Origin of the sequence: Sporocytophaga sp. (assembly GCF_017745095.1) — a bacterium.
GTDB lineage: Bacteria > Bacteroidota > Bacteroidia > Cytophagales > Cytophagaceae > Sporocytophaga.
The window spans coordinates 1-100,877 of the sequence record NZ_JAGHZZ010000016.1; the positions used below are offsets into that span (position 1 = coordinate 1).

General features: G+C 35.2%; 88 protein-coding genes and 1 tRNA gene. 49 read left to right on the top strand and 40 right to left on the bottom strand.

The genetic code is table 11. From position 1 onward, the window contains the following. The first annotated feature begins 424 nt into the window (after window positions 1-424). The 3 genes from J7604_RS19630 to J7604_RS19640 all read left to right on the top strand — a co-directional run bounded on the left by J7604_RS19630 (window position 425) and on the right by J7604_RS19640 (window position 3,650). Window positions 425-1,288: a HEPN domain-containing protein gene (locus J7604_RS19630; RefSeq protein WP_293899530.1), complete on the top strand. Its 864-nt coding sequence runs from the start codon at window positions 425-427 to the stop codon at window positions 1,286-1,288. Between the two features lie 663 nt (window positions 1,289-1,951). After that, window positions 1,952-2,353, top strand: a complete 402-nt coding sequence (locus J7604_RS19635) for a hypothetical protein (protein WP_293899533.1) — start codon at window positions 1,952-1,954, stop codon at window positions 2,351-2,353. Between the two features lie 757 nt (window positions 2,354-3,110). Next, complete coding sequence (locus J7604_RS19640) at window positions 3,111-3,650, top strand: GNAT family N-acetyltransferase (RefSeq protein ID WP_293899536.1); 540 nt, start codon at window positions 3,111-3,113, stop codon at window positions 3,648-3,650. 97 nt (window positions 3,651-3,747) lie between these two features. Here J7604_RS19640 and J7604_RS19645 read toward each other — a convergent pair whose 3' ends face one another. Genes J7604_RS19645 through J7604_RS19660 form a run of 4 tightly spaced genes read right to left on the bottom strand, consistent with a single transcriptional unit; the run spans window position 3,748 to window position 8,277 of the window. Next, window positions 3,748-4,680, bottom strand: coding sequence for a hypothetical protein (locus J7604_RS19645; RefSeq protein WP_293899539.1), 933 nt, complete (start codon window positions 4,678-4,680; stop codon window positions 3,748-3,750). A 2-nt stretch (window positions 4,681-4,682) separates the two neighbouring features. Then, complete coding sequence (locus J7604_RS19650; protein ID WP_293899542.1) at window positions 4,683-5,294, bottom strand: hypothetical protein; 612 nt, start codon at window positions 5,292-5,294, stop codon at window positions 4,683-4,685. 10 nt (window positions 5,295-5,304) lie between these two features. Then, window positions 5,305-5,919 (bottom strand): sigma-70 family RNA polymerase sigma factor, encoded by a 615-nt coding sequence (locus J7604_RS19655; protein ID WP_293899545.1) that lies wholly within the window; start codon window positions 5,917-5,919, stop codon window positions 5,305-5,307. 12 nt (window positions 5,920-5,931) lie between these two features. Then, window positions 5,932-8,277 (bottom strand): T9SS type A sorting domain-containing protein, encoded by a 2,346-nt coding sequence (locus J7604_RS19660; protein ID WP_293899548.1) that lies wholly within the window; start codon window positions 8,275-8,277, stop codon window positions 5,932-5,934. A 376-nt stretch (window positions 8,278-8,653) separates the two neighbouring features. On the opposite strand from J7604_RS19660, the gene J7604_RS19665 reads away from it, so the two are divergent. Next, the gene (locus J7604_RS19665; RefSeq protein WP_293899551.1) at window positions 8,654-9,274 is read left to right on the top strand and encodes a hypothetical protein; all 621 of its coding nucleotides are present in this window, start codon (window positions 8,654-8,656) and stop codon (window positions 9,272-9,274) included. A 110-nt stretch (window positions 9,275-9,384) separates the two neighbouring features. Here the strand turns inward: J7604_RS19665 and J7604_RS19670 are convergent, their stop codons facing one another. Next, on the bottom strand, window positions 9,385-10,077 hold the full coding sequence (locus J7604_RS19670) for a hypothetical protein (protein WP_293899554.1): 693 nt from the start codon (window positions 10,075-10,077) through the stop codon (window positions 9,385-9,387). A 501-nt stretch (window positions 10,078-10,578) separates the two neighbouring features. On the opposite strand from J7604_RS19670, the gene J7604_RS19675 reads away from it, so the two are divergent. Further along, entirely contained in the window at window positions 10,579-11,523 is a 945-nt protein-coding gene (locus J7604_RS19675; RefSeq protein WP_293899557.1) for an RluA family pseudouridine synthase, read from the top strand. Between the two features lie 237 nt (window positions 11,524-11,760). On the opposite strand, the gene J7604_RS19680 is transcribed toward J7604_RS19675, so the two are convergent. Continuing rightward, window positions 11,761-12,042 (bottom strand): hypothetical protein, encoded by a 282-nt coding sequence (locus J7604_RS19680; RefSeq protein WP_293899559.1) that lies wholly within the window; start codon window positions 12,040-12,042, stop codon window positions 11,761-11,763. A 1,178-nt stretch (window positions 12,043-13,220) separates the two neighbouring features. Between J7604_RS19680 and J7604_RS19685 the strand changes: the two genes are divergently transcribed. Both J7604_RS19685 and J7604_RS19690 read left to right on the top strand, forming a co-directional pair. Continuing rightward, entirely contained in the window at window positions 13,221-14,318 is a 1,098-nt protein-coding gene (locus tag J7604_RS19685) for an acyl-CoA desaturase (protein ID WP_293899562.1), read from the top strand. A gap of 258 nt (window positions 14,319-14,576) precedes the next feature. Then, window positions 14,577-16,520, top strand: coding sequence for a T9SS type A sorting domain-containing protein (locus J7604_RS19690; protein WP_293899565.1), 1,944 nt, complete (start codon window positions 14,577-14,579; stop codon window positions 16,518-16,520). Window positions 16,521-16,593: 73 nt separating this feature from the next. On the opposite strand, the gene J7604_RS19695 is transcribed toward J7604_RS19690, so the two are convergent. Beyond that, window positions 16,594-17,298, bottom strand: coding sequence for a hypothetical protein (locus tag J7604_RS19695; protein WP_293899568.1), 705 nt, complete (start codon window positions 17,296-17,298; stop codon window positions 16,594-16,596). A 482-nt stretch (window positions 17,299-17,780) separates the two neighbouring features. Here J7604_RS19695 and J7604_RS19700 point away from each other — a divergent pair, with 482 nt between their 5' ends. After that, window positions 17,781-18,953, top strand: coding sequence for a hypothetical protein (locus tag J7604_RS19700; RefSeq protein WP_293899571.1), 1,173 nt, complete (start codon window positions 17,781-17,783; stop codon window positions 18,951-18,953). A 347-nt stretch (window positions 18,954-19,300) separates the two neighbouring features. Further along, entirely contained in the window at window positions 19,301-21,052 is a 1,752-nt protein-coding gene (locus J7604_RS19705; protein WP_293899574.1) for a hypothetical protein, read from the top strand. A gap of 155 nt (window positions 21,053-21,207) precedes the next feature. On the opposite strand, the gene J7604_RS19710 is transcribed toward J7604_RS19705, so the two are convergent. After that, entirely contained in the window at window positions 21,208-21,834 is a 627-nt protein-coding gene (locus tag J7604_RS19710; protein ID WP_293899577.1) for a DUF4272 domain-containing protein, read from the bottom strand. A 158-nt stretch (window positions 21,835-21,992) separates the two neighbouring features. Between J7604_RS19710 and J7604_RS19715 the strand changes: the two genes are divergently transcribed. The 3 genes from J7604_RS19715 to J7604_RS19725 all read left to right on the top strand — a co-directional run bounded on the left by J7604_RS19715 (window position 21,993) and on the right by J7604_RS19725 (window position 25,263). Continuing rightward, on the top strand, window positions 21,993-22,646 hold the full coding sequence (locus J7604_RS19715; RefSeq protein WP_293899579.1) for a DUF4291 domain-containing protein: 654 nt from the start codon (window positions 21,993-21,995) through the stop codon (window positions 22,644-22,646). Window positions 22,647-22,845: 199 nt separating this feature from the next. Next, window positions 22,846-24,816, top strand: a complete 1,971-nt coding sequence (locus J7604_RS19720; RefSeq protein ID WP_293899582.1) for a DUF4157 domain-containing protein — start codon at window positions 22,846-22,848, stop codon at window positions 24,814-24,816. Between the two features lie 96 nt (window positions 24,817-24,912). Then, entirely contained in the window at window positions 24,913-25,263 is a 351-nt protein-coding gene (locus tag J7604_RS19725) for a TfoX/Sxy family protein (RefSeq protein ID WP_293899585.1), read from the top strand. Between the two features lie 70 nt (window positions 25,264-25,333). Here the strand turns inward: J7604_RS19725 and J7604_RS19730 are convergent, their stop codons facing one another. Together J7604_RS19730 and J7604_RS19735 are read right to left on the bottom strand one after the other, a co-directional pair. Next, the gene (locus J7604_RS19730; protein ID WP_293899587.1) at window positions 25,334-25,945 is read right to left on the bottom strand and encodes a hypothetical protein; all 612 of its coding nucleotides are present in this window, start codon (window positions 25,943-25,945) and stop codon (window positions 25,334-25,336) included. Window positions 25,946-26,001: 56 nt separating this feature from the next. Next, entirely contained in the window at window positions 26,002-26,595 is a 594-nt protein-coding gene (locus tag J7604_RS19735) for a Crp/Fnr family transcriptional regulator (RefSeq protein WP_293899589.1), read from the bottom strand. Between the two features lie 440 nt (window positions 26,596-27,035). Here J7604_RS19735 and J7604_RS19740 point away from each other — a divergent pair, with 440 nt between their 5' ends. Continuing rightward, on the top strand, window positions 27,036-27,713 hold the full coding sequence (locus J7604_RS19740; RefSeq protein WP_293899593.1) for a porin family protein: 678 nt from the start codon (window positions 27,036-27,038) through the stop codon (window positions 27,711-27,713). Between the two features lie 71 nt (window positions 27,714-27,784). Here the strand turns inward: J7604_RS19740 and leuS are convergent, their stop codons facing one another. After that, the gene (gene leuS, locus J7604_RS19745) at window positions 27,785-30,553 is read right to left on the bottom strand and encodes a leucine--tRNA ligase (RefSeq protein ID WP_293899596.1); all 2,769 of its coding nucleotides are present in this window, start codon (window positions 30,551-30,553) and stop codon (window positions 27,785-27,787) included. 285 nt (window positions 30,554-30,838) lie between these two features. Here leuS and J7604_RS19750 point away from each other — a divergent pair, with 285 nt between their 5' ends. Both J7604_RS19750 and J7604_RS19755 read left to right on the top strand, forming a co-directional pair. Beyond that, entirely contained in the window at window positions 30,839-31,078 is a 240-nt protein-coding gene (locus J7604_RS19750; protein ID WP_293899599.1) for a hypothetical protein, read from the top strand. Between the two features lie 84 nt (window positions 31,079-31,162). Further along, window positions 31,163-31,957, top strand: a complete 795-nt coding sequence (locus J7604_RS19755; RefSeq protein ID WP_293899602.1) for a thymidylate synthase — start codon at window positions 31,163-31,165, stop codon at window positions 31,955-31,957. A gap of 61 nt (window positions 31,958-32,018) precedes the next feature. On the opposite strand, the gene J7604_RS19760 is transcribed toward J7604_RS19755, so the two are convergent. Further along, window positions 32,019-32,855 carry an aminotransferase class IV gene (locus J7604_RS19760; RefSeq protein WP_293899605.1) on the bottom strand — a complete coding sequence of 279 codons (837 nt, stop codon included), beginning with the start codon at window positions 32,853-32,855 and terminating at the stop codon, window positions 32,019-32,021. Between the two features lie 68 nt (window positions 32,856-32,923). On the opposite strand from J7604_RS19760, the gene J7604_RS19765 reads away from it, so the two are divergent. Continuing rightward, entirely contained in the window at window positions 32,924-33,925 is a 1,002-nt protein-coding gene (locus J7604_RS19765; protein WP_293899608.1) for an NAD(P)H-dependent glycerol-3-phosphate dehydrogenase, read from the top strand. On the opposite strand, the gene J7604_RS19770 is transcribed toward J7604_RS19765, so the two are convergent. The 4 genes from J7604_RS19770 to accC are packed head-to-tail and all read right to left on the bottom strand — an operon-like array spanning window position 33,918 to window position 38,430. Beyond that, the gene (locus tag J7604_RS19770) at window positions 33,918-34,487 is read right to left on the bottom strand and encodes a Maf family nucleotide pyrophosphatase (protein ID WP_293899611.1); all 570 of its coding nucleotides are present in this window, start codon (window positions 34,485-34,487) and stop codon (window positions 33,918-33,920) included. The two genes, J7604_RS19765 and J7604_RS19770, sit on opposite strands and share 8 nt — an antisense overlap. Window positions 34,488-34,503: 16 nt before the next feature. Further along, window positions 34,504-35,670 (bottom strand): tetratricopeptide repeat protein, encoded by a 1,167-nt coding sequence (locus tag J7604_RS19775; protein ID WP_293899614.1) that lies wholly within the window; start codon window positions 35,668-35,670, stop codon window positions 34,504-34,506. A 36-nt stretch (window positions 35,671-35,706) separates the two neighbouring features. Beyond that, the gene (locus tag J7604_RS19780) at window positions 35,707-36,927 is read right to left on the bottom strand and encodes a DUF1015 family protein (RefSeq protein WP_293899617.1); all 1,221 of its coding nucleotides are present in this window, start codon (window positions 36,925-36,927) and stop codon (window positions 35,707-35,709) included. A 6-nt stretch (window positions 36,928-36,933) separates the two neighbouring features. Continuing rightward, window positions 36,934-38,430 carry an acetyl-CoA carboxylase biotin carboxylase subunit gene (gene accC, locus J7604_RS19785; RefSeq protein ID WP_293899620.1) on the bottom strand — a complete coding sequence of 499 codons (1,497 nt, stop codon included), beginning with the start codon at window positions 38,428-38,430 and terminating at the stop codon, window positions 36,934-36,936. Window positions 38,431-38,624: 194 nt separating this feature from the next. Here accC and J7604_RS19790 point away from each other — a divergent pair, with 194 nt between their 5' ends. Continuing rightward, the gene (locus J7604_RS19790; RefSeq protein WP_293899623.1) at window positions 38,625-39,869 is read left to right on the top strand and encodes a pyridoxal phosphate-dependent aminotransferase family protein; all 1,245 of its coding nucleotides are present in this window, start codon (window positions 38,625-38,627) and stop codon (window positions 39,867-39,869) included. Between the two features lie 118 nt (window positions 39,870-39,987). Further along, the gene (locus J7604_RS19795) at window positions 39,988-40,170 is read left to right on the top strand and encodes a hypothetical protein (protein ID WP_045468942.1); all 183 of its coding nucleotides are present in this window, start codon (window positions 39,988-39,990) and stop codon (window positions 40,168-40,170) included. A 35-nt stretch (window positions 40,171-40,205) separates the two neighbouring features. Here the strand turns inward: J7604_RS19795 and dapA are convergent, their stop codons facing one another. From dapA to ligA, 3 genes are read right to left on the bottom strand one after another with little or no spacing between them, the layout of a single operon-like run. After that, a complete protein-coding gene (gene dapA, locus J7604_RS19800; RefSeq protein ID WP_293899629.1) occupies window positions 40,206-41,081 on the bottom strand; it encodes a 4-hydroxy-tetrahydrodipicolinate synthase in 876 nt (291 codons plus the stop codon). A gap of 3 nt (window positions 41,082-41,084) precedes the next feature. Then, the gene (locus J7604_RS19805) at window positions 41,085-41,603 is read right to left on the bottom strand and encodes a hypothetical protein (protein WP_293899632.1); all 519 of its coding nucleotides are present in this window, start codon (window positions 41,601-41,603) and stop codon (window positions 41,085-41,087) included. Between the two features lie 6 nt (window positions 41,604-41,609). Further along, a complete protein-coding gene (gene ligA / locus J7604_RS19810; RefSeq protein WP_293899635.1) occupies window positions 41,610-43,616 on the bottom strand; it encodes an NAD-dependent DNA ligase LigA in 2,007 nt (668 codons plus the stop codon). A gap of 152 nt (window positions 43,617-43,768) precedes the next feature. Here ligA and J7604_RS19815 point away from each other — a divergent pair, with 152 nt between their 5' ends. The 3 genes from J7604_RS19815 to mtgA all read left to right on the top strand — a co-directional run bounded on the left by J7604_RS19815 (window position 43,769) and on the right by mtgA (window position 45,536). After that, on the top strand, window positions 43,769-44,347 hold the full coding sequence (locus J7604_RS19815) for a nitroreductase family protein (protein WP_293899638.1): 579 nt from the start codon (window positions 43,769-43,771) through the stop codon (window positions 44,345-44,347). Between the two features lie 77 nt (window positions 44,348-44,424). Beyond that, complete coding sequence (locus J7604_RS19820; protein WP_293899641.1) at window positions 44,425-44,730, top strand: N-acetyltransferase; 306 nt, start codon at window positions 44,425-44,427, stop codon at window positions 44,728-44,730. A 116-nt stretch (window positions 44,731-44,846) separates the two neighbouring features. Then, a complete protein-coding gene (gene mtgA, locus J7604_RS19825; protein ID WP_367113592.1) occupies window positions 44,847-45,536 on the top strand; it encodes a monofunctional biosynthetic peptidoglycan transglycosylase in 690 nt (229 codons plus the stop codon). An 80-nt stretch (window positions 45,537-45,616) separates the two neighbouring features. Here mtgA and J7604_RS19830 read toward each other — a convergent pair whose 3' ends face one another. From J7604_RS19830 to J7604_RS19840, 3 genes are all read right to left on the bottom strand, one after another. Beyond that, window positions 45,617-47,629, bottom strand: coding sequence for an alpha-amylase family glycosyl hydrolase (locus tag J7604_RS19830; RefSeq protein ID WP_293899646.1), 2,013 nt, complete (start codon window positions 47,627-47,629; stop codon window positions 45,617-45,619). A 108-nt stretch (window positions 47,630-47,737) separates the two neighbouring features. Next, complete coding sequence (locus J7604_RS19835; protein ID WP_293899649.1) at window positions 47,738-48,085, bottom strand: hypothetical protein; 348 nt, start codon at window positions 48,083-48,085, stop codon at window positions 47,738-47,740. A gap of 161 nt (window positions 48,086-48,246) precedes the next feature. Then, the gene (locus J7604_RS19840; RefSeq protein ID WP_293899652.1) at window positions 48,247-48,627 is read right to left on the bottom strand and encodes a hypothetical protein; all 381 of its coding nucleotides are present in this window, start codon (window positions 48,625-48,627) and stop codon (window positions 48,247-48,249) included. A gap of 254 nt (window positions 48,628-48,881) precedes the next feature. On the opposite strand from J7604_RS19840, the gene J7604_RS19845 reads away from it, so the two are divergent. Genes J7604_RS19845 through J7604_RS19855 form a run of 3 tightly spaced genes read left to right on the top strand, consistent with a single transcriptional unit; the run spans window position 48,882 to window position 52,536 of the window. Further along, complete coding sequence (locus J7604_RS19845; protein ID WP_293899655.1) at window positions 48,882-49,400, top strand: TlpA disulfide reductase family protein; 519 nt, start codon at window positions 48,882-48,884, stop codon at window positions 49,398-49,400. A gap of 57 nt (window positions 49,401-49,457) precedes the next feature. After that, complete coding sequence (locus J7604_RS19850) at window positions 49,458-51,689, top strand: transglycosylase domain-containing protein (protein ID WP_293899658.1); 2,232 nt, start codon at window positions 49,458-49,460, stop codon at window positions 51,687-51,689. A 58-nt stretch (window positions 51,690-51,747) separates the two neighbouring features. After that, window positions 51,748-52,536, top strand: a complete 789-nt coding sequence (locus J7604_RS19855) for a DNA-formamidopyrimidine glycosylase family protein (RefSeq protein WP_293899661.1) — start codon at window positions 51,748-51,750, stop codon at window positions 52,534-52,536. On the opposite strand, the gene J7604_RS19860 is transcribed toward J7604_RS19855, so the two are convergent. Further along, a complete protein-coding gene (locus J7604_RS19860) occupies window positions 52,499-53,512 on the bottom strand; it encodes a hypothetical protein (RefSeq protein WP_293899664.1) in 1,014 nt (337 codons plus the stop codon). The genes J7604_RS19855 and J7604_RS19860 overlap by 38 nt on opposite strands. Before the next feature lie 368 nt (window positions 53,513-53,880). Here J7604_RS19860 and J7604_RS19865 point away from each other — a divergent pair, with 368 nt between their 5' ends. Then, a complete protein-coding gene (locus J7604_RS19865; protein ID WP_293899667.1) occupies window positions 53,881-54,654 on the top strand; it encodes a LexA family transcriptional regulator in 774 nt (257 codons plus the stop codon). 6 nt (window positions 54,655-54,660) lie between these two features. Here J7604_RS19865 and J7604_RS19870 read toward each other — a convergent pair whose 3' ends face one another. Further along, on the bottom strand, window positions 54,661-55,407 hold the full coding sequence (locus J7604_RS19870) for a hypothetical protein (RefSeq protein WP_293899670.1): 747 nt from the start codon (window positions 55,405-55,407) through the stop codon (window positions 54,661-54,663). Window positions 55,408-55,470: 63 nt separating this feature from the next. On the opposite strand from J7604_RS19870, the gene J7604_RS19875 reads away from it, so the two are divergent. After that, window positions 55,471-56,016: a hypothetical protein gene (locus J7604_RS19875; RefSeq protein WP_293899673.1), complete on the top strand. Its 546-nt coding sequence runs from the start codon at window positions 55,471-55,473 to the stop codon at window positions 56,014-56,016. A gap of 51 nt (window positions 56,017-56,067) precedes the next feature. Here the strand turns inward: J7604_RS19875 and J7604_RS19880 are convergent, their stop codons facing one another. The 4 genes from J7604_RS19880 to J7604_RS19895 are packed head-to-tail and all read right to left on the bottom strand — an operon-like array spanning window position 56,068 to window position 60,509. Further along, window positions 56,068-57,132 (bottom strand): AMP-binding protein, encoded by a 1,065-nt coding sequence (locus tag J7604_RS19880; RefSeq protein WP_293899676.1) that lies wholly within the window; start codon window positions 57,130-57,132, stop codon window positions 56,068-56,070. A 44-nt stretch (window positions 57,133-57,176) separates the two neighbouring features. After that, on the bottom strand, window positions 57,177-58,862 hold the full coding sequence (gene menD, locus J7604_RS19885) for a 2-succinyl-5-enolpyruvyl-6-hydroxy-3-cyclohexene-1-carboxylic-acid synthase (RefSeq protein ID WP_293899679.1): 1,686 nt from the start codon (window positions 58,860-58,862) through the stop codon (window positions 57,177-57,179). Window positions 58,863-58,867: 5 nt separating this feature from the next. Then, the gene (locus J7604_RS19890) at window positions 58,868-60,076 is read right to left on the bottom strand and encodes a chorismate-binding protein (protein WP_293899682.1); all 1,209 of its coding nucleotides are present in this window, start codon (window positions 60,074-60,076) and stop codon (window positions 58,868-58,870) included. Window positions 60,077-60,089: 13 nt separating this feature from the next. After that, complete coding sequence (locus J7604_RS19895; RefSeq protein ID WP_293899685.1) at window positions 60,090-60,509, bottom strand: hotdog fold thioesterase; 420 nt, start codon at window positions 60,507-60,509, stop codon at window positions 60,090-60,092. Window positions 60,510-60,549: 40 nt separating this feature from the next. On the opposite strand from J7604_RS19895, the gene J7604_RS19900 reads away from it, so the two are divergent. The 8 genes from J7604_RS19900 (at window position 60,550) to J7604_RS19935 (ending at window position 67,132) form a co-directional block, all read left to right on the top strand. Next, complete coding sequence (locus tag J7604_RS19900) at window positions 60,550-61,179, top strand: histidine phosphatase family protein (protein WP_293899688.1); 630 nt, start codon at window positions 60,550-60,552, stop codon at window positions 61,177-61,179. A gap of 125 nt (window positions 61,180-61,304) precedes the next feature. Beyond that, entirely contained in the window at window positions 61,305-62,399 is a 1,095-nt protein-coding gene (locus tag J7604_RS19905; protein WP_293899691.1) for an acyl-CoA desaturase, read from the top strand. A 203-nt stretch (window positions 62,400-62,602) separates the two neighbouring features. Beyond that, window positions 62,603-64,210, top strand: a complete 1,608-nt coding sequence (locus tag J7604_RS19910; protein WP_293899694.1) for a pyruvate dehydrogenase complex dihydrolipoamide acetyltransferase — start codon at window positions 62,603-62,605, stop codon at window positions 64,208-64,210. A 94-nt stretch (window positions 64,211-64,304) separates the two neighbouring features. Beyond that, on the top strand, window positions 64,305-64,847 hold the full coding sequence (gene hslV, locus J7604_RS19915; RefSeq protein ID WP_293899697.1) for an ATP-dependent protease subunit HslV: 543 nt from the start codon (window positions 64,305-64,307) through the stop codon (window positions 64,845-64,847). Then, complete coding sequence (gene arsC / locus J7604_RS19920) at window positions 64,844-65,185, top strand: arsenate reductase (glutaredoxin) (RefSeq protein WP_293899700.1); 342 nt, start codon at window positions 64,844-64,846, stop codon at window positions 65,183-65,185. Before hslV ends, arsC begins: the two co-directional genes overlap by 4 nt. A gap of 87 nt (window positions 65,186-65,272) precedes the next feature. Further along, complete coding sequence (locus J7604_RS19925; protein WP_293899703.1) at window positions 65,273-65,800, top strand: hypothetical protein; 528 nt, start codon at window positions 65,273-65,275, stop codon at window positions 65,798-65,800. Continuing rightward, window positions 65,801-66,388 carry an ACP phosphodiesterase gene (locus tag J7604_RS19930; protein WP_293899705.1) on the top strand — a complete coding sequence of 196 codons (588 nt, stop codon included), beginning with the start codon at window positions 65,801-65,803 and terminating at the stop codon, window positions 66,386-66,388. Window positions 66,389-66,493: 105 nt separating this feature from the next. Then, the gene (locus J7604_RS19935) at window positions 66,494-67,132 is read left to right on the top strand and encodes an ACP phosphodiesterase (RefSeq protein ID WP_293899707.1); all 639 of its coding nucleotides are present in this window, start codon (window positions 66,494-66,496) and stop codon (window positions 67,130-67,132) included. Here the strand turns inward: J7604_RS19935 and J7604_RS19940 are convergent. The 3 genes from J7604_RS19940 to J7604_RS19950 all read right to left on the bottom strand — a co-directional run bounded on the left by J7604_RS19940 (window position 67,116) and on the right by J7604_RS19950 (window position 69,676). Further along, the gene (locus J7604_RS19940) at window positions 67,116-67,916 is read right to left on the bottom strand and encodes a phosphatase PAP2 family protein (RefSeq protein WP_293899709.1); all 801 of its coding nucleotides are present in this window, start codon (window positions 67,914-67,916) and stop codon (window positions 67,116-67,118) included. The genes J7604_RS19935 and J7604_RS19940 overlap by 17 nt on opposite strands. Before the next feature lie 65 nt (window positions 67,917-67,981). Further along, a complete protein-coding gene (locus J7604_RS19945; protein ID WP_293899712.1) occupies window positions 67,982-68,632 on the bottom strand; it encodes a YdcF family protein in 651 nt (216 codons plus the stop codon). Between the two features lie 9 nt (window positions 68,633-68,641). Beyond that, complete coding sequence (locus tag J7604_RS19950) at window positions 68,642-69,676, bottom strand: DUF4421 family protein (RefSeq protein ID WP_293899715.1); 1,035 nt, start codon at window positions 69,674-69,676, stop codon at window positions 68,642-68,644. Window positions 69,677-69,907: 231 nt separating this feature from the next. Here J7604_RS19950 and J7604_RS19955 point away from each other — a divergent pair, with 231 nt between their 5' ends. Next, window positions 69,908-71,884: an amylo-alpha-1,6-glucosidase gene (locus J7604_RS19955; RefSeq protein WP_293899718.1), complete on the top strand. Its 1,977-nt coding sequence runs from the start codon at window positions 69,908-69,910 to the stop codon at window positions 71,882-71,884. A 4-nt stretch (window positions 71,885-71,888) separates the two neighbouring features. Here J7604_RS19955 and J7604_RS19960 read toward each other — a convergent pair whose 3' ends face one another. Next, entirely contained in the window at window positions 71,889-74,303 is a 2,415-nt protein-coding gene (locus tag J7604_RS19960; RefSeq protein WP_293899721.1) for a DUF5686 family protein, read from the bottom strand. Further along, window positions 74,300-76,600 carry a patatin-like phospholipase family protein gene (locus J7604_RS19965; protein ID WP_293899724.1) on the bottom strand — a complete coding sequence of 767 codons (2,301 nt, stop codon included), beginning with the start codon at window positions 76,598-76,600 and terminating at the stop codon, window positions 74,300-74,302. The genes J7604_RS19960 and J7604_RS19965 overlap by 4 nt, the downstream gene beginning before the upstream one ends. A gap of 146 nt (window positions 76,601-76,746) precedes the next feature. Here J7604_RS19965 and lepA point away from each other — a divergent pair, with 146 nt between their 5' ends. From lepA to J7604_RS19995, 6 genes are all read left to right on the top strand, one after another. Beyond that, window positions 76,747-78,534: a translation elongation factor 4 gene (gene lepA, locus J7604_RS19970; RefSeq protein ID WP_293899727.1), complete on the top strand. Its 1,788-nt coding sequence runs from the start codon at window positions 76,747-76,749 to the stop codon at window positions 78,532-78,534. A 20-nt stretch (window positions 78,535-78,554) separates the two neighbouring features. After that, on the top strand, window positions 78,555-79,466 hold the full coding sequence (locus J7604_RS19975) for a bifunctional 5,10-methylenetetrahydrofolate dehydrogenase/5,10-methenyltetrahydrofolate cyclohydrolase (RefSeq protein ID WP_293899730.1): 912 nt from the start codon (window positions 78,555-78,557) through the stop codon (window positions 79,464-79,466). Continuing rightward, window positions 79,444-80,085 (top strand): 7-carboxy-7-deazaguanine synthase QueE, encoded by a 642-nt coding sequence (locus J7604_RS19980; protein ID WP_293899733.1) that lies wholly within the window; start codon window positions 79,444-79,446, stop codon window positions 80,083-80,085. Before J7604_RS19975 ends, J7604_RS19980 begins: the two co-directional genes overlap by 23 nt. 7 nt (window positions 80,086-80,092) lie before the next feature. Next, complete coding sequence (locus J7604_RS19985; RefSeq protein ID WP_293899737.1) at window positions 80,093-82,015, top strand: OmpA family protein; 1,923 nt, start codon at window positions 80,093-80,095, stop codon at window positions 82,013-82,015. A 159-nt stretch (window positions 82,016-82,174) separates the two neighbouring features. Continuing rightward, window positions 82,175-84,247: a thiamine pyrophosphate-dependent enzyme gene (locus J7604_RS19990; protein ID WP_293899740.1), complete on the top strand. Its 2,073-nt coding sequence runs from the start codon at window positions 82,175-82,177 to the stop codon at window positions 84,245-84,247. Between the two features lie 159 nt (window positions 84,248-84,406). Beyond that, window positions 84,407-85,261: a glycosyltransferase family 9 protein gene (locus J7604_RS19995; RefSeq protein ID WP_293899743.1), complete on the top strand. Its 855-nt coding sequence runs from the start codon at window positions 84,407-84,409 to the stop codon at window positions 85,259-85,261. 25 nt (window positions 85,262-85,286) lie between these two features. Here J7604_RS19995 and J7604_RS20000 read toward each other — a convergent pair whose 3' ends face one another. The 3 genes from J7604_RS20000 to rfaD form a co-directional block, all read right to left on the bottom strand. Then, entirely contained in the window at window positions 85,287-85,817 is a 531-nt protein-coding gene (locus J7604_RS20000; RefSeq protein ID WP_293899746.1) for an SRPBCC family protein, read from the bottom strand. A 187-nt stretch (window positions 85,818-86,004) separates the two neighbouring features. Then, a complete protein-coding gene (locus J7604_RS20005; RefSeq protein WP_293899749.1) occupies window positions 86,005-87,243 on the bottom strand; it encodes a M48 family metallopeptidase in 1,239 nt (412 codons plus the stop codon). Window positions 87,244-87,272: 29 nt separating this feature from the next. Next, window positions 87,273-88,238 (bottom strand): ADP-glyceromanno-heptose 6-epimerase, encoded by a 966-nt coding sequence (rfaD, locus tag J7604_RS20010; RefSeq protein WP_293899751.1) that lies wholly within the window; start codon window positions 88,236-88,238, stop codon window positions 87,273-87,275. A gap of 75 nt (window positions 88,239-88,313) precedes the next feature. Between rfaD and J7604_RS20015 the strand changes: the two genes are divergently transcribed. The 4 genes from J7604_RS20015 to lpxB are packed head-to-tail and all read left to right on the top strand — an operon-like array spanning window position 88,314 to window position 91,757. Then, a complete protein-coding gene (locus J7604_RS20015) occupies window positions 88,314-89,201 on the top strand; it encodes a helical backbone metal receptor (protein WP_293899754.1) in 888 nt (295 codons plus the stop codon). After that, entirely contained in the window at window positions 89,191-90,195 is a 1,005-nt protein-coding gene (locus J7604_RS20020) for an iron ABC transporter permease (protein ID WP_293899757.1), read from the top strand. Before J7604_RS20015 ends, J7604_RS20020 begins: the two co-directional genes overlap by 11 nt. 23 nt (window positions 90,196-90,218) lie before the next feature. Continuing rightward, window positions 90,219-90,635 (top strand): 6-carboxytetrahydropterin synthase, encoded by a 417-nt coding sequence (locus tag J7604_RS20025; protein ID WP_293899760.1) that lies wholly within the window; start codon window positions 90,219-90,221, stop codon window positions 90,633-90,635. A gap of 12 nt (window positions 90,636-90,647) precedes the next feature. Further along, window positions 90,648-91,757, top strand: coding sequence for a lipid-A-disaccharide synthase (gene lpxB / locus J7604_RS20030; protein WP_293899763.1), 1,110 nt, complete (start codon window positions 90,648-90,650; stop codon window positions 91,755-91,757). 75 nt (window positions 91,758-91,832) lie between these two features. On the opposite strand, the gene clpX is transcribed toward lpxB, so the two are convergent. The 4 genes from clpX to J7604_RS20050 form a co-directional block, all read right to left on the bottom strand. Further along, on the bottom strand, window positions 91,833-93,053 hold the full coding sequence (gene clpX / locus J7604_RS20035; protein ID WP_028981019.1) for an ATP-dependent Clp protease ATP-binding subunit ClpX: 1,221 nt from the start codon (window positions 93,051-93,053) through the stop codon (window positions 91,833-91,835). Between the two features lie 112 nt (window positions 93,054-93,165). Continuing rightward, the gene (locus J7604_RS20040; RefSeq protein ID WP_028981020.1) at window positions 93,166-93,861 is read right to left on the bottom strand and encodes an ATP-dependent Clp protease proteolytic subunit; all 696 of its coding nucleotides are present in this window, start codon (window positions 93,859-93,861) and stop codon (window positions 93,166-93,168) included. Window positions 93,862-93,956: 95 nt separating this feature from the next. After that, window positions 93,957-95,297, bottom strand: coding sequence for a trigger factor (tig, locus tag J7604_RS20045; RefSeq protein ID WP_293899768.1), 1,341 nt, complete (start codon window positions 95,295-95,297; stop codon window positions 93,957-93,959). A gap of 82 nt (window positions 95,298-95,379) precedes the next feature. After that, window positions 95,380-95,461, bottom strand: a tRNA-Leu gene (locus tag J7604_RS20050). Between the two features lie 256 nt (window positions 95,462-95,717). On the opposite strand from J7604_RS20050, the gene J7604_RS20055 reads away from it, so the two are divergent. The 4 genes from J7604_RS20055 (at window position 95,718) to J7604_RS20070 (ending at window position 100,147) form a co-directional block, all read left to right on the top strand. After that, window positions 95,718-97,919 carry a bifunctional (p)ppGpp synthetase/guanosine-3',5'-bis(diphosphate) 3'-pyrophosphohydrolase gene (locus J7604_RS20055; protein ID WP_293899771.1) on the top strand — a complete coding sequence of 734 codons (2,202 nt, stop codon included), beginning with the start codon at window positions 95,718-95,720 and terminating at the stop codon, window positions 97,917-97,919. Between the two features lie 107 nt (window positions 97,920-98,026). Beyond that, window positions 98,027-98,506: a Fur family transcriptional regulator gene (locus J7604_RS20060; RefSeq protein ID WP_293899774.1), complete on the top strand. Its 480-nt coding sequence runs from the start codon at window positions 98,027-98,029 to the stop codon at window positions 98,504-98,506. Continuing rightward, a complete protein-coding gene (locus J7604_RS20065; protein ID WP_293899777.1) occupies window positions 98,503-98,847 on the top strand; it encodes an STAS domain-containing protein in 345 nt (114 codons plus the stop codon). Before J7604_RS20060 ends, J7604_RS20065 begins: the two co-directional genes overlap by 4 nt. Before the next feature lie 13 nt (window positions 98,848-98,860). Then, entirely contained in the window at window positions 98,861-100,147 is a 1,287-nt protein-coding gene (locus J7604_RS20070) for an adenylosuccinate synthase (protein ID WP_293899780.1), read from the top strand. Window positions 100,148-100,877: the final 730 nt, after the last annotated feature.

A 100,877-nucleotide genomic window follows, 5' to 3' on the forward strand; every position in this document is an offset into this window, starting at 1 on the left:
GTTCGGATTTCTTCCTCTAATTCAATAACTTGCATCCTTAACCTGACGGCTATGGATTGTATCGCGTGAAATCTGTGATAGAGGAACTGTTTAGATTGTTTAGATGCATGTTGTATAAAGCGCATTCGCATTTGTAATGCGAGTGTTTGAGAAAAGATATAGAAGTAGCCAGTTATTGGAGGATCTGGCTATTTTTTTAAATAATATGAGTAATGAGGGTTGTTATAGAAGACAGTGGAGTGGGGCACGCGTTTTGAAAACGCGCGCCAGCCAGGGAATTATTTCTAATCGTTCGGTAATTTAGAATGTGTCGGGTCGAAAGACCCGACACCACAGGAAATCCATCCATCCATTTTTAACCCATTCCTTATTGCTCCCAAAGTTTTTTTTAATAATTTCATGTTCATTTAATAAATTCAGTATTTTGAAAACCAGCCTAGAACACCTGCCGGAACACAAAAGAGAAGAGTTAAAGCTCATCACTGATCATATTGCAGAGCAAATGCAGCCTGATTATATTTTGCTGTTTGGTTCATATGCCCGTGGTAACTGGGTGGAGGATGAATATACGGAAGCCGGTATTCTTTATGGATATAAGAGCGATTATGATATTCTCGTAGTTACAGAAACCAAGCTCGATACTGTCTTATCCAATAAGTGGAGAGAGCTTGAAAAATACGTTGCTCAGTTACATACTACTGCACCAGTAAATCTTATCCAGCATAGTTGGGGATATCTCAAAAGTGAACTTGCCCATGGAAGCTATTTTTTTACAGATGTTGTGAAAGAGGGTGTCATTCTATATGACAATGGAAGAAATGTTGATTATCCCATAGCCGTTCCCGAGTTTATTGATCCGGAAAAAGTAAAGGCAAGAGCTAAGGAAGAATATGATTTGTGGTTTGAAAGTGCCAATGATTTTTTGGAGACATTTAGATTCAATTTTGAAAAAGAGAAATATAAAATAGCTGCATTTCAGCTTCATCAGGCAACAGAAAGATATTATACAGCTTTGTTATTAGTCTTCACAGGATACAAAGAAAAGATTCACGACATAGAGGAACTTGGAAGTCAGGTCGAAGCTATAAATGCTGACTTTAAGAAAGTATTTCCCCGTCATTCACGAGAGCAAGATGAGAGATTCAAGCTGTTGAAGAAAGCCTACATAGATGCCAGATATAAAAAGACCTTTTCAATAAGCAAAGAAGACCTGGAATATTTGAGTGAAAGAGTAGAAGTGTTGCGAGATATGGTGAAGACAAAATGTGAGGAGAGGATTGGGGAGTAAGTAGTTAAATGAATTAATAATAAATGTATGAGGTCATCCGACTCAGCTGTCTCGCATTTGTCCTCCTCGTGGGCTATCGCGTGATTGTATCGCGTGAAATCTGTGATAGAGGAACTGTTTAGATGCATGTTGTATAAAGCGCATTCGCATTTGTAATGCGAGTGTTTGAGAAAAGATATAGAAGTAGCCAGTTATTGGAGGAGCTGGCTATTTTTTTAAATAATATGAGTAATGAGGGTTGTTGTAGAAGACAGTGCAGTGGGGCACGCGTTTTGAAAACGCGCGCCAGCCGGAGTATTTCAAATATGGAAAGATAGGTTTGATGACGTATATCTTGCTAATAAAAATCTTTTGGAAACCAAATTAGATTATATCCATCTCAATCCATTACAGGAAAAATGGAGTCTCGTAAAAGCACCCGAAGAATATTCTTACTCAAGCGCTATGTTTTATAACTGCAATAAACAACCTGGGCTAACAATTTCTGATTATAGAATTTATTTTTAGTCAAGAGGTAATATAAAATGTGTCGGGTCGAAAGACCCGACACCACAGGAATAAAGCTATCGGACTTGGAATGTTTATCAGTACAGTACCAATTATACTAGCCGGAATACTTTTGATGATATTGAGTAGTTTACATTAAGCCCCAGTTGAAATGATATGTCAAATATTAAGTTAATTTGGTTTCTCCTTTTATTTCCTTTTTCTCCAATTGTATCCCAGAAGTATAAAGGGGATATAGTTAAATTTGAATATGGATCAGATATTATAACTCAAGAAAGCAAAGTCACACTGGATAGTATTGTTAGTTGGTTAAATAAGAAACCCAAAGAGCACTCCATTTATCTTGTTCAATCATGGACTTGTAAGAAGGAAGTCGAGCAATATCCTAATATTGGAATAATCAGGGCTAAGAAGGTTACGGACTATATGTATTTGAAGTTATTAAGGAAGGATTTACCAATTTATATTGATCCTCGTAATTATTTGGTTAAGCAAGATTGTTCTGATTCAAATCTTGAAGTTCCGATTGGTATTTCAATTGAAATTCGACCAGATTAGGATTATTAAAACAATAGAAACAGTGATGAATAACAGAATGATTTTAATTAGTCAATTTTTCTTGACTATATTTTTGGGCGCAATTTTATCATTCATAATTTCCAGAGTGGAAAAAGTACCTCAAATGAGTTTGCTTGGGATAGTTTTGTCTGTGTATTTATCAACAGGACTGTTTATTAGCAAATTGGGTCTATTTATCCTTTATAAAAACATGGCTGTTTCTAGTTCTGCACTTGGCAGCTTTATTTTATATAATAAATGATGGTGGGACGGTTTCATATTTTGCTATTTTAATAGGGTTGAATTTGATAGTGATGTTATTGATAAGGAAAGGCAAGGCAAGAAAGAAGAGCAATAAGGTGGTCTTGATGAGGCCACGGAGGAGCTTAAAGATTCTGCGCTGGTGCAAGTCTATGACTTGAGTATTAGAATGCAAGTCATAGTAAATTATTCCAATAAATGAATTATATATGCTAATGGTAAGAATAAACAAATACCTGATTTGGATAGGAATAGTTGTCATTGCAGTTGGTTTTTTCTATGAAATATTTTTTGCTGGAATTCCATATCAAGACGCTCCCGATTATTTAGTTGCTGAATATAATCGACATAGTATTATTGCGAAGAGAATTATGATAACCGGCTTGTTGATGACAATCTTAGGCCTAGTTGTCAGGATCACAAATAGATTCAACCGGAAGTAATGAATGTTTTCAGGATTGGATAGTAAAGAGTTAAATGAATTAATAATAAATGTATGAGGTCGTCCGACTCCTCGTCATCTAAAATGCATAGGGTTGAACACCCGACACCACAGGAAGACCGGGCACCACAGGAAATACTCAAATTTTTTTTACAAAAAATGGAAACAGCGAATTATAATATCAAAGAACTAACAATCGAGCATAAAACTGATATAATGAGGTTAGTCGTAATGTTAAATCCTAACATTCCTCATGATGTATTGGAGTCTAGATTGTTTAAGATGTTTAAAATACAAAGTTATAAGTGTTTTGGAATTTTTGATAAAGATGTTCTGATCGGAGTTACCAGCTGTTGGTATACCGTAAGGTATTATTCCGGGGCACAAATAGAGATTGATAATGTTGTTATCGATGAAGCATATAGATCTAAAGGAATAGGGAAAATATTTTTAGATTATATTACTGATTGGGCCAGAAAAAATGATTGTGAAACTATTGAATTGAACACCTATGTGGGTAATCATAGATCTCATAAATTTTACTTTGATCAAGGTTATAAAATTTTAGGATTTCATTTTCAAAAACAGATATAAACTGAGCTGATTTACGCTGGTATAGGGCCCTTCGACCCTATACCTCAGCAAGACGATATTGTATCTCCCGAAGAATTAGTCCACGCCTCTAAAGCTTTTATTTGCTTGCCAACTCAAGTAAAACACCTGTTTCAAGTCCTATTCGATTGCTTTTAATATTATTACCAATGGTGTAAGTAGAAGCAATGTTCTGAGTAAAGCTCCCACATATAAATATATTTAAGCATTTACTTAATTCGTAAGATGCTCTGGTTTCGAATATCAAAATACCGGTAATTGACTTTAGCTGATTCTTACTTAGTATGTTTAATTTACCTTCTTTTGAAATTGTTACCCCATCTGCTTTTACTGGAATAGCAATAGAATAGCCTAATATCGGTGCTATTGACCACTTCTTAAATTTAAAAGCATAACCCAATTTTAATCCAGCTTGCAGATAGAGAATTTTATTGACGAAATTGCCTGGAGTATAAAAATAAGAAGTGTCAGATTCCTCAATGGTACGTTCTTTAATAACGTATTTTGTTTCGGGAATTCCTGTGGTTTCATTTTCTATAAAATATACATCAACCGTATCTTTTTTGGTAATCTGATAAGTTTGTACTTGTTGGTCTGATGCTGTATAACGATATTTTTGTTTCAGATAAAGCATACCTGTATTAATCCCCCAAAGCCATTTGTTGTTCTCCCTTTCTACTAGAAACTTAAATAAAGTGGCAGGGGAAATTTGTGATTTTCCTTCATGTATTTTTTCGGAGGGTACATCGTTCCTCAATGCAAGACCATATCCAGCACTAGCTCCAAGTCTATAATTTATAGAGTGTTTTATTGGAGAGGGTGCTATAAAATATTCCTTTCGAACCACATTTACTTTCCTATACGTAATGATGGTATCCATCACTGAAGGATCAAGTTCAGATGGTTTATATATAGTATCCACCTTGTACTCTACAGGTATTTGTTTGTCGCCTTGACCATATAGAAATGAAGAAAGAATAAGACAATAAAATAAAAAAAAGAATCGCAACATTTCTATCTCTTATTTTTTTTAGACTTTTTGGTTGTTCGAATAGTATCTGTTACAGTTACAACAGTATCGTCTGCAAAGATAATAATTTTTTTAGCTGATGGTTCTTTTGCAATCTTTTGGTCTTTCACCACCTTTTGTTCTGTAGGTTTGATATAGGTAATAGTTGTATCTGTTACCTTACTTACAGAATCTTTTTTCTCAACATTTGTATATAGCGAATTACTATTGTCAACCTTTTGTGATGGTTTTTCAATATCATCATTGCTGCCTTGAATTAATGCAGGTTTGCTGGAATTAACTGATATTTTGTTTTGGTCCTTTCTATACTTCACATCTGTTGTATTAGTGAATTGGCTTGAAGTTGAATTTACCTTTTCTTCTTTTACTACCTGAGGTGAAGACATAGATGTATTGTTGATAATAAATAAGATAATTACAGCTGTAATAATAGCTGAAAGGCTAAAATAAAAAACATTCCAATGAGACCAGCCAAATTTCCAGAAGCTTTTTATTAGCTTTCCAGAAAGCACTTCCCAGGATGTCTGAACAGGTGCTTCTGCCTGACCGAGCACTTCAAATAACTGGGTTAGTTGTTTTTCTTCTGAATCTTTCATTTTAGAAAATTTATTGACTTACTTTTTTAATACTTCTTTTATATAATTCGGCCTGAATTTTTTTTCGGGCTCTTAATAATCTTGTTCTCGATGTGTTTTCATCGATCTGCAACATTGAGGCAATTTCAGCATGCTTAAATTTGTCTATGAAATATAGGTTAAAGATTACTCTAAAGATTTCGTCCAGAGAAGAAACACATGACAATAGTTCTTCTTGACTAAAGTCTGCTTTTAAGATAACGTTGAAATCAATTTTATCCGGATTAATTTCAGTGTGATCTATTTCTTCCTCCATCTGATGGTCTTCATCTGCATACAGGTCTTCATGAATGGTGCTCATCGGAGAATTTTCATTTTTTTTCTTTTTCTCTCGTAGGGCCATGAGTGCTATATTTACAAAGATTTTTCTTATCCATCCGTCAAATACTCCGCGCGCTTCATAAGTATCGATGCTTGAAAATACTTTAATGAAACCTTCCTGAACAGCATCTTCCGCATCTTCGTTGCTGGAAAGATAGCGCAGGCAAACATATTTCATTTTGCCTGCGTAAAGATTGAAAAGCATCTTTTGATATTTTATATCTTTTTGCTTACAACCTTTTATAATTTTTTCTAACTCTGTCAAGTTGTTTTATTTTTAATATTTAATAATCTTGAGAGTCTTGTTTCCATTGGTGTTGAGAAGGTATATGCCGGAGTCAAGATGTTCAAGGTTTATTTCATTTTTTCCTTTGGAGAGTGTGAATTCATCAACTTTTTGTCCAATGAAATTATATAGTTCTGCCTCAAAATCAAATTGGCAATCAATGATTATCTCTTGATGAAATGGATTAGGGTATACCTTGTATTGAATCTCTTCAGCGGGCGCAATCGAGGTAAGGATAAAATTATGTGTTAATTCATCCGGGACACGACCGAAGCTTGCTATTAATAGCTGTTCATTTCCCGGGTCAGAAAAAGTATAATTATTATTCTGACCCATTTTTGTCCAGTCTACTATTTCACCTCTATTATTGGTGAGAAAAATAATGGAAGGGAGAGTACCATGGAAAGATTCAAATAACGTTTGATGTTGAATGGTTGTGCTGTCTCTTTGGAAAGATCCGCTTATAACTGAAGCAGGAGGAGTGACTGACCTGCTATCAAGCATAAAATTTATTCCTGTTACATTTCCTGTTACAGCAATAGTATTCGCATTTGCTCTTAAACCTTCACCAAAATAATAAGCGGCTTTATAGATTGATGTTGCAGGAATACCCAAAAGAACATAATTACCTTTTGCAAGATTCTCTATTTTAAATGAACCATTAGCATCTACGGTGTCTCTTCCAGCAGGATAATAATTACCATCTTTGATAAGATAAGCGATTACTTCTCCAGCAATACCTTTTCTTAAATCGTTTTCAAGAATTCCAGAAATAGAATAGAGGCTTTCAGGGGAAACAGTTATTGTTGAACAACCTTTAGAGAAACATTCTTCTGTTCCACGAATTTGAAGACATATTTCCTGATTAGAACCCGGACCTTTATGACTGATGACCGGGCTCATCTCATTACTTGTAAGGGTGTTTTCAGTACCATAGGTCCATGTATACTTGCTGTTGACAGATGAATTATTTGGGCGAAGCTGATACAACATGGGTATTCCGGGCACATTGTTTACAGTGAAGGTGGCGTCTTCGGTGTATATTTCTCCAGGATATGTCAACTGTCTGTTGCGATTATGACTGGCCACAATAGCAGATCTTCCTTTTTTAAGTATTCTAAAATGTAAGAAATATAATGTATCCCCAGGTTCATAAATGTTTTGATTAAGGACATTGTCTGATGCGTACATCGTATTCATATCCAGTATTTGTACAGAAAAAGCTTCCACTTTTTTGCCTGGGATAACTTGGATAGGGAATAACATTGTGCTGTCATAACTAATGACAGTTGCATAATTAGTAATATTATATTCGTTTGTAAGATTTTTAAATGTTGCAGGGACTATAACAGTATCACCCACACAACCTTGAACGGATCCGATTGATATACCTTCTTCATTTTTAACAATGAATGTTCCTGATAAAGGGATGATCCTTCCGTCGTGTAGGAATATCCTACATTGACGAGTATAGGATCCTGGAACTGTAAATCCGAAAGTTGAACCAGATTGATAGTAATTGCCATTATACCATGTGTATATTTCGGTATCCGTTTTCCATTCAGTGCCAAAGAATGGAGAATTAGGTTCATCTGTTTTCCATTGAACGCTGTCTATCTGTTCCTGCCCAGGCAATACAAATTCATAAAACTGAGAATCGTTATAGGAATAAACAGAATTCAATATAACCATACCTTGGGCAGAAGAAGGAGCAACTTCAATATTACGGGTAAGGGAAGAAATAAATTTTCTATTCTGGTCTTTTAATGTAAATGTTAGCTGGTATTTTCCTGGCATAGGTGCTTCAAGTGAATAGGTTACTCTATCCGCATGGCTTACCTCTTTAACAAAAGAAGATGCAGAGCCTGAAATTTCAACCGTATATCCAGAAAGGCTTTGGCTATTGTCCCCCAAAATTTCCAAAGTCTTTGATATGGTAGCAAATGCGTGAAGAGTTGCTTCCTTAGTGTTTACAAGCATTGGGACAATATCTGTTTCGAGGATATGCTGTTGGAGTGTTATGCTAGTTCCATTTGCATCAGTAATCTTACAGAAGATATTAAATTCTTTTGAAGTAGAGGTGGTACTTTTCACCAGAATAGAGCTATTAGTTCTGTTCAGGTTAATATCAGAAGGAATGCTATACCAGCTATAGGTATAACCCTTTGCCGGTTTTACACCACCGAACACAACAGGTCTCAAAGTTTTAGTTTCTCCCTTTTCAAGAAAGATGGTATCGCCCCCTGGTATAAAGCCTGACAGGGGAGTTTGAGCTATTGATTTTATATTTATAAAAAATAAAAGTAAAAATAACAGGTATAATTGAGTCTTTTTCATATATAAGTTGGTAAAGTTAAACATTACCAAGGCGCCTTGTTGCTCAATAGATGCAGAATTTTTAAAACGTTCCCGAGTTTTTTAAAAGAATTTTATAAATTTAATTGTGTAACATTTTTCGTGGTATGAGGTCTTTCCTGATCCCCCAAGCTGGCCCACGTGTTATCTCTGCTTATAAACTTTTTCTCTAAGCCAACTTCCTATTTCCCTAAATCAAACTCCCTCTTCACTAAGTTCCTATTTTCCTGTCTGTATCTTTTTTCAATATTGGTATTATGATATTATACTTATAATCCACCGTATGAATAAACTCGTAATTTTCTCTATACTGTTTTTTTTATGTTCCTTTTCTGGTCATGAAAATTCTCCTCTTAACATGAAGAGGTATGAGACTGTAAAAACAAATGTTCAGTCTCAAAGAAAGAAATTTAAAGCACTATATGAAGCTGCTACTTTAGCAGGAAAGAAGAAGGTCCTTTCTGAGGCTGGAAAATATTTACATAAAAGTTTAACGGATACTATTTTTTACTATTGGTATGGCACCAAATGGGACTTTAATGGCTATACTGATAAACCCAGAGAGGGCATCATCGCTTGCGGATATTTTGTGTCTACTCCGCTTAAACATTGCGGATTTAATTTAAACCGGTTTAAGCTTGCTCAACAATATTCTTTGGAGATTGTAAAGAGAATAAGTAGTGGCGATTCTGTTCTGACTTATAGAGGAATGAATTCGCAGCAATTTCTTCAGAATACTAGAGGGAAAATAAAGGATGGATTGTATGTCATAGGGCTCGACAACCATGTTGGATTTCTGCACTATGAAGGTCAGGAAGTTTATTTTATTCATTCCAGTTATTTTGATCCTGGAACTGTTGTGCGCGAAAAAGCCTCTGAATCAAAAGCCCTGGCAACCTCCCGAACGTTTGTGATGTGTAACATCAGCAGTAATGAAAAGCTTATAAAAAAATGGATATTGGGAGAGGAGATAGCTTAAATAAATGCATCTTCAATGATAGTGAGAAATGAAAGCAGGCCCTGCATTTCTGTGATGGATGGCTTTTGCCCTTTGAAACACAAGCCATCGAGCAGAGTTAAATATTGATCTTATTTCCTATAACTTAGAAATCCAATATGTATGCCTACGTGATAAGAGAATGAAAATTTTTCAAAATAATAGTTAGGATCAAATGTAAACTGGCTGCTACCACCATAATGGTCTAAATAATCATAATCTCCAATATTATATGTGACACCTGGACCAGTATAAAAATCAAAATAAGCAGAACCCATAATTGCTCGTTTTCCCAAGATTACTCTTAAACCGTAGATATTTAAATTCATATTTTCTAAATATTGGTCTGATTCGTATTGAGTACCATTTGCATAACCGATCCATTTTTCTTTAAACCATCTTCTTTTGTAAAACACTCCAGGAGCTATATAATAGCGGTAGTTATTTTTTCCTAAACTTATTTTATAATCAAAGTTAAAAGCTACTTCATTGGCTGCTATATATTCGTAAGATGTACCGAAGATTGGAAAATCCAATGTAGGTTTATCTCTGACTGCAAAACAGAGACTATTTGAGTTTTTTAGAAAATATTCAAAATAAGCATTTACGCCAAAAATGGATAAGGGAATCAAGTTAATTCCACCACCATATTGAATAGATCTGTGGTTACTATCCAGATTTTTCTTTTCTTTATTAAAATCTGCTGGAGACCAAACTGGACGTGCTTTAGCTAAATTCGTATTAAGCACTAAGAATAAGATTACAACTTTGATAAAAAAATTCATATTAAAAATATATATGTATATTAACTAAGATACATGTTTTTTTGAATTGTAACAAAAAATCAGCAGTTATTCATAAATTAGTTTTATATTTAATATACAATCTAATAGCCTATTGTCTCTGTGGTGATGCCCAAGGGCTTAAGCTATAAGCGTTTACAATAGTGTCGCAATAAGCTTATATTTGTACTTTAATATTTTAATCTAATCATTTATGAGAATTTTTTTAAACAGTGTTATAAAAGCACTTTTATGGCAGGACTGTGATGAAGAATGAATTTAATTCCAGAATTAATGTGTCAGACATGAGGAATGGAGTTTATATTTTGGTTATGAAAGATTCGAAAAGTAATATCATTAAATCTGCCAGATTCGTGAAATAATTTATTTCAATCAATCTTTATAAAGAAGGGTTGCCATAAAAGCAACCTTTCTTTATTTTTATAAGGTATAAGTTTTTGTTATAAATAACCTGAGTTCACAGGCCAGTATAATATGATGGCTATGAAAAATAAAAAGAGTACAAGTATTCAGACAAAACCATTTAAGTCATTAGCATTTAAGGTAACGACCAATACCGAACTGATGAAGTTCCTGATTGAAATGTTACCTCATAAAAGCAGGACGCATATCAAATCTTTGTTAGCGCATAAACAGGTTTATGTTGATGGAAAGCAGGTAAGCCAGTTTAATACATCTTTAACTGTCGGACAGGAAGTAACTATTGGCAAGGGAGATAACAGAACAGAAGTCAATCTTCCAGGTATAAAAATTATGTATGAAGACAAAGATCTTATAGTGATCAATAAAGCAGAAGGGCTATTATCCATAGCTACAGAAAATGGGACGGATGATACTGCTTATAGCTTGTTAAGCAAATACTTGAAGGCGCAGCATTACAGTAACCGTATTTTTGTAGTACATCGTCTTGATCGTGATACTTCAGGAGTAATGATGTATGCCAAAAGCCAGCATGTTCAAGAACTGCTGCAGGAGGCCTGGAACACTAATGTAACAGAACGAACTTATCTTGCCATTGTTCATGGGATTCCTGAAAAAGAAAAGGATACCATAAGTTCCTATTTGAGAGAAAGCAAAGCATATAAAGTTCATTCAAGCAGAGTTTCTGTTCCTGGTGGAGAAAAGGCCATTACCCACTATGAGACAGTTACTAGCACAGACAATTATAGTTTGGTTAAAGTAAATCTGGAAACAGGTAAAAAGAATCAAATTAGAGTTCATATGCAGGATATTGGTCATCCTATTATAGGAGATAAAAAATATGGTTCAACCCAAAACCCAATCAAGCGGTTGGGGCTTCATGCATGGGTGCTAGCTTTTACCCATCCAACAACAAAAAAGGAATTGAGGTTTCAAACAGAACTTCCTGGAAAGTTTAGGAAAATTTTTCCAAATGCATTGAAAGATCAGGAACAAGCGAGGGAGTAAGTTTTTGCTATTGGCTATCTTGTTCTATGGTTGTGGAACATTTATATTATAGACGGGGGACCTAATAATCAGGCCCCGTGGCTTATTAAAATTTATAATACCTGCTCTTTTTGTAAGAGAATGTTTTCTCGTTGTTTATCATTTAAAATTCCATTTTACGTCTATTTAAGGGAGATAAATTATTTAGATAATAAATGATAGATGTTCTTTTTAAAAAAAAAGCACAACAATTTTAATTTATGCTATGCTTGGTGTCGAAGGGTTTAAGTATTTTCTTAACTCTTCTTCTATTTTGCTGCATGGCACAAAAAATGGCTTTTCTGTTATTTCAAAAACTACAGCTCCTGTAATTACTTTATAGTTGCCTTCTATTGCTCCTAATATTGTTTGAATAGCGTAATTCCCACTCAAGGTATCACCTGTAAATTTTCCCCCTTTTGCTGTAATACTCGTCCTTGCTTTTTCTATCAAACCTTCTATAGGTTCATTAAATTCAATGCTAAAATTACAATTTGCCATGTTTTGTTGTTATTTTTTGGGTTTAACCTTTACTATAACATTCATGAATATGTCGAATGTTTTACAAATTTAAATATCCCTTTCTTTTTTGTAGTATTTGAGTTGAAAATTAATAAACTATCTTTTGCAATTGAAAATATTTCAATAAACTAAAAGGCTTGAAATATTGAGGAAGACAGCACTCTTCCACTATCCATTGACTTATATTATTTGAGCAATGATTAGTGTCAATTGCTTTCACAGTGTATAAGTTCGTTGTCAATGGACTTATTCAGTATCTAAGTCTGCTACATCATTAGATGCTGATATTAACAGATCTAGAAGAAGCGAGCAAATCTCAGAAGAGTTAATAAAAAAACATAATTCAATTAGCAATAATGATATTAATGTTTAAGGTCAAAATAAAAGCAGTATAGCAGTATAAAGGACTTAAATATGAGGATAAAGATAAAATTCAATTTGTATTAAGATTGAAAAGAGAAAATAGGTATGAAGAAAGTCCAGAAATTTTATTGGAGTGATATGTAAATATCCACTGCATACAAACCTTAATGGACTAATTGGTGGGATTTATATATCTGATGAAAGATTTAAAAAATAGTTTGGAATATTTTCAAAGGGCTTTAAAGTGGACTTTACCATTCATTGATTGAATTTAGGAAGAGATGATGAAGTTATGGAAGAGTTTAATATATATTCCTAATGGATATAGGTAACTATTAAGAAACTTTATAAAAACTTGGATAAAAATATAATGACGCCAGGAAATATTGAGTGTTAAACTACAAAATACATATTTTGAATTCAGAGTAATCAGATTTCCTCCCATACAATCTCTCCCGATAACTTTGGGGACTCTCCAAATATTATTATCCTAATATTTTAAAAACAAAACCTGGTAATCCTGGTTATAACAGGTCCATGGAAGATAGTAAAGGTGCCAAGAATTTTAACTTACAGTCCTTATACCCATATACTTACTAAAATGTTTGATCTGTAAAAAAAATCGGTACGCGTTTTATTGTGGTTGTAAGATTAAGAAAAAAAATAAGGGAAACAGACTTTCTCAGAGTTTAAAATGCACTAATTCCCAAATACAAAGGTTATATTGTGGTAATTTTGTAATCCAAAGACTGAGAGGGTAAATTTTTTCAAGGTCTTTTTTAAAAAAAATATTCATGGTAAAATTAGAAACTCCAAAAGCTGTCAGCAAGGAAAAGTTGTGTTTTAGTAATATTTCGCGACCGGTTTTATTGGAGCTCAGAAAACAAACAAAGGGATACTTTGATGAAACAGGCAAGGAAACGACAGGCAATTCGGGATTATACATTAAAGCCTTCTCATTTGTAGCAATCTTTTTCATTTGCTATTTAACTATACTTTTAAGGTCCAATTCATTTGGAGTAGCTCTTTGCCTTTATGCAATAATGGGATTTGCAGCAGCCGCTCTTGGTTTTAATCTGATGCACGATGGTGCACATGGAAGCTTCTCAAAAAAGAAATGGCTGAATTCTCTTGCTGCATATAGTATAAACCTTCTGGGAGGGGACGCTGTGTTATGGAAAAATAAACACAATATGATCCATCATACTTATACGAACATTGAAGGGTATGATCAGGATATAGCTCAGATGCCAGTCTTCAGATTGAATACATTACAGAAAAAATCATTCTTTCACAGATTTCAGCATTGGTATAGTTTTTTTATTTATGGACTCTCTTCTCTGCTTTGGATATTCCTGCTAGATTATCAAAAATATTTTAGCGGCAAAATTGGTAATTTGAAAATCAGCAACTTTAAAACAACAGATCACATTGTTTTCTGGGTTACAAAAGTGGGATATATAGTAGCTTATTTGATTGTTCCTGCTATTTTTAATGGTTGGCTAATTACTCTGACTGGTTTTTTTGTATTTCATTTTGTCTTGGGATTAGTGCTTTCAGTTGTCTTCCAGTTAGCGCATGTAGTAGAAAATACTGAATTCTCAGAGCCTCCAACAGAAGGAAAAGTTGAAGACGAATGGGCTGTTCACCAATTAAAAACAACCTCTAACTTTGCAACTCGCAATAGGTTTGTTACATGGTATACAGGTGGTTTAAATTTTCAGGTAGAGCATCATCTTTTCCCAAATATTAGCCATGTACATTATCCGGAATTGAATAAAATTGTAAAGCGCGTCTGTTTTGAGCTGGATGTGCCGTATAATGAATTCCCATCATTCTCATCAGCGCTGGGTTCTCATCTTGCCCATCTTAAAGAAACAGGAAGAGCCTAAGCAGGCTTGCAGTAAATAATATTAGAAATAAATAAAATTTAAAAAGCCCGGAGATAATTAATACCTCCGGGCTTTTTCATTTCTAATAGAACTGGTTGATGGACAAATTTTATATGTATTTTCGGTTCAAAACATCACTTTTTTGCCTGACTGCAAAGATATGAGCCCGCTGAGAGGTCAAATCTATAGTTAATACAAAAAAAACATTGTGTTAGGACTTCGGTTATTTAAGGTACTTTATACTTAAATGAAAAGGCCATGCAGAAATTTTACGATTTCAAGTATCTATCCATTATAATTTCTACTGTTTTATTTTTTCTTATTCTACCTGATAGTAAAGCCCAATCTCCTGCAAATGATGATTGCTCCGGTGCAATTAATCTTACAGTTGACGCACCTTTTGTAAGCGGTAATGTACAGGGGGCCACTCAATCTATGTCAGGTTGCGTTGCTACTGCCGGACAGGCTGGTGGAAGTGCTAATGATGATGTATGGTATAAGTTTCAGGCAACCTCTCCATACCTTGTCATTGCAGCACAGGGATCTGAACAATTTAACGCAGTAGTACAGGTATTTTCAGGAGGATGTTCAAATCTGACACCAATGGACTGTGCCAGCGAGGGAAAAATAGGAAAAGTGGAAAAACTTCCACTTAATTATTATACGCCCGGGAACACTTACTATGTAAGAGTATATGATTTAGGTGTTGGAATGCCTGCAACAACAGACTTTCAAATAAAGGTTTATACTGCCATTCCTCCAGCCAATGATAATTGTGCTACAGCTAAGCCTGTAACAGTAAGCGATCATTGTATGAATAGTACAGAAAATCAGGAGGGAGCTACTGGCTCTGGCATTACTCCAACCTGTGCTAATGGAGCGGCAAATAACGATGACATTTGGTATTCATTCCAGCCAACGAGCCAAAATGTAATTCTTAGCGCCCACGCCTCACACAACTACAGAGCTGTAATGGAAGTATACGATGGATGCGGAGGAAATGCTATCGGTTGTACTACCACAGTTAAACACAATCAGGCTCTTAAACTGGCATTTCATAATTTAAATCCTGCACACACTTATTATTTCAGAGTATTTAACTACTATCAACCTTTATCTAAAAGCGAAACTTTCCAGCTTTGCGTTTATGATCCTCCGGCTCCTTCAAATGATGATTGCAGTGGAGCAATAGAAATTGTTGGAAATGATACACTATCCGGATCGGTAGATGGTGCTACAGCTACGACAGGTTACCAGGCTCCTTGTTCCGGCTCTCCAGATGATGATCTCTGGTATAAATTTACTGCAGGTTCTAATCAGGAGGCATTTAGCCTTTTCCCAACTCCTTATTTTGATGGTGTTCTACAAGCCTTTGATGCTTGTAACGGACAACAAATTGGATGCGTGAATGCCGGGGGAAGAAATAAGGTTGAAACACTATCATTAAACAATCTGACTGCAGGACAGGACTATTTTATCCGGGTTTTTACAACTGAAGATGTTGCATCAGTAACAGCAGATTTTAAAATTGCGCGTACTTCAGGACCAACTGCCATTTCAAACGATGATTGTGCATATGCAATAAATATTCCTGTATCTGAGCCAGTAAATAGTATGACAGGCTCTCTTGAAAATGCAACTCAATCCAAAGGACCTTGTAATGGGACAGGCGAGGCCAATGATGTCTGGTATAAATTCATAGCAGCTTCAAACACTGGCACAGTTAAATTAACCCCTATAGATGGTGCTGATCTTGTTTTGAATATCGTTTCCGATTGTGCTGGTAATACTATTGCCTGCGTTGATGATAATGGCGAAGGAGATGAGGAAATATGGCAAGCTGATAATCTGGTAATACATCAACCCTATTTTATCAGAATATATGATTCTAACGGAGGTAACCACAATTCTAACTTTATTGTAAGCTTTGAAAGTGACCTGGTGGTCCAGGCAATTAATGATAAAGATAATGCAGGAGGCCTGATAGTCTTTCCGATTCCTGTAGAGAATGTTTTAAATATTCAAGATAATAAAATCCAAAAGGGAAATTTAACCTTGTGTGATTTGCAAGGAAATATTTTACTCAGTGAAAATGGTGATTTGAAAAGTACCTATGATATATCAGCAATTAAGCCAGGTGCATATATTCTGAAAATTATTTCTGATGATAGGGTAGATGCAATCAAGATTATCAAGAGATAGGATGTTTTTATAAATATTCAGATTCCTAAAGAAACGAAAGCCCCCGACATGTCGGGGGCTTTTTGTTTATAGCTCACACCGCTACCTGCCGTGTCACTGCAATCTTTATAATTTCAGAAAACTCACCAACCTGCTCGTCTTTGATTCTGTATATACCTTTATAAGCCCATATAGCCATTTCTTTTTCATCAGGAATAGGATTGGTATCTATATAATCAGGAGTATAGTCATTTACAAGGAAAATGAATCCATTGCCATCATTTCTGTCTACATAAATGTCTAAAGAATCAGCTTGGCCCTTTTTCCATTTGATAAGTGGACGTCCAGCATCAAGTCCGCCGTTTAGCTTAGGTTTAAATCCTATTTTATTAGTTGCTTTGGGAGCGATGATCCCGAGGTCTTTGCCGATAGATTCATTGTAGTTGGGGTGAAACTTGATTCTTTGAACCAGTTTGGCAAGCCGTTTAAATATACCAGGCTTTACAGCAATAGAAGGGCGGGTGATTACCGAAGTAACTTGAGGATATGTCAAAGGATCCGTTCCATCTCCGGTTCCAAGTAACTTTTTGAAAGCTACATTTTGAGCCAGTGAACTTTTAAGGTTTTCTACCATCTGAATTGAATAAATAAAAGAAGCCGCATCATTGGAAGTACCTAAAATTTCATCAGGAAGAATACCAACTTTTTCCCCGTGGACTGCTAGTTTCAGTGTGAAATTTTTAAGCCAAATGGCCTTTTCATTATCTGTTCTTGGAAGATATTTATTATTGTTTTTCATAGCTGTCAAAAGTTTGAGAAGAAAAATATTTAATGGCTTCAATATTAATATTTTGTAACATGCAAGGCAAGCTTTATCCAGTTAATTTGGAGAGAGGAATTCCTAATTGTATTTGCCGACCGGTAAAACGAATTGGGCGAATGGCAATCAGGATTTGCTGAATGATTATTTAAATTTGCCGAACTTCCGATTGAATTATATGTTCGGCAAATTCAATTTGACGAACATATAATTTAATGTGCCGAATAGTTAATTAAACTTGCCGATTGGCTAATTCAGTTTGCCGTATAGTTAATTCAATTTATTAAATGGCAAATAAGATTCGCTATTCGGATAATTCAATTTGCGGAGCAAAAAACTGAATTTATGGTACGGCAAACTTCAAAAGGCGGTGGGCGTATGAAATTTTGCAGTCAGCAAATTGGATTTGCAAAACATACAATGGAAATTGCGAAGCTGTAAATTGGATTTTAGCAATTTTTATGAAACAGTTTTTATTCTTCATTCTTGTTATAATTCTCCTGTCTTGTTCTGGCAGTGATAAACCATTATTTGAAAACAGCAATGATAAACAAGCCACTAATTCTTTACTTATTGCTGAATTTGGAGAAATTCAAGGAGAACTATACGAGAGTTTAGTTAAATATAATTTTCTAAATGGAGAATTATCATCAAAGGATACAATACTAGTAACACCTTCATTTAAAAACGGTAAAAGATATGTCAGATATGATTGTATGGGCGACACTAATTTTATTCTTAAAAATAATTACGTGATCACAGGATGTGGTGATGTTATAGATTTAAGTTCTGATTCAGTTTTAACTTCATCCAAAGATGATTTTATTGAAGGGCGAGGAGATAGTTTAATCTTCTTTAGAAGAAATGACATGACTGGAACAGGATACTTGCTTTGTGATTTAAAAAAGAAGACGTATGGGGTTATAAAAGATCCAAACTATCGCAAAGTAAAAGGTATTCTTTCACCTAACCATAAGCATGGCCTTGAGGTTGTAACAAATGCTTCCGGAAATAAAATTTTAATTTACGATTCCCTTAATGTAAAAAAAGAAGTTGTTAGGTATTGTGGGAATCCTTTGCTTGATGAATCTTCTTCATTTGCACCCATAACCCCTGTTTTTTGGATAGATAATGAAAACTTTATTTATCCTGATTACCTCAAACCCTTGTCTCAACAAGGAAAATTCACAACAGCTGAAATTAAAAAAATAAATATCAAATTAAATACAATTGAAACCATTGTTAGAATTGATTCTATTAAAGAGACAATACATCCTTCTACGATTTATCAAAATAATAATGGTAATCTGGTTCTTGATTCAGAAGATCAAATTTTTGTTATAGACTTAGTGCATCATAAATATTATAAAACAGAATATATGTATTTAGGATCCGGTTTTGAAATACAAAGACTAGAGAAGCAGCGATCCAATTTAGGTAAAAGTTCAATTATTAAATATCAAGGAAAAGAAATTGGTAAGTTGTTGATTGACTATTATAAAGCAATAGCCTCAGATGGATTTATATGTGTAGAAAATGGAGCCCCTAGGTCAATAAAAGTATGGAATAATATTTCCCATAAATGGACAACAATTTCTGTCTCTGCTTTCAGTATAGTAGGATGGGTAAAATGATCGGCTCCTGATTTACAGAATCTTCTACAGAGTTGACTCTGCAGACCAGGAAGCAGAAATTGGGAATTGTTTTTTTATTACTCTATTTATCTTCATAATTTTTATTAACCCGATAAATTTGATTTCATCAAAACCTCCGATATAGCCTATTGCAATAAATTGAATATAATTTTAATGCCTTGATTTTTAAGTCAATATTTTTTACTGTATCTGGATTTGTTTTTTCTACGTATCAGAGTTTTAAGTCTATTTAGAATTAAAGAGGATAGACTATATTTTGTATCACTTTTTGCACAGAAATAATGCTTGTGAGGGCAAGTAATCATTTGAATATAAAGTTAAAAGACATGAAACACTTTTTTTTAAAAGCGGGTTATTTTTTACCTGTTTTAATCTTTCTACTGGTGCAATGTACCAATAAGAAAGAAAATGATGTCGATCCTACCAAAGAAGAAGGATACGGGGAGATTGTATATCAAAGTAACTATAAGCCTTCTGTTGTGGATGTGACCATTGCGAAAGTCTTCTCGGGAAAGGATACCCTTTATTACTTCGGATCAACAGATGAAAATGGAGGCATTAAATCCATAGATGGATATTTCCTTTATGATCCTATCAATAAGTCCAAGACAAAAGTTGAATTTGATAAAGTTGAAAATGCTATTTCAATAAGTGAATCAAAGGATGATGAGAGTCAAGAGAAGACTTATCTGGAATTGAAGCCATTGAATGATACATTAGTTCAGGCTACTGGTTATGAAATTTTACATAACAGTTCGGAAAGAAAAATTCTATTTCAATATTTAAAAAAGAAAGAACCTTCTTCTAAAAAACTTTCCTCATCAAATGAAGATGATGAATTAGTGAAAGATATCAAAGAGTATCAAGTTGCTGCTATGAATTGTACTCATCAATATGGGATACTAGGAATGCTCAGTGATTTGGATAAAGAAATTAAAAATGGAAATATCAGTACTGATCTTGGACCTGAAATTGAAAACCTTCTTGGAAAGGGTAAAAGCGCAGCTGGAATTGATGATGGCTTCTTGGATAAGTTGAGCGCTTTTGCAAAAAAATTAAATACTGACCTTCGCGATTTTTTAACGCCCGATGTTTACAAGGCATGGAAAATATTGGATAGGTTTGAATTTGTTCAGCCTTCCGGAGATGGTCAGACTGTTGTTTTTGGCAAGTCACTTGAATTCCCGTTAACAGCTTTGCTGACTTTTGACAATAAGCCTGCTCGTAACCAGACAGTGGTAATAAAGCAGGAAGCAGGATCTTTGAAAAAAGAATATATCACTACTTCAGATGAATTGGGCTATGTCAGCCTTGAAACCTTTCCCACTAAAATACAAGATGAGGCTTCCGGAATAAAACAGGTTGATGTTACCTTCTATAAAGGAGGATTGTTAAATAAAAATATATCCTTTGTTATATACCTAAAGAACAGACCCCGTCTGACTTTGATTAAAGATGAATCAACAGATAATCAGGCAGGCGAAATAGGTGGTTTTCTTAAGAAACCTTTAAGTGTGATGATTAAGTCTGATGACGGTACTTTTGGTGTTGGATATGAGGTTAAATGGTCAGACCCTATTGGAAAAGGTTTTTCTTTCCCAGCCACATCTATCACTGATAAAACAGGAAATACAGAAAATAATTTGTTAGTCGTGGACCATGATCCATATAAAGTGAAAGCTGAAATCGCAGCCTCTGATGAGTATGTGGTGCTAAATGATGTTGAATTTACTATTCATCCAACACTTTGTCCGGAGTTTGTTCCAATGGAAGGTGAATGGACAATGAGCTTTGGTTCATCATCTCCCGAAAAATATTATATGACATTTATGGATGATCATACAGGTATTTGTCATAATGGTGTAGATGGCAGTGGAAATGCCTATGAAAACAAAGACTGCAGTCCAATGTATCCTTTTACCTGGACGGTTAAAAAAGGAACGAAATGTTATATAGAAATAGATTTTTGGAAAAGAAGTATGGTAGTTACTGGTGATTATGTTGATAAGGGTAATTTAAACTTTACCAATGCATCCATTACATGTTCGCCATGTTATCCACCTCCAAATTGTCCATAGTTGAAGTTATTCAAATGAATGGTTCATTATAAGATATGTCTTCAGGGAATTTCCTTGAAGACATATCTTATTTTACTGTAAGCAAAATGCCATTTTGGGTAGGCTTATGGTGTTAATCTGTTAGAAATATTATTATGTAGAATTGAATTTTAAAATCATTCATCCCAATTACTACGGAGATTTATAACCCAGTTTATTGCAAAGTATCTCTCAAAAACAATACCTTCATTGAGTTCAATGATATTTAACTTATTGGTTTGTGCCTGATAGAAAGCCCAGTTAATTCTAAAGAGAAGGTCGGCCTTATCTAGTATTTCGGCGGTAGGCCTCATGGTTGCAGAAGTAACAAAGTCTTCTGTACTATTCATAAATGAAGGAAGTTGCTCAAATATAGCATTGAAATTAACTTCCTCATTTGAAAAAATGAGTTGATCTGCTTTGTTTATCGTCCAAAGTAACAGCCATATTGCCTCCGCACGCCATGCTATGATTGTTATATCTTCGTCATCAAGTTCAGGCTTTTCAAAAAGTATTTTTTCTTGTGGTGATATCTTTGCCCATAAGCCTTCTTCTTTTAGAAAGTCAATTATGCTATTCCTCAGGTTAGGATCAAATGCCGTGCAATTTAAATAGGAGAGGATAAGGATGCGTTCTGCAATCTCCTGAGGTGTTCTCAGGGTAATATCTTTTTCTTCTTCTAAAGGCGGCAAATTATCAAAAACAGGAAGCCCGTGGCTGCAAAGGAAATCCTCTGTACGTTTTTTTCTTTCGGATGCTGTCATCTTGATATACCTTGAGAACTTTTACAGTGAACGGGATTTTCATTGGGGAAGTTTTCTCATTAAGGCTTTTTTGATAATTTAAGGTTGATTAATTGAATACTACATTTTGAAATAAATCACGAATACTTGGAGAACGAGAAAATTTAATAATATTAAAAATGAAGTTGAATACAATACCATATATCTATTACGAAAAAGACTTGCCTCAGGAAGGTAACTACATATTAGGACAAGTAAAGGATTCTTCCATTATCGTATATCAGGCTTTTAATGATAAAATAGCCAATTATGCGATAACCAATCAGAAGTTTGGTGGTGCAGATTACAGCTTTTCAAGAATGACCTGGATTAAGCCTAATTTCTTATGGATGATGTATAGAAGCGGTTGGGCAGAAAAGGAAAATCAAAACAGGATCATTGCAATTGAAATTTCTATAGATGGATTTTCAGAATTGTTAGAACTTGGGGTTGTAACTAGTTATGATAATCGGTATGGTAATGAGCAGACATGGAGAGAACAATTGAATACCAGTGAAGTAAGAATTCAATGGGATCCCGATCATGGTCCAAATGGAGATAAGCTCAAACGACGAGCAGTTCAAATTGGTATAAAAGGTACTGCCCTTGAAAGATTTAATAATACTTTTATCAAGTCAGTTACTGATATCACTGATTTTGTAAAAGAACAAAAAAATAACCTGGATAAGAATAAAGAAAATTTTTATGTGATACATGAAAGTGTTGTAGAAGTAAGTGAATCAATAAAACAGAAATATTCTATACCAGGAGCATTTGAGAAGGGTAGGTTTTAATAAAAAGGATAAAAGCTTCAGTTATTTATTGAGATATGTCTTGACCGTTTTGAGCTAGGTACCTCATATAATTGATTGTTTCATTCCATCATTTGGATCTCCTTGTTCATAATGACTTCTTGAATGCCGGATTTAAAATGTATATTCGGTTTTATAATAACTGTATTCTATTGCCATAAAGGAGTAAACTCAGTTTAGTATGTCTTCAGAAAAAACTCAAAAGGTCCCCGCTCTTCAAAGAAGTCATAACAATACTTCCCGTCCAACTCTGAGTTCAATGGAGTATGGATCACTAGCCAACACTGGACTGGAGCATTTACAGAATAATGGATATGGCAATAATGTAATGCAATCTATGAGTTTTCCTCAGGGAAACATTCAGATGAAGAAAGAAGTGGAGGAAGAAAACATACAGTTAAAGGAAAACAAGAATTTAACAAAAGAAAATAACACAGGTATGCCGGATAACCTAAAGTCCGGAATAGAAAATCTTTCAGGCATATCTATGAATGATGTGAAGGTTCATTACAATTCAGACAAACCCGCGCAGATGCAAGCTCATGCCTATGCTCAGGGGACAGACATTCACATGGCTACCGGTCAGGAAAAACATTTGCCGCATGAGGCTTGGCATGTGGTGCAGCAGAAGCAGGGAAGAGTGCAGCCTACAATTCAGATGAAGGAAAAAGTGAGTATTAATGACGATAAGGGGTTGGAACAGGAAGCAGATGAAATGGGTATGAAAGCTTTACAAATTTCGAATGAAAGTGAGTTGCTAGTTCAACGGAAAAATAAAGATGTTCATTCAAATATTGTCCAGAGGAATGAAAAATCAGCTCAGGTGCTCAGTAGTAAAAACATGGCTGCACCAAAAGTAGGACAACAGGACATTAAACTGGCAAAAAATATTGAAAGCGATCTCGAAAAAATCTATAAGAAGGTAATGAAGATAGATAAGATGGATGATGTGAACAGGATGAAATATAATGCTGCTGTATGTCTTGGAGGCATTGTACTGCCCCCGTTGCAGGGGTTTAAGAATTTAAAGGAACTCATCAAAAGCTGTAATTTTGTGAACCTTGGAAAAGGAGCAGTAGGTTTCGGGATTTACGAATTATTAGGAAAAGATCTGAAGAGAAATATAATCGCTAATACTTTGAGTACTATGGAAGCTGCGGGGCAGCTTGATTATTTGGAGGAAAGTGATTTTGCGAACGGTGGCAATTCTGCTTGGAAAGTTGTGGTAGAAGTACATTATTATAGAGAAAGGTCTACCTTAGATAATGTTTTTCATAAAGATACGCTTGGAACCACCCTGTTTGTAAATTTAAATTATCTTAATGAAAAGAAGGTTATAGGACCAGAGTATGTTGTAAATCCAATGGAAAATGCAAAGCATATGTCGGATATTGCCAAAAGCTTGCCGGAAGAGTTTCTTCAGGATAGAAAGACAGTAATGGATCAGTTGAGAGAGCCGCAAATAATAGATGTGGTTGAGATTCCCCGATATGGTTTTGTTTCATTTGTGGATGAAGCGATCAACCACTCATCTCCTACAACAAGACATAGAAGGGCTCAAGGATTCGAAATACATGATTACCTGAAGGAAAAGGATAAAAAGAATTATTTTAAATATATAGAACGATTTGAGGCTCTGGATAAAGAAGAGGGAAAATCTGAAAGTAAGCCAAATAAAGAGGAGGAGAAATCTGAAAGTAAACCAAAGATTTCGAATAGAGGAAAGCGCTGGTTTAAGTTTTTTGAGCAAATTTCAAATGGAGGAAAGAGGTATGATAGAAATATGATGAGAGAAGCAGATCCCGGGAAAAAAATATTGACGGACGCTGATATAGATCTTTTGGTGCATAAAGGAGATCATGATGGTTTTGGAGTGGTTTCCATACCTAAGGCAGGCGGAAAAAGTAATATGACATCCGATGATCGGCCTTTGCAACGAAGAATGAGCATGCTCCTGGATCAGAAAGATAATGATCTGTCATTGGATAAGGAAAGTGACGGGAAAAGATCATTTTTGAGAACTTGGGTACGTGCTGAAAAAGCAGAGACTGTACATACTGACATTGTTAAAGATAGATGGGATTGGGAAGAAGGAAGAGTAAAACCAAATACTTTAGTTGGAATGGATGGAAAGAAAAAGGATACTCTTTGAGTACCTGGATAAAGTTGGGAATGACTTGTGCTAATAAAACGAGTACAAATAAAAGATCCTTCCATTATTGTATAAGCTAAATAAATACCATAAAATATGTCATTTGATCAAATACTTGCAGATAGAGTCAGGATTTATCTTTCCGAAGTTCCAGGGTTAAAAATTGAAGAAAAGAAAATGTTTAGAGGATTGGCATTTATGATCAATGATAAGATGTGTGTAAATGTGAGTGGAGAAAATCTGATGTGCAGATTTGATCCTGAAAGACAGAAGGAAATTGAAACGAAGGTGGGCTATTTACCAATGGTAATGAGAGGGAAAGAGCTTAAGGGATACTGCTATGTTAGTCCTAAAGGTATAAAAAAGGAGAAAGATTTTGAATTCTGGATCAAGCTGTGCCTGGAATTCAACAGCAAGGCTAAGGCTTCAAAAAAGAAGAAAAAGTAAAATGACAATTATATTTTTTTTAATAAAACATATGCTTTCGGACAATTGGTGAAGTAAATTCTACTTTTGCTTATTTCCCAATAAGAACTCCATAAGCCTCAGGAATATTAATACCTTTAAAGTAATCGGTCATTCCACAAAAGATCAGAATAGTTACCAGAATCCCCAAGCCTATTATTGCTCTAGCTTGCCCTTGCGGACCAAGGTTCAGAAAATCACTTTTCATCTTTTTACTGTGAGCAGCCGCAATATGCCCGAAGAAGGATAGTATGGCAAGTCCGTAGTAGGGTACAAAGAATAAATTGAATGGAAAGGTATTTATACCTGCAGCCCCGAAATAAAAATTGGTATCAAGATGAAACAGATACCTTCCTGTCATTACAGCGCTGATATGGAAAAAAAAGAATACGACAAGATAAAGCCCCGACCAGACCTGAATTTTTTCAAATGGAGTATCGACTGTTTTTATTTTTGTCCTGAATAGTTTTAGACCAGAAATAATCTGGAAAAGGATAGCTCCCAGTAGAATAGTTTCAATGAAAATATTTCGGTAAAAAAGCCTTACTGTTTCCATAAATTTGATGTGCTCCGGCACACCGCCGAGACTTACGAGCTGGTTCAGTAAATGCACTGCAATGAAAACAGCTATGAATATTCCTGAAAAATAATGACCCTTTTTCATCTGATTGTAATTTTATCAAAGGTGAAATTACTTTTCCGATATTCATTTGATATAAATCAAATTCGGTTTTTGGGGTTCCTAATTCTGCTCAACGTCTCCAATGTAATACCTAAATAAGATGCTATATGGGTAAGAGGCACCCTTTGGGTGATGTCCGGAGTAATTTTTAGTAGGTTCTCAAATTTCTGATGAGCTGTCTCAAACTGGATTGATACAATGCGCTGCTGCAGTTGAAGTAAAGTTTTAACTACTACTTTATTGATGAGTCGTTCAAAATCATGATATTGATCAGATAAAGCCTGTATATGATCCCTAGAAAGCTCTAGTAATACAGCAGGTTCCAATGTTTCAATAGAATGAGGGCTGGGGATATTTAAAAAGAAGCTGTTGATTGAACATATGAAATCACCTTCAAATGCAAACCAGTCCGAAATATCTTTCCCGTCTTTTAGGTAAAAAGCTCTTGCACTTCCTTTGATCAGGAAATAAGCTTTGTCTGCATATTGTCCTTCTTTCACAAGAACAACTGGTTGCTCCAATATTAAAATTTTGGACTTGTTCTGAATATCAGTTTTGCAAGAGTCAGAGAGGGGAGAATAGTTTTCGCTAATAGAATTTATGATAGGGGTGATATCGGAAGTAGTATTCATTTTTATAATATTATGGTAAATCGGTAATGTAAGTAGTTATACAATAAATAATCTTCAGGAGACCACTCTTTGGTTTAAATGTGTTACCCTGCCATTATATTTTGTAAGATGAGATTTAAATAATAGTAATTAGATATGAGCTACAAATAATTTAGTTTAAATATATATTTAAAGTTTAATCAAAGTTTACCTAATAATAATTTTTAAGCAACAGAAAGGCATTGTTCCATTAAGTAGTTTTGGACAGAACTCATTCAATTTAATGTTTCATAATATTTGTAAATGTATAGTTAATGGTATCTTCGTTATCTATTACTAAACCCCTTATTACTTAATTCTTTTCTTTCAGCTTTTGGCTTTTGGCTTTTGGCTTTTAAACAATATTTTTTCTCTCCCCGTTAGTCTAATAAATGATTTACTAACTAATCGAAATGAATAAAATGGAAAAGGTAGTACAGAGAAGGGGATTACTTTCAAATCTAAAAGGAGTAGTAAAGTCAGTTGTGTTTTCAGGTCTAGTATTTCTAGGTCTGCAAAATGCAGATGCGCAGGTGACTTTTTCTTTAGGTCCTAAAGGAGGAGCAACATTCTCGCATTTGTCAAAGGATAAAAGTAGTCAGAATTCCAGAAATGGATTCCTAGCCGGTGGTTTTGCTAACATCGGTCTTGCACGTATAGTCGCTATTCAACCAGAGGTGCTTTATAACCAATATGGTACCAGAGGAGAGTTTGGTGGTACTAATACCAGACTTAATAGCAGTTACATCCAGGTGCCGGTGCTGTTAAAGCTAAGATTACCTCTCGGAGCGGTTTATCCTAATATTTTTGCAGGTCCATCTTGGGGATTTAGAAATAAAGCCAGCTATACTGTCTCTAACAATGAGACAGGTGAATCACTCGATTATGGCACTACAGCAATCAGAAAGAATGATTTCGGTGGGGTGGTAGGTGCAGGTATTGATATCAATGCCGGTCCTGTCTTCTTCACTGTTGACGGAAGATATGGGTTTGGATTTAATGAAGTCAACAACGATATCTACAGGCTGAATGCTAAGAACCGTCAGTGGGCTGTCTCGGCTGGTGTTGGTTTCTTGTTAGGCAAAAATAAGAGCTACTAAGAGCTGAAGATAAATAAATTAAAAAGGCTGTCCGGTAAAGACAGCCTTTTTAATTTTATTCGTAATATATTTTAAATTACAAGATTCACAATCTTGTTAGGCACAACAATTACTTTTTTAGGAGCTTTGCCTTCAAGCCATTTTTGCACCTGATCATTAGAAAGAACAGTTTCCTCTATCTGCTGGCTTGTAAGATTAAGAGGAAGATCAAGTTTTACCCTCATTTTACCATTGATGGAGATAGGATATTCAAAACTTTCTTCTGTCAGATACTCCTGTTTAAATACAGGATAAGAAGCTTTTAATATGCTATCCTTATTGCCAAACTCAGACCATAACTCTTCGGCAATATGAGGTGCATAAGGAGAAAGGACAATAAGAAGATCGCTGAGGATTTTCTTTTTATTACACTTTAGTGACCCTAGCTCATTGACACAAATCATAAATGTACTTACAGAAGTATTAAATGAGAAGCGCTCTATATCTTCCTCTACTTTCTTAATTGTCTTATGAAGCGCTTTATATTCCTCCTTGGTTGGTTCTGCGTCGGAAATATTAAGCTTTCCGCTCTCGTCGTGACAAAGATTCCAAAGCTTTCTAAGGAATTTATAGACTCCTTCGATACCATTGGTGTTCCATGGCTTGAACTGCTCCAAAGGTCCTAGGAACATCTCATACAAACGCAATGTATCTGCTCCATATTTGGCAACAATATCATCAGGGTTTACAACGTTGAACAAAGATTTGGACATTTTTTCTACTTCGCTTCCGCATATGTATTTGCCATCTTCAAGGATAAATTCAGCTTCGGCAAAGTCAGGTCTCCATGCTTTAAAAGCATCTGTATCAAGTACGTCATTATTGACGATGTTTACATCTACGTGCAATGGAGTTGTATCGTATTGCTTTCTTAGACTATAGGATACATATTTTTGAGTTCCCTTAACTCTGTATACAAAGTTCGATCTTCCCTGAATCATCCCCTGATTGATAAGCTTTGCAAAAGGTTCTTCGCTGCTGACATATCCGATATCCTTTAAGAACTTATTCCAGAACCTTGAGTATAACAAATGGCCTGTTGCATGTTCTGCACCACCGATATATAAGTCAACCTGATTCCAGTATTGCTCTGCATCCTTGCCTACAAGTCTGTTAGAATTTTTAGGATCCATGTAGCGCAGGTAATACCAGCTTGATCCTGCCCAACCAGGCATTGTACTTAACTCAATATTCTTTGCAACAAAATCTTTGTTTCTTCCCAGTGGAGGATCTCCTGCCTCGGTAGGTCTGTACTCGTCGATAGGAGGAAGTATTAATGGTAGTTCAGAATCTTTGAAGATTACCGGCATTCCATTACTGTCGTAAGATACAGGAATTGGTTCTCCCCAATATCTTTGTCTTCCAAAAATGGAATCCCTCATTTTAAAGTTGATCTTGGCTTTACCAATACCTTTTTGTTCGATGAATTCAATAGCTTTCTTAATAGCCTCAGGTACTGTAAGTCCATTCAGAAATGCGCTGTTGATCATTGTACCTTTTTTCGGATCAAAATCATCTTTGGTAATATCCGAACCTTCTCCTTCCTGCACTGGTATAATGGGCAAGTTGAAATGTTTTGCAAATCCAAAGTCCCTTGTATCTGAAGATGGAACAGCCATTACAACTCCCGTACCGTATCCGGAAAGTACATAGTCAGCTATATATATTGGAATGCGCTCTTCATTAAACGGATTGATCACATAGCTTCCTGTAAATTGTCCTGAAACAGTTTTTACATCGCTCATACGATCTCTTTCCGATCTGTTCTTTGCTGTTTCCACATACTTTTCTACTTCTTCTTTTTGATCAGGAGTAGTAAGTTCAGGGATTAGCTCATGCTCGGGAGCAATAGAAACAAAGGTTACACCAAATGTGGTATCAATTCTTGTCGTGAAAACTTTTAATTCAAGGTCCTTGCCTTCTACTTTAAATGTAAGCTCAGCGCCCAGAGATTTTCCAATCCAGTTACGCTGCATTTCTTTCATAGGCTCTGGCCAGTCAATGGTATCAAGCCCAGTAAGCAATCTTTCTGCATATGCTGTGATACGCATGCTCCATTGAAGCATCTTTTTTCTGATTACAGGATATCCTCCACGTTCAGAAACTCCATCCTTTACTTCTTCATTGGCAAGTACAGTTCCAAGCTCCGGACACCAGTTTACCATAGTTTCGGATAGATAAGTAAGACGATACTTCAAAAGCATCTCTTGTTTTGCTCTTTCGGAAAGTTTCTTCCAGTCTTCTGCTGTGAAAACAGGAGTGTCTTCATCACGAACCGCGTTAACAGATTTGTTTCCTGAAGTTTCAAAGATTTTAACTAAATCTTCGATAGACTCTGCTTTTTCCTTGTCTTTGTTGTACCAATGTTTGAAAAGCTGAGTGAATATCCATTGAGTCCATTTGTAATAATCAGCATTGCTGGTTCTTACTTCTCTGGACCAATCATAGGAGAATCCAATCTTTTTTAGCTGTTCTTTATATCTTGTTATATTCTGTTCAGTAGTTATAGCCGGATGCTGGCCTGTTTGCATCGCATATTGTTCCGCCGGAAGTCCGAAAGAGTCAAATCCCATTGGATGCAATACGTTAAAACCTTTGATTCTTTTATATCTGGCGACAATATCTGTGGCAATGTAACCCAGTGGATGTCCAACGTGAAGTCCTGCTCCTGAAGGATAAGGAAACATGTCGAGGGCATAGTATTTTGGTTTACTCTGGTTGGTGTCTGCTTCGAAGATTTTTGAAGCCTCCCACTTTTCCTGCCACTTTTTTTCAATCTCTTGAAAGTTATATTCTGCCATGGTAGTTATATCATTATTTTTTTTGGACTGCAAAAATAGTTTTTTTAAGCAGTATTTTTCAATAACAGCTTACTGAAGTTTAAAATTCTACAGGAGAACAATATAGAATGCCGGATTCAAAGAAGAGATGCAGTAATACATGTAAATGGGAAAAAACTCAAACGATTATTAGCCGTACCAGCCTAGTGGTATTTAAAAATCTTAAAATTTGGAATTGAATCAATATTTTTTTATATTTATCTAATATCTCTTGTTTTAAACCTTAATAATTGAAATTTTAATCTTATGAAAAAAGTAATTTTCAGCGTAATATTCTCAGTTCTTGTTGCTTTCGGTACTTCTTTCGCAGCAGTTGTAACAGATTCAAATATTTCTGTTGTCGTAAAGGATAAAGACAAAGATAAAAAGAAAAAGAAGAAAGAATGCGCTTCTAAATCAGGTTGTTCTTCTTCTAAAAAATCATGCTGTGCTTCAAAAGGTGCAGAAAATAGCGCAGCTCCGGCTGAGCAGAAAGCCGCTGAGTAGTTTTTAAAAAGGAATATTTAAGTTTAAAAGGTCCCATTGGGACCTTTTTTTTTGTATTTTCGGGGGTAGCTATAAATTGAAGTTATGAAGCAGTATCATGAATTGATGACTCATATTCTTGAAAAAGGTGTGAGGAAGGAAGACAGAACAGGTACAGGTACCATCAGTGTATTTGGTTATCAGATGAGGTTTGATTTATCAGAAGGATTTCCTGTAGTGACTACAAAAAAGCTTCATTTAAAGTCAATTATCCATGAGTTACTTTGGTTTCTGAAAGGTGATACCAATATTAAGTATCTTAAGGAAAATGGCGTAAGTATCTGGGATGAATGGGCAGACGAAAAGGGAAATCTAGGTCCGGTTTATGGATATCAGTGGAGAAGCTGGCCAACGCCAGATGGTGGACACATTGATCAGATATCAAAGGTTATTGAACAAATCAAAAAAACGCCAGATTCAAGGAGGCTTATTGTTAGTGCTTGGAACGTTGCAGATGTGGATAAGATGAAGTTACCACCTTGCCATGCATTTTTTCAGTTTTATGTAGCAGAAGGTAAGCTTTCCTGTCAATTGTATCAACGGAGTGCCGACGTTTTTCTAGGAGTACCTTTTAATATTGCTTCTTATGCATTGCTGACTATGATGGTTGCACAGGTGTGCGGTTTGCAACCTGGAGATTTTGTGCATACTCTTGGAGATGCTCATTTGTATTCAAATCATCTTGAGCAGACCAGACTTCAACTTTCAAGAGAATTGCGACCTCTTCCTCAAATGAAAATTAATCCTGCTGTAAAATCTATTTTTGATTTTAAATACGAAGATTTTACTTTGGAAAATTATAATCCACATCCTGCAATAAAGGCTGATGTAGCGGTCTAAGGATTAAGTTGTAATTAATAAGTTTTAAATAAACTTTGAATTCAGATAGGCTTAGGTATTTTTAGCCTTGCAGAGAAACATCCTTGGTATAAGATTCAATCAATTGATCATACAAAGGATGTTTTTCTTTAAATTGCTTTCCTTCAATACATCCCAGTTGGCTTATTCCTGTAGTGTTTGTGCTAAATACAAAGTCAGCATGTAATAGATCTTCTTTAAAGTACTGGCCTTCAACAACCTTTATGTGAATTCGCTTTGCATAAGACAAAATCTGCTTTCTTACAATTCCTTCGATACAGCCTGTTTCAAGAGAAGGAGTACATAACGTTTCTCCTTTTATCCAGAAGATGTTGGAGGATGAGCATTCGGATACAAAACCATCTGTATTAAACAAAATCATTTCATCAGCCTCAAGTTCCTTTCTTTTGATACTAGCAAGAATGTATGGAAGTGCATTGCATGTTTTATATCTGGAAATGGATGAGTATGCTAAAGGCACCTCATCAAAGAAAAAGCAAGATTTTTTTAATAAAGGAGCCGCTGTGAATTCTGAGGCATTGATTAAATATTGAACGGAATTATTTAAAGGTGTGAACAACCCTCCTGGAGAGCGCCATAGTTGTATCCGAATCCTGGCAGTTGATAAAGAATTCTTTTCAGCTAGATTAATAATTGAAGCACTTAGTTCATCTTTGGATATTAGGGAACAATCCAGGGATAAAGCTTTGGCACCATTAATCATACGAGTGTAATGGTCCTCCCAGAATAACAAATTTTTATTTTGAAGCTTAATTGTTTCAAATACTCCATCGCCATATAAAAAAGCTCTGTTGGCGGTGGATAAAAGCTGATTGCTTTCCACTGGGTAATATTCTCCGTTTAGAATGAGTTGGCTCATGGTAAGATTTAATCAGTCAATAAAAATTATTTTGCTAATTTAGCAGGAATTTAAATTTAAAAAACTACATGGAAAAGCAGTTATCAGTTGCTGTAATAGGAGGGGGAAGCTGGGCTACGGCACTTGTGAAGATTCTATCAGAGCAAAATATACTGATTCATTGGTGGCTAAGAAAGGAGGAGGATGTAGAACACATTCTCGCATATGAGTCTAATCCACGATATGCAAGTGATATTCATATTAATCTTACAAAAGTAAGGCCTATATCAGACCTTAAAAGGGCTGTTGAATTATCTTCTGTCTTAATCCTTGCGGTTCCGTCTGCTTTTATAAAAGAAATTCTTCTTTCGCTAGATAAAGAGAGTTATCAGAATAAAATCATTGTATCAGGAATCAAAGGGATGATTCCCCATGAGAATAAGCTTATCACTGATTTCCTTTCTTCTGAATTTGGAGTTAAACCAGAAAAGCTTTGCATTATAGCTGGTCCATGTCATTCTGAAGAAGTTGCCATGGAAAAGAAATCTTACCTAACTATTGCGGCTTCAGATCAAGAAACAGGAAAAACAATTGCAGAGTTATTGTCGTGTAGATTTGTAAAATCATCTGTTTCCCTTGATTTGTATGGAATTGAATATGCTGCAATTATGAAAAATATAATTGCTATAGCATGCGGTATAACTCATGGGTTAAATTATGGAGATAATTTTCAGGCAGTTTTGGTTTCAAATGCAATGCAGGAAATTTCCAGGTTTGTTAATGCATTACATCCTTCCGGACATAGAATACTCTGTTCATCTGCATTCTTAGGCGATTTGCTGGTAACCACCTATTCTCAGTTTAGCAGAAATCGTACTTTTGGAAATATGATTGGAAGGGGATACTCTGTTAAATCAGCTCAAATAGAAATGAATATGGTTGCGGAAGGATATTATGCAGTGAAAGGCATCAATGAGATCAATAAAGAACTGACTATTGAGATGCCCATTATAAAGGCTGTTTATAATATTCTTTATGAAAAAACTTCCCCAGTTACAGAAATAAAAATACTGGAAAGTAAACTCACTTAAATTCCTTAAGTGATTCATAAACTTTGTGAATCGGAAGCCCCATTACATTGAAGTAAGAGCCTTCAATTCCCGTAATTCCAATTAACCCTATCCATTCCTGAATACCATAGCTCCCGGCTTTATCAAAGGGCTTATATGTTTCCACATAGTGTCGAATTTCAGCTTCGGAAAGCTCTTTGAAATAGACTTTAGTGGTATCGGAAAATGATATTTTTTTGTTTTTGTGCAATAAACAGACTCCTGTAATTACCTCATGGTATTTTCCTGATAATTCCCTGAGCATTCTGGTTGCATCAAATTGATTAACAGGTTTTTCAAGAATATTTCCATCTACGAGCACTGTTGTATCAGCAGCTATTATTAAGCTGTTTTGTGATTCATCGCAAAAAGATTCTGCTTTTTTTTCGGCAAGGTATTCAGATATACTTCTTTTAGGTAGATCTGATGGGTAATCTTCGGGAATATTTTTACTTCTTACCAAAAAAATAATCCCTGCTTCCTTTAGTATTTGTTGCCTTCTGGGCGAATTGGAAGCAAGGATTATATTTAAATTCTTATTCAAATCTTACTGATATTTATTACTTAATAAGGTTAGGAGTATTTCTGCCACAGACGCTTTTGATCATTTCTGTTGCTCTTACATCTCCAAGTTGTTCCGCTTGCTTCAGGTCAAGGCAGGCTTCGGAGTTTTTATTCAATTGAGCATAAGCAACGCCTCTGAAATAATAAGCTTCTCTGTCTTTTGGATTTAATTCGATAGCTTTGTTTAAATCAACAATAGCTTCTTTGCTTTTGTCAATTTCTGTAAGATAAGCACCTCTGTTGAAATATGCATCTTTATGGTTAGGGAATAATTCTACTGCTTTGTTGAATTTTTCCATTGCGGCTTTTGTATTTCCGCTTGTAGCGAATACTTCAGCCCATTGATAATATGCTTCTTCAAATTTAGGGTCGATCTCTGTTGCTTTTTGATAATCTTTATCTGCACCTTCAATGTCCATCATTTGAAGCTTAGAATAACCTCTGTTGTAATAAGAGAATTTATCATTAGGGTCTAGCTCAATTACCTTTGTATAATCTTCGATGGCACCTTTAAAGTCATCAATGTGATTTTTTGCAAAACCTCTGTAGAAATACGCATAGTTGTATTTAGGATACAATTCTATCACTCTTGTAAAATCAGCGATTGCTTCTTTAAATCTTCCATATTCATTGCGAGCCAGACCTCTTTTGTAAAAAGCTTCAAAATTATTTGGCTGAGCAAGGTCTATAAGAGTTGTATAATCCTTTATAGATCCGGCATAGTCACTAAGAAGATATTTAATATTAGCTCTGTGTGACAAGGCATCAGGATCTTTTGGAGAGTGGACCAAAGCTTTTGAGAAGTCATCGATTGCTCCCTTTTGATCACCAAGTTGTTCTTTGGCAATACCTCTTTTTATGAACGCCTTATAATGGTTGTGGTTAAGTTCGAGTACATTGTTAAAGTCTTCTATTGCAGACTCATTATCTCCAATCTCTGTCCTGCATATTCCTCTGTTAAAATATGCTTCTACATTTTTAGGGTCTTTTGCTAATACTTTATCAAACTCTTCAATAGCGCCAAGAAAATCACCTTTTTTGTATTTTACATTTCCCTTTTCGAAGAAAGAGGTGTCAGCCGCGATTTCTGCAGAGGCATTTCCTACGAAGGAAACAAATGCCATCAGTAATAGCAATGATTTGAGAATAATATAGTTTTTCATATGACCTGAATGTATCGTAAAGATTTGTAAGTGTTTTCAATTTCGATCGGTAAGGTCATAAAAGACCAAACCAGCTAGCATTTTAGGGTAAAAGAATGTCGATTTCTCAGGCAATATTGAATTATTTAATACTGTTTTCCTGAGAGTTTTCATACTTACGCCCTTTAATATTAATCCAAAATCTGCTTCTCCAGACTGCACTTTTTTGGATAATTTAGTAAAGTTATAAGAAAATTTTAGATTAAACCAGTTTTTAGGTTGTTCTTTTTTGAAATTTTCTAAGTATTTTAATACTAAATAGTCAATTAGTGCCATTTTTTGTCCAGCCTCATTATAAGCTTTTTTATTAATAAAATGTTTAACTTTTTCATTAATCGGCTTAAGAATAAATGATTGAGATTTTAGAATTAATCCCCACTCTCCCTCATCTTCCCGAGAGGTGAATGCCTCTACGTTCTCTGAAGAAATAGGTTGCAATTGAAAAAAACTCCTCAAAATCTTGAGTAATTTTTCTTCCTTAAATTCACTTAATTTTACTAATCTATGAAAGGGTAATATGGTCGGAGGTTCATTCTCCATTAAACTAATATAAGCTGGAATAAGTGCCTTTTGTCCATACTTTTCATTATATAGTATCATTGTCTGGTACCTATGGTGACCATCTGCCAAGAATAATGGATTGTTTTTGAACAGGTGGTTAAGGTTCATCTTGGCATTCTCTTCAAATTTTTCAAGTTTATGAGTGGTTCCAAACGTGTCAGTGAACTTTGAAACTAAAGCAGAAGGGTTTTCCAGGTAGTTTTGAAATGATTTTTCTGGATCAGAGTATAGTAGGTGAATAGGAGATGAATTAACCTGATATTTTTCAAGAAATTGGATACCTTGCTCAACTACCTCTGAATTGATTCCTTCATGAGGAAGTACATTTTCTGGGCCCCAGTCATCTACTTTTAGTCCCACCAATATACCAATGCGCTTATATGGTTTTCTGCTTACAGGATGATTGTATTCCTGAGTGTATTTGTATATGGCAGGTGCTTCTTTTTTCAGTACTTTGTTTTTTTTCCAATCTTGAAAAGAAGAATCTTTTCCCTCAGATGATTTTGGATAGGTTAGTAAAATACTATGGAATGGTATATTATAAAGAGACTCCAAATCATTACTGAACTCTTCCTTGGGCATTAATGGAAAAGAAAGATTAGGAAGTGACTGTAAATCATTATACATGTACACTTCCAAAGGAAACACTTCGGGCATAAAAAATTAACTGTATCTTCTTTTCCAGACTGAATTTCCGGAGGTGTTTTGAAATTCTGATAAGGGTTGAGTATTGTTTTTTTCGGTAAAAAACTTTCCTGCAAATGCCATGGCAATTTCTTCAGTATCTTTATCCAAATTGATTTTTAGATGTTCAGGAGAAAAATGTTTTTTTACAAAATGTGTATCAAATCTGCCTGAAATAAATTCCTCATGATCCATAACATAGGCACCAAAAGGCAGAGTCGTCATGATGCCTGAAATTTTGTATTCAGAAATTGCCCTCTTCATTCTTTGTATGGCTTCTGTCCTATTACTTCCATAGGTAATCAATTTAGCAATCATAGGATCATAGAATACAGGTATTTCCATTGATTCTTCAAAACCATCATCAACTCTTATTCCGGGACCTTGAGGTCTTCTATATGTTATGAGTTTTCCGATATCAGGAAGAAAGTTATTCGTCGGGTCTTCTGCATAAACCCTTAATTCGATAGCGTGACCTCTTATAGAGACATCTTCTTGTCCGAATGAAAGTGCGTTGCCTTCCGCTATATTAATTTGTTCCTTTACCAGATCTATCCCTGTTATCATTTCAGTTACAGGATGTTCAACCTGTAGCCTGGTATTCATTTCAAGGAAATAAAAGTTAAGCTGTTCATCAACTATAAACTCAACAGTTCCTGCTCCATAGTAATTACAGGATTTAGCTACTTTAACTGCCGCTTCTCCTATCGCCATTCTTTTCTCGTAGTTTAAAACAGGAGAGGGGGCTTCCTCAACTACTTTCTGATAACGTCTCTGAATAGAGCATTCCCTTTCAAAAAGATGGATTACATTACCATGTTGATCCCCAAGTACTTGAACTTCGATGTGTTTCGGAGATGCAATGTATTTTTCAATAAATACAGATCCGTCTCCGAAGGCAGATTTGGCCTCGCTTGAAGCTCTTTCCAGTTGTTCAGCAAATTCGTCAGGACTTTCAACAATACGCATTCCTTTTCCTCCACCACCGGCACTGGCCTTGATAAGAACGGGATATCCTATTTCCGAAGTTACCCTGAGGGCTTCATTAATATCTGTTACGGGTTTGTTTATTCCTGGCACCATTGGGATATTATAGGCAGAAGCGGCATCTTTCGCTGCAAGTTTGCTTCCCATTATTTTTATGGAATTGGCAGATGGTCCGATAAATATTAAACCAGATTCTTCTACTTGACGGGCAAAGGTCTCATTTTCACTTAGAAAACCATACCCTGGGTGTATTGCATCGGCTTTAAGTTTTAGAGCCGTTTCAATTATTTTCGAAATATTTAAATAGGAAGCAGAGGAGGGAGCGGGACCAATGCAAACAGCTTCATCGGCATACTGAACATGAGGAGAAAGTCGGTCAGCCTCACTAAAAACAGCAACAGTTTTTATATCCATTTCTTTCAGCGATCTCATGATTCTCAAAGCAATTTCACCCCTATTGGCTATCAATACCTTTTTAATTTTTTGCATTTTTCAGATCCTTTGTATGTGTCAATAATAAATAATTAAATCCATTAATTTTATTCTTTTTTTAAGAATATAGGAGGTATTTTATCGAAAACCATATTTCAGTATCTGATTTTAATGATTACATTTGTACGATTTTTGGATCTGGATTTGATCAGAATAAGGTTTTGATTTGACTATAATAAAAATTTACTACCTTGGATTTATTTAATAAATTAACAAATGACAAAGGACCGTTAGGAAAACACTCTTCGGTCGCACATGGATATTTTGCATTCCCAAAACTAGAAGGCGAAATTGGCCCCAGAATGAAGTTCAGAGGAAAAGAAGTTTTGAACTGGAGCTTAAATAATTACATTGGACTTGCAAATCACCCTGAAGTTCGTAAAGCTGATGCTGAAGGAGCTGCAAAGTATGGATTGGCTTTCCCAATGGGAGCAAGGATGATGTCAGGAAATTCAAATCTTATTGAAGAGTTTGAAGCTCAGATTTCTGATTTTGTGAAAAAAGAAGATACCATGCTTCTTAACTTCGGTTACCAAGGAATGGTATCTATTATAGATGCAGTTCTTTCCCGCCATGATGTAGTAATCTATGATAGTGAATCTCATGCTTGCATTGTTGATGGTGTAAGACTGCACCAAGGAAAACGATTTGTATTCCCTCACAACGATATAGAAAATCTTAAAAAGCAACTTGAAAGAGCTACTAAAATAGTTCAGGAAACTAAAGGTGGAATTCTTGTGATTACTGAAGGAGTGTTTGGTATGGCAGGCGACCTTGGTAAATTGAAAGAAATAGTAGATCTGAAAAAACAATATCAGTTCAGATTATTGGTTGACGACGCACACGGTTTCGGAACAATGGGACCTACAGGTGCAGGAGCAGGTGAGCACCTTGGAGTTCAGGATGGAATTGATATTTACTTCTCTACATTTGCTAAATCAATGGCAAGTATAGGGGCCTTTGTTTCTAGTACAGAACAAGTAATAGGCTTCTTAAGATATAATACTAGGTCTCAGATTTTTGCTAAAACATTGCCAATGGCTTTGGTAGTAGGTGGGATGAAAAGATTAGAATTATTAAGAACTCAACCTCAGTTAAGAGAAAACCTTTGGAATGTAGTTCGCAATTTACAGCAAGGTTTGAAAGATGCAGGATTTGATATTGGTAAAACGGAATCTCCTGTAACTCCTGTTTATTTGAAAGGTGATGAGAGCGAGGCTGCTCAGTTGATTATAGATTTAAGAGAAAACTATAGTATTTTCTGTTCTATTGTTATTTATCCTGTTGTGCCTAAAGGAGTTCTTGAACTCAGAATTATACCTACTGCAATGCATACTTTAGAGGATGTTAAGCAGACAATTAAGGCCTTCCAGGAGGTTGCTTATAAACTTCAAAACAAGCTGTACACGCAAAAATTGTCGAACATTTCAATTTAATGAAGCATAATGAAAGTAAGATTTTCTACGGTAAAGAAAGAAAATCTTACTTTTCTTTTGAGTAGTATTTTTTAATTTCTTAATTTAGAACGTTTTAATAACCTAAATTTTTATAATAATGAACAGATTCGAACAACTGAAAAATCTTGTAATGTCGCTGGAAGGTGATTTTGCAAAATTTTATGAAAAAGAAAATGCAGCAGCAGGAACCCGTGTAAGGAAAGGTATGCAGGATCTTAAAAATTTAGCTCAGGAGATTAGAGTTGAGGTTCAGGATAAAAAGAATAATGAAGAACAATAACAAAAAAAGAGGCTGAAATTCAGCCTCTTTTTTTGTTAATTAACTTCGTTTATCGCTTGTAAGATACGTTCTCTGAGATTTTGAGAAGCTTTTACCAAAGGCAGCCTTACATTACTTTTGCAGATACCCTTACGCTCAAGTACTTCTTTTATACCTACAGGATTTCCTTCTTCATACATCAAAGGATTTATTTTTTCAAGCTTAGCAATCACTGCTTCAGCTTCAGAATGTTTTCCTTCAGATGTGAACTGAATTGACTTTTTGAAGTGTGCCGGAAATGCGTTGGCAAGTACTGAAATAACTCCAACACCACCAATGGCCCCGAAACTTGCAGTTGTCATATCATCACCGCTGATAAGAAGGAATCCTTTAAGACTTTTCTTAGCTATCTCTTCAGCTTGTTTCAAATCGCTGTTAGCCTCTTTGATACCAATTACATTTTTAACATTGGAAAGTCTTATGGTTGTTGCCGCAGTCATGTTGATTCCCGTTCTTCCGGGAACATTGTAAAGAATTACCGGCACAGGAGACGCTTCTGCAATTTTCTTATAATGCTGATATATTCCTTCCTGAGAAGGTTTATTGTAATAAGGACAAACTGATAGAATTGCGCTGATACCTTCGAAATTCGTATTCTTTATTCTTTCAAGAACTTCTTTTGTATTATTACCACCAATTCCGAAGACAACTGGTAGCTTGCCTTTGTTTTCTTTGAGTACAAAATCTAAGATTTGTTTTTTTTCATCCTGGTTGGTCGTAGGAGATTCACCCGTGGTACCATTAACCACTAAATAGTCTCCTCCATTTTGACTTACGTGATCGAGTAGTTTTTTTAATCCGCTAAAATCAATACTATCGTCATCACTAAACGGCGTTACAAGTGCTACTCCGGTCCCCGAAAAAATACTCATTTTTTAACTCCTGAATTTTTTTGTACAAACTTCCATTAATCTGATCAATGCTTCAATGCCTTCTCCTTTTTTTAATTCGGCCATTACTTCCAGAATATTTTTATTTTTTTCTGAAAAGATTCCGAACCGGCATTTTGCTTTGCTTGCAGATAAAATATTTTCGAAAGGCAAAAATGGTGAAATATTAATAGAATATAAATAGTCGAATTCGGTTTTTATAAAATTATTTATTTTTTCGTCACGATAAGTACCATTCCAGTTTATCTCACTAAATGAAATTCTGGTAAAAGGGAAATCAAAGGCACAATTATTGGTCATTGAGTTGCAGATGATTACTACTTTTTTCCCTTCTTTAATCAAACTTTTCACAAATTGAGATATCAATTCATTGCCTTTAGGGTTTTCATTGCTTATAAGAATCCCAACGGTAGAAGATTCTTCATAACTAAGACTTTGCCTTTTGGCTTTGTTATTTTTTCTGTTGTAATAAGTTCTAACTCTTAAAAAAAGCTTTTTAATCATCTTTAACTATTTTAACATGTTTATAAATTCATCCTCGGATATCATTTGAATACCAAGTTTTTGTGCTTTTTCAAGCTTGGAAGGTCCCATATTTTCCCCGGCAATGAGGAAATTTAACTTGGCTGATATACTGGAGACTACTTTTCCTCCATTTTTCTCTACTTTTTCCTTAATGCCGTCCCGGCTGAAATTTTGAAAGACTCCTGAAATAACAAATGTCTTTCCTTCAAAAATATTGCTTTCAAATTCAATTACTTTCTCCTGAGCCTCCATCTGAAGCCCCGCTTTTTTCAACCTTTCGATAAAAAGACGATGTTCTTCTTGTGCAAAATATTCTACTACTCCTTGAGCAATTTTTTCTCCTATCTCCGGAACTGCTCTCAATTCCTCAAATGAAGCCTTTGCCAATGCATCTATATTGTTAAAATGATCCGCAAGCTTTTCCGCAACCGTGTTTCCTACATACCTTATCCCTATTCCAAATAATACATTTTTGAATGGGACAGTTTTTGAGGTCTCTAAGCCTTTTATGATATTATTAGCCGACTTTTCACCAAATCTCTCAAGACTACAAAGTTTTTCAAAAGTTAAATCATATAAGTCTGCGGGATCTTTAACTAATCCTTTGGCATAAAGCTGATCCACAGTCTCGGATCCAATCCCTTCAATATTCAGAGCTTTTCTTTGAATAAAATGTTCCAGTTTGCCTTTAATTTGAGGAGGACATCCTTTTTCATTCGGACAGTAATGTACAGCTTCCCCTTCTTTTCTGATAAGTGGTGTACCACATTCAGGACAATTGGTAATATATTCAATAGGGATACTATTTCCGGGCCTTAATCCCAGATTTACTCCTGTGATTTTCGGTATAATTTCTCCACCTTTTTCTACAAATACAGTGTCGCCAATGCGAAGGTCAAGTCTTTTTATTTCATTCGCATTGTGAACTGAAGCTCTCTTAACCCTTGTCCCAGCCAACTGAACTGGTAACAGGTTAGCAACAGGGGTGACAGCTCCGGTTCTTCCCACCTGATATTCTATAGATTCTAGCAAAGTACTCGCAGTTTCTGCTTTGTATTTATATGCTATTGCCCAACGGGGACTCTTTGCAGTATAACCAAGTATCTCCTGTTGTTTGTAATCATTTACTTTTATAACAATACCATCTGTGCCAAGAGGAAGTTTAAATCTTTCTGTTTCCCACTTGTTTATATAATTAATTACTTCGTGAATGTCCTTACAACGAGTATAAGAATCCGATACATTAAAACCCCATTCCTTAATCCTTACCAAGGCATCATGATGAGATTTTATATCCAGATTTTCTCCCAATAGCCCATATACGAAACAATCGAGTTTTCTTTGTGCAACTACGGTTGAATCTTGCATTTTGATTGTTCCGGATGCTGCATTTCTGGGATTAGCAAGTAATGGTTCTCCTATATCTTCACGCTCTTTGTTAATTTTATTGAAGGAATCCAGAGGAAGAAATACTTCGCCACGGACTTCAAAAAGGGGAGGTATGTTATTGCCTTTTATTTTTAAGGGTATACTACGTATTGTTTTTACATTTGCAGTAACGTCATCTCCACGGACACCGTCTCCTCTAGTTGTGGCTTGTTTAAGGATGCCATTTTCGTAAGTTATACTCATAGCAACACCATCAAATTTAAGCTCAGCTATGTATTCGAAATTTGTACCAATTGTCTTCTTAACTCTATTATCAAATTCAATAAGTTCTTCCTCAGAATAGGTATTGCCCAAGGAAAGCATCGGATATACATGATAAACAGTTTTGAATTCTTTTGTAATAGTACCACCAACCCTTTGGCTAGGCGAATCTTCTTTTTTAAATTCGGGATGTAAATCCTCAAGTTTATTTAACTCTTCAAGTAACTTATCAAATTCAAAATCGGATATCGCAGAGGTGCTTTGCTGATAATATAAATCATTATAGTAATTGATCTTTTCTGTAAGCTCTTCTATTCGTAGTTTGGCTTCTTCTCTGGTCATCTATTATTAAATGAATTGTTTTTAACTTTTTCTAAGTTATAATTATACAAAAATAAACCGGGATTAGTGATTGATTATAATGATTGATAGGATTTTTCAATGGCAATTGATTAATTACGAAAAATAAAGATATAGTTTAAAATTTTATTGAAATGGGAAATATTAAAGTACACGAGCTGATAGAAACTCGATGGAGTCCAAGAGCTTACTTGACAAAAGATGTTGAAAATGAGAAACTTCATAGGATCTTTGAAGCTTCCAGAAGAGCTCCTTCTGCAATGAATGAACAACCTTGGAGGTATGTCGTGGGATTAAAAAAAGATGAGCAGGTATGGAAAAGTATAGCAGATACATTAAATGAAGGCAACCAAATATGGGCTCAACATGCTCCGGTTTTGATTTTAACATTAGCCAAAAAACATTATACCCGAAATGGTGCTGAAAATACTTCCAGAAATTATGATCTTGGACAGTCGGTGGCATACCTTTCTATTCAGGCTACTAATGAAGGGCTGTTTTTACATCAGATGGGAGGGTTTTCCCGTGAAAAAGCGATTGAAAATTTACAGATTCCTGAAGAATTTGAACCTGTGACAGTAATTGCTTTAGGGTATAAGGGAGATTTAAATACACTGCCTCTAAATTTACAGGAACGCGAAAAACAGATGATTAATAGGTTGCCACTTAGTGAGTTAGTTTTTTCAAATTGGGGCAAAAATTTTCTTTTGTAGGGTGGTCGTTTAACAAAATTAAAATCTCTCTTGTTATATTTTAAAAGTTCTTTAAATAAAACCACAGGAGGGTAACGATGATTTTCGATATAAAGCATGATGGGAAGAGCCAGAAATTCTTTATCGTTATAAATGGAAAGGAATGCAATCTGAAGTATGAAAAACTTTCCGATCAGATTTATGAGGTGAAACAAATGTTTGTTCCAAAAAATTTGAGAGGGCAGGGAATTGCAGGTAGAATTGTGGAATTTTCTCTGAATTTTGCCAAAAAAAATTTTATTAAGATAAGGACTTCTTGTTCCTATATTCACAATTTCATAGAAAAGAGAAGAGAGTTTAAGGAGTTGTTGGTAACAACCTCCAAAGAGCCTGCCGTAATTTAAATCCCGGTTAATCTTCAAATATCAATCAACTTCATCCTGATTTTTCAATTCAGAAAATATTTATTAGTAATTTCGTTTAGATTACTAAAAATATGGATTGAAAAATCCGGATGAAGATGTTTTGGAAAAAGTGTGTTAGAATAATTAAACTGACTACGATTTTTTTTCTGGTCAGTACCTTATTTTCGGTGATAATTTTAAGATTTGTTCCCCCAATAGTATCACCTTTAATGATCATTAGGTGTTTTGAACAGATCTGGAATGGTAAATCACTCAAGCTAAAAAAAGACTGGGTATCTTTTGATGAAATCTCTCCTAATTTAAAAAGAGCTGTAATTGCATCGGAAGATCAGCGTTTTATGGACCATCATGGGTTTGACTTTAATGCAATCAAAAAGGCTATGGAATACAATAAAAAAGGCAAGAAAAAAGTGGTTGGTGCAAGTACAATTAGTCAACAGGTTGCAAAGAATGTTTTCCTCTGGCCTTCCAGATCATGGGTGAGAAAAGGATTTGAAGTTTATTTTACTATCCTTATTGAAATATTCTGGAGTAAGGAACGGATACTTGAAGTCTACCTTAATATTGTGGAATTGGGGAATGGAGTTTATGGTGCAGAAGCAGCTTCACATTATTATTTTAATATCAATGCGAAAAAGCTTTCAAGAGATCAAGCTGCTTTGTTAGCAGCAATATTGCCTAATCCACTGAAATGGTCCCCGACCAAGCCTTCTATCTATATTTTGAAGAGAAGGAATTGGATCCGACAAAACATGGCAAGGATGGGAAAAGTAGAGTTTTCCTAAAATAATCTAAAACTCTTCTTTCAATAAAAAAAGGGTGTGGAAGATTTTCCAGACCCTTTTTTGCTTTTAAACAATTAATATTAATCTATTTTTTTCATCACCAAAGCTGTTCTGTTGGTAAGATAAATACTCAATGACTGAAATTCATCAGTTTCGTGTACAAAGTCTGTATCAACTCTTCCAAACCCACCAAACTCTTTTTCATCAGAATTTAAGATAATTTTATACCTGCCCATTTCAGGAGCTCTGAACCGATAGCCGAAAATTGAATTACCAATGCTGAAGTTAAATATAAATATAAGGTTGTTTCTTTCGAATATGATGACCTTATTCGCAGAGTCCATGTTGATTTGTCTTCCGTTTAGGGCGGAAACAATATGGTTTTCTTTGATGCAATGAATCATTGCTTTATCAAAGTTCGCAAGGTACTGGTATTTCAGATTTTTACTATCAACCAGTGTCCATTGCCTGCGGGCATACTTGTAACTCCAGTTATTTCCTTGTCTTGGAAAATCTATCCATTCAGGATGGCCGAATTCATTTCCCATAAAGTTTAAATACCCTTCTCCTCCAAGTGATATGGTAAATAGACGGATCATTTTATGAAGAGCAATCCCTCTGTCGATAACTACATTAGGATCATCAACAAGCATATGGAAATACATCTCCTTGTCCATGAGCCAGAATGCAAGGGTTTTGTCTCCAACCAGGGCTTGGTCGTGAGATTCAGCGTAGGCTATTGTTTTTTCCTTCCATCTTCGGTTACTCAAAACTGACCACATTTCATTAATGTCCCAGTCCTCATCAGCTCTCTCTTTTAATATTTTTATCCAGTAATCCGGAATCCCCATTGCAAGTCTGTAATCAAAACCAAGACCACCTTCTTCTACTGTTCTACAAAGGCCGGGCATTCCACTCACATCCTCAGCTATAGAAATTGCATTCGGATTTACTTCTTTTATTAGCTCATTTGCTAACTGCAGATAGGTGATGGCATCCCATTCTACATCATTTTTGAAATATTTGTCATAGTGATCGAACGAGGTAGAGCCATGATGGAAGTATAGCATTGATGTAACACCATCAAATCTAAACCCATCGAACTTATATTCTTCAAGCCAGAATTTAACATTGCTTAACAGAAATTGCTTCACTTCCCATTTTCCATAATCAAAGATTTTGGAGTCCCATCCTTCGTGATAACCTCTTCCTCCTGGATGGAAATACTGGTGATCACTTCCGTCAAACTCATTCAATCCTTCAGAAAGATTTTTTACTGCATGAGAATGAACAATGTCCATAATAACGGCAATTCCCAACTCGTGAGCTTTACCTATTAGATATTTTAAATCCTCTGGATTTCCAAAGCGGGAAGAAGCTGCAAAAAAGTTAGATACATGGTAACCGAAAGATCCATAATATGGATGTTCCATTACTGCCATTAACTGAATTGCATTATAACCATAGTCTTTTATTCTCGGAAGAATCTCATCGGCAAATTCAATATAAGTACCAAGACCTTCTTTCTCCTGAGCCATTCCTACGTGAGTTTCGTAGATAATAGGTTCTTTGAGAACATCCTGAAGGTTGAGATTATATGATCCCCATTGGAATGGAAAAGGCGCAAACCAAAGCTGTCCGCTAAAGTCATAGGTCTGAGGATCTTGAACGACTTTTTGCATATATGCAGGAATTCTGTCCATAGCACCATTATTGGCAACTACATGGACTTTAATCTTGCTTCCATGAACAAAAGAGTCTTTATATTGATCATATGGAAGAAAAATTTCCCAATCTCCTCTAGGATTCCTAGTAAGAGAATGGGAACCTCTATTCCAATGATTAAAGTCTCCGGTTAAGAACAGCTGATGAGCTTTAGGGGCCCATTCTCTGTACCACCATCCGTTTTTTTCATTATCAAAGTTAACCCCATAGTATTTATGAGCGTCAGCAAAATTGCTAAGGCTACCGTATGCCTTTTGAATTTCACTCAGAGCATTATGATATCGTTCAAGACGAGCTTCAACGTCATCATTATAGGGTTCTAGCCAGGGATCGTCCTGGATAAGAGGCAATTTTTCTTTTTCCTTCACTGTGATATAAAAAAGTTATGTTAGCTTAATAATACACGCTATAACTCTAAATTAAAAATTATTGTTTAGAGAATTTGATAACTTCTTTAATCAATAATATTTAACTCATCAATCTATAATATTTAATTCATCTTCAGATGAGCCAATTCTTGCAATAAGTATTTGTTGAGTTCTTGCAGAAGAAGCTACTAATGGTCTCTTGTGAAGATTGATAGATTTTCTGATATATCGGATATCTACTTTTTTGGTTGTCTCTTTATCTACAGTTTTTACACTGTCCGCATTCAGAGAGTCTTTTGGAGTAGGGTCTGGTAAGGATCTTGAACTTAATGTGTCTGTTTTTTTCTCAGGCAGTGGCCTGTTTACTTTATCTGTTTGTCCATTATATGGACTGCAGGCAAATACATTTCCCAAAAAGAAAATTAAAATGATGATATTCAATTTAATTTGTGACATAATTCCCTCCTTGAAATGGTGCTGTATTAGTTTAAAACAAAAACTATGCAGTTTGTTTAATCAAAAAGGGTTACGGAAAATGCAAGTTGGATTTAACTAATATTTAATTAGGAAAATCAGTAAGTTATGTTAAGAGGTGATGAAATAATCAGTGAAAAAAATTATTCTAAATCTTCAGATAAATTATTTAGATGAAGTTCATTTACTGAAAGTGTCTCTGAATCTACGTCCATTACAAAAGACTTGTATTTGCCATCTTGTTGCTTAAAACGGATAAGACAACGCTGGTTGGTTTCCCATTCAAAGTTGACAGTCTTTTCATTTAGATCCGAAGAATAAATTTCAGTTGAGGGAGCTTCAGATAATTCCATTCCTTTCAATCCAAAGCGTACGGTGAAAGGATCAACAAGATTGGGTTTTATACCTGAAATAAAAATAGAAAGAGAACCATCAGGAGAGGAGGAATAAATACTCATTTCTTTCTTGCCTGTGCAGGAATAAAGCGCAAGTGAGACTAGAAAAGAAATAAGAACCTGTTTCATTTAAGGTGGTGTGTGAATTGATAATCAAACCTAAATAAAATGGTAGTTAAACACAAGAATATCATTAAAAAAATGATCTACGTATCACTTAGTTTTAATAGTTAAATTTATGATAGATTAATATGGGGATATGAAGCTTCATTCTTAAAGATATCTTCATCTAAATTTTATTTTGTCATGCAGGACAGTATCTTTAAATATTAGAGATGAAATTGAACTTATTGGAATCAAACCTAATTTAAATTCAAAGTGCTATGAAAAAGATATTTTGGCTATTATTCTTTCCTGTCCTCCTTCTGTCAAGCTTCAGACCAAAGGAAAGGGCATTGGAAGTTAACAAAGGAATTAAGGAGACAGCACCTGACTTTACCCTTAATGATCTTGCTGGTAATAAAGTTTCATTGAGCGACTTTAAAGGTAAAGTAGTTTATATGGATGTTTGGGCTACTTGGTGCGGTCCGTGTATGGAGGCAATTGCATTGTCACATGAACCTAAACAGGAGTTTCTCGAAAATCCCGATGTAGTTTTTTTATATGTTTCTATTGATCGGGAAAAAGATAAATGGAAAAAAGTCGTTAAAAGAAAAGGAATTGAAGGAATTCACGTTCATTCTTATGAAGGAAACGAAAGTTCGATCATTGCTAAATATGGAGTTGTATCGATTCCTCGCTTTATCCTGATTGATAAAAACGGAAATATAGCAGATCCGAATGCCAAAGCTCCTTTCGAAGACGGTTGGTCTGAGGATATTAAAAAATTACTTGCACAATAGTATTGGTATTGACTAAAAGACATTTTAAATTGGGTTCTTTTTAGAACCCTTTTTTGTATGATTAGCTTTAAAGACAAAAAGATTAAATTCCTTTGGGTAGGATTCTGGAGCTTTGCTCTTTTCATTGCATTATTCATTTTCTCTATATCCATAAACCTGTTCGGTTTATTTGGTAAAATTCCCTCTCTGGAAATTCTTGAAAATCCTAAAAGTGACCTTTCTTCAGAAGTTTATACTGAAGACAATGTGCTGATGGGAAAATATTTTAAGTATAACAGGTCAAATGCAGATTACACGGATCTTCCTGTTGATTTGGTTAATGCTCTGATTGCTACGGAAGACGTTCGTTTTTACAGACACTCAGGCGTTGATTTTAAAGGTACCTTTGCTATTTTTCTCTATGCTGTAACATTCCAGAAGAGAGGATCCAGCACTTTGAGTCAGCAGTTGGCCAAAAATCTTTTCCAGATGAGGCAATCCAAAGAATATCAGGGTCCTCTAAGTAAGTTTATGCCTGTGGTGAAATTCAAGGAAATTATCACCGCGACGAGACTTGAAAGAGCCTATACAAAAAAAGAAATTCTGAATATGTATCTGAATACAGTCGAATTTGGAAATGGAACATACGGAATCACATCTGCTGCAAAAAAATATTTTAATAAAAAGCCATCTAAACTTAAGACTCAAGAAGCAGCCATGCTAATTGGTTTGCTTAAAGGACCAAGCGTTTATGATCCGATCAGAAAAGAGGAAAAAGCGCTGAACAGAAGGAATACGGTTCTAAGTCAGATGGTAAAATACAATTATCTAAGTAAGGATCAGTTTGAAAAGCTTAAGCTGACCCCTCTTGCTTTAGATATTACTTATGAAAACCAGAATACTGGCCTAGCACCTTATTTCAGAGACTACATAGAAGATTACCTTGTTAACTGGTGCGATGACCATGGCTATAATCTATATGCTGATGGTTTGAAAATTTATACAACCATTAATTCTAAAATGCAGACCTATGCAGAAGATGCTGTTTCAAATCATATGAAGGCTCTTCAGAAAGAGTTTTTTGCAGAATGGAAAGGTAAAACTCCGTGGGCTTCAAATAAACTTGATGATAGAAAGTTTGTAGAGAGATTTGCAAAAAGGTCTGAAAGGTATAGGGTTTTGAAAGCAGAACTGGGTAATAATCCAGAACTGATATTCAAAGAAATGAGTAAGAAGGTTAAAATGAAAATCTATACGCTTAGGGGAACTAGGGACACAACTATGAGTCCAATGGATTCTGTTAGGTATTACCTTCATTTCCTTCATACCGGAATGGTAAGTATGGATCCTCATAATGGTCAAGTAAAAGCATGGGTAGGGGATGTAAACTTCAGGTATTTTAAGTATGACCATGTTAAAAAAGGAGCAAGACAACCAGGTTCTACATTTAAGCCACTACTTTATGCGTATGCGATAGAGGAAAAGGGTTTAACTCCTTGTTCTAAAGTGTTGGATACACAGGTTCCATTCACAATGCCGGACGGAAAAGTCTGGATACCCAAAAACAGTAATAACAATTATTCAAATGACTATATGACTTTGCGTCTTGGGATGGCAAGGTCTGTAAATACTATTGCTGCATATCTAATGAAACTGAGCGGTCCGGATTCTATTGTTGCTTTTGCTAAACGTCTTGGTATATCTTCTCAATTGGAAGCGGTTCCTACACTTGCTCTCGGAACTAGTGATGTATCAGTTTTTGATATGACTCAGGCTTATTGTGCCTTCGTAAACAACGGTTATAGGTATGAGCCATTGATGATTACGAGAATTGAAGATAAATATGGAAATATTTTGGAAGAATTCAGAAATATACCTCAACAGGTTATATCATCTGAAACTGCGGCATCTATGGTTTATATGTTAAAAGGTTCTGCAGAAGAAGATGGAGGTACAGCTCGGGACCTGGTAAGAAAATTTAATATAACAAGTGAAGTTGGAGGGAAAACAGGTACCACTCAAAACTCTGCTGATGGATGGTTTATGGGAGTATCACCTGATTTGGTTTCGGGTGTGTGGGTTGGTGCTGATGATAAAAATATTCACTTCCCTGATATGCGATTTGGACAGGGAGCAAGAATGGCATTACCAATCTGGGGCCTGTATATGCAAAAAGTTTTTGCAGATAAAAATCTTGGAGTAAAAACGAAATTTGAAATTCCAGAATCTCTCAATGGTTCTTTTGATTGTGAATCTGCTGCCAATGAAGTTGATTCCACTGTAGTAGATTTGCCGGCTTCGTTTGACTAACAAAAAGCACCAAACACTTTATTCCTTTGTTTTTTTAATAGAATAAAGGAATAAAGTTATGCCGGAATTACCAGATGTTTCTGTCTTTAGAGATTATTTTGATAAAGCAACTCATAATAAAAAGATCGAAAGAGTTGATGTTATTGAAAAACGAATACTAAGAGGAACCTCCGAAAAAGAATTAAATAAAGTCCTTAAGGGTAAAATTTTTAAAAATTCAGATAGATACGGAAAACATCTATTTGCAGAAATTGGCTCTAAAGTGGGCCTCGATATTCATTTCGGTATGACAGGTGATCTGGAGCTCATTGATGACCTTTCTAAAATTCCCCCATATACAAGATTGCTTTTTGTTTTCCAGGATGGAGAAGGGTTAGCCTTCGAAGATCAGAGAATATTCGGACACATAAGTCTTGTAAATAACCTTGATGATCTGGTCTCCCAAAATGATTTAGGAAAAGATGCCCTAACTATTACTGCTGAAGAGTTTCATGAAATAATTCGTAAGAGAAGAGGGAAGATTAAATCTATTCTGATGAATCAATCGTTGATTTCTGGTATTGGAAATGTCTATGCAGACGAAATTCTTTTTCAGGCAGGTATTCATCCGGAGGCAAAGGGAAGTCGAATACCTGACGATAAAATAAGGAAATTGTTTTCTACAATGAATAAAGTTTTGAAAACAGCTATAAAATATGAAGCTCACAGGGAAGATTTTCCAACTAAGTTTTTAATCAACCATAGAAGGGAAAATGATGAGTGCCCAGGAAAGTGCGGTAAAATCAATGTGATTAAAATAAATGGGCGCACTACTTATTTTTGTGACGCTTGTCAACAGCTTTATTAGGCAGCTTTCTTTGAACTATTAAATATTCAAGGTTGCCAAAAGAAAATGTATCTGGTTGATCTATACTTAAATCAGTGATCTTTCCTGACCAGGTTTCTATAACATCATGCTGAGTATTGAAAGGTCCTTTATCAAAATCAACAGCTCGAATAGTTATTTTATCGTCGGGAGCGCACATAAAATAGGTTGATTGGAAGGGCTTCGTATACTGAATTACATTTTTTATTTCTGGACTGTGGTAAATATAATCATCACCACATTGAACATCCCAGAAAAGATCGGGAAACCCTGTGCCTCCAAAAGTATAGTCATATTTGGAAGGATCGCAAACATTCGTGTTAAGTTTGAATTTTAACACTTCAATGGAAGTACTTATAAGTTCAGGAGCATCAATTTGAAATTTAATTGTCTTTGAAGCTACTGGTTTATGCGAAAAATAGTCAACTTCTTTGAGATCACTTTTCAAACTATCTTGTTTGAAGCGGACAGGAATAGCTTCAAATATAAGGTTAAGGGAATGTGTTCCTTTTGTCAGTTCCAGAGATCTGATTGGAATAGAATAATTAAGAATTCTATCCCCATCTTTGACAAGCAAAAACTCATCATGCAAACTTAAAAATTTTTCGGAATAATAGTTTATTGGAGATGTATATGTCTTCTTGCCTGAACAAGATAAGGAAATATAAAGAGCTTCAATTCCTTGATTTTTTAGTCCTTTCCAAAAGAGATCTGATAAATGAACTTTAAAGTCAACTTCAATCACATTAGCCTTCTCGTTTGTAACTGTGTCAATGCTATAAATATTAAAATTAAGACCTTTTTCAAGAGAATCTATTGAAGTATATTTAATACCAGAGTATTTCAATTGAGGGGGGATCTGGTTGGCATTTGATTCATGATGAGAAGCTTCCTTGCAAGAAGGCGATATGAAAATGAAAAGTATTGCTATCAGATTAAGTAATAAATTTTGTTTCATTGAGTTCTTCACTCTCTTTATCATTGGTTAGTTGCTTTTATTTAAATTATATTTTACTAATAAATTTAATTTTTAGAAAATTTTACTAAAAATATTAGCGTATGTTAGTTTTATGATGTTTATTTGCTAAAAAACATCGTATTTATGTTAGTTGCTGCTAAAAGGGGTTTCAAATTAAAATATTTTTTACGTAAACCTATACCCAATTCAAGATTCATACAGGTTAATTACCTGTTTGAAGATAATACGGGATTTTTCATTCATGGTGAAAAACTGGTCGAAAATAAAAGCAGTTTGAGCAGAATGATTAGCAATGTATTACAGGATATTAATATTTTGATTTAATTAGTGGATATAATTTAAAAAACATGACTCTGATCAGTGACAATATAAAGCATTTAAGAAAGCAAAAAGGATTTACACAGGAACAATTGGCTGAAAAGGTAGGAATAAAAAGATCTTTATTAGGTGCTTATGAAGAAGGAAGGGCAGAACCTGGTTTGTACAACCTTATTATGTTTTCTAAAATACTTGAAGTGTCAGTAGATGCACTCATTAGTGGGGATTTAAAAGATCCTGAAAGCTATAAGCAAGTGATGCAGAAAGATATTGAAGCTAAGAAATTGAGAGTACTTTCAATAACTGTAGATAAAAATGATAATGAATCAGTTCCTATGGTTCCCCAAAAAGCGGCAGCTGGGTATCTTAACGGTTATGCTGATCCTGAATATATTGGAGACCTTCCCAATTTTTATCTTCCTAACTTTAAAAATGGAACCTTTCGTGCATTTGAAATCTCAGGAGATTCTATGTTACCGCTTGTCTCCGGGACCATTATTATAGGTCAGTATGTTGATAATTGGAATTATGTCAAAGATGATCAGACTTATATTGTTGTGACTTCAAAAGAAGGCATAGTTTACAAAAGAGTCACTAATCATTTAAAAACCAGAGAAGTATTTCTATTATCATCAGATAATCCTGTTTATTCTCCTTACGAAGTACATCCGGATGACATACTTGAAGTCTGGGAGGCGAAAGCATTCATCAGTACAGAGTTTCCCAAACCCGATATGTCAATAGAAAAGCTTGCTCATATGGTGGTAAATATGAAAGAAGAGCTTAAGAATTTGAAGAAGTAAGTTGCCTTACTTCTTCGATATTTTTTCAAACATATCAATAAGTTTTGAGACACTCTTATCTTTATCTGAAAGGTTAATAACCCCTTCATTCGCTTTAAACCATATGCCTTCTCCAGTATTAATGTAATACCCCTGAGCTTTACCGGGAGTAGAAAGGCTGTTCTCATAAATATACTCGGGTAGATAAACTGTTTGAAGGGTATTTTTCAGGTCTTCCCACTTCAACTCTATAACCTTTTTTTGATTGTTTTTTTCTATTTCTGCTATAAATTTTCGGGTTTTAAATTCAGGTTTAAGATTGACTGCGATAAGATCCTGGGGGAAGTTCTTTATAAAATTAATCTCTAAATTGGCTTCTTTACCTGAGGTTTCATAAATGGCTTGTGTCACTTCTTGAATGAAATAAGCCCATTCATCAATATTCTCTGGAGATCCTGATATGATTTTGGGAGCTTCAATCAGCACTTTTATCTCTGATTCCTCTTTAAGGAATGTGGATTTGTTAATTAGAGTTTGAATAGGATCGATCCACACAGAACTTAAACTGCCATTCCAGTTATAATCATCGTTCAAAGTGAATCCTTCATCTAAAATATCATCTTCTGTGAGTTCTTCCCGTCCAATATATTTAATATTAAATTCAACTTTGAGCAGATTATTTGCGTTAATAAATTTCAAAATAATGGTGTTGGAATAGGGAGGGTAAAGGTCAGATGGAGTAAAATTTATTTCAAAACTGTGAAAGTTATTCATATTTGATTTGTTTTTTTAAATTTTATAAATATTTTTCAACGCAAATTAGTACAAACGTAAATAATGAAAGGTTTAAAAAGTATTATCTGTGATACAATATTAGGTGAAACAGGTATTAAGTTGACAGCCAAGGATTTGGGTATTAAGTTCGAAGCTGATGGTGTTATAGTGAAGCTTTGGGATTTCGAAGTGCTTAAAATGGCTATTCATGGGCACAAAGATACAGATACTGCTGAATTTGCTGAAGATTTATTAGATGCTCTTTTTGAAGAATATTATGACTTCAGGGAGAAGGTAATAGAATTAAAGCTGGAAGATTTGAATCAGCGTTGGAGACCTTTGATTATTGATACAATTACCCCAATTTTGAAGAAGAACAAGGTAAGTCAAGGTGTATTAGATGTGTTGGATTACGAGTTTGTAGATATGGGTTATGTAAAAACCCCATATTCTAACCCGGATGAAGAGGAGTGGGGCTTCCCAATTTTTGCTCTGAGAATTACCGATTTTGAAGATCTAGAATATTTGCATACAATTGATGCATATTCTGATTTACAAAAATTTGACTTTGATGGTCTTGTTAAAGATTTTCTTAAAAAGATAAGATAATTTTAGCGTTCAATAAAATTAAATAACCTGTTCTGTGTATTCGGGACAGGTTTATTTATTGATTTTAATTGTTTTTAGTTTGTCAATTTTTCCTGATGCTGTGTATTCAAAATTTTGACAAAATATAAAATACCTTGGAACTTCATATTTAGACAGTTCTCTTTTTAATAATAGAAGTATATCTGATTTTGAATTTTCAAAGCCTTCATAATAAAAGGCCAATGCTTCTCCCAGCTTTTCATCAGGTTGTTTTGCTAAAAAGAAATTTATTCCAAAATTCCTCTCTTTCAGGATCCTGTTAATTTTATCTTCTATTGATTCTATCTGAAGTTTTATTCCTCCGGAATTTACGATATTATCAATCCTACCAAGCCATGTGAATTCTCTTTCTGAATGAAATTGAACAAGGTCATTGGTTGTAACCCATTGATTGTTGGTCACAAGGCCTTTAATTTCCAGACAGCCCCTCAAATCTACTCTTGTTTCAACTCCTTCAAATACCTTAAAATGATCTGATTGCTGCGGCCCGTTTAATAATTTTAAAGCTATATGACTTACTGTTTCAGTCATCCCATAAGTACTGTATATAGGTACACTTAAGTTTTGAAGTCTTGCCTTTAATGTCTCTGAAACAGCTGCTCCACCTACAATGACGGCCTTTAACTTATTTAATCTTGCTGAACTTTCAGGATTGTTCAAAACTGTTTCCAATTGAAGCGGAACTATAGCTGTAAAGTCAAATTCAAAGTTCTCGGGAATTGATTTAAAGGGATCTGAAACAGGAGGAATGATATAGGAATTAAATTTTTCTACCATTGTTCTAACAAGCATCATTTTACCACCAATCATATTAGTGTTGATGCAAATTAGAGCTCTATCGCCAGATTTCAGTCTTAGTGCTTTTATCGTAGCTCTTGCACTTGCTTCCATCTGCACTCTGTTTATTTCAATGACTTTGGGTGTTGAAGTTGATCCTGAAGTCTGAAGCAAAAATATTTCTTTATGATTCAACCAGTCTCTTAAAAATGAAATTGTTGTAGACTCGTATTCATCTGAAGTAGTGAAAAGATCCAGCTTTTCTAATTCAATTTTTCGATTGTTAAGGTAGATATCCACGTGATCTGAATCTCTATTGTCGGATAATAAAATTTGGCGATTACTTATTTTCCAAATTGCTCTTTAATCTGCTGCTTGAAGGAATTGAAAACCTTTGTATTGTTATCTATACTGGTTTCAATTTCTAATATCTTTGATTTGCCAGATGTTGGCAGTAGTTTTGGTAAAGCTGCCTTAAATGATTCTCTATCATTGCAATGTAAATAATCAAGGTTAAATTCACCTGCGATATGGTCAGCTTTTAGTTTTTGATTGGTAATAAAATATTCTGAAGCTTCTTTCAGATTTTTGGGGCCATCAATCATATTAAAGATACCGCCACCATGATTGTTTAATAGAACAATTCTTAAATTATCTGGCAGGTAATTATTCCAGAAAGCATTTCTATCATAAAAGAAAGCAAGATCTCCGGTCAAAAGAAATACCAGCTTTTCAGTGCATAAAGCATTACCAACAGCTGTACTCAGCACTCCATCTATTCCGCTTGTACCTCTGTTTGCTCTTACAACAGTTCCTGAATCGATAAAGCTTCCAAAGTAATTCGCATATCTCACTGGCATGCTATTAGATAGGTGAAGAATAATTTCTGGAGATAGATTTTTTGTGACCTGAAATGCTGCTTCAAATTCTGAAAATTCTGATTGAGAATTAAAGAAGTTGCTAAGAATGGTAAGTCCTTTATTATCCATAGTAATCCAGTTGTTCAGCCATTCATCATTTTTTATATCACCTTTAAATATACTGAAAAACGATTTCGGCTCAACAGGAATAATGTGCGAAAGGCATTGATATGTGTCAGCAGCTTCTCCGGAAGGATCTATATGCCAATGATGTTTTGGTTTGTATTTTCTTAGAAAAGATTTCAGACTTTTAGATAGTACAGATTGACCAAATGTGATAAGTAAATCTGGTGATAGTTTTTCTAATTCAGGTTCTCCTGAAAGAATGATATCAATGTTTTGTATTTTATTCTTGCAATGAAGATTGGCAATAGGCTCTGCCCATAATGGAATTCTATGATGATCTGTAAATATAGATACTGCTGTATTCAGTTCAGTATTGTCATTGTTTTGCCCGCTAAGCAATACTACTTTCTCACTTTGATTAAACAACTGTATAAGTTGTTTTAGATCTGAGGTATCTACAGCAGATTGAGCCTTTACTTTTTCAATTATTCTAGCGGCAGAATATTTTACATCATTGCTATTCTTAGGATAAAATGGCTCACGTAAAGGAATATTGATATGTACCGGACCCTTAGGATATGACTCAGCTAAGTTTATTGCTTCAGAAATACTTCTTTGAATATGCCAAGCCGAATCTGGGTTTTGATGATCTGTTGGAAGCTGGAAGAATTTTTTTACATGGTTTCCATAAATATTTTGCTGCCGGATCGTCTGTCCATCCTGCTGATCCACCCATTCCGGAGGTCTGTCTGCAGTCAGTATTATCAATGGTATTTGTTGGTAAAAAGCTTCAGCTACAGCGGGGGCATAATTAAGTGCAGCAGTGCCGCTTGTACATAAAAGCCCAACGGGTTTTTGGGTTTCAAGTGATAAACCTAATGCAATAAATGCTGCCGATCTTTCATCTGTAACTGTCCTGCTAGTTAATTTGGGGTGGTTGACTATAGATACAGTAAGAGGGGCGCAGCGAGAGCCGGGTGATAATACAAAGTTATTTAGACCTTTTTTAGAGCAGATTTCTGCAATGTTATAAATTGATTCCACAAGTATTATTGAAGATGATCAAAAAGCGATTCTAAGGTGTACATTTTATGATTGGTCTCCTCCAATTCATTGGCAGCCACTGAATCTTTTGTAATACCAGCTCCTGCAAAGAAGGTAACTTTTCCTGACTGAATTTTGCAGCACCTGATATTTACATAAATACTAGTTTCGTTATTTATTTTGATTGGTCCAAGAAACCCTGTAAATAGTTCTCTATCATAATTTTCCATTTCTGTTATGAAATTCATTGCAGGCTCTTTTGGAGTGCCACATACCGCAGAAGTAGGATGAAGAAGTTTCAGCATGCTGAATAAAAGATCAGGGAACGGAACTTCATTGATATTAACAGTATAATCTGTTCTCAAGTGAAAGAGATTTCCTGCCTGAACAGTTCTTGGTCCCTCATCTTCATATTCCCGCAGTCGTATAGATTTAAAGCAATTGATAATATATCGACTTACTATTGCCTGCTCTTCAATTTCCTTTTGTGTCCAGACGACTTCATTAAGTTTTTGAATGCCTGTTACAGGTTTAGTAGCAGCCAAAGCTATCGTTTTGAAGATGTTATCTTTTGAAACACTGACAAGAAGTTCAGGAGTAGCTCCTATCCATGTTCCCAATGTTGGATGACTTACCAATGAACTGAAAGCCTGAGGATGTTTTTGACAAAGCTGAAGATAAAATTGAAAAGGGTTAAATCCAGAAGGAAGTTCTTTCTCTTTTGATCTGGAAAGGACAATTTTCTTAAATTTTTCTTTTTGAATTTCTTGAACAGCTTTTTCTACCTGAGCTTTGAATTCCTGAGGCTGACCAGTTTGTGGGTTTTTAGAGCTAAGTTTCTCCTGGTGAATTGGGGTAAACTCATTGTAATGATATTCAAAGGCTTCAGCCAGATCACTATTGGGAATATTATTTACCTGAATTTCGCTTTCAGAAGAATTGAAATAAATGTCTGGTCTGATCAGAATGGTCTCTTTTAAGTCCGGGTTGATAAATGGACTTAAAATAAATCCAGCTTCAATGTTTTCATTAAACTCAACTTTATTAAGAGTTTCTGAAAAGTCTATGATGATGGAAATATCATTCCTCCCTGGTTCTCTCCACACAGCGACAGCAAGTCCAAGGTTAAAAGAAGCGGTGAATAAACGCTCCAGTGTTTCTTCAGCCCGATCAAAACTTTGTATAAAGTCTGTGCGGGTGCTCAATCCCTTCATCCGATAAGTGTATTTACTTTTTAGGTACTATGGCAACAGTTAGTCTGCTGATACAAACTAATTCTTTATTTTCATTTTCAATTCTGATATCCCAGATATGCGTATTTTTCCCAAAGTGTATAAGAGATGCTTTGCCAAATACATAGCCGCTTCGAACACTTTTAACATGATTCGCATTGATCTCCAGGCCAAATGGAGAAAATTGTTCAAGATTTACACATGATGCCGATCCGATGGATCCTAGTGTTTCAGCGAGTACAACTGATGCACCTCCGTGCAGAAATCCCATTGGCTGATGGGTACGGTTATCTACGGGCATTTTGCCGATGATATAGTCTGCGCCGACTTCAATGTATTCAATCCCTAAATACTCTACCATTGTATTTTTGGATAGTTTATTTAGGTCCTGAACAGTAATGTTGGGATTAATCATTATTTTGCAATACTATATTAAGTACAAAAGTAGAAGAAAATTGAAAACGAAAAAAATTTACCTTTTAAGACATGGCCAGACAGATTATAATCTGAAAGGAATTGTTCAGGGGAGTGGAGTAGATACAGATTTGAATGATACTGGTCAGAATCAGGCAAAGGCATTTTATAATTCGTATAAAAATGTTCCGTTTGATAAAATTTATATTTCTGCGCTAAAACGAACCAAACAATCCGTTCAACTATTTATAGATCTGGGTATTCCTTATGAAACTTTGAAAGGACTCAACGAAATCAACTGGGGCAATAAAGATGGTCAGATAATAAGTGTAGATGAAAATACGCAATACTGGCAGTTGGTAAGAGGTTGGAATTCCGGAAATTTTGACTTGAAAATGGACGGTGGAGAAAGCCCTCGTGAAGTTGAAAAAAGACTTTTGGATGCATGGAATCACATTATTTCTAACGATAAAGAAGAAAATATTTTAATATGCATGCATGGGCGGGCTTTGAGGATTTTACTTGCATCCATATTGCACAACGATTTGAGTAAAATGGAAACATTTGAACATCATAATCTTGGCTTATATATCTTGAATTATTCTCAGGATACAGGTTTGGTTATTGAAAAATCAAATTGCATGGAACACTTGAAAAATTTATTTTGTTAAAAAAAACTGATATACACATATTTCCGAAATATGACTATTCGTTCATGTAATGTTTTTCATTCATAAATAGAATTTTTCCGTATCAGCGAAGAAAAGATTGAAATTATAATACCTAAATACCATAAATGTTAGCAAAAGTAAAATTCATCGACGTTAAGAAAACTGGTTTTTTTTCAACCGTCAGAGAAAGAGTAGATAATTATTTTACAGAAAATAATATCTCGAAAACAGGTAACACTGCCATGTATGTTAAAACTGTGTTTTTTTTGGGGGGATTATTGCTTTTCTATGGTTTAATAATTTCAAATCAATTCGGGCTTATCACTATGTGGGTGCTTAGCGCGCTGCTTGGGATGTTTGCTGCATTTATAGGATTTAATATATGCCATGATGCCATCCATGGATCTTATTCCACTAACACTACTCTTAACAAAGTTCTAGGTTATTTATTTAACTTAATTGGGGCCAATGCTTATTTATGGAGTATCGCACACAATGTTGTGCATCATACCTATACCAATATTCATGGCCATGATGAGGATATCGAAATCGCTCCCGGACTTATTAGATTAAATCCGGACGAAAAAGCAAATAAGATACAAAGATATCAGCATTATTATGCCTTTTTTCTTTATAGTCTTGCAAGTCTTTCATGGGTGATGAGAAAAGATTATATCAAATTCTTTAAAAAGAATATTGGAACTCACGTGAACAATCATCCCAAAAAAGAATATGTAAAGCTATTTTTGTTTAAGTTTTTATATTATGTAGCCTTTATAGTTCTTCCACTTGTATTTGTGGATATTACATGGTGGCAGTTCATTATAGGGTTCTTAACTATGCACTTTGCAGAAGGACTTGTACTAGGTTTAGTGTTTCAGCTTGCCCACGTGGTTGAATTAACAGAGTTTCCGGATCCAAATGAAGAGGGGAATATTGAAGAAGCATGGGCAGTTCACCAAATGCGTACAACTGCGAATTTTGCGAGAAAAAGTCCTATAGCTGCATTTTTGTGCGGCGGGTTGAATATGCAGGTTGAGCACCATTTATTCCCTAAAATTTGCCATATCCACTATCCGATCATTTCTGAGATAGTTAGAGAAACAGCAATTGAATTCGGTATTCCTTATCATGAATATCCAACTTTTGGAGAAGCATTGGTGTCACATTTTAAGGTTCTGAAACGATTTAGCAGGCCTGAAATAGAAACAGCTGCCTAAAAAAATGAGGTTAAATCCCTAAGAAATATTGATTTTAAGAAAAATATCCCCACTCCTGTATATTTTCAGGGTGGGGATAGTACTTTTTGCGTTTTATTTTTAAATTTGGTCCGTTAAAAACTTGTTTTGAAAGGTAGTTTTACCCTATTATTACAGTTTGAAATTAATTTCTAAGCATTAATTAAACAATTGCATTTAGTACAATGGCTGAAGTGATCAGAATGCCCAAAATGAGTGATACCATGACAGATGGTGTTATTGCTACGTGGCATAAAAAAGTAGGAGACAAAGTAAAGTCCGGAGACGTACTTGCTGAGGTTGAAACTGACAAGGCTACAATGGAGCTGGAATCTTACGAGGATGGTACACTTTTATTTATAGGTGTAAAAGAAAAAGAATCAGCTCCTGTGGATGGAGTTATTGCTATCATTGGAAAAGATGGAGAGAATATCGACGGGCTATTGAGCAGCGTGGGTAAAGGTGGTGCAGCTCCTGCATCAGCTCCTTCAGAAACAAAAACTGAACCTGCTCCTCAGAAAGCAGCAGCTAAAGTTGATACATCAAATATTAATGCTGAAATAATCAGGATGCCTAAAATGAGTGATACCATGACGGAGGGTACCATCGTTGCTTGGCATAAAAAAGTAGGTGATAAAGTTAAATCCGGAGACCTACTTGCAGAGGTAGCTACAGATAAAGCTACAATGGAGTTAGAATCATATAATGACGGTATACTTTTATATGTAGGTGTTAAGGATGGAGAAGCGGTTGCTGTTGATGGTGTACTTGCCATCATAGGAGAGCAGGGCGCTGATTATCAGACATTACTTTCTGCTTCAGCCTCAGGCGCATCTTCAGCTGCTCCTGCAGCAAAAGAAGAGAAGAAAGAAAGCGCAGCTCCTCAGGCAACAGCACAGACATCTTCAGTTTCCAGTGGCGATCACAGACTGAAAGCTTCTCCGCTGGCTAGAAAAATTGCTAAGGACAAAGGTATTGATCTTAAGCAGGTTCACGGTTCCGGAGAGTTTGGCAGAATTGTTAAAAAAGACATTGAAAGCTTTAAAACTACTGCGGCTGCACCTCAAGGTACAGAAGCTAAATCTGTTTCTGCACCTGCATATGTAGGTCAGGAAAGTTTTGATGAGGTTCCTGTTTCTCAAATGAGAAAAACTATTGCCAAGAGGCTTGGCGAAAGTAAATTTGGTGCTCCTCACTTCTACCTTACCATGGAAGTAAACATGGATAAGGCTATTGAAGCCAGAGCCAGCATCAATGAAGTTGCTCCTGTTAAAATTTCCTTTAATGACATGGTGATTAAAGCTACAGCTGCAGCTTTAAGAAAGCATCCAAAAGTGAATTCATCATGGTTAGGAGATAAAATAAGATATAATCATCACATTCATATTGGCGTTGCAGTTGCAGTTGAAGAAGGTCTTTTAGTGCCTGTTCTCAGATTTGCGGATAATAAATCATTATCTCAGATCGGAACTGAAGTAAAAGAGTTAGGTGGAAAAGCTAAAAACAAAAAACTTTCACCTGCTGAGATGTCTGGAAATACTTTCACTATTTCCAACTTGGGGATGTTCGGTATTGAAGAGTTTACAGCAATCATTAATCCTCCTGATGCTGCGATTCTTGCAGTTGGTGGTATTAAACAACTACCAGTAGTTAAGAATGGTGAAATAAAAATTGGTAACGTGATGAAACTTACATTATCATGCGATCACAGAGCATTGGATGGAGCAGTTGGTTCCGCATTCCTTCAGACTCTGAAAGAATTCTTAGAAGATCCGGTCAGAATTCTGGTTTAATAAAAAATAAACAAATAAGCCTCTCAACAACCGGGAGGCTTATTTGTTTATAAGAGTGTAGTGTGTTTAAATTTTTTAAAGATTTTTAAGTAAAATGGAAAAAATTAAATCAACAACTGTAATTTCTGTAATTCACAAAGGGGAAGTGGCAATCGGAGCTGATGGACAGGCAACACTTGGTAATACAGTTGCCAAAAGTAATGTTAAAAAAATCAGAAGATTATTTGATGGAAAGATTATTTGCGGCTTTGCTGGCAGCACTGCGGACGCATTTACATTACTTGAAAGATTGGAGGAAAAACTAAATTCCTATGGGGGAAATCTTAAAAGAGGAGCAATAGAGCTTGCAAAAGATTGGAGGACTGATCGATATCTTAGAAAATTAGAAGCAATGCTTATTGCTGCTGATAAAGATGAAATTCTGATAATCTCTGGAACTGGAGATGTAATTGAGCCTGACAATCAGATTGCCGCAATTGGTTCTGGAGCTATGTATGCTCAATCTGCAGCCTTGGCTTTAAAAAAACATGCTGCTCATTTATCTGCAGAGGAAATTGTAAGAGAAAGTCTGAATATTGCAGGTGATATTTGTATTTATACCAATCATAACTTAATAATAGAGACGATTAAGCAATGATTCAAATGTTGCACAATCCCAGATGCACAAAGAGCAGACAAGCTTTGGCGATTCTGACTGAATCTGGTGAAAATCCTCAAATAATAGAATATCTTAAAAATCCGCCTACAATAGAGGAATTGCAGGATATCATAACCAAGCTTAAAATCAAACCAGAAGAGTTGGTTAGAAAGAAGGAACCACTTTATATTGAAAATTTTAAAGGAAAATCCTTCACTGATAAGCAGTGGATTAAAATTTTAAAGGAAAATCCTGTTCTTATAGAGCGTCCGATTTTAATAAAAGGGAATAAAGCTGTGATCGGCAGGGAAGAAGCCAAAGTGAGAGAACTGCTTTAGAATCGTTCATTCCATGTAGAATCAAATTGAATTAATGTTTATATTAAATCCTCATTTTTTCCTATATTCAGTAAAATTTGAGTTTGAATGAGTGTACGCACAGCTTTGACAACTTTGTGTCTTCTGTCATGTTTTAATATCTATGGACAGATTGTCCCTCCCGAAAAAAAGAAATTTAATATAGGAATTTATGATGGAATAGGAGGAGTTAATTTTTCCCCTATTCCAGCTGCAGATATTCAGGCTTTCAATACTACTGTAAGATTGGCGCCTGGGATTGATTATTGGGCACTTGGAGTTTACCAGGAAATATTACCATTGTCAAAAGTATTTTACAACTGGAGATGGATTGTTTCTGCAGGTTATGGATCAAGGAAAGAAGAGGGACTTTTCTATGGTGGCGGTCCTACAGTGATTTCTAAAGGTAACTCTCTTATCCTGCTTACGGGTTTAAAGGCTTATTTCGGTTCTAGATTTTATTCTCAATTTCAATTGGGATACATTAATACACACTATAAAACTGAAAACTTTCCTGATAAACGAGAAAATGGAGTATATTTCGAATTTGGACTTGGGGTAAATATTTTCAAAAGCTTTAAGAAAAAGGCTGATTAGATGAATTTTCTAGGGCATTTATATTTGTCAAGGAGACATTCTGATGAAATTATCATAGGGAATTTTATCGCAGATGGAGTTAGGGGAAAGGAATTAAAAAAGCTGCCTACTTCGGTTTTGCAAGGCATTAAGCTTCACAGAGCTATTGATTATTTTACTGATAAGAATTTATGGGTAAAAAAGAGCAAACAGAGACTTTATCGTGAGTATGGAAAATATTCTCCTGTTATAGTTGATATTTTTTATGATCATTTTTTGGCAGCAGAGTGGGAAAAGTATTCTCCAGAAACTTCCCTTAAAGACTTCGCCCAATCTTCATACGATTTGATTGAAAGCTATCCTCAATATCTGACTGATCATATTAAGTTTCTCCTAACCCATATGAGAAACCAAAATTGGCTTTACAATTATTCTGATATAAAATCACTAGAGAAAACCTTTGAAGGGATGGCCAGGCGCGCCACCTTTAATTCTCGGATGGAGACAGCCTGTAATGCTCTTATTAGGGATTATGATTTGTATAAGGAAGAGTTTAACGCTTTTTTCCCAGAGATAATAAGGTTTGTGGAAGAACTGAACATTCAGTGAGAATACTGATTTTTTGAATGTTTCGAATTTTTTAAGTCAATTTTTGTTTTACACCAATAACCTTATTTAAACCGGATCTTTCTGATCCAATTTAAATTAACCTTTATGGGATTTCTTTTAAACACCTATTTATTTCTTTCAGAATCAAAAGATATCATGGTCGGAAGCTTTATTGGCTCAAATGTAAAACCAAACAAAGTAGATAATTATGGAACTGAGATCAAGAAAGGAATTCTATCAAATCATCTCATTACAAGCTTTAAAAGGTCCCATTTAAGTTACCTTGCCAGCCAAAAACGTTTAAGTCCTAAGTTTTCAAAATATACGGAGGATGTGGTAGATCTTTTATATGACCACCTTTTAGCATCTACCTGGAAAGAAAGAAATGAATATCCATTTGTTGATTTTATACAAAATCTTTATCAGGACTTGCTGGAATTTCATTCGGTATTTCCTTATAAAATGAACAGACTTTTACCTTTTATAATTTCTAATAACCTATTTGGTCTTCTTGAAACTATGAACGGGGTTCATAAATACATAAAACTGATGGCCAAACGAGATACATTAAAAGGAAATTTCGAATATGCCATCACAGATTTTCTTGAAAACTATGTTGAATTTAGGAATGATTTTAATATGGTCTTGAAAGATTTGAAGGATTTTGTCCAGACAGATTGTAAGAAGAATCTGGAAGAAAAGTTGCAAGGTAATTCTGCCCAATATATCAGAATTTATAAGTAAAGGATACAATTCCTGTCTTGTTATAATAAGTCGGAATGATAGAAATATTTGAATCTTTCCTTCTTTTATGGATTTCTGGAATTAAAATCCCAAGTGCCACTCCGATAGGAAGGCCTGCAATGATATCCGTTGGGAAATGCTGTCCATTTTTGTATCTGAAATAGCCGACAAGTGCTGGAGGAATGGATGCAGCTGTCCATATAATCCATTCATGTTTCATATCAGGGTAATAATCGTGAAGGACTTTTGCTGCAAAAAATGTGGAAGCAGCAGCAGCAGCAGGATGTCCGGCAAAGAATGAATTTAATGCTCCTTTGCCTGTCCTTTTCTCCATTTCAACTTCTGAATTGTACACATAAGGGCGCTTTCTCCTGGTCTGACTGACTCCCCAGGTGTATATGACGCCCATTGCACCCATAGTTTCAAGGTAAAGCGTTACTATTTTTAATCCATCATGCCTTATATTTTTGTCTGCAAGTGTTAAAAATGGAATCGCAATAGCTGTATATAATGCCGCATCTGAATATACTCCGGCAATACTTTGGTTGTTGCGTGCTGCTCCCCTGTCAAATGCATTGACATCATCTGGACTTAGAGTGACCACATAAGCACTGTCTAGTCTGGGTTTGGCTCTTAGCTCTTTTAATCCGAGATAGCTAAGTCCGCCTGCTACGGGAATTGAAATAACGTCAATCGCTCTGACTCTGTAAGGGCAAGTCTGGGCGAAACTAAGATTAAAAATATTTATTAATATAAGTATTCCGGTTAGTACTACTTTTAGCATTTTCAAAAAGACTTACAGTGATTAAGACCTAACCTCAGTAGCATTGAAAATGTTAGTTCGGATATTTATTCTTCGTTAAAATTGATGTTCTTTCCTAAGGTGCCTTTCCAACGTTTCCAGAAACTTTCTCTTTCTGTTATACTCATAAAATTTTGAACCTGAGCTGTTGAGTCTATGATCTTTGGATCTATTTTCTCAATTTGTTTTAATGTATCAAATACAATAGGAATATGGGCTATATCAAGTTTAAATTTCTTACCAAACCTTCTTAGTAATTTATCCTGATAAGGATCTGTTGCCAGCGCTATTCTTTTAAATCCCATTTTCTGGGCCAATTTATAAGAGTAATAGAGGTTTTCAGTACTATGCTCAGCTTTAGTTTCTGCAAAAATATTCTCCTTGGGAATACCTAGGGCTTCACCATACAGTGCCATGATTTTACTCTCTACATAAGGCGTATATACAGCACTTCCAGAATAAATAATGTTTTTGGCAATACCTTTCTTATAAAGATATTCAGACCAATAGACTCTTATTTTCATTACAGGATGCCAATTGCCATTTTCATATGGATAGGGGATTCCAGGCACAATAATAACATCATATGGCTCTGATTTCATTGCCTGATTTAGGTACCTTTCAGGTTTGCGTGTTGCACAAGAGGTTAGAATGGCCCAAAAATATAATAAGCCTAAGGGGAAAAAATATTTTTTCATAAAATGAATTTAAAATTTACTTATGATTTTACTTAAGTCAAATCGCCGACCTGCATAAAATCTAATGTTGCCAAGGTGATAGTTTATTGAAGAATGCTCTGAATTGTCCATTGAAATGTTGTCTGTTGTCAAGTTAAATCCAGCATAAAACTTCCCGCCATTGTATCCAGTTGCAAGGCGAATTTGTGACCTAAAAGCAATCTTAGTTTTACTGTAAAAATAATCCAGATTTTCTTTTTGGCCTTCAAAATTTACAAATGCAATGCCTGGAATAGTTGAAAGGGTTATGAAGAAACGCTTTCGGATTACTAAAGTATATGCATAACCAATACCGGCTCCAAATGTTAGGGTTTTTCCTTTGATCAGATATGCTCTTTCGTTAAAGACAGATTCAAGTTGCATAGGTATAATGCTTGAATCTGATTGAAGGTTAAAGAAGTTTAAATATCCTCCAAGCAAAAGAGAACCAGCCCTTTTTTTCTGTGCTTCATCCTGGATGAATGCGGCGCGATATGAAAAACGATCCGAATTAAGTATATAGTAAAAACTTCCCCCTAATGCTGCTGTTGCGATATCTCCTCTTTTGGGATATGGGTCTCTCTGAGAATTCCAAGCTGGGTTAAGGTCTTTTGCATTTTCTATGTAAAATCCCTTATATGTTTGAAGGTTAAGGTCTATGATGGTCTTTCTTCCGTATCTGGTAGCCTGTAGGTCCTTTTGAAATGTTTTTCCATATTTATCATTATCATTGTTGATGAATGGAAGGTTAAAGGCAAATGCAAGTCCGATTTTTTTGAAATATGCACCGAAACCCATTCCAATACTTTCATTAGGATTATACTTCAAACTCTTTTTGCTTGTCTTATCGTAAATGTTAAAATTATTTCCTTTTGAAATAATTGTTGCTTTGGTAGTCAGTTTATCTGAATATGAAGTAATATAAAGAGTATCGTAGTTAAGCTTTTTAGCAGGATGGTTTTGTGAAAAACTATAAAGTGTTGTGAACAAGAATATTAATATGATGCTAACCCTTATATAGGACATTGATATGTATTTCTCAATAAAATTTCTCAAAAGATACATATTTCCCGGCTTATTTTTTCAGTATTAAAGTTTGAAATGAGGTTGTAATATTATAGGAACGAAGTAAAATTAAACATTATTTAGCTTTCCCTATTTTACTTTGGCTGGCTTTTATTTAATAGTATTCTTATGAATAAATGAATAAAATTGTCAAATTTAAGTCAGTATAAAAAGAGTTATATTTTCTGTACAATGAAAATTACCATCAGCGACGATATTATTAAGGATTTTTCAAAGGCTTCTTCCCGGGAGTGGTTGGAAACAAATGGCTTAGGAGGTTGGGCTAGTGGATCTTTATCCGGAGCAAATACTAGAAGCTACCATGGAATGTTTGTTGTCGCTACAAATCCTCCGGTAGGCAGAATGGTGTTAATTTCAAAACTTGAAGAATTTATTAAGTTTAAAGGAGTAAAGTTTGAATTAAGCGCCAATCAATTTCCATCCAATATCTGTGCTACAGGGTTAGAATATTTTGATAAGTATGAGCAGGAATATTTTCCTGTTTTCCATTATAAAATCGGTGATAAGATTGAAATAGTAAAAACGATTGCTGCTATCTATGAAGAAAATACAATCGTTGTGACTTATGAGGTGAAAAATGCTGTGGATGAGTTTGAGCTTGAATTAAAGCCTTTTATATCTTACCGAGATTATCACGGATTGATTAGAGAAAATAAAAACTTAAAGTGGGAGGCTGTTTTTGGAAATGGCGTTTTGAAAATGGACCCTTATGAAGGTTTGCCAGCTTCTTACATATTCCTTAAAAACTCTAATTTTAAATTTGCCCCAGCATGGTTTCTTAATTTTGAATATAGGGAAGAACAGAATCGAGGGCTGCAGTTTTCCGAAGACTTATTTAGCTATGGTAATTTCAGTGTTAAACTAAAGCAGGGAAATAAAATTGGTGTGGTTATTTCTGACAAGGATCCTTCCAGAAAAGATCCTTTTAAACTGATTTCCTCAGAAAGAAAACGCAGGGAAAAAATAACTAGAAATATCCCATTTAAAGATGACCTTTCTCAGAGACTTGCTATAGCTGCTGATCAGTTTGTCGTGAAGAGAGGAAAGAACCTTAAGACAATTATTGCCGGATATCATTGGTTTTCAGATTGGGGGAGAGATACAATGATATCATTGCCAGGTATTTGTCTTGTGACCGGGAGGTTTGACGAAGCTAAAAAGATTCTTAAAGCCTTTGCTAAAAGTATAGATATGGGAATGATTCCCAACAGATTTCCGGATGTTGGGGAGGAACCTGAGTATAACACAGTAGATGCAACTTTATGGTTCTTTATTGCAATTAAGAAATACCTTGATTATTCAGGAGATAAAACCTTTGTTCTGAAAGATCTTTATTCTTCATTGAAAGACATAATTCAATGGCATGATAGAGGAACTAGATATAACATAAAAGTTCAGGAAGACGGGCTTTTGTATGCCGGACAAAATGGTGTACAACTTACCTGGATGGATGCGAAAATCGGTAATTGGGTTGTAACACCACGTGAGGGTAAAGCTGTTGAAATCAATGCACTTTGGTATAATGCTCTAATGATTTTGGGAGAACTGGCTGATCTTAAAGGTGAACTGAAATCCAGTCGTCAGTTTTACGAAAGGGCAGGACATATAAAAAAAGCCTTTCTTGATGCTTTTGTAATAAAAGGCCAGGGATATCTGTATGATTATATTAATCAATATGAACATAACAGTTGTGTAAGACCTAATATGCTTTTTGCCATCAGTTTGCCATATCCGCTTCTGGATGATGAATTATCTGTTTCAATACTAAAGATTACAGAAGAAAAGCTTTTAACTCCCGTAGGATTAAGGAGCTTGTCGCCTGATGATCCCCAATACAGAGGTAACTATTCTGGTGATAGGCTTGCAAGAGACGGAGCTTACCACCAGGGAACTGTCTGGGGGTGGCTGATAGGGCCATATATAACCGCTAAAGTAAGACTAGAGGGAGATAAGGGAAGAAGGGATGTTGAGCAATGGATACAAAATTTCCAATACCATTTAAGCGAGGCGGCAATAGGAAGTATCTCTGAAATTTTTGATGGGAATGAGCCTTTTGCACCTAAAGGTTGTGTAGCTCAGGCATGGAGTGTTGCGGAGCTTCTCAGGGCATACCTAGAAGATGTCAAAGATGTCTTTAAGAAGAAATAGGTTGCTATAAAAAGAAGTTAGTAGCAAACTTGAATACAAAGTTATCTCCAAAATGCGGTAAGGAGTATGGACCGTATCGTAAGAAGACACCAGCACCTATACCAAGTTTCAAGCCTGCAAGATTTACAACAATAACGTTGTTCAGAAAAGATCCTCCTTCAAAGTATCCCTTCTCCATTGTTTTAAACGGAATCTTTTGTTGATATTCCGGATGAGATAAACTTCCGACACCGATATTATTGATGATCCATAATGAAGGAGTAATAGATCTGGTTATAAATAATTTCCCGAAATCATGAGAAAAGAATAAGCTGGCATATTTATTACTCAAGAACTCATTGAATTTCATTGTCTCAAAGCTGTTGTGAAATACAACTGATGTGTTTCTGTAGCTACCTTTTTGGTTATAAAGTTTCATATAAGGAGCATCTCCGGTTATTAAACCAGTCTCTAACTGTATGCCCGTTTTTCCCAGGAAAAGTATTCTCAATGTTTCCTCTATCTTTAAAGCAAATCGATTATAATTAAAATCTCCGCTCACACCTTTCTTTAATCCTTTCTGCCAAATGAAAGAGATGACAGGGAAGTTAGTCGGTTGTGGATACTTTCTTTTTAATACATTGAAATACTGCTCTCCAAATGCATATCGAAAACCAAATTTGAATTCCGTAAAATTAAATTTTAAGCTGTCAACGCCTCTGTAAACATATTCATAGGTAGGTCTGTGCTGGCTGTTGTCAAAGGAAACCATCATATCCATGTTTTTAAATGGATGATAAAAAATTGAGTTTTCCTGTTCAAAAACGAGATCTAATATTCTTAACCAGAATTTTCTCAGAGCCTCACTACTGTATTGATATCTGTTGTATGGATAGAAATTGGCTCCTGCCTCTCTTAAGTCATAAGAGAATCTTGCATTAAAAGATAGAGGGACTTCATAAAAGGGTTTATAGGTAAAGTCTGCTCCATATTTAAATTTTTGATCCCTTATACCATATCCAATGTAGCCACCGTATTTGATTTTGTCTGAATATTTTTCATTGGTATGAGCTCCAAAACCGATCCTTGTGCCTTCTACTTTGTTAAAGGTCAAAAGTCTGTGTACATCAATATCTATCTTTCTAAAAGGTAGTTCTCCATAAAATACCTTTTCTCCGAATGTCAGAAAATTTTCAACATCCTTTTTGTATTTAAAGGATTCAAAGTAATAATAGGTAATAGAATCGGCATGAGTAAGAGGTTCTTTTCTTATAGTCTTCCAATATTGCTCATCTTTCTTGTTTGCTCGTTCAGCGTAGTTGAGTATAACTTCATTAAATGCTTTTTTATTAAGATAAGCATTGAGATTTACATCAAAAATATATGAGTTCCCAGTAGCTATGTACTTTTCTGTTCCTCTTGAAAATATGATTACGGTTCTCGTCCTGGAAGGAAACCAAATATTTTTATCTGAATGAAAATTATAGGATTGAAGTAGTTTGATTTCAATTTTACCTTCTTCATATGGAGAAACATTCAAGTGCTCTATTGCATATTTGTTTTTATTGATAAAAACTGTGCCTTTCAATCCATCAAAATATCTGTCACTTCGCGGATTAAACTTGATAACATAGACAGTGTCTTTATTCGGATAAATAGTGTCAATTAAGTTGAATGCATATCTGTGAAATACATCCGCGTCTAAAGGGCTAGGATAGCTTTTGCCGGCAACGTTAAGATAGTCCTTATATAATGAAGCATTCTGAACTTGGTTGGCCTGAACCATTAGTAAAGGAAGATCAATACCTGAAGATTTGGCTCCATCCAGTTCTTCTCTCTGATGCAATTGGTCTATAAATTTTTTCTCGCTTGATGTTTCAATCAGGATGAAATGCTGTTCTTCTTTCAACTTTTTAAATGAAAGAGAAAATCTCTTGAAAATATGACTGAGAAACTTGTTTGATTTTTCAACTTCAGTGGTGGCAAGGCTGAATTTATTATAGGTTTTATAGCTATAATAATGCATTTTCTCGGGGTTATTCAGATCTTTGTGATCCATTACTCTTTTAATAATATCAGGTGCAATAGCATCAGAAACCTTTGATACTTCAAAGAATAGATACTTATTAAGCTTTACTGAATGGGTACTGTCAAAAGGAGGATAGATGGTCACTGGTCTGTGCATGTACAGATCAAATGTTATCTTCTTCAAAGATGATTTATTTTCAATAGAAAAATTTCCATCGATATCAGATATATAGTCAAGTGAATCATTTACTCTGATGTGAACGAAAGGCAGGCGGTTACCCGAAAATGTCTCTTTTACAGTTCCTTTTAATGTGTCTGTTTGAGCAATTAGTAATTGGGATAAAAAAAGCAGGATTATAAAAATCCCTGTGCTTATTAAGTTTTTTAAAAGTACAGGGGACGTATTTTTCATTTCTGATCAGATAGTAACTTTTTTAAATGATTTAAAGATTCCTGATTGTTATTCTCTAATATAGTCCTTTTTAAACTTTGTTTTTCTCGAGTTGTTAAATGCCAGCTCAAAACTGCTCTTTCGCCAATCTCTTTCTTTTCAACTTCTTCCGGGTTAATTTTCTTTTCTTTCAATATCCCCCAATATCTGGGCTTGGGAATATACTCAAAATTTACCACGTTGATTTTTCCATCAAACCAGCCATAGGCACCTTCAATCAGGTTATCGTTATTGAAGTCTTGAAGATAATCCCAATTATTATATAAACTTCCAATCGGGGTAAACATTTTTTGAAAAATTGAAGCTTCTGCTTTTTTCTCAATTGGACTATCTTTCTGGGAATCTCTAATGCAGACAAAAACAACTCCACTCGTATTCTTACTTATCCATTCTCTGAATACATATAGAAATCTCACAGCATCTCTGATTCCAAAATTGTCGGCAATCCCGGCATCCATAATTTCCATTGATGGGATACTTGGAAGTTCCACATTGGGTGTGACATATGGGAACGTCGCACTCATACGCATTGCACTTAAGAATCTAAGATTCTTAGAGTCCTGCTCCTCATAAAATCTTTGAAACTCTATTCCTTTTATCTTCTGGTTCAGATCCGCTTCCTCAGGAGGTGAGGTAGTCATATAACTGCAATGCTGACTTGAAATGAATAATTTCCTACCATCGTTAATGACAGTTGGAGACATTATAATTAAAGGTATAAGTGCATTGTGTTCCGGAGTTTTATAGTCACATACTTTTTTATCAAGTACATGGTTGAGGTTAGTATTCAGTTGTTCTTCGAATGCATATCCTCTGTCTTTAAGATATTCGTAGTTTCCGTAATTGAATTTTTGAAATCTGAAGAATATATCATTTACAACAAGGCTGAATATGACAGGATTGAGTACATCTTTAGTAATATTCGTAAATGCATGATCAGAATACAAATCGATGTTTTCTCCCTGTTTTTTTCTTAGATAAAGTTCTCTGAAATAGCTTGCTCCAACCATACCACCGGATGCTCCTGTCATAAGAATAGAATGATCAATCAGTCCGCCATTAAGTGTGCTATCTACATATTGCAATGTTCTTGTAGTCCATGCTGCGGCTCTTTGACCACCTCCACTGACACAGATAAAAACCATTTTCGGTTTTTCTGGTCCGGAAAATTTATTTCTCCAGTTATTCAGAATTTGAGTAGTCGAATCTGTATCGCTTTTAAAGTTTGAATCACTACTCAGAGCATTAAGTCTTTCAAGGCTATATTCGGCCGGACTATTATTGTAATTAATTCCATAGGCCTGGTATTTGGAATTGATGATATCAAATTTTACCAGAAAGTTGAAGATCACCAATGCTGCAACCAATGCAGTAATTGCCCACCCTCTTAACCAATAGGAAAAAGCTCCGGTAAACATGATAAAGATTGAAAAGAAAAGAATTCCGCTTGCCGCTGCAGGTATCTGGAAATAAGAATTATCCCTAAACAGTCCGAGAATGATAATCACTATAATGACAAAAATTTCAACAATTACTGCATTAAGGTGATTCTGATCAAACACCTTTAACAAAATTTCCTTGTCATAATTTCTATAGGGTTCAACCTTTACAAACCTACATGGAAAATCGAGGTAATGATTTACAATATATTTATTCTTTTTTGCGCTTTTTAACTTTCTTAATACGTTGACCCTGTTGATGTTAGTCTTTTTTAGCTGTCTGTCAAGGTTGGAAGCCAGTTCTTTGAATATATCCTTATTGGTAGACCGGAAATAAAAAAGTAATAAAAACAGCGTTACAAATACACCAAGAAGAAAACTAGCGACCTCCAGGAAAATTTGTGAATTGGTTTGAAATCCACTTTTGAACTGAAATCGAACAATATTAATTGAATAAACTATTAGAAATGCCAGAGGTATTATACTGTTGTTCAGACAGAATTTAGTAAAAGGGCGCGCAACAGTTCCAAGGAAGTTAAAGCGGTAACTATCCAGAATATAGGTGGTAATATGAAAGGACAGGATAAAGATTCCAACGGCTACCCCAATAATCAGAAAGCCCTTGTAATTCACCTTATTCATGTATTCCGGATCAAGAAATAGGTAAGGGATGCCCAGAATATTTCCAATGTTTGAAGTAACAAAACCAAACAGAATGAACCACAAAAGCAGAAGTATCTGGTTTTTCTTGAAATGATTAATCAAAAGTTGTGCAGGGAAGGAATAATATAGGTCCTCCAGGGTCTTATTCTTGCTCATTCTGTTCATGAATACACAATTCCTCCTACATATACGAAAAGGACAATTTTAAATATTAAAAATTATTAAAACAATTAGATAAATATTAAACGGGGTATTATTTTTTTAGTATCCAGAATTCATAACTTTGTAGTTGATTTACTGAAATGGAAAATATTAGAAATTTTTGCATCATAGCTCACATTGATCACGGAAAAAGTACTCTTGCGGATCGTCTTCTTGAGTTTACCAATACCCTCTCAAAAAGAGAAATGCAGGCCCAGGTCCTTGATAATATGGATCTTGAGAGAGAAAGAGGAATTACAATCAAGAGCCATGCTATTCAAATGAACTATGTGTACAAGGGAAAAACCTATGTACTTAATCTGATAGATACACCCGGTCACGTTGACTTTTCTTATGAAGTTTCCAGATCTATAGCTGCCTGTGAAGGAGTTTTACTTTTGGTTGATGCTTCTCAGGGCATTCAGGCTCAGACTATTTCAAATTTATACCTTGCTCTTGAGCACGATCTTGAAATAATTCCGGTATTAAATAAAATTGACCTTCCAGGTGCTATGCCTGAAGAGGTAAAGGATCAAATGGTTGATCTTGTCGGATGTTCCAGAGAATCAATTATTCCAGCCAGTGGTAAAGATGGAACCGGAGTAGATAAAGTACTTGAAGCAATTGTTGAAAGAATTCCAGCTCCCAAAGGTGATAAGAATGCACCACTACAAGCATTGATTTTTGATTCTGTTTACAATTCATTTAGAGGTATAGAAGTTATATTCAGGGTGTTAAACGGAACAATCAAAAAAGGCGATAAAGTAAAATTCGTTGCTACTGATACTGTTTATCACGCTGATGAAATCGGTGTTTTAAAACTTGATAAAGATCCTCGTTCGGTCGTAGAAGCAGGGGATGTGGGATATCTTATTTCAGGGATCAAAAGTGCGAAAGAGGTAAAGGTAGGGGATACTATTACAAGTTTTGAAAATCCTACAAAAGAAGCCATTGTTGGATTTGAAGATGTAAAACCAATGGTTTTTGCCGGAGTTTATCCTGTTGAAACCAGTGATTATGAGGATTTAAGAGAGGCAATCGAAAAACTTCAACTGAACGATGCATCCCTGGTTTGGGAACCTGAAACTTCAGCTGCTCTTGGATTTGGCTTCCGTTGCGGTTTCCTTGGAATGCTTCACATGGAAATCATTCAGGAGCGTCTGGAAAGAGAATTCGATCAGACAGTAATCACTACAGTTCCTTCGGTGTCATTTCATGCATTCGATAATAAAGGAGAAATGCATGTGGTTAATGCTCCTTCGGAAATGCTTGATCCTTCTAAGCTTAGCCATATTGAAGAACCGTTTATTAAAGCTCAGATTATCACCAAGTCAGAATACATAGGAGCGATTATGACTTTGTGTATGGAGAAAAGAGGAGTATTAAGAAATCAGGTTTACCTGACTACCGACAGGGTAGAAATGATCTTTGAAATGCCTCTTTCTGAAATGGTTTTTGATTTCTTCGATAAATTGAAAACGATTTCTAAAGGATATGCCTCGCTTGACTATGAATTAATCGGTTATAGAGAATCTAACATGGTGAAGCTGGATATCCTTCTGAACGGTGATAAAGTAGATGCTCTTTCTGCTATTGTTCACAGAGATAAGGCTTATGAGTGGGGTAAAAAGCTTTGTGAAAAACTAAAAGAATTACTTCCAAGACAGCAATTTGAGATTGCAATTCAGGCAGCAATCGGCGCGAAGATTATTTCCAGAGAAACTGTAAAAGCATTAAGAAAAGACGTTTTGGCTAAATGTTATGGTGGAGATATTTCTCGTAAGAGAAAGCTTCTTGAAAAACAGAAAAAAGGTAAGAAGAGAATGAGACAGGTTGGAAACGTGGAAATACCTCAGGAAGCATTTATGGCTGTCCTTAAAATTGACTAATAATATTGTTTCGAATACCCATGAGTGAATTAAAAATGACTACCCAACTGATCGACGGAAAAAAAGTATCACTTGAAATTAAACAAGAAATAGCAGTAGCTGTAGAAAATATAAAAAATAACGGAGGTAAAATTCCGCATTTGGCGGCGATACTTGTTGGAGATGATGGTGCAAGTCATACTTATGTTGGAGGGAAAGTGAAAAGTTGTGAGGAAGTAGGTTTCAGATCTACTCTTATTACTTATGAATCCAGTGTTTCGGAAGAAACCCTTCTTGCTAAAATAGAAGAAATTAATAATGACCCTGAAGTAGATGGGCTGATCGTACAGCTTCCGTTACCAAAGCATATTTCAGTAGAAAAAGTAACTGAAAGAATCCGTCCTGAAAAAGATGTTGATGGGTTTCACCCGGTAAACATTGGAAGGATGAACAAAGGCCTACCTGCTCATATTTCCGCCACACCTAATGGTATCATGATGCTTTTGAAGCGTTATGGAATTAATACTAAAGGAAAGCATTGTGTTGTGGTCGGTAGAAGTAATATTGTCGGTTCTCCGATGAGTATCCTTATGGCAAGAGACAGCGAGCCGGGAAATGCTACAGTTACATTATGCCATAAAAATACAGTAGACCTTGCCTCATATACTCGTCAAGCTGATATTATTATTGTTGCAGTAGGTATACCTGGATTGATTAAAGCAGATATGGTGAAAGAGGGCGCTGTGATTGTTGATGTTGGTACTACCAGAGTTCCTGATGCTTCTAAAAAAGCAGGTTATGCTATCAAAGGAGATGTGGACTTTGACTCAGTTGCACCAAAATGTAGCTATATAACTCCCGTTCCAGGTGGAGTAGGTCCAATGACCATCGCTTCCCTTTTATTAAATACACTTGCCTCTGCCAAGGGTGATGTCTATCAGTCAAGATCTTAATATAATATTAGAACATTCAGGTTCCATCCTTCCAGTGATGGAATCTTTTTATACTATCCAGGGAGAAGGTTTTTTTCAGGGACATGCTGCATATTTTATCAGGCTTGCAGGATGTGATGTAGGATGTCACTGGTGTGACGTAAAAGAATCCTGGGAAATCAAAGGACATCCTGTTTTTTCTGTTGAAGAAATTGCACAATCAGCATCTGTTCATCCAGGAAGAGTAGCTGTAATTACAGGTGGAGAACCTTTGATTTATCCCTTAGACACATTAACAGAATCTTTAAAGAAATTCAAATTCAGAACCCATATTGAAACCAGTGGAGCTTATCCTCTTTCCGGCAATTGGGACTGGATATGTCTTTCCCCTAAAAAGTTTAAAGCACCTCATCAGTCTGTTATAGAAAATGCAGACGAACTCAAAATAATCGTTTTTAATAAATCAGATTTTGAATGGGCCGAGCAGTTTGCCAGGCAGGTAAAGCCTGAATGCAAGCTTTATTTGCAACCAGAATGGTCCAAACAAAATGAAGTGCTTCCGCTTATTATTGAATATGTAAAAAGTAATCCTCAATGGAATATTTCGTTACAGATTCACAAGTTCATGAACATTCCTTAATGAATCTATGAAATCAAAGATCTTCTTTTCTTTTCTGTTTCTTTTATTTTTCTCTTTATCCGCTACTTTCGGTCAAAACTACAGCTCATCAAATAAAAAAGCCATTGGTCTGTTTCAGGAAGCTGAAGAACTTGTCCGCATGAGGAAGTTTAACGAAGCGATAAGAGCACTTGAGGCTTCTATTGATAAAGATCCTAATTTTGTTGAAGCGCATTACAAACTGGGCGGCATCTTTAAATTATTGGGAAATTCCGAAGAAGGAAAACAGCATTTCTACAAAGCTGTAGCTATCCTGCCGAACGATAAAAGGTTTTATTTCGGATACTATACTGCAGCAGAGTTTTACTTTAACGATGGAGATTATGAGTCTGCGAAAAAGTATTTTCAGATGATGCTGGATCTGAAACCTAATGATAAAAAGTTAACTGATGAAGCGACTCAGCTCTTGGCAAAGGTGGAGTACGGAATAAAAGCAAAGCAAAATCCATTGCCGTTTAAGCCTGTTATGATGAGCTCTAAGATCAACAGGTTTTATATCCATGGATATCCTGTGCTTACTGCAGATCAGCAAACAATCATTTATTATAAAAAAGACGGTCTTACTCAAAAAGATGATGAAGACATCGTTGTTTCTGATAAAATAAACGGAGAATGGTCCGATCCATATTCTATTTCAACAAATATTAACACAAAGTTTAACGAAGGCGCTGCATCCTTATCAGGAGATGGCAAAGTGCTTGTGTTTACATCATGTAACAGACAAGATGGCTTTGGCTCCTGCGATTTGTATGTTTCCTATAAATTAGGAGATGCATGGAGCGAACCTGTAAACCTTGGTGCAAATATAAATTCTCCTACATGGGAATCCGAACCTACGATTTCTGCAGATGGCAAAACAATTTATTTTTCATCTCTTAGAAGGGGAGGTTTTGGAAAAGAAGATATCTGGTTCACCAAGATGGATGAAAATGGGGAATGGTCTCCAGCCAAAAACCTAGGAAAACCTGTGAATACTCCTGGACGAGAAGTGGCTCCATTCATTCATGCGAATGGCAAAAGCCTTTACTTTTCATCTTCTTATCATCTTGGAATGGGAGGGCTGGATATCTTTTCTTCAGAGCTGACAGATTCCACATGGTCTGAACCTACAAACCTTGGGTATCCTCTTAACGGTCCAAGTAATGACGCTACCATATTCATTACCTGCGATAGCAAGAAAGGATTTTATACTGTCTATGAAAAAAAGGATATGAGAGTATCCAAAGCATTTCTTTATGAGTTCGAAGTTCCGGAGCAGATTCAGGAAAAACATAAAAGCACTTATTCCAAAGGAAAAGTATTTGATGCTGTAACTAAAAAGCCACTGGGAGCAAAGATTGAGCTGGTTGACCTGAAAACAGGCAAGGTTAGCCAATGGGTTAAATCTGATAGCATAAACGGCGGTTATCTTATTGTATTAACAGAAGGATCAGAATACGCTTTGCATGTAAGCAAACCCGGCTATATGTTTAAAAGTGTACATTTTGACTTTAACAATCCCAAAGTATTTGATGCCCTTGCTTTAGATGTTTACCTGGATCCGGTGAAAACGGGTGCAGCAGTGGTTTTGAATAACATATTTTTCCCTTCGGGATCTTTTGCATTAGAAGAAAAATCCAAAACTGAACTGGATAAAATCAGCGTTTTCTTAAAGCAAAATCCTAAAGTGAATATTGAATTTGGTGGTCATACCGATGATGTTGGAGCTGATAAAGACAATCTTACATTAAGTACCAATCGGGCGAAATCTGTTTTTGATTACCTTGTAAAATCAGGAGTCTCAGCTACAAGAATGAAGTTTAAAGGTTATGGGGAAACAAAACCAATCGAACCAAATACTTCAGAGGAGAATAGGCAAATTAACCGAAGGATAGAATTTAGAATTTTGTAAATCAATCATAATTAAAACTCCGGTCTTCCGGAGTTTTTGTTTTTATTAAGATTTTTTCTTCTGAAAAATTAGATCACGTTATTTTTCAACAAATTCATCTGATTGGAAGTCTAATATATAAGAGTGGTCAACTCTATAACTTTTAATATTATTCAACCTATGGAAAAGAAGCAATTGCTATTATCTGCTTATAAATTCATGCAGTTTTCAATTCACATGTCTCAGTTATATGACCGTGAAAAGGAAATTGTCAGATATATTTATGCTTCTTCCAGAGGGCATGAAGCTATTCAGATAGCTACAGGACTTCAATTATTACCTTGTGATTTTGTTGCTCCATATTATAGGGATGATAGCTTAATGCTATCTATGGGCTTTACTCCATATGAATTGATACTTCAACTTCTGGCTAAAAAGGATGATCCATTTTCTGCTGGTAGGACTTATTACTCTCATCCAAGTAGCAAGCGGGAAGACAAACCAAAAATTCCACATCAAAGCAGTGCAACAGGTATGCAGACAATTCCAGCTTCAGGTGTAGCATTGGGTATGCAATACTTTGAAAAGATTCAATCTTCTTTGCTTAAAAAAGGACCTGCCAATGAGTTACCAGTTGTGGTATGTTCTTTAGGTGATGATAGCATGACAGAAGGAGAAGTGAGTGAAGCATTACAGTTTACTGCTTTAAAACAGTTGCCAATAGTATTTCTGGTACAGGACAATAGTTGGGGAATCTCTGTAACAAGCGAGGAAAGCAGGGCAATGGATGCCTATGATTTTGCCGGAGGCTTTAAAGGACTCAACAGAATGCGTATAGACGGAAGTAACTTCGAAGAATCTTTTGAAGGAATGGCTAAGGCATTGAACTATGTTCGTTCCAAAAGATGTCCTATTCTAGTACATGCAGTAGTTCCTTTGCTTGGACATCATAATTCCAATGTTCGCATGGAAGTATATAGAGGTGAAGATAACCTTGCAAGACATGCTATGAACGATCCTGCATTTAAACTCAGACGCAGGCTGATCGATATGGGTGTGCCGGATGAAGAGCTGAAACGCTTGGAAATTGAGGCATTAAATGAGGTACTGGATAGCTTTGAGAAGGCGAAACAGGCAGAAGACCCTGATCCTATTTCTGTCCTGGATAATGTTTTTGCACCAACAAATGCCTTTGTTGAAAAAGGTAATCGTACTCCGGCAAATAAATCAAAGGTTTCTATGGTTGAAAGCGCACTGCATGCTGTCGAGGAGATTATGGAAGCGAATCCAGAATGCATTTATTACGGTCAGGACGTTGGAAAAAGACTTGGTGGAATGTTTGGAGAAGCAGCAACACTTGAAAATAAATTCGGAAATGACCGTGTATTTAATACACCAATTCAGGAAGCTTTTATCATAGGGTCGACTGTAGGCCTTTCTGCCATTGGGGTTAAGCCAATTGTGGAAATTCAGTTTGCAGACTATCTATATCCGGGAATGAATCAACTGGTGACTGAAGTATCAAAGTCATGCTATCTCAGCAATGGAAAATTTCCTGTAAGAACCTTGATAAGAATACCAGTGGGAACAAGTATTGGTGGAGGACCTTATCATTCCGGATGTATTGAATCCTTACTGTTGACAATAAAAGGTATAAAGGTAGTTTATCCGTCCAATGCTGCAGATATCAAAGGATTGATGAAGGCTGCATTTATAGATCCGAACCCTGTAATTATGCTGGAGCACAAAGGGCTCTACAGAAGTAAAATTCCAGGAACTCAGGATGCATATACTATTGAGCCCGATGCGGACTACATACTTCCGTTAGGAAAGGCAAATTTGGTATTACAAACTGAGAATCCAGATTCTGTCACAATCATCACTTATGGACTTGGAGTTTATTGGGCTAAGGAAGCAGCACAGTTATTCAAGGATAAAGTAGAAATCATTGATCTCAGAACATTATATCCATTAGATGAAAGTTTGATTTTTAAACTTGTTAAAAGGTCCGGAAGGTGTTTGTTATTAAGCGAAGCCCCGGTAGAAAATTCATTTATTCAGGCACTGGCTGGTCGTATTCAGAAATCCTGCTTTGAATATCTCAAAGCACCTATCTACACAATTGGAGCTTTGAATGTTCCAGGATTACCAGTAAATATTGGATTAGAGAATTCGGTGCTGCCTGATATTCTTAAAATTTCAGAGGGGATAAATGATTTATTATCATATTCTAGACAAAAAGAATTTATTTGAAACTTCTTTACATCTTTAATGTGGCTTTTGACAAAAATGCTTTTAAAGCCATAAATAATTTTTTCTAAATCTATTATTTACTTTATATTTATTTTTGATGGCTTTTATCGTTATCAATGATAAAGTTATTTTATAAAGTAAGTACTTTTAATAAAGAGCATGATTCATATTTACAGGGCTAATGCATTCGGTGATGTTTTATGGGCAGAGCCTGTAGTCCGTTATCTGGTTTCAAAGAATCAATATGTAAATGTCATTACCAACTATCCTGAGGTCTTTAAGAACTATCCCAGTCCATATCTTATTTTGAACAAGCCAGTTCCGAAATGGAAAAAGAACTTGTTGAAGATATTGCCTATTCTAGGGTTTTCAAAGAAGATAATTAAACTGGATATGGCATATGAAAAGACGCCTAAAATCCATGTTTTAAAAGCTTATTTTAATGCAGCCAGAATTAAAAATGAATCGTTATCTCTGCCAAAAATATATTTGTCTGAAGAAGAAAAGAAAAGATTAATTCCTGAAAAATATGCAGTCCTACATATCGACAAAAATCCTTTAAACCATAGAAATATTTATGGTGTGGATTGGAAGGAAGTTGTTAAATATATTCAAGGATTAGGATTGAAAGTAATTCAGATATCCAAAAGCGGAGACGATCTTTATGGAGAATGGTACAAAACCCGTGATATGAGAGAGGTAATGTCCCTTGTTTATAATGCATCGTTATTTGTTGGTTTGGATTCAGGACCAAGTCATATCGCAGGGTGTTTTCAAATACCATCAGCAATATTTTTTGGATCAGTCAATCCGGAGTTTAGACACCTAGGTAATAAGAATAAAATATTTTTACAGCAACCGTGTGAATATGCCGGTTGTTATCATGAGGTGGTTAGCAGTCGTGGAAAAGATTGCCGCTTGGTTGGATCTGAGGGTATACCAAAATGCTCTCTTCATACTACGGAATATGTTTTGAATGCATTAAAACAACTTTCTCCTCAGATTGAACTTTAATTGGAGCTAAAAAGGCAGAGATGCATTAATGCTTCTCTGCATAATTCTTCAGATTCTCCAGGCCTTTATCAAAATCTTTTTCAAGCATATCCTTTACCATAAATCCAAAATATCTCCCAAAAGGATAGTCCAGATTTCCTTGATTTTTCCATGTTACTTTAGTACCACCTTCAACTGGTTCAATAATAAAATCTACCTCGGATTCTGATTCCATAGGTGTAGTGGTTATAAGTCTTGAATGAACCATTGTTGGACTTTTGGTTTCAGTAATAATCATAAAGCCTTTACCTGTTTTCTGTCCTTCCCAACTATATTTATGACCGGAATGAGAAGGCTGTCCTTCCACAGTTTTTTTGGTTGTAGAATCGCTCTGAGACCATGGATTCCAATCTTTAAAATCGTTGTAATCAGAAATCTCCTTGTATAACTTTTCAGCAGGTTGTTTGATTACGAGACTTCTTTGAACTGTATAAGTTTTGGGAAAGAATAGTGCTACGATAAAGATTAAAAGTAGAAAACCCAGTAAAGAAAGTAGTATAGTTCTGGCAAGTTTCATAGAGTTTAGTTTTGGCGCTTAGATTGAAAAGTAATAATTGATTTCAAAATGGTTTGTTCTGAAAAAGATCTTAAAATGAAAACTTGCTTTTAATCGAATGACTCTTTTTATAAAGCAATCAACTATTGCAAGTTCTTTATGGATTATAAACTTAAATCAGCTGTTCGATCTTGTATTAATCATCCCTTTATTGAACTTCCTTTAAAGCCCTTAATCTATATAATAATGGCGGATGAGAATAATGCATAAATACATATGCAGGATGTGGAGTCAGGTTACTGAGGTTTTTAGTTGATAACTTTTTCAGTGCTTCCTGAAGAGCAATACTGCTATATGTAACTGCTGCAAAACGGTCTGCTTCATATTCATTTTTCCTAGAAATAATATTCATCACTAATCCAGTAATGTGAGATATAGGAGTGTATAGAATTCCGAAAGCAATTAAATTGATATGGATTGCCAAATGGTCCGCACCCAAAGCCTGTGATAAGTTTTTATTAAATATGAAATAGGATAGAAGGAAAAGCATGAATCCTGTTTGTACGATACCAAGGATTAATCCTATTACGATATGCTTTTTCTTAAAATGACCAATCTCATGTGCTAACACTGCAACCAGCTCCTCTTTGGTATGATTGTTAATCAATGTGTCATAAAGCACCACTTTTTTCTTTGGTCCTATGCCAGAGAAGAACGCATTTGCTTTTGAAGATCTTTTGGATCCGTCTATGACAAAAATATTGGTTAAAGAAAAGTGGTTGGTTTTACTGTACTCTTCAATTGAGTTTCTAAGCTCGCCACTCTCAAGTGGAGTAAGTTTGTTGAAGAGCGGAACAAATATACTTGTATAAAACATATTGATTACAAGCATTACCACAGATAAGATGATCCAGAAATAAAGCCAGAAGCCTGGACCTATACTGGTTACCATAAAAATAAAAAGCCATATTAGCAGACCGCCCAGCAGCCCGCCAAGAAGATAACCTTTTAGCTTATCCAGAATATATGTTTTGATTGTGGTTTTATTAAATCCGAATTTTTCTTCAATTACAAAGGTCTTGTACAATGAAAAAGGAATATTGATAATGTCAGAAAAAAGAAACAAGATTCCAAAGAATACTAATGCTAAGGCAGTTGGATTCTGAAATTTTAAACTTAATTGTTTGTCAAGCCAACCAAAGGTGCCGGTGAGAATTACAATGAAGATAAGCAGGAAACTCAATGTGCTGGATACAAAACTGAACTTTGCATTGGCTGTAAAATAATCTTGTGCTTTCTTAAATTCATCTTGAGTGTATAAGTCTTTTAACTCTTCGGGCAAATCAGTTTTTTGATGTTTAAGATTTAAATAATCAAGAACCTGTTCAAGTATAAAATCAAATGATAGTATGCCTAGAATAATATATAAAAGACTTTTAGAATCCATCAGAATTAAGCTTCCTGCTAGTGTAAATTTTAATAATATGTTTTGTTGATAAGGTAATTCTTAACATAGTCATTCACACCTTCTTCAAGAGTATGGAATGGCTTGGAATAACCTGCAGCTTTTAACTTTTCCATTTTGGCTTCTGTAAAATACTGGTACTTGTCGCGAATGTCAGCAGGAGTGTCTACAAAACTGATATCTTCTTGTTTGCCCATTGCCTTGAATGTATTCTTTGTCAGATCAAGAAATGTTCTTGCCTTTCCGCTTCCAAGGTTATAGATACCTGAATGTTTTCTGTCTCTCATCAGAAACATGATAACCTCCACAACATCTTTTACATAGACAAAATCTCTCATTTGCTCACCATCCTTAAATTCAGGATTGTGAGATCTGAATAGTTTCATCTTGTCACTAGCACTTATCTGATTGAAGGCATGAAATATTACGCTGGCCATTCTGCCTTTGTGATATTCATTAGGACCATATACATTGAAAAATTTAAGTCCAGCCCAGAAGAAAGGTTTTTTAGGTTGATTCAGTGCCCAGATATCAAAATCATTCTTAGAATCACCATAAGGATTTAATGGCTTAAGTTTTGGAATTACGGCTTCATTATCTTCATATCCAAGTTCTCCTAGTCCATATGTAGCAGCAGAAGATGCATATACCAGCGGAATTTGATACTTGATACAGGCATTCCATATTTTTTGTGAATATTCAACATTGAGTTTGTCGAATATCTCTTTGTTAAACTCAGTGGTATCGGTTCTGGCGCCGATATGGAAGATGAATTCTACATGTTCATAGTTTTTATCAAGCCAGTTGAAAAACTCATCTCTGTGTACTTTTTCCTGTATTTTTTTTCCAACCAGGTTTTTATTTTTTTCTTCGTTGCTGAAATCATCTACAGCAACAATATAATTGAAGTTTTCAGCATTTAATTTACTGATAAGGCAGCTACCTATAAATCCTGCTGCTCCGGTCACAACCATCATAAAACAAATAGTTTCTTTTTGTAGGGTGAATTTTTAAGAAAGGCTAAATTTACAAAAAAAAGAACGATATAGAGGGTGAAAAAGGTTTATTTGCGATTACTGATTTTTTCTTTACTCATTTTCTATGCATGTAAAACGCATAGTGATAGAGATGTAAATTCTAATGAAAATAGTAATAATAAACTGGCGAATGAATTGCATTTACCTGCCAAAGTCAATCGTGTATTAGGTCTTTGTCCTTCTTCTACTGAAATCCTTGCAAGTATTTCTCCTGAAAAATTAGTAGGGAGAACACAAAATTGTAATTTTCCCCCATCTGTTGAAAAGCTTCCTGTTGTGAATAATTATCCTCTTGATATAGAGGGGATGATGAAGCTCCGTCCTGATTTGGTTTTAACACTTGAAGGAATAACTCCAGCGGATGATATAAAAAGGATAGAAGCTCTTGGAATTCCAGTCTATGTTCAGAATTTCAAAACAGTAGATGAAGTGCTTGATGGAATAAGAGATGTTGGTAAAATTTGTGGTGCGCAAGTAAAAGCTGATTTATTGGTCGATTCACTGACGCAGGTTAAGGATAGCTTATTGAGTCTTAATTCCAGACAGAAGCCTGCTGCAATTAATATCATTTGGAACTCGCCGATATATGTTCATGGATATTATTCAATTATGACAGACAAACTTAGAATCGCTGGACTGGATAATATTATTGATTCATCCTTTAAGAAAACCTCGCCTGAAGTAAGCCGTGAATATCTTTTATCAAAAAATCCGGATGTTATGTTTTGTGCGTTTTCAGATTATGAAAAGGACTTTTTTAACCTTTATCCTGAATTAAGAAGAATGAAGTGCTACAGGAACAAGGCTATTTTTAAAATTACAGAAGATTTACAATCCAGACCCGGACCTCGCATATTAGAAGCAGTTATGGAACTTAAAAATATTTCGAAAAATGCCCAATAGATTGGTTGTTCCTATATTGACAATATTAACAATCACATTAGGAGTCTTATCGCTCAGAATTGGAACCTATAGTATTTCACTTACCGATATGAAAGAGAGCCTCTTTTATTTTGACGGGAATAATGATGTTCATTATGTACTGCTAAAACTCAGGTTGCCGAGAATTATACTAGCATTTCTTGTTGGTGCAGCTCTCGCATTTAGTGGATATTTAATTCAGGTAATGGTAAATAATCCTCTTGCAGATCCATATCTGATGGGAACAGCTTCTGGTGCTTCTCTTGGCGCTAATATAGTTTATATCGGATTGGTGCCATTTACAATATTTGGATTTCAAATGACACCGGTATTTGCTTTTGCAGGTGCTGCAGGAGTTTCTCTATTAGTTATTACCTTAGCATATGAAAAAGGGCATATTAATCCTGCTAAGTTATTGCTCGGAGGTGTTGCATTGTCTTCTTTTCTTGTTGCTGTCATTAGCTTACTCATATTTTTCTCTGATACAGAAAGTAAACTAAAAGCAGTCATTTTCTGGAGTATGGGTAGTTTTGAAAGGGCAAGTTGGGATTTTATTCCGTTATTAGGTATTACACTGGTGATTTCGAATATTATATTCTTATTTTTTCAAAAACATATTAATATTTTACTTCTGGGGGAAAGCCGCTCATACACATTGGGGTTAAATGTCGCTCAATTAAGATGGTTTATTTTGATTTTTATTAGTTTAAATACTGGGTTTGCAGTGGCGACCTCAGGCCCTATAGGATTTGTTGGTTTGTTTATTCCCCATTTTGTCAGAGCGTTGTTTGGAATTACAGGAAGATTTAATATTCTGTATTCCTCCTGGATTGGTGGATTATTTATTCTTGGATGCGATTATGCTGCCAGATTAGTCTATCCGCCAGCAGGTTTACCTATTGGAATAATTACTTCGTTTTTGGGAATTCCTTTCTTCGTATATTTGCTTCACAAAAGGAATTATTCATTTTCCTGAATAATCTGTTAGAAAAAGATTTGATGATTTACGTTTCAAGAAAAGAACATTTTAATGCAGCACATAAGCTGTATAATCCTAATTGGTCAGAGGAGAAAAACAAGGAAGTATTTGGTCCTTGTGCTAATTCAAACTGGCATGGCCATAATTTTGATTTAACTGTTACAGTGAAAGGAACTCCTGATCCGGAAACAGGTTTTGTGATTGATCTTAAAAGACTAAGCAAGATCATTCGAAGTGAAGTTGTTGAAAAGCTTGATCATAAAAATCTTAATCTGGATGTAGATTTCATGCTCGGCAAAATGGCTAGCACAGAAATTCTGGCAATGGAGATTTGGAGAATTCTTGATAAGGAAATTAAATCTATTTCTCAAGCTAGATTGCATTGTATCACTCTTTATGAGACGCCGAGAAACTTTGTTGAATATTATGGAGAGTAGGGGATTGTCCTTATGAAATACTATGTAATTTGTGGTGAAAGATCTGGAGATCTCCATGCTTCTAATCTTTGCAAAGAAATTATTCGACTGGATAGCAATGCTCAGATTAGGGGAATTGGGGGAGACTATCTGGCTGAGACTGGGGTAACTTTGTACTCTCATTTTAAGGATATTGCCTTCATGGGTTTTTGGGAAGTGTTTAAAAATTTAAATACGATAAATAAGATCCTTGAAAAGACTAAAGTAGATATCATTTCCTACAAACCTGATGTCCTTTTACTGGTTGATTTTGGAGGTTTCAATTTAAAAATTGCAGCTTTTGCTAAAGCTCAGGGGATAAAAGTTTATTACTACATTTCCCCAAAAGTATGGGCCTGGAATCAAGGCAGAGCCAATAAGATCAAAAAGGTAGTAGACAAGATGTTTGTGATCCTGCCATTTGAAAAAGACTTCTATAAGAAGTTTGATTTTAATGTGGACTATGTTGGAAATCCTGTATTTGATGCTGTTGCAAATTTTAAATCAGATCCAGCATTTTTAAGTAAACATAACCTTGAAGGAAAACAGGTGATTGCTGTTCTTCCGGGTAGCAGAAAGCAGGAAGTAGAAGCAACCCTGCATTATATGGTTTCTGTTTTACCATCTTTTCCTGAGTTTACGTTCGTTGTAGCAGGTGTTTCAAATCTACCTTCTGATTATTATGATAATTTTAAAAGGGAGGGTAGGGTAGCTGTTATATTTGATGAGACCTATGACTTATTATCACATGCTAAAGCAGCTGTTGTAACTTCTGGTACCGCAACACTAGAGACCGCATTGTTTGAGGTGCCTCAGGTGGTTGTTTATAAAACAAGTGCGGTTACATACAATATTGCTAAATTTCTGATTACTGTTAAGTTTATATCCTTGGTTAATCTTATTGCTGGATATGAAGTGGTAAAAGAATTAATTCAATCAGATTTTTCTCCATCTAATTTAATTACAGAATTAAAGAAGATTATACACGGCAAGGAAAGACAAGAACAATTGAACGGTTATCAGAAGATAAAGGAAATTCTTGAAGGCCCTGGAGCTTCCAAAAGAGCTGCAGAATTAATGGTAAAATATCTAAATGAAAAATAATATAGGTTTAATAAAAAAGGGCTTTAAAGCCCTTTTTTATTTTCTTATAACTTAAAACTATCAATTACAACTTCCTTATGCTGCTTTCAGTTTACTGAATTTAGATTTCTCAATTTTTTCTACAGCGTAGTCTCGCGTAATTACAAGTTTTTTAATTTCATCTTGAGATGGTAGTTCAAACATTGCATCAGTCATAACAGCTTCGCATATAGATCTTAAGCCCCTTGCACCTAATTTAAAATTAACGGCCTTTTCAACTATAAAATCTAGTGCTTCTTCTTCAAACTCAATCTCGATATCTTCCATCTTAAACAATTTCTTGTATTGTTTTACGATTGCATTTTTCGGCTGAGTTAAGATCATTCTCAACGTCTCCTTAGAAAGCGGCTCCAGATAAGTGAGTACAGGTAGTCGACCAATTAATTCCGGAATTAAACCGAATGTTTTTAGATCCTGAGCTGTCACATATTGAAGAAGGTTTTCTTTGTCGACAAAGGTCTGTTCTTTGTTTGAAAAGCCTAGAGGCTGAGTGTTTAATCTGCTGCCTATCATTTTAGAGATGCCATCAAAAGCACCACCACAAATGAATAGGATGTTTTCTGTATTTACCGCGATCATTTTTTGATCCGGGTGTTTTCTTCCTCCTTGAGGAGGTACATTTACCTGTGTACCTTCTAGAAGTTTTAGAAGAGCCTGTTGCACACCTTCTCCACTTACATCTCTAGTGATTGAAGGGTTGTCGCCTTTACGGGCGATTTTATCAATCTCATCAATGTAAACAATACCTCTTTCTGCAGATTCTACATCATAATTTGCAGATTGTAAGAGCCTTGTTAATATACTTTCAACATCTTCTCCTACATAACCTGCTTCTGTAAGAACTGTAGCATCAGCGATACAGAATGGTACCTGAAGAATTTTTGCCAAAGTTCTGGCAATATAAGTTTTCCCCGTTCCTGTTTCTCCAACCATAATGATGTTTGACTTTTCAATCACTACATCATTTTCTTCCTGTTGCTGCATTAATCTTTTATAGTGATTATAAACAGCCACAGACATTACCTTTTTGGCCTCGTCTTGTCCCACGACAAACTGATCAAGAAACTTCTTCATTTCTGATGGTTTGATCAGATTGAACTTAGGGACACTGTTTTTATTCTTGGTTTTAACTTCTTCGGAAAGTATCTGCTGAGACTGAGTGATACATCTGTCACATATGTGAGCATGTATACCGGAAATCATTAGAGATACATCTTTTTTAGATCTTCCGCAAAATGAACAGGTGATTTGAGCCATTATTTTTGTTTTTCGTATTCCTTCCCTAATTAAAACATTGGGATATTTTTTACCTTATTCAAGGATTCAAAACATCCCAATTTTTAACAAAGGTTTTTTTAATTAAGTTTAATTATCGAGTTCTGAACAGAACCTCGTCAACAATTCCGTATTCTTTAGCCTCTGCTGATGTTAACCAATAATCTCTGTCAGCATGTTTTTCGATAGTTGCATAGTCCTTGCCACTATGATGGACAAGGATATCATAAAGTTCCTTCTTCAATTTAAGAATTTCCCTTGCTGTAATTTCTATGTCAGATGCCTGTCCTTGAACGCCTCCCAGTGGCTGGTGAATCATGATTCTTGAATGTTTCAAAGCTGATCTTTTGTTAGCAGCTCCTCCACAAAGTAATACCGCTCCCATTGAAGCTGCCAATCCTGTGCAGATTGTTGCTACATCAGGATTGATATATTGCATTGTGTCATAAATACCAAGTCCCGCATATACTGAACCTCCAGGACTATTGATGTACATAATCACATCTTTGTTTGAATCTGCCGATTCAAGAAACAATAATTGAGCTACAACAATATTGGAAACATAATCATCTATAGCAGTGCCGAGGAAGATAATTCTGTCTGCCATCAAACGTGAAAAAACGTCAATGACAGTCGCTCTCATCTGTCTTTCCTCAACAATATTGGGAGTCATATTATTTATGTATGGAAATGCAGTACTCTCAACTTGTTTAATGTATTGATCCACTACGTTGCTGCCAATATTCTGATCCTTAATGGCGAATTTTCTGAATTCTTCCTTATTTATCATTTTCATTTTTGTTAGTGTTGCACAAATGTAAAAAAAAAGTCCTTTTTACAAAGGACTTTCAAAAACTTTACCAATTAGAAATTATTGTCAAAACGTCAGTCTTGTGCTTCGGCAATTTTTCTGAATTCTTCAACATCTACACTCTTGTCAGCTATAGATATCTTTGTTTTCACAGTTTCAATAACCTTTTCATTAACAAGCTGCTCATACATTTTAATGTAGTTTTTGCCGTTGTCTTGTTTTAAATAGTTGTCTGCAATTTTGTCAAAGGTTTCTTCAAGCTCAGCCCCAAATGCCATTCCGCCAAATTGTTGCTTTACCATCTCTTTTGTCTTGCCGACAATCTCATCGTTCTCAGCTTTAATATCATTGTCTTCGCTGATTTTATTCTTTATCAGAGTCCACTTTAACTCTTTAAGATATAAATCGAATTCTTTATCTATTTGCTCTTGAGTTATTTTGCCATTGTTAGAAACTAGCAGCCATTTCTTCAGAAAGTCTGATGGTAATTCAATTTGAGTATTATCTACAAAATGTTTTCTGATCTGATGGTTGATCAAAAGATCAGACTCTCTTCCATAATTTTCTTCTATAGTACTCTTCAATTTAGTCATGAATTCTTCTTCAGACTTCACTGCATCTTTACCAAATACTTTGTCAAAGAACTCCTGATTTAATTCAGCTGCTTCAGATCTGTTGATTTTAGAAACTGTGAGGCTAAAAATTCCCTGTTTTTTCTCAGCGTCTTCTTTGGAAAGTCCTGTAACGTATGCTACATCTGCCGCGTCATCAAATGTTTTCTCAATTTCAAAAGAGACTTTATCCCCAGGTTTTAAACCTACAAATTTCGATAACTCTGATTTCTTTATTTTGTTCGTAGGGAATAGGCTTTGGAATTCGAAGTCTCCGTTTTCTTCTTTTAAATCTCCGTATATAAAATCTCCTTCTGCAGAAACTTCCGGATTAGTTGATTGTCCAAATTGACTTTTAAGATTTTGAAGCGTTTCCTGAACAACCTTATCTTCAATTTTAATGTTGTTTTTGGTAAGCTTTACATTGGAAGATAGATCCAGATTGAATTCTGGTACTAATCCTAAGTTGTATTTGAATTCAAAATCTTTTTGTGTCTCCCAGTTAATGTTTTCTGATTTCTCAGAATCAGGCAGTGGTTCACCTATAATCGGAAGTTTGTTTTCTCTGATATATTTGGTGATAGAATCGCTTAGGATCTGGTTGATTTCATCAACTAGAATGCTTTTTCCATACATTTTTTCAACTAAAGAAGTCGGAACTTTTCCAGGTCTGAAACCCTTAAGTTGGACTTTCTTACTGTACTCTTTTACCTTTTCAGCAACTTTAGGTCTGTAATCAGACTCGGCAAGGTTTACTTTTAAGGTTGCATTGGTGGCACTTTGTTTTTCTAATGTAATTTCCACTTTTGTCCGATTTTATTCTATTAACAATAAGGTACCGTGTTTAATTTAAAAACCCTCAGAAGGTTAATTCTGAGGGTTTCAGTGCGGATGGAGGGACTCGAACCCCCATGCCTCGCAGCGCTAGATCCTAAGTCTAGTGCGTCTACCAATTTCGCCACATCCGCATTGGTTTTTCCAAACTTGATTTGCTTTTTTGAACTTTATTTCTGTGCTGTTGTTCAAAATTGCGCTGCAAAGGTAGCAAAGAAATTATCTATCATGCAAGAAAATATTTCATTTTTTTTAAGTTTTTTTTCTTTTTGTTGTTAAGTATATGATAGACAGTTTAATGTAACTTATAACGTATCGGATAGAGTTCCGTAAAACGAAATTACAGTTAATTCAAGTTTAAATAAAATAGCTTTTGCGTATTTTTGAGAAATGCAGACGGTAGATATTGAAAAGGAAAATAAAGAAATTATTCGCAGGTATAGAAAGTTATTAAGGCATGCCAAACCCTTCCTGAAAGATGACGATGCGAAAATAATTAAAAAGGCTTTTTTTACCTCACTCCAGGCTCACAAGGATATGAGAAGGCGTTCGGGGGAGCCATACATATATCATCCCCTAGCTGTTGCTCAAATCGCCGTTGAGGAAATTGGATTAGGGACGACTTCAATCATTGCAGCTTTACTTCATGATGTAGTAGAAGATACTCATTTAGAGATAAGTGATATTGAAAGAGATTTTGGCCCTAAGGTCGCACGAATTATTGATGGACTTACCAAGATTTCAGGTGTCTTTGAGCACGGAAGTTCTCAGCAGGCTGAAAATTTCAGGAAAATGATTCTTACTTTATCTGATGATGTTAGGGTTATTTTAATTAAACTGGCGGATAGACTTCACAACATGCGGACACTTGGCAGTATGCCTCGTGAAAAACAATTGAAAATCTCGAGTGAAACTATATATCTGTATGCACCATTGGCTCACCGACTTGGTCTTTATGCCATTAAAACAGAATTAGAAGATCTGTATTTGAAATATACTGATCCGGAAGTTTACCGTGGTATTGCTAGAAAGATAAATGAAACTAAATCAGCCCGAGATAAGTTTATCACAGATTTTATCGAACCGCTGCAGACAGCCCTGGATAAATCAAATTTTGACTTCATTGTCAAGGGCCGTCCGAAATCAATTTATTCTATTTGGAATAAAATTAGAAAACAGAATACGCCCTTTGAAGAGGTTTATGACCTTTTTGCAATTCGAATTATAATTGATACTCCTTACGAAAATGAAAAAGCGGCATGTTGGAAAGCTTATTCAATAGTAACTGATTTTTACAAGCCTAATCCAGACCGTCTTAGAGATTGGATTAGTACTCCTAAAGCAAATGGCTATGAGTCCCTTCATACTACTGTGATGAGTAAATCTGGTCAATGGGTAGAAGTTCAGATTCGTACTAAAAGGATGGATGATATTGCTGAAAAGGGATATGCCGCTCATTGGAAGTATAAGGAAGCTACACAAAGTAAAAGTGAGTCAGGTTTGGAAGAATGGATCAAAAAGGTCAGAGAACTGATCGAAACAAATGATTCATCGGCTCTAGAGTTCATGGATGATTTCAGAACCAATCTTTTTCATGAAGAAGTTTTTGTTTTTACTCCAAAAGGTGACCTTAAAATTCTACCTCATGGAGCAACAACTCTTGATTTTGCATTTGAAATACACACACAGATTGGCATGCACTGTCTTGGTGCCAAGGTAAATCAGAAGCTTGTACCTCTCAGCTATATTCTGAATAATGGAGATCAGGTAGAAATTCTAACTTCCAGCAAACAAAAGCCAAGCGAAGACTGGCTTAAATTTGTCGTTAGCTCTAAGGCCAGAGCAAAAATAAAAGATAGTCTGAAGGAAGAAAAAAAGAAGATAGCTTCAGACGGTAAGGAAATTGTATTAAGAAAGCTTCATCAAATGAAGCTGGATTTAAACGCAGAAACTTTAAATCAGCTGTTAATCTATTTTAATATGAAATTTCCTTTAGATCTCTATTACGATATTGCTAAAGGAATTATAGATCCAAAAGAAATTAAAAAGTTTCAGGAACCTAAAGAGGTTAAGAAGCCTGAAAAGAAAGAAGTTGTTGAACCTAAACCCCAGGAACCAAAGAAAACCGGAGATGCCAATGCAGATCTACTACTAATTGGTGATGATATGGAAAAAATTGATTACAAACTTGCAAAATGTTGTAATCCAATTCCAGGGGATGATGTGTTTGGCTTTGTTACTGTTAATGAGGGAATTAAAATACATAGAACAACTTGTCCCAATGCAATTGAATTGATGTCACACTATGGCTATAGAGTTGTGAAGGCTAAATGGACAGCTCAAAAAGAACTTGCATTTCTCACAGGATTAAAAATTAATGGAATGGACAGAGTAGGAATTGTTAATGATATTACACGAATCATTTCCAATGAATTAAAAGTGAATATGAGGAGCATTACCATCGAAACAGAAGATGGAATGTTTGAGGGACGAATCATGTTGTTTGTTCATGACACAAAACACCTTAATAAACTCATTATGAAATTAAAAAAGGTGCAGGATGTAATCACTGTCAATCGTTTTGAATCCTAATTAATAGGTATTTATTTGTAAATCAGATATATATTTTTGATAAGGTTGAAACTATTAGAGTTTTGACTTGTGATAGAAAAATTTATCTTTGTATCTTTGGAGGCTTTATGCAGCAGGCGAACGAAAATATTTTTAACGAGGTAAGGAAAATATTTACCGCATACCTTGAGAATAAGGGACTTAGGAAAACCCCTGAAAGATTTGCTATATTAGAGGAGATCTATTCTAGAAAAGGTCACTTTGATGTTGAATCTCTATACATAAGCATGAAAAACAAGAATTATCGTGTAAGCAGAGCTACTGTATATAATACATTGGATATTCTTGTTGAATGTGATCTAGTTAGTAAGCATCAGTTTGGTAAAAACCTAGCTCAGTATGAAAAATCATTCGGATATCGTCAGCATGATCATTTAATTTGTACTGAATGTCATAAAGTCGTAGAATTTTGCGATCCAAGAATTTATAATATACAGACCATGGTGGGCGAATTACTGAACTTTAAAGTTCTGCATCATTCACTGATATTATATGGTGAATGTAAAAACGCTCAATGCGAAAATAAAAAGGAAATTAAGGAAAAATGAAATACACTTCAGAAGTAAAGCAAAATATCTTGTCAATTCAGCTTCAGGGAGATCTCATCGGAGAAACGAATGGAATGGAATTAGTCGATCTTGTTAATGATAAAATAAATGAGTCGATTATTTTATGCAGTATTGATCTTTCTCAAGTAAGATACATGAATAGCAGTGGTATTGGAGTTTTAATAACCATTCTGACAAAATTTAGAAACAAAGGGGGAGAAGTTGTATTGGTAAGCCCTTCGGAGCAGATTAAAAAATTACTCATCATCACTAAGTTGAATGCTATTTTTTTAATAGTTAATTCACAAGAAGAAGCAACTCAAAAACTTATTCAAAAATAAATATTAAATAATAATGGCTGTAGATATTTTGTTGGGACTTCAGTGGGGAGATGAAGGAAAAGGTAAAATAGTAGATTTTATTGCTCCACGTTATCAGGTAGTTGCTCGTTTTCAAGGTGGACCAAATGCTGGGCACACTCTAGAGTTCGATGGAATTAAACATGTGCTGCATCAGATTCCATCAGGAATTTTTCACGACTCTATAATAAATATCATTGGTAACGGTGTTGTTTTGGATGCTATCATATTCAAAAAAGAAATTGATGGTCTGAGAAAGTACAATGTTAACTTTAATAAGAATCTTTTCATTTCTAAAAAGGCTCAACTAATTATTCCAACTCATAGACTATTAGATGCGGCGTCTGAAAATTCCAAGGGTGAAAAGAAAATTGGTTCAACTTTAAAAGGTATAGGGCCAACTTATCAGGACAAAATAGCTAGACAAGGACTTCGAGTTGGTGATATTTTAGCTTCCGATTTCAAAGCTAAATATCAAAAGTTGAGAGATGCCCATAAGACAATCTTAGACTTTTATAAATTTGACTATAGCAATCTAGAAACTCTTGAAAAAGAATTTTTTGAAGCTATCGATCATTTAAGAACATTTAATTTTGTTGATAGTGAGTATTTCATTAACAAGCTAATAGCTGAAAAGAAAACTATTCTTGCTGAAGGTGCTCAGGGATCTCTTCTTGATATCGATTTTGGATCCTATCCTTTTGTAACTTCATCAAATACAATGGCAGCTGGCGCATGTACTGGTTTAGGAATTGCTCCATCGCATGTAGGTGAAGTATTAGGTATCTTCAAAGCATATTGTACTAGAGTAGGAGGAGGGCCATTTCCAACGGAACTAGATAATGAGCAGGGAGAAACGTTAAGAAAGCAGGGGAATGAATTTGGCTCTACAACTGGCCGTCCTAGACGTTGTGGCTGGATAGATCTTCCGGCACTGAAATATGCAATAATGCTCAACGGGGTCACTCAATTATTAATGATGAAGGTTGATGTACTTAATGCATTTGAAGAAATTAAAGTATGTACTCATTATAAATTGAAAGATGGTAGCATTGTCGATACTCTTCCATTTGATATCGTTGAAACAGATATAACTCCAATATACAAGACTTTCAAAGGCTGGAATAAATCAATTAATGATTATTCAAATACTGAAAATCTTCCTCTTGAGCTTAATGAGTATATACAATATATAGAGTCAGAACTTAATGTACCTGTAACTTTAATTTCATTAGGTCCTGATAGAAAGCAAACTATTTTGAGAAATATCATTACTGCTTAAAAAAAACTATTATATTCAGCAAAGAGAGCTAAGACCTCTTTGCTGATTTTTTGTCTCCAGTCTTCTCATCCTTCAATCATTACCTCTCTATATTAGTTAAATCGTTAAAAATTAACGTTTCAAAGGATGGTATTAAATGTGGATAAATAGATCGTTCTCATTATTGACATGAGAAGAATTATCATTAAGTTTGTATCCCTCAAAAGCTGGTAGGGCTAAAAGAAGAGGATTATTGAGATATTTTAAATTTATTTGGGAGTGAAAAAAAAATGTGTTATTTTTGTCTCCCTTAAATTTAGATAGTGTTATTAAGTTTCAAGGCATAAGGCTTTGAGAGTATCTACTGAAGAAATTATAACTCGAAGTAAGATAAATGGTTTTAGAAATTGTAAAATAAATTTTTAAAATTTCTTGACACGAGTTGATAAGTTTCTTACCTTTGCACCCGCTAAATGAGAGAGGGTTAAAGAGAGGTAGGAAAGTAAAGCTGATTAAATAGAATTAGCGACGAAGATCGAGGCTCAAAAGAGAGCGAGTAGGTCAGAAGTTCTTTGAGAATATTGAAATGAATAGCGAACCGCTTGAGGACAAAGTCAATTTGTTTTTGAGAAAATTAAAAAGAGTAGTCACGCGGTCAAACAGACATTAAGCTGCGTTAAGCAGCCCACTTCATTCACGAGTTTAGTAGGTTTGAAGTGAGAAAAATACTTTACAATGGAGAGTTTGATCC

Coding starts and splice junctions, on each gene's coding strand:
- J7604_RS19635 (WP_293899533.1), top strand. CDS start 1,952: ATGTCAAATATTAAGTTAATTTGGTTTCTCCTTTTATTTCCTTTTTCT.
- J7604_RS19640 (WP_293899536.1), top strand. CDS start 3,111: ATGAGGTCGTCCGACTCCTCGTCATCTAAAATGCATAGGGTTGAACAC.
- J7604_RS19645 (WP_293899539.1), bottom strand. CDS start 4,680: ATGTTGCGATTCTTTTTTTTATTTTATTGTCTTATTCTTTCTTCATTT.
- J7604_RS19650 (WP_293899542.1), bottom strand. CDS start 5,294: ATGAAAGATTCAGAAGAAAAACAACTAACCCAGTTATTTGAAGTGCTC.
- J7604_RS19660 (WP_293899548.1), bottom strand. CDS start 8,277: ATGAAAAAGACTCAATTATACCTGTTATTTTTACTTTTATTTTTTATA.
- J7604_RS19665 (WP_293899551.1), top strand. CDS start 8,654: ATGAAGAGGTATGAGACTGTAAAAACAAATGTTCAGTCTCAAAGAAAG.
- J7604_RS19670 (WP_293899554.1), bottom strand. CDS start 10,077: ATGAATTTTTTTATCAAAGTTGTAATCTTATTCTTAGTGCTTAATACG.
- J7604_RS19675 (WP_293899557.1), top strand. CDS start 10,579: ATGAAAAATAAAAAGAGTACAAGTATTCAGACAAAACCATTTAAGTCA.
- J7604_RS19680 (WP_293899559.1), bottom strand. CDS start 12,042: ATGGCAAATTGTAATTTTAGCATTGAATTTAATGAACCTATAGAAGGT.
- J7604_RS19685 (WP_293899562.1), top strand. CDS start 13,221: ATGGTAAAATTAGAAACTCCAAAAGCTGTCAGCAAGGAAAAGTTGTGT.
- J7604_RS19690 (WP_293899565.1), top strand. CDS start 14,577: ATGCAGAAATTTTACGATTTCAAGTATCTATCCATTATAATTTCTACT.
- J7604_RS19695 (WP_293899568.1), bottom strand. CDS start 17,298: ATGAAAAACAATAATAAATATCTTCCAAGAACAGATAATGAAAAGGCC.
- J7604_RS19700 (WP_293899571.1), top strand. CDS start 17,781: ATGAAACAGTTTTTATTCTTCATTCTTGTTATAATTCTCCTGTCTTGT.
- J7604_RS19705 (WP_293899574.1), top strand. CDS start 19,301: ATGAAACACTTTTTTTTAAAAGCGGGTTATTTTTTACCTGTTTTAATC.
- J7604_RS19710 (WP_293899577.1), bottom strand. CDS start 21,834: ATGACAGCATCCGAAAGAAAAAAACGTACAGAGGATTTCCTTTGCAGC.
- J7604_RS19715 (WP_293899579.1), top strand. CDS start 21,993: ATGAAGTTGAATACAATACCATATATCTATTACGAAAAAGACTTGCCT.
- J7604_RS19720 (WP_293899582.1), top strand. CDS start 22,846: ATGTCTTCAGAAAAAACTCAAAAGGTCCCCGCTCTTCAAAGAAGTCAT.
- J7604_RS19725 (WP_293899585.1), top strand. CDS start 24,913: ATGTCATTTGATCAAATACTTGCAGATAGAGTCAGGATTTATCTTTCC.
- J7604_RS19730 (WP_293899587.1), bottom strand. CDS start 25,945: ATGAAAAAGGGTCATTATTTTTCAGGAATATTCATAGCTGTTTTCATT.
- J7604_RS19735 (WP_293899589.1), bottom strand. CDS start 26,595: ATGAATACTACTTCCGATATCACCCCTATCATAAATTCTATTAGCGAA.
- J7604_RS19740 (WP_293899593.1), top strand. CDS start 27,036: ATGGAAAAGGTAGTACAGAGAAGGGGATTACTTTCAAATCTAAAAGGA.
- leuS (WP_293899596.1), bottom strand. CDS start 30,553: ATGGCAGAATATAACTTTCAAGAGATTGAAAAAAAGTGGCAGGAAAAG.
- J7604_RS19750 (WP_293899599.1), top strand. CDS start 30,839: ATGAAAAAAGTAATTTTCAGCGTAATATTCTCAGTTCTTGTTGCTTTC.
- J7604_RS19755 (WP_293899602.1), top strand. CDS start 31,163: ATGAAGCAGTATCATGAATTGATGACTCATATTCTTGAAAAAGGTGTG.
- J7604_RS19760 (WP_293899605.1), bottom strand. CDS start 32,855: ATGAGCCAACTCATTCTAAACGGAGAATATTACCCAGTGGAAAGCAAT.
- J7604_RS19765 (WP_293899608.1), top strand. CDS start 32,924: ATGGAAAAGCAGTTATCAGTTGCTGTAATAGGAGGGGGAAGCTGGGCT.
- J7604_RS19775 (WP_293899614.1), bottom strand. CDS start 35,670: ATGAAAAACTATATTATTCTCAAATCATTGCTATTACTGATGGCATTT.
- J7604_RS19780 (WP_293899617.1), bottom strand. CDS start 36,927: ATGCCCGAAGTGTTTCCTTTGGAAGTGTACATGTATAATGATTTACAG.
- accC (WP_293899620.1), bottom strand. CDS start 38,430: ATGCAAAAAATTAAAAAGGTATTGATAGCCAATAGGGGTGAAATTGCT.
- J7604_RS19795 (WP_045468942.1), top strand. CDS start 39,988: ATGAACAGATTCGAACAACTGAAAAATCTTGTAATGTCGCTGGAAGGT.
- dapA (WP_293899629.1), bottom strand. CDS start 41,081: ATGAGTATTTTTTCGGGGACCGGAGTAGCACTTGTAACGCCGTTTAGT.
- J7604_RS19805 (WP_293899632.1), bottom strand. CDS start 41,603: ATGATTAAAAAGCTTTTTTTAAGAGTTAGAACTTATTACAACAGAAAA.
- ligA (WP_293899635.1), bottom strand. CDS start 43,616: ATGACCAGAGAAGAAGCCAAACTACGAATAGAAGAGCTTACAGAAAAG.
- J7604_RS19815 (WP_293899638.1), top strand. CDS start 43,769: ATGGGAAATATTAAAGTACACGAGCTGATAGAAACTCGATGGAGTCCA.
- J7604_RS19820 (WP_293899641.1), top strand. CDS start 44,425: ATGATTTTCGATATAAAGCATGATGGGAAGAGCCAGAAATTCTTTATC.
- mtgA (WP_367113592.1), top strand. CDS start 44,847: ATGTTTTGGAAAAAGTGTGTTAGAATAATTAAACTGACTACGATTTTT.
- J7604_RS19835 (WP_293899649.1), bottom strand. CDS start 48,085: ATGTCACAAATTAAATTGAATATCATCATTTTAATTTTCTTTTTGGGA.
- J7604_RS19840 (WP_293899652.1), bottom strand. CDS start 48,627: ATGAAACAGGTTCTTATTTCTTTTCTAGTCTCACTTGCGCTTTATTCC.
- J7604_RS19845 (WP_293899655.1), top strand. CDS start 48,882: ATGAAAAAGATATTTTGGCTATTATTCTTTCCTGTCCTCCTTCTGTCA.
- J7604_RS19850 (WP_293899658.1), top strand. CDS start 49,458: ATGATTAGCTTTAAAGACAAAAAGATTAAATTCCTTTGGGTAGGATTC.
- J7604_RS19855 (WP_293899661.1), top strand. CDS start 51,748: ATGCCGGAATTACCAGATGTTTCTGTCTTTAGAGATTATTTTGATAAA.
- J7604_RS19860 (WP_293899664.1), bottom strand. CDS start 53,512: ATGAAACAAAATTTATTACTTAATCTGATAGCAATACTTTTCATTTTC.
- J7604_RS19865 (WP_293899667.1), top strand. CDS start 53,881: ATGACTCTGATCAGTGACAATATAAAGCATTTAAGAAAGCAAAAAGGA.
- J7604_RS19870 (WP_293899670.1), bottom strand. CDS start 55,407: ATGAATAACTTTCACAGTTTTGAAATAAATTTTACTCCATCTGACCTT.
- J7604_RS19875 (WP_293899673.1), top strand. CDS start 55,471: ATGAAAGGTTTAAAAAGTATTATCTGTGATACAATATTAGGTGAAACA.
- J7604_RS19890 (WP_293899682.1), bottom strand. CDS start 60,076: ATGAAGGGATTGAGCACCCGCACAGACTTTATACAAAGTTTTGATCGG.
- J7604_RS19895 (WP_293899685.1), bottom strand. CDS start 60,509: ATGATTAATCCCAACATTACTGTTCAGGACCTAAATAAACTATCCAAA.
- J7604_RS19905 (WP_293899691.1), top strand. CDS start 61,305: ATGTTAGCAAAAGTAAAATTCATCGACGTTAAGAAAACTGGTTTTTTT.
- J7604_RS19910 (WP_293899694.1), top strand. CDS start 62,603: ATGGCTGAAGTGATCAGAATGCCCAAAATGAGTGATACCATGACAGAT.
- hslV (WP_293899697.1), top strand. CDS start 64,305: ATGGAAAAAATTAAATCAACAACTGTAATTTCTGTAATTCACAAAGGG.
- arsC (WP_293899700.1), top strand. CDS start 64,844: ATGATTCAAATGTTGCACAATCCCAGATGCACAAAGAGCAGACAAGCT.
- J7604_RS19925 (WP_293899703.1), top strand. CDS start 65,273: ATGAGTGTACGCACAGCTTTGACAACTTTGTGTCTTCTGTCATGTTTT.
- J7604_RS19930 (WP_293899705.1), top strand. CDS start 65,801: ATGAATTTTCTAGGGCATTTATATTTGTCAAGGAGACATTCTGATGAA.
- J7604_RS19935 (WP_293899707.1), top strand. CDS start 66,494: ATGGGATTTCTTTTAAACACCTATTTATTTCTTTCAGAATCAAAAGAT.
- J7604_RS19940 (WP_293899709.1), bottom strand. CDS start 67,916: ATGCTAAAAGTAGTACTAACCGGAATACTTATATTAATAAATATTTTT.
- J7604_RS19945 (WP_293899712.1), bottom strand. CDS start 68,632: ATGAAAAAATATTTTTTCCCCTTAGGCTTATTATATTTTTGGGCCATT.
- J7604_RS19950 (WP_293899715.1), bottom strand. CDS start 69,676: ATGTCCTATATAAGGGTTAGCATCATATTAATATTCTTGTTCACAACA.
- J7604_RS19955 (WP_293899718.1), top strand. CDS start 69,908: ATGAAAATTACCATCAGCGACGATATTATTAAGGATTTTTCAAAGGCT.
- J7604_RS19960 (WP_293899721.1), bottom strand. CDS start 74,303: ATGAAAAATACGTCCCCTGTACTTTTAAAAAACTTAATAAGCACAGGG.
- J7604_RS19965 (WP_293899724.1), bottom strand. CDS start 76,600: ATGAGCAAGAATAAGACCCTGGAGGACCTATATTATTCCTTCCCTGCA.
- lepA (WP_293899727.1), top strand. CDS start 76,747: ATGGAAAATATTAGAAATTTTTGCATCATAGCTCACATTGATCACGGA.
- J7604_RS19975 (WP_293899730.1), top strand. CDS start 78,555: ATGAGTGAATTAAAAATGACTACCCAACTGATCGACGGAAAAAAAGTA.
- J7604_RS19980 (WP_293899733.1), top strand. CDS start 79,444: ATGTCTATCAGTCAAGATCTTAATATAATATTAGAACATTCAGGTTCC.
- J7604_RS19985 (WP_293899737.1), top strand. CDS start 80,093: ATGAAATCAAAGATCTTCTTTTCTTTTCTGTTTCTTTTATTTTTCTCT.
- J7604_RS19990 (WP_293899740.1), top strand. CDS start 82,175: ATGGAAAAGAAGCAATTGCTATTATCTGCTTATAAATTCATGCAGTTT.
- J7604_RS19995 (WP_293899743.1), top strand. CDS start 84,407: ATGATTCATATTTACAGGGCTAATGCATTCGGTGATGTTTTATGGGCA.
- J7604_RS20000 (WP_293899746.1), bottom strand. CDS start 85,817: ATGAAACTTGCCAGAACTATACTACTTTCTTTACTGGGTTTTCTACTT.
- J7604_RS20005 (WP_293899749.1), bottom strand. CDS start 87,243: ATGGATTCTAAAAGTCTTTTATATATTATTCTAGGCATACTATCATTT.
- rfaD (WP_293899751.1), bottom strand. CDS start 88,238: ATGATGGTTGTGACCGGAGCAGCAGGATTTATAGGTAGCTGCCTTATC.
- J7604_RS20020 (WP_293899757.1), top strand. CDS start 89,191: ATGCCCAATAGATTGGTTGTTCCTATATTGACAATATTAACAATCACA.
- J7604_RS20025 (WP_293899760.1), top strand. CDS start 90,219: ATGATTTACGTTTCAAGAAAAGAACATTTTAATGCAGCACATAAGCTG.
- lpxB (WP_293899763.1), top strand. CDS start 90,648: ATGAAATACTATGTAATTTGTGGTGAAAGATCTGGAGATCTCCATGCT.
- clpX (WP_028981019.1), bottom strand. CDS start 93,053: ATGGCTCAAATCACCTGTTCATTTTGCGGAAGATCTAAAAAAGATGTA.
- J7604_RS20040 (WP_028981020.1), bottom strand. CDS start 93,861: ATGATAAATAAGGAAGAATTCAGAAAATTCGCCATTAAGGATCAGAAT.
- J7604_RS20055 (WP_293899771.1), top strand. CDS start 95,718: ATGCAGACGGTAGATATTGAAAAGGAAAATAAAGAAATTATTCGCAGG.
- J7604_RS20060 (WP_293899774.1), top strand. CDS start 98,027: ATGCAGCAGGCGAACGAAAATATTTTTAACGAGGTAAGGAAAATATTT.
- J7604_RS20065 (WP_293899777.1), top strand. CDS start 98,503: ATGAAATACACTTCAGAAGTAAAGCAAAATATCTTGTCAATTCAGCTT.
- J7604_RS20070 (WP_293899780.1), top strand. CDS start 98,861: ATGGCTGTAGATATTTTGTTGGGACTTCAGTGGGGAGATGAAGGAAAA.